At 70.5% G+C, this 113,341-nt stretch carries 103 protein-coding genes and 1 tRNA gene (2 of these 104 running past the window's edge); 46 read left to right on the top strand and 58 right to left on the bottom strand.

The genetic code is table 11. The annotated features are described in order from the left end of the window. The 31 genes from ACX9TP_RS31880 to ACX9TP_RS31730 all read right to left on the bottom strand — a co-directional run. Positions 1-60, bottom strand: the 5' portion of a protein-coding gene (locus tag ACX9TP_RS31880; protein WP_482974411.1) for a tetratricopeptide repeat protein. The gene continues 2,940 nt to the left of window position 1, outside the view; 60 of the gene's 3,000 nt are visible here — the first part of the coding sequence; it begins with the start codon at positions 58-60; its stop codon lies off the left edge, out of view. Between the two features lie 301 nt (positions 61-361). After that, positions 362-2,653 carry an AAA family ATPase gene (locus tag ACX9TP_RS31875; protein WP_482974410.1) on the bottom strand — a complete coding sequence of 764 codons (2,292 nt, stop codon included), beginning with the start codon at positions 2,651-2,653 and terminating at the stop codon, positions 362-364. Position 2,654: 1 nt separating this feature from the next. Further along, positions 2,655-6,035, bottom strand: a complete 3,381-nt coding sequence (locus ACX9TP_RS31870; RefSeq protein WP_482974409.1) for an AAA family ATPase — start codon at positions 6,033-6,035, stop codon at positions 2,655-2,657. A 4-nt stretch (positions 6,036-6,039) separates the two neighbouring features. Then, positions 6,040-9,444: an AAA family ATPase gene (locus tag ACX9TP_RS31865; RefSeq protein ID WP_482974408.1), complete on the bottom strand. Its 3,405-nt coding sequence runs from the start codon at positions 9,442-9,444 to the stop codon at positions 6,040-6,042. 78 nt (positions 9,445-9,522) lie between these two features. After that, a complete protein-coding gene (locus ACX9TP_RS31860; protein WP_482974407.1) occupies positions 9,523-11,658 on the bottom strand; it encodes a hypothetical protein in 2,136 nt (711 codons plus the stop codon). An 11-nt stretch (positions 11,659-11,669) separates the two neighbouring features. Then, on the bottom strand, positions 11,670-12,707 hold the full coding sequence (locus tag ACX9TP_RS31855) for a peptidoglycan-binding protein (RefSeq protein ID WP_482974406.1): 1,038 nt from the start codon (positions 12,705-12,707) through the stop codon (positions 11,670-11,672). Further along, positions 12,688-13,122, bottom strand: a complete 435-nt coding sequence (locus ACX9TP_RS31850) for a hypothetical protein (protein ID WP_482974405.1) — start codon at positions 13,120-13,122, stop codon at positions 12,688-12,690. Before ACX9TP_RS31850 ends, ACX9TP_RS31855 begins: the two co-directional genes overlap by 20 nt. 28 nt (positions 13,123-13,150) lie before the next feature. Next, the gene (locus tag ACX9TP_RS31845) at positions 13,151-13,615 is read right to left on the bottom strand and encodes a hypothetical protein (RefSeq protein ID WP_482974404.1); all 465 of its coding nucleotides are present in this window, start codon (positions 13,613-13,615) and stop codon (positions 13,151-13,153) included. A gap of 34 nt (positions 13,616-13,649) precedes the next feature. Beyond that, positions 13,650-14,096: an RNA polymerase sigma factor gene (locus ACX9TP_RS31840; protein ID WP_482974403.1), complete on the bottom strand. Its 447-nt coding sequence runs from the start codon at positions 14,094-14,096 to the stop codon at positions 13,650-13,652. A gap of 203 nt (positions 14,097-14,299) precedes the next feature. After that, positions 14,300-14,773, bottom strand: a complete 474-nt coding sequence (locus ACX9TP_RS31835; protein ID WP_482974402.1) for a GNAT family N-acetyltransferase — start codon at positions 14,771-14,773, stop codon at positions 14,300-14,302. A gap of 64 nt (positions 14,774-14,837) precedes the next feature. Next, a complete protein-coding gene (locus ACX9TP_RS31830) occupies positions 14,838-15,314 on the bottom strand; it encodes a hypothetical protein (protein ID WP_482974401.1) in 477 nt (158 codons plus the stop codon). Positions 15,315-15,366: 52 nt separating this feature from the next. Next, a complete protein-coding gene (locus ACX9TP_RS31825; RefSeq protein ID WP_482974400.1) occupies positions 15,367-17,463 on the bottom strand; it encodes an AAA family ATPase in 2,097 nt (698 codons plus the stop codon). A gap of 13 nt (positions 17,464-17,476) precedes the next feature. Further along, positions 17,477-18,427 carry a hypothetical protein gene (locus ACX9TP_RS31820; RefSeq protein ID WP_482974399.1) on the bottom strand — a complete coding sequence of 317 codons (951 nt, stop codon included), beginning with the start codon at positions 18,425-18,427 and terminating at the stop codon, positions 17,477-17,479. 7 nt (positions 18,428-18,434) lie between these two features. After that, positions 18,435-20,330 carry a hypothetical protein gene (locus ACX9TP_RS31815; RefSeq protein ID WP_482974398.1) on the bottom strand — a complete coding sequence of 632 codons (1,896 nt, stop codon included), beginning with the start codon at positions 20,328-20,330 and terminating at the stop codon, positions 18,435-18,437. Between the two features lie 21 nt (positions 20,331-20,351). Continuing rightward, the gene (locus ACX9TP_RS31810; protein ID WP_482974397.1) at positions 20,352-21,017 is read right to left on the bottom strand and encodes a phage tail protein; all 666 of its coding nucleotides are present in this window, start codon (positions 21,015-21,017) and stop codon (positions 20,352-20,354) included. After that, on the bottom strand, positions 21,014-21,997 hold the full coding sequence (locus ACX9TP_RS31805; protein ID WP_482974396.1) for a hypothetical protein: 984 nt from the start codon (positions 21,995-21,997) through the stop codon (positions 21,014-21,016). Before ACX9TP_RS31805 ends, ACX9TP_RS31810 begins: the two co-directional genes overlap by 4 nt. A 1-nt stretch (position 21,998) precedes the next feature. After that, the gene (locus ACX9TP_RS31800) at positions 21,999-25,040 is read right to left on the bottom strand and encodes a putative baseplate assembly protein (protein WP_482974395.1); all 3,042 of its coding nucleotides are present in this window, start codon (positions 25,038-25,040) and stop codon (positions 21,999-22,001) included. A gap of 8 nt (positions 25,041-25,048) precedes the next feature. Beyond that, a complete protein-coding gene (locus ACX9TP_RS31795) occupies positions 25,049-25,456 on the bottom strand; it encodes a GPW/gp25 family protein (RefSeq protein WP_482974394.1) in 408 nt (135 codons plus the stop codon). A 26-nt stretch (positions 25,457-25,482) separates the two neighbouring features. Beyond that, the gene (locus tag ACX9TP_RS31790) at positions 25,483-25,836 is read right to left on the bottom strand and encodes a hypothetical protein (protein ID WP_482974393.1); all 354 of its coding nucleotides are present in this window, start codon (positions 25,834-25,836) and stop codon (positions 25,483-25,485) included. Beyond that, the gene (locus ACX9TP_RS31785) at positions 25,836-26,516 is read right to left on the bottom strand and encodes a phage baseplate assembly protein V (protein WP_482974392.1); all 681 of its coding nucleotides are present in this window, start codon (positions 26,514-26,516) and stop codon (positions 25,836-25,838) included. Before ACX9TP_RS31785 ends, ACX9TP_RS31790 begins: the two co-directional genes overlap by 1 nt. 11 nt (positions 26,517-26,527) lie before the next feature. Further along, positions 26,528-27,589 (bottom strand): phage late control D family protein, encoded by a 1,062-nt coding sequence (locus tag ACX9TP_RS31780; protein ID WP_482974391.1) that lies wholly within the window; start codon positions 27,587-27,589, stop codon positions 26,528-26,530. A gap of 13 nt (positions 27,590-27,602) precedes the next feature. Then, positions 27,603-28,334 carry a CIS tube protein gene (locus ACX9TP_RS31775; RefSeq protein ID WP_482974390.1) on the bottom strand — a complete coding sequence of 244 codons (732 nt, stop codon included), beginning with the start codon at positions 28,332-28,334 and terminating at the stop codon, positions 27,603-27,605. Beyond that, positions 28,331-29,929 carry a hypothetical protein gene (locus ACX9TP_RS31770; protein ID WP_482974389.1) on the bottom strand — a complete coding sequence of 533 codons (1,599 nt, stop codon included), beginning with the start codon at positions 29,927-29,929 and terminating at the stop codon, positions 28,331-28,333. Before ACX9TP_RS31770 ends, ACX9TP_RS31775 begins: the two co-directional genes overlap by 4 nt. A 2-nt stretch (positions 29,930-29,931) precedes the next feature. Beyond that, the gene (locus ACX9TP_RS31765; protein WP_482974388.1) at positions 29,932-30,483 is read right to left on the bottom strand and encodes a phage tail protein; all 552 of its coding nucleotides are present in this window, start codon (positions 30,481-30,483) and stop codon (positions 29,932-29,934) included. Positions 30,484-30,567: 84 nt separating this feature from the next. Further along, positions 30,568-30,783 (bottom strand): DUF6760 family protein, encoded by a 216-nt coding sequence (locus ACX9TP_RS31760; protein ID WP_482974387.1) that lies wholly within the window; start codon positions 30,781-30,783, stop codon positions 30,568-30,570. Then, the gene (locus tag ACX9TP_RS31755; RefSeq protein WP_482974386.1) at positions 30,735-31,118 is read right to left on the bottom strand and encodes a hypothetical protein; all 384 of its coding nucleotides are present in this window, start codon (positions 31,116-31,118) and stop codon (positions 30,735-30,737) included. Before ACX9TP_RS31755 ends, ACX9TP_RS31760 begins: the two co-directional genes overlap by 49 nt. Continuing rightward, a complete protein-coding gene (locus tag ACX9TP_RS31750) occupies positions 31,112-31,552 on the bottom strand; it encodes a phage tail protein (RefSeq protein WP_482974385.1) in 441 nt (146 codons plus the stop codon). The genes ACX9TP_RS31755 and ACX9TP_RS31750 overlap by 7 nt, the downstream gene beginning before the upstream one ends. Positions 31,553-31,600: 48 nt before the next feature. Continuing rightward, on the bottom strand, positions 31,601-32,770 hold the full coding sequence (locus ACX9TP_RS31745; RefSeq protein WP_482974384.1) for a phage tail sheath family protein: 1,170 nt from the start codon (positions 32,768-32,770) through the stop codon (positions 31,601-31,603). Positions 32,771-32,777: 7 nt separating this feature from the next. Further along, positions 32,778-34,001, bottom strand: a complete 1,224-nt coding sequence (locus ACX9TP_RS31740; protein WP_482974383.1) for a phage tail sheath family protein — start codon at positions 33,999-34,001, stop codon at positions 32,778-32,780. 41 nt (positions 34,002-34,042) lie between these two features. Continuing rightward, a complete protein-coding gene (locus ACX9TP_RS31735) occupies positions 34,043-34,690 on the bottom strand; it encodes a peptidase associated/transthyretin-like domain-containing protein (protein ID WP_482974382.1) in 648 nt (215 codons plus the stop codon). Position 34,691: 1 nt separating this feature from the next. Continuing rightward, on the bottom strand, positions 34,692-35,264 hold the full coding sequence (locus ACX9TP_RS31730) for a Pvc16 family protein (RefSeq protein ID WP_482974381.1): 573 nt from the start codon (positions 35,262-35,264) through the stop codon (positions 34,692-34,694). A gap of 227 nt (positions 35,265-35,491) precedes the next feature. Here ACX9TP_RS31730 and ACX9TP_RS31725 point away from each other — a divergent pair, with 227 nt between their 5' ends. After that, complete coding sequence (locus ACX9TP_RS31725; protein ID WP_482974380.1) at positions 35,492-35,647, top strand: hypothetical protein; 156 nt, start codon at positions 35,492-35,494, stop codon at positions 35,645-35,647. 97 nt (positions 35,648-35,744) lie between these two features. Here the strand turns inward: ACX9TP_RS31725 and ACX9TP_RS31720 are convergent, their stop codons facing one another. The 3 genes from ACX9TP_RS31720 to ACX9TP_RS31710 form a co-directional block, all read right to left on the bottom strand. Then, positions 35,745-36,068 carry a hypothetical protein gene (locus tag ACX9TP_RS31720; protein ID WP_482974379.1) on the bottom strand — a complete coding sequence of 108 codons (324 nt, stop codon included), beginning with the start codon at positions 36,066-36,068 and terminating at the stop codon, positions 35,745-35,747. A 190-nt stretch (positions 36,069-36,258) separates the two neighbouring features. After that, positions 36,259-38,880 (bottom strand): Kelch repeat-containing protein, encoded by a 2,622-nt coding sequence (locus ACX9TP_RS31715; protein ID WP_482974378.1) that lies wholly within the window; start codon positions 38,878-38,880, stop codon positions 36,259-36,261. After that, positions 38,877-39,566 carry a hypothetical protein gene (locus ACX9TP_RS31710; RefSeq protein WP_482974377.1) on the bottom strand — a complete coding sequence of 230 codons (690 nt, stop codon included), beginning with the start codon at positions 39,564-39,566 and terminating at the stop codon, positions 38,877-38,879. The genes ACX9TP_RS31715 and ACX9TP_RS31710 overlap by 4 nt, the downstream gene beginning before the upstream one ends. 491 nt (positions 39,567-40,057) lie before the next feature. Between ACX9TP_RS31710 and ACX9TP_RS31705 the strand changes: the two genes are divergently transcribed. Genes ACX9TP_RS31705 through ACX9TP_RS31690 form a run of 4 tightly spaced genes read left to right on the top strand, consistent with a single transcriptional unit; the run spans position 40,058 to position 46,158 of the window. Further along, on the top strand, positions 40,058-40,906 hold the full coding sequence (locus tag ACX9TP_RS31705; protein ID WP_482974376.1) for a hypothetical protein: 849 nt from the start codon (positions 40,058-40,060) through the stop codon (positions 40,904-40,906). Then, positions 40,903-43,239, top strand: coding sequence for an RCC1 domain-containing protein (locus ACX9TP_RS31700; RefSeq protein WP_482974375.1), 2,337 nt, complete (start codon positions 40,903-40,905; stop codon positions 43,237-43,239). The genes ACX9TP_RS31705 and ACX9TP_RS31700 overlap by 4 nt, the downstream gene beginning before the upstream one ends. 5 nt (positions 43,240-43,244) lie before the next feature. Next, positions 43,245-43,340, top strand: a complete 96-nt coding sequence (locus ACX9TP_RS31695; RefSeq protein WP_482974374.1) for a hypothetical protein — start codon at positions 43,245-43,247, stop codon at positions 43,338-43,340. A 58-nt stretch (positions 43,341-43,398) separates the two neighbouring features. Beyond that, positions 43,399-46,158 (top strand): CHAT domain-containing tetratricopeptide repeat protein, encoded by a 2,760-nt coding sequence (locus ACX9TP_RS31690; protein ID WP_482974373.1) that lies wholly within the window; start codon positions 43,399-43,401, stop codon positions 46,156-46,158. A 33-nt stretch (positions 46,159-46,191) separates the two neighbouring features. On the opposite strand, the gene ACX9TP_RS31685 is transcribed toward ACX9TP_RS31690, so the two are convergent. Then, the gene (locus ACX9TP_RS31685; protein WP_482974372.1) at positions 46,192-48,771 is read right to left on the bottom strand and encodes a LamG domain-containing protein; all 2,580 of its coding nucleotides are present in this window, start codon (positions 48,769-48,771) and stop codon (positions 46,192-46,194) included. Between the two features lie 319 nt (positions 48,772-49,090). On the opposite strand from ACX9TP_RS31685, the gene ACX9TP_RS31680 reads away from it, so the two are divergent. The 5 genes from ACX9TP_RS31680 (at position 49,091) to ACX9TP_RS31660 (ending at position 54,369) form a co-directional block, all read left to right on the top strand. Continuing rightward, positions 49,091-50,131 (top strand): sulfate ABC transporter substrate-binding protein, encoded by a 1,041-nt coding sequence (locus tag ACX9TP_RS31680; protein ID WP_482974371.1) that lies wholly within the window; start codon positions 49,091-49,093, stop codon positions 50,129-50,131. A 15-nt stretch (positions 50,132-50,146) separates the two neighbouring features. After that, the gene (gene cysT / locus ACX9TP_RS31675; protein WP_482974370.1) at positions 50,147-50,989 is read left to right on the top strand and encodes a sulfate ABC transporter permease subunit CysT; all 843 of its coding nucleotides are present in this window, start codon (positions 50,147-50,149) and stop codon (positions 50,987-50,989) included. Positions 50,990-50,995: 6 nt separating this feature from the next. Next, complete coding sequence (gene cysW / locus ACX9TP_RS31670; protein WP_482974369.1) at positions 50,996-51,844, top strand: sulfate ABC transporter permease subunit CysW; 849 nt, start codon at positions 50,996-50,998, stop codon at positions 51,842-51,844. Beyond that, a complete protein-coding gene (locus tag ACX9TP_RS31665; protein ID WP_482974368.1) occupies positions 51,841-52,908 on the top strand; it encodes a sulfate/molybdate ABC transporter ATP-binding protein in 1,068 nt (355 codons plus the stop codon). Before cysW ends, ACX9TP_RS31665 begins: the two co-directional genes overlap by 4 nt. 93 nt (positions 52,909-53,001) lie before the next feature. Continuing rightward, positions 53,002-54,369: a glycoside hydrolase family 16 protein gene (locus ACX9TP_RS31660; RefSeq protein ID WP_482974367.1), complete on the top strand. Its 1,368-nt coding sequence runs from the start codon at positions 53,002-53,004 to the stop codon at positions 54,367-54,369. Here ACX9TP_RS31660 and ACX9TP_RS31655 read toward each other — a convergent pair. From ACX9TP_RS31655 to ACX9TP_RS31565, 19 genes are all read right to left on the bottom strand, one after another. Then, entirely contained in the window at positions 54,356-55,141 is a 786-nt protein-coding gene (locus tag ACX9TP_RS31655; RefSeq protein WP_482974366.1) for an alpha/beta fold hydrolase, read from the bottom strand. The two genes, ACX9TP_RS31660 and ACX9TP_RS31655, sit on opposite strands and share 14 nt — an antisense overlap. Next, positions 55,138-55,461, bottom strand: coding sequence for a hypothetical protein (locus tag ACX9TP_RS31650; RefSeq protein ID WP_482974365.1), 324 nt, complete (start codon positions 55,459-55,461; stop codon positions 55,138-55,140). The genes ACX9TP_RS31655 and ACX9TP_RS31650 overlap by 4 nt, the downstream gene beginning before the upstream one ends. 69 nt (positions 55,462-55,530) lie before the next feature. Continuing rightward, positions 55,531-56,082 carry a TlpA family protein disulfide reductase gene (locus ACX9TP_RS31645; RefSeq protein WP_482974364.1) on the bottom strand — a complete coding sequence of 184 codons (552 nt, stop codon included), beginning with the start codon at positions 56,080-56,082 and terminating at the stop codon, positions 55,531-55,533. 191 nt (positions 56,083-56,273) lie between these two features. Continuing rightward, positions 56,274-56,639, bottom strand: coding sequence for an HPF/RaiA family ribosome-associated protein (locus tag ACX9TP_RS31640; protein WP_482974363.1), 366 nt, complete (start codon positions 56,637-56,639; stop codon positions 56,274-56,276). 161 nt (positions 56,640-56,800) lie between these two features. Then, positions 56,801-57,934 carry a hypothetical protein gene (locus ACX9TP_RS31635; protein ID WP_482974362.1) on the bottom strand — a complete coding sequence of 378 codons (1,134 nt, stop codon included), beginning with the start codon at positions 57,932-57,934 and terminating at the stop codon, positions 56,801-56,803. 8 nt (positions 57,935-57,942) lie between these two features. Continuing rightward, complete coding sequence (gene tssH / locus ACX9TP_RS31630; protein WP_482982251.1) at positions 57,943-60,597, bottom strand: type VI secretion system ATPase TssH; 2,655 nt, start codon at positions 60,595-60,597, stop codon at positions 57,943-57,945. A gap of 82 nt (positions 60,598-60,679) precedes the next feature. Next, the gene (tssG, locus tag ACX9TP_RS31625; protein ID WP_482974361.1) at positions 60,680-61,723 is read right to left on the bottom strand and encodes a type VI secretion system baseplate subunit TssG; all 1,044 of its coding nucleotides are present in this window, start codon (positions 61,721-61,723) and stop codon (positions 60,680-60,682) included. After that, a complete protein-coding gene (gene tssF, locus ACX9TP_RS31620) occupies positions 61,687-63,438 on the bottom strand; it encodes a type VI secretion system baseplate subunit TssF (protein ID WP_482974360.1) in 1,752 nt (583 codons plus the stop codon). Before tssF ends, tssG begins: the two co-directional genes overlap by 37 nt. Before the next feature lie 28 nt (positions 63,439-63,466). Further along, positions 63,467-63,862 carry a type VI secretion system baseplate subunit TssE gene (gene tssE, locus ACX9TP_RS31615; protein WP_482974359.1) on the bottom strand — a complete coding sequence of 132 codons (396 nt, stop codon included), beginning with the start codon at positions 63,860-63,862 and terminating at the stop codon, positions 63,467-63,469. 86 nt (positions 63,863-63,948) lie between these two features. Next, the gene (tssD, locus tag ACX9TP_RS31610) at positions 63,949-64,440 is read right to left on the bottom strand and encodes a type VI secretion system tube protein TssD (RefSeq protein WP_482974358.1); all 492 of its coding nucleotides are present in this window, start codon (positions 64,438-64,440) and stop codon (positions 63,949-63,951) included. 115 nt (positions 64,441-64,555) lie between these two features. Continuing rightward, positions 64,556-66,040, bottom strand: coding sequence for a type VI secretion system contractile sheath large subunit (gene tssC / locus ACX9TP_RS31605; RefSeq protein WP_482974357.1), 1,485 nt, complete (start codon positions 66,038-66,040; stop codon positions 64,556-64,558). A 26-nt stretch (positions 66,041-66,066) separates the two neighbouring features. Continuing rightward, positions 66,067-66,561 carry a type VI secretion system contractile sheath small subunit gene (gene tssB, locus ACX9TP_RS31600; protein WP_482974356.1) on the bottom strand — a complete coding sequence of 165 codons (495 nt, stop codon included), beginning with the start codon at positions 66,559-66,561 and terminating at the stop codon, positions 66,067-66,069. Between the two features lie 82 nt (positions 66,562-66,643). Next, on the bottom strand, positions 66,644-68,521 hold the full coding sequence (gene tssA / locus ACX9TP_RS31595) for a type VI secretion system protein TssA (protein WP_482974355.1): 1,878 nt from the start codon (positions 68,519-68,521) through the stop codon (positions 66,644-66,646). Between the two features lie 69 nt (positions 68,522-68,590). Further along, the gene (gene tagF, locus ACX9TP_RS31590; protein ID WP_482974354.1) at positions 68,591-69,523 is read right to left on the bottom strand and encodes a type VI secretion system-associated protein TagF; all 933 of its coding nucleotides are present in this window, start codon (positions 69,521-69,523) and stop codon (positions 68,591-68,593) included. 1 nt (position 69,524) lies between these two features. Then, positions 69,525-73,223 (bottom strand): type VI secretion system membrane subunit TssM, encoded by a 3,699-nt coding sequence (gene tssM / locus ACX9TP_RS31585; RefSeq protein ID WP_482974353.1) that lies wholly within the window; start codon positions 73,221-73,223, stop codon positions 69,525-69,527. Continuing rightward, positions 73,220-73,951, bottom strand: coding sequence for a DotU family type IV/VI secretion system protein (locus ACX9TP_RS31580; protein WP_482974352.1), 732 nt, complete (start codon positions 73,949-73,951; stop codon positions 73,220-73,222). The genes tssM and ACX9TP_RS31580 overlap by 4 nt, the downstream gene beginning before the upstream one ends. Positions 73,952-73,966: 15 nt before the next feature. After that, a complete protein-coding gene (tssK, locus tag ACX9TP_RS31575) occupies positions 73,967-75,334 on the bottom strand; it encodes a type VI secretion system baseplate subunit TssK (protein ID WP_482974351.1) in 1,368 nt (455 codons plus the stop codon). After that, the gene (tssJ, locus tag ACX9TP_RS31570) at positions 75,331-75,909 is read right to left on the bottom strand and encodes a type VI secretion system lipoprotein TssJ (RefSeq protein ID WP_482974350.1); all 579 of its coding nucleotides are present in this window, start codon (positions 75,907-75,909) and stop codon (positions 75,331-75,333) included. The genes tssK and tssJ overlap by 4 nt, the downstream gene beginning before the upstream one ends. 180 nt (positions 75,910-76,089) lie before the next feature. After that, entirely contained in the window at positions 76,090-78,354 is a 2,265-nt protein-coding gene (locus tag ACX9TP_RS31565; RefSeq protein WP_482974349.1) for a type VI secretion system Vgr family protein, read from the bottom strand. Positions 78,355-78,600: 246 nt separating this feature from the next. On the opposite strand from ACX9TP_RS31565, the gene ACX9TP_RS31560 reads away from it, so the two are divergent. From ACX9TP_RS31560 to ACX9TP_RS31550, 3 genes are all read left to right on the top strand, one after another. Continuing rightward, positions 78,601-80,418 (top strand): OmpA family protein, encoded by a 1,818-nt coding sequence (locus tag ACX9TP_RS31560; RefSeq protein ID WP_482974348.1) that lies wholly within the window; start codon positions 78,601-78,603, stop codon positions 80,416-80,418. Positions 80,419-80,442: 24 nt separating this feature from the next. After that, complete coding sequence (gene agmC / locus ACX9TP_RS31555; RefSeq protein ID WP_482974347.1) at positions 80,443-86,754, top strand: adventurous gliding motility protein AgmC; 6,312 nt, start codon at positions 80,443-80,445, stop codon at positions 86,752-86,754. Between the two features lie 120 nt (positions 86,755-86,874). Next, a tRNA-Arg gene (locus tag ACX9TP_RS31550) sits at positions 86,875-86,948 on the top strand. Between the two features lie 108 nt (positions 86,949-87,056). Here ACX9TP_RS31550 and ACX9TP_RS31545 read toward each other — a convergent pair. After that, positions 87,057-87,299 carry a hypothetical protein gene (locus ACX9TP_RS31545; protein ID WP_482974346.1) on the bottom strand — a complete coding sequence of 81 codons (243 nt, stop codon included), beginning with the start codon at positions 87,297-87,299 and terminating at the stop codon, positions 87,057-87,059. 92 nt (positions 87,300-87,391) lie between these two features. On the opposite strand from ACX9TP_RS31545, the gene ACX9TP_RS31540 reads away from it, so the two are divergent. From ACX9TP_RS31540 to ACX9TP_RS31475, 14 genes are all read left to right on the top strand, one after another. Further along, entirely contained in the window at positions 87,392-88,018 is a 627-nt protein-coding gene (locus ACX9TP_RS31540; protein WP_482974345.1) for a PP2C family protein-serine/threonine phosphatase, read from the top strand. Further along, positions 88,015-88,239: a double-stranded RNA binding motif domain-containing protein gene (locus ACX9TP_RS31535; RefSeq protein ID WP_482974344.1), complete on the top strand. Its 225-nt coding sequence runs from the start codon at positions 88,015-88,017 to the stop codon at positions 88,237-88,239. Before ACX9TP_RS31540 ends, ACX9TP_RS31535 begins: the two co-directional genes overlap by 4 nt. Next, positions 88,236-88,850, top strand: coding sequence for a sigma-70 RNA polymerase sigma factor region 4 domain-containing protein (locus tag ACX9TP_RS31530; RefSeq protein WP_482974343.1), 615 nt, complete (start codon positions 88,236-88,238; stop codon positions 88,848-88,850). Before ACX9TP_RS31535 ends, ACX9TP_RS31530 begins: the two co-directional genes overlap by 4 nt. Continuing rightward, entirely contained in the window at positions 88,847-89,167 is a 321-nt protein-coding gene (locus tag ACX9TP_RS31525; protein WP_482974342.1) for a LexA family protein, read from the top strand. Before ACX9TP_RS31530 ends, ACX9TP_RS31525 begins: the two co-directional genes overlap by 4 nt. Continuing rightward, positions 89,164-89,493: a hypothetical protein gene (locus ACX9TP_RS31520; protein WP_482974341.1), complete on the top strand. Its 330-nt coding sequence runs from the start codon at positions 89,164-89,166 to the stop codon at positions 89,491-89,493. The genes ACX9TP_RS31525 and ACX9TP_RS31520 overlap by 4 nt, the downstream gene beginning before the upstream one ends. Next, positions 89,483-89,656, top strand: a complete 174-nt coding sequence (locus ACX9TP_RS31515; RefSeq protein WP_482974340.1) for a hypothetical protein — start codon at positions 89,483-89,485, stop codon at positions 89,654-89,656. Before ACX9TP_RS31520 ends, ACX9TP_RS31515 begins: the two co-directional genes overlap by 11 nt. Further along, positions 89,649-90,638 carry a DUF5131 family protein gene (locus ACX9TP_RS31510; protein WP_482974339.1) on the top strand — a complete coding sequence of 330 codons (990 nt, stop codon included), beginning with the start codon at positions 89,649-89,651 and terminating at the stop codon, positions 90,636-90,638. The genes ACX9TP_RS31515 and ACX9TP_RS31510 overlap by 8 nt, the downstream gene beginning before the upstream one ends. Beyond that, a complete protein-coding gene (locus tag ACX9TP_RS31505) occupies positions 90,631-91,299 on the top strand; it encodes an ASCH domain-containing protein (protein ID WP_482974338.1) in 669 nt (222 codons plus the stop codon). The genes ACX9TP_RS31510 and ACX9TP_RS31505 overlap by 8 nt, the downstream gene beginning before the upstream one ends. Further along, the gene (locus tag ACX9TP_RS31500; RefSeq protein ID WP_482974337.1) at positions 91,296-91,724 is read left to right on the top strand and encodes a hypothetical protein; all 429 of its coding nucleotides are present in this window, start codon (positions 91,296-91,298) and stop codon (positions 91,722-91,724) included. Before ACX9TP_RS31505 ends, ACX9TP_RS31500 begins: the two co-directional genes overlap by 4 nt. Next, positions 91,721-91,912, top strand: a complete 192-nt coding sequence (locus ACX9TP_RS31495) for a hypothetical protein (protein WP_482974336.1) — start codon at positions 91,721-91,723, stop codon at positions 91,910-91,912. The genes ACX9TP_RS31500 and ACX9TP_RS31495 overlap by 4 nt, the downstream gene beginning before the upstream one ends. Then, a complete protein-coding gene (locus ACX9TP_RS31490; RefSeq protein WP_482974335.1) occupies positions 91,909-93,894 on the top strand; it encodes a DNA cytosine methyltransferase in 1,986 nt (661 codons plus the stop codon). The genes ACX9TP_RS31495 and ACX9TP_RS31490 overlap by 4 nt, the downstream gene beginning before the upstream one ends. After that, positions 93,891-94,556, top strand: a complete 666-nt coding sequence (locus ACX9TP_RS31485) for a hypothetical protein (RefSeq protein WP_482974334.1) — start codon at positions 93,891-93,893, stop codon at positions 94,554-94,556. Before ACX9TP_RS31490 ends, ACX9TP_RS31485 begins: the two co-directional genes overlap by 4 nt. Positions 94,557-94,645: 89 nt before the next feature. Continuing rightward, positions 94,646-94,789: a hypothetical protein gene (locus ACX9TP_RS31480; RefSeq protein WP_482974333.1), complete on the top strand. Its 144-nt coding sequence runs from the start codon at positions 94,646-94,648 to the stop codon at positions 94,787-94,789. After that, on the top strand, positions 94,786-96,060 hold the full coding sequence (locus ACX9TP_RS31475) for a hypothetical protein (RefSeq protein WP_482974332.1): 1,275 nt from the start codon (positions 94,786-94,788) through the stop codon (positions 96,058-96,060). Before ACX9TP_RS31480 ends, ACX9TP_RS31475 begins: the two co-directional genes overlap by 4 nt. Positions 96,061-96,077: 17 nt before the next feature. Here ACX9TP_RS31475 and ACX9TP_RS31470 read toward each other — a convergent pair whose 3' ends face one another. Then, positions 96,078-97,118, bottom strand: a complete 1,041-nt coding sequence (locus ACX9TP_RS31470; protein ID WP_482974331.1) for a DUF4062 domain-containing protein — start codon at positions 97,116-97,118, stop codon at positions 96,078-96,080. A gap of 665 nt (positions 97,119-97,783) precedes the next feature. Between ACX9TP_RS31470 and ACX9TP_RS31465 the strand changes: the two genes are divergently transcribed. Both ACX9TP_RS31465 and ACX9TP_RS31460 read left to right on the top strand, forming a co-directional pair. Then, positions 97,784-98,254, top strand: a complete 471-nt coding sequence (locus ACX9TP_RS31465) for a hypothetical protein (protein ID WP_482974330.1) — start codon at positions 97,784-97,786, stop codon at positions 98,252-98,254. Continuing rightward, positions 98,251-98,781, top strand: coding sequence for a hypothetical protein (locus ACX9TP_RS31460; RefSeq protein WP_482974329.1), 531 nt, complete (start codon positions 98,251-98,253; stop codon positions 98,779-98,781). Before ACX9TP_RS31465 ends, ACX9TP_RS31460 begins: the two co-directional genes overlap by 4 nt. A gap of 1,750 nt (positions 98,782-100,531) precedes the next feature. Here the strand turns inward: ACX9TP_RS31460 and ACX9TP_RS31455 are convergent. Further along, a complete protein-coding gene (locus tag ACX9TP_RS31455; RefSeq protein ID WP_482974328.1) occupies positions 100,532-100,744 on the bottom strand; it encodes a hypothetical protein in 213 nt (70 codons plus the stop codon). Between the two features lie 107 nt (positions 100,745-100,851). Here ACX9TP_RS31455 and ACX9TP_RS31450 point away from each other — a divergent pair, with 107 nt between their 5' ends. From ACX9TP_RS31450 to ACX9TP_RS31375, 16 genes are all read left to right on the top strand, one after another. Then, a complete protein-coding gene (locus ACX9TP_RS31450; protein WP_482974327.1) occupies positions 100,852-101,433 on the top strand; it encodes a terminase small subunit in 582 nt (193 codons plus the stop codon). Then, a complete protein-coding gene (locus tag ACX9TP_RS31445) occupies positions 101,430-103,007 on the top strand; it encodes a phage terminase large subunit family protein (protein ID WP_482974326.1) in 1,578 nt (525 codons plus the stop codon). The genes ACX9TP_RS31450 and ACX9TP_RS31445 overlap by 4 nt, the downstream gene beginning before the upstream one ends. Continuing rightward, on the top strand, positions 103,004-103,483 hold the full coding sequence (locus ACX9TP_RS31440) for a Mov34/MPN/PAD-1 family protein (RefSeq protein WP_482974325.1): 480 nt from the start codon (positions 103,004-103,006) through the stop codon (positions 103,481-103,483). The genes ACX9TP_RS31445 and ACX9TP_RS31440 overlap by 4 nt, the downstream gene beginning before the upstream one ends. A gap of 1 nt (position 103,484) precedes the next feature. After that, positions 103,485-104,936: a DUF4055 domain-containing protein gene (locus ACX9TP_RS31435; protein WP_482974324.1), complete on the top strand. Its 1,452-nt coding sequence runs from the start codon at positions 103,485-103,487 to the stop codon at positions 104,934-104,936. Then, positions 104,933-105,334: a hypothetical protein gene (locus ACX9TP_RS31430; protein WP_482974323.1), complete on the top strand. Its 402-nt coding sequence runs from the start codon at positions 104,933-104,935 to the stop codon at positions 105,332-105,334. The genes ACX9TP_RS31435 and ACX9TP_RS31430 overlap by 4 nt, the downstream gene beginning before the upstream one ends. Further along, the gene (locus tag ACX9TP_RS31425; RefSeq protein WP_482974322.1) at positions 105,335-106,543 is read left to right on the top strand and encodes a minor capsid protein; all 1,209 of its coding nucleotides are present in this window, start codon (positions 105,335-105,337) and stop codon (positions 106,541-106,543) included. A gap of 37 nt (positions 106,544-106,580) precedes the next feature. Then, on the top strand, positions 106,581-107,333 hold the full coding sequence (locus ACX9TP_RS31420) for a hypothetical protein (protein WP_482974321.1): 753 nt from the start codon (positions 106,581-106,583) through the stop codon (positions 107,331-107,333). Between the two features lie 169 nt (positions 107,334-107,502). Next, positions 107,503-108,420 (top strand): major capsid protein, encoded by a 918-nt coding sequence (locus ACX9TP_RS31415; protein ID WP_482974320.1) that lies wholly within the window; start codon positions 107,503-107,505, stop codon positions 108,418-108,420. Positions 108,421-108,539: 119 nt separating this feature from the next. Continuing rightward, positions 108,540-109,055, top strand: coding sequence for a hypothetical protein (locus ACX9TP_RS31410; RefSeq protein ID WP_482974319.1), 516 nt, complete (start codon positions 108,540-108,542; stop codon positions 109,053-109,055). A 27-nt stretch (positions 109,056-109,082) separates the two neighbouring features. Beyond that, positions 109,083-109,574, top strand: coding sequence for a DnaT-like ssDNA-binding protein (locus tag ACX9TP_RS31405; RefSeq protein WP_482974318.1), 492 nt, complete (start codon positions 109,083-109,085; stop codon positions 109,572-109,574). Further along, entirely contained in the window at positions 109,571-109,951 is a 381-nt protein-coding gene (locus tag ACX9TP_RS31400; RefSeq protein WP_482974317.1) for a hypothetical protein, read from the top strand. The genes ACX9TP_RS31405 and ACX9TP_RS31400 overlap by 4 nt, the downstream gene beginning before the upstream one ends. Next, positions 109,948-110,397 (top strand): HK97 gp10 family phage protein, encoded by a 450-nt coding sequence (locus tag ACX9TP_RS31395; RefSeq protein ID WP_482974316.1) that lies wholly within the window; start codon positions 109,948-109,950, stop codon positions 110,395-110,397. Before ACX9TP_RS31400 ends, ACX9TP_RS31395 begins: the two co-directional genes overlap by 4 nt. Further along, positions 110,394-110,816 (top strand): phage tail terminator-like protein, encoded by a 423-nt coding sequence (locus ACX9TP_RS31390; RefSeq protein ID WP_482974315.1) that lies wholly within the window; start codon positions 110,394-110,396, stop codon positions 110,814-110,816. Before ACX9TP_RS31395 ends, ACX9TP_RS31390 begins: the two co-directional genes overlap by 4 nt. A 31-nt stretch (positions 110,817-110,847) precedes the next feature. Further along, on the top strand, positions 110,848-111,996 hold the full coding sequence (locus tag ACX9TP_RS31385; protein ID WP_482974314.1) for a phage tail tube protein: 1,149 nt from the start codon (positions 110,848-110,850) through the stop codon (positions 111,994-111,996). A 52-nt stretch (positions 111,997-112,048) separates the two neighbouring features. Then, complete coding sequence (locus ACX9TP_RS31380) at positions 112,049-112,492, top strand: hypothetical protein (RefSeq protein ID WP_482974313.1); 444 nt, start codon at positions 112,049-112,051, stop codon at positions 112,490-112,492. 47 nt (positions 112,493-112,539) lie between these two features. Continuing rightward, complete coding sequence (locus ACX9TP_RS31375) at positions 112,540-112,794, top strand: phage tail assembly chaperone (RefSeq protein ID WP_482974312.1); 255 nt, start codon at positions 112,540-112,542, stop codon at positions 112,792-112,794. Positions 112,795-112,812: 18 nt separating this feature from the next. Here the strand turns inward: ACX9TP_RS31375 and ACX9TP_RS31370 are convergent, their stop codons facing one another. Continuing rightward, a complete protein-coding gene (locus tag ACX9TP_RS31370; protein WP_482974311.1) occupies positions 112,813-113,208 on the bottom strand; it encodes a hypothetical protein in 396 nt (131 codons plus the stop codon). A gap of 106 nt (positions 113,209-113,314) precedes the next feature. On the opposite strand from ACX9TP_RS31370, the gene ACX9TP_RS31365 reads away from it, so the two are divergent. Further along, positions 113,315-113,341, top strand: the start of a protein-coding gene (locus tag ACX9TP_RS31365; protein WP_482974310.1) for a phage tail tape measure protein. 3,744 nt of this gene lie beyond the right edge of the window; only the first 27 of its 3,771 coding nucleotides appear in the window; it begins with the start codon at positions 113,315-113,317; its stop codon lies off the right edge, out of view.

The following is a 113,341-nucleotide window of genomic DNA, read 5'->3' as shown; positions in this document are numbered from 1 at the left end:
CTCGGGCGACAGCTCGCCCAGCAGCAGCTTCATGAAGAGGACCTCGTTGATGCAGCGCATGCGGAAGTACGCCTTCCCGGGGACTTGCGCGTCCCCACTCCCTCCAACGGCGCGACCCCGTGCAAGTCGCAGCTGCCGCCTGCGGTGGCGTTCAGGAGAGCAGCCGGGCCAGCAGGCCCTGGCTGGGGCGGGCCGCGGGGGCATGCACCGGCTGGCCGCCCATTCTCAGCCTCCAGGGCATGGGGGCCGGACCGTTGCGGCAGTCATTGCCCCTGCTGCTCGCGCTGGCCATGCCGGCGCTGGCGGCCGAGGAGGATGGACGGGAAGGGGACGACGGCGAGGGCACCTGCCCCCGCCGCTCCTAGTCGAGCGCCACCCGTCCGTCCGCCCCCACCCTCAGCACCACCTGCGCGGGTGGGGCGCTCGCGTGCGCGGCGAGCCATTGCGCCAGGGGCGTCACCACGTGCTGCTCCACCGCACGCTTCAGGGGGCGGGCGCCGTAGCGCGCGTCGAAGCCGGTGCGCGCGAGGTGCTCCACCACGTCCTCCCCGAAGGACACCTTCACGCCACGGCGGGTGAGGCCCTCGCGCGTCAGGGCCGCCTCCAGCGTGCGGCGGGCCAGCGCCCGGATGACCTCCGGCGTGAGCGCGCGGTAGGGCACCACCTGGTCCAGCCGGTTCAGCAACTCGGGCCGGAAGAAGGCGGTGGCGGCGCCCAGGTAGTGCTGCTCCATGTCGCGCACGCTGCCCCCGCCGAAGCCCACCGAGCGTCCCGCGCTGTCCGCCCCCAGGTTGCTGGTGAGCAGCACCACGGTGTTGCGGAAGCTGACGGTGCGGCCGGTGCCGTCCGTGAGGCGCCCCTCGCCCAGCACCTGCAACAGCAAGTCGTGGACGCCCGCGTCCGCCTTCTCCACCTCGTCCAGCAGCACCACGCCGAAGGGCTGCTCGCGCACGCGCCGCGCGAGGCCGCCCTGCTGGCCGCCCACCTCGCCCACCAGCCGCGCGGCGCTGCCCGGCGCCGCGTACTCCGCCATGTCGAAGCGGGCCAGCCGGGCCGTGTCGCCGAAGAGGTACTCCGCCAGCGCGAGCGCCGACTCCGTCTTCCCCACACCGGTAGGGCCCAGCAGAAGGAAGGCGCCCAGCGGCCGCGACGGGTCCGCCAGCCCTGTCTTCAGCGTGACGATGAGGTTGCGCAGCAGCAGCGTGGCCTCGTCCTGGCCGACGATGCGCTCGCGGAAGCGCTTCAGCAGCGCCTCCGGGTCCAGGCGCACGGACGTGTCCACCAGCTCGCGCGGGTAGCCGGTGCGGGTGCAGAAGGCCCGCGTCACCCCGGCCGCGTCCACCTCGCCGGTGGCGGACGGCTGGGTGCTGGCCGAGCGCAGCAGGGACACCGCGCCACCGGGCGGCGGGCCGTCGCCGAAGCGCTCCGTCAGCTCGGCGGCACGGTCCAGCGCGTCCAGGCTGAAGCGCACCTTGCGCGCCCGGGCCACCCGCTGCGAGGCCTGCTGGAGCGCGGCGCGCGCGGCCACGGAGGCCAGGGGCGCCACCGAGAAGTGCCGCAGCGCCTGCAGGAAGGCCCCGTGGGTCCGCTCCGCGCGGGCCACGTCTTCCGGCGTGGCCTCCAGCACCAGCGCCACCTCGCCGCCCTCCAGCGCCGGCAGCAGGTGGCGCGCCACGTCCAGGCCCGTGTCTCCGCCGCCCAGCGAGAGCAGCTCCGACAGGCTGTCCAGGTGCAGCACCGCGCGGCGCACGCGGAGCGCCTCCACCATGCGCTGCACGCGCTCCTGCCACTGCCCCAGGTAGCGCATGCCCGCCATGATGCGGCCGCCCGACGTGCTGTAGACCTCCAGCCCGTGCAGCTGATGGCCGGCCGCGGCGGCTTCCGCGCGCTGCACCAGTTCGTGCACCAGCGCCGTCTTGCCGACCGACGGAGGCCCCACCAGCAGCACGCTGGCGCGGGTGCTCGCGGTGACGGCCTCGGCGAGCCGGGCCACCTCCGTGTCGCGCTCCCACGCCCGCTCCAGCAGTCCGGCGCGGGCCTCCTCGTTGAGGCAGCGGCTGGCCTCGGCCAGCCCCGGGGGCGGAGGCGGGCGCTTCGGCTGCTTCGCGGCCTCCTCCTGCGTGCGGGCCTTCGGCGTCTGCTTCACGCGCGCCGGCACCGACAGCGTCTCCACCGACTCCTCGCCCAGGTACGCCAGCCCGTGCAGCCGCTCCAGCGGCGCGAGGTACAGCTCGTGCCGGACCAGCTCCTCGACGTACGCCTCCAGGTCCGCCACGTCCTCCAGCGTGCCCTCCACGCCCACGCGAGGCACCCACACGCGCAGCGGCCCCTTCGCGTCGCCCTTGCGCACGGCCTTGGAGCCCCGACGCCCGCCATGCGTCACCACCGTCAGGCGCAGGGGCACGGGCAGCAGCCGTCCGTGCTGCATGGCGCGCACGGTGAGGGCCATGCGGCGCTGGCGCAGGTCCGGCCAGTGCGTCACCTCGTCCCACAGCTCGCCGCGGCGCAGGAGGCGGCCCACCACCTCCGCCAGGTCGAGCCGCGCGGTGTTCAAGTCGCTGGCGAATGACGCCAGGTGCGGGTGCGTCAGCACATGGGCCGCCACGCCCAGCCCCGGGTAGCGGCGCACGAAGAGATGGAAGTCCTTGTCCATGTCAGCCCTCCTCCCGGGGCGCCCGCCGCAGCACGCGTCCTGCCCAGGCAAGCGCCTCCGACGGCGTGCGCCGGCTCGCCAGGTGCGCCAGCCCGCTCTCACTTCCCTCCATCACCACGCGGCCCGCGCCCTGCTCCCGCTCCGTCCCCGCTCGCCGCGCCTCGCGCTCCGTCGAGCGCACCGCGTCCCGCGAGGCCACCACCTTCGAGACGTCATCCAGCAGGCCCACGTCGCCCTCCAGCAGCTCCACGCGCACGGGCGCCGGGCGCACCACGTCGCCTCGAAGGGTCTCCACCAGGGCATAGCCCTCCAGCGGCGCCAGCACCTCCGCGAGGCCGAAGGCCGCGAGGCCCACGGCGATGCGGCGCACCCGCACCCCCGAGGGGCGCTGCGAGCCGGGCGCCGCCCAGGCGATGGTTCCATCCGGCTCCACGCGCTCCTCATGCACCGCCGTGCGCGCCAGGGCCTGGGGCAGTACGCGCACCACCGCCTCCAGCGCGGACACCGGCGCATCTCCCATCCCCTCGATGAGGACCGCGCGCACGTCCGGGCCACGCTTACGGCACGCCAGCTGGTGCGCCAGCCAGTCCACCTCGTCCCTCAAGGCCACGGCGCGGGGCCGGCAGCGGCGCAGCCGCTCCTCTCGGGTCACCGGCAGGGGGACGGAGGAATACGTCGGCCGGGCCCGGAGGCCGCCGCGCCCCGGGTTGCGGCTCCAGTCGCGTTCACGAACGAGCTCCTTCGGCACGGGCGCCTCCGTCTCGAGGAAGTCCCGCTCCGCCAGCTCGTTCTCACGGATGTCCACCGCCTCCGCCGCGAGGCGCTCCAGCCGCTCCACCAGCTCCACCGCCTCCGGGTGCACGTCCCCGGAGCGGGGCCGTGCCGCCTCTCGGGCCGAGAGCGCCTCCAGCCGGGCCAGCGCCTCCTCCAGCACGCGCGACACGTCCGCCAGCGTCCACACGGCCGCATCCGGCTCCGGCGCCCACGCCGGCTCGCGCACCATCAGCTCCACGGACAGGCCCATGTCGTCGCCCCGGCGGAACAGCTCCACCCGGGCGAGGTCCTCGGCGCCGCGCCGCACCAGGTGGTGGGCCAGGGGCACCGTGAGGCGTCGCTCCAGCGCGCGCTTGAGGGGACGCGCGCCGTAGCGCGGGTCATAGGCCTGCTCCACGAGCAGGTCCAACAGCGCGGGCTCCACCTCCACCAGGACGTTGCCGCGGCGGATGCCCCGGCGAGACAGCAGCGACTCCAGCGCGTGCTCCACCACCACGCGCAGCGCGGCGGGCGTCAGCGGGCGGAAGGGCACCACCCTGTCCAGCCGGTTGAAGAACTCCGGACGGAAGAAGGCACGCACCGAGGACAGGTAGTGCGCCTCCGCGCTCTCCGCGGTGCGGGCGAAGCCGGTGCGGGCCGCGGCCTCGCGCACGCCCAGGTTGGACGTCAGCACCACCACCGCCTGGCGCGCATCCACCGTGCGGCCGGCGCCGTCCGTCAGCCGCCCCTCGCCGAGGAACTGGAGCAGGGCGTCGAAGATGCGCGGGTGGGCCTTCTCCACCTCGTCGAAGAGCACCACGCAGAAGGGCTGGGTGCGCAGCGCGGTGGTCAGCTCCCCGTCCGGCGCGCCCGGCATGCCGAGCAGCCGGGTGATGCTGGACGCGGACACGAACTCCGACATGTCGAAGCGCACCAGCCGCCCCTCGCTGCCGAAGAGGGTGCGCGCCAGGGCCTTCGCCGTTTCCGTCTTGCCCACGCCGGTGGGGCCCACGAAGAGATAGGTGGCCAGCGGCTTGTCCGGCGGCTGCAACGAGCGCTGCAGCGTCAGGATGGCGTCCACCACCGCGGACACCGCCTCCGGCTGTCCGGCCACCTGCGCGGCCAGCTCGCGCTCCAGCGTCTCGCGCGTCTTCGGCGGCGCGCTGCCGAGCACGAAGTCCGGCAGGCCCGTCTGCTCGCGCATGGCGGAGGTGACGTCCTCCTGCGTGAAGCGGCGCACACCGTTTTCCTCGGTGCCGGGCCGCGACACCACCCGGCGCAGCAGCCGGACGGCCTTGCCCGGGAAGGCCTCGTGCGCGACGAAGCGCTGCTGCAAGTCGAGCAGGGTCTCCAGCGCCAGCGGGGACAGCCGCACCGCGCCGGCCTGGCTGGCGGCCTCCAGCTCCCGCAGCGTGCCCAGCAGGGCGGGCAGGGTGGTGCGCGCGTCCAGCGCGGGCACGTGCACCACGCGGAAGAGCGAGGCGAAGGTGGGGGCCTCCTCGCGCACGCGCTCGAAGCGCTCGGGCGTGGTCTCGGCCAGCACCGTCAGCTCGCCGCGCGCCAGGTGCGGTTCGATGTACTGCGCCACGTTGGTCCGCTCATTCTGCGTGCGACCCGCGTAGACGAGCGAGGCCAGGTCGTCCACGTAGAGCAGGTCGCCCACCTCCACCAGCTCCTGCACCACGCCGCGCGCGCGGGCCTCCCACTGGCCCACGTACATCATGCCGGCGATGAACTGGTTGCCGTCCACGCGCCACACGTCGCGCCGGGTGCCGGCGGCGTCCTGCCGCGCGGTGAGGCGGCTGACCACCTCGTGCACCAGCGCCGTCTTGCCGGAGCCGGACGGCCCCACCAGGACGATGGCCGCGCCCTCGCGGCCTTCCAGCGCGTCCACCACTTCGCGCACCAGCGCCTCGCGGCCGAAGCAGCGCTCCAGCGCGCCGTCGCGGGCGCCATGGCTCAGGTTGCGCGCCACCGCGCGCAGCTCCACCAGCGACAGGCGGCGGCGGTTGCGGCGGGCCTCGCGCTGCTCGGGTGTCTCTGGCGCAGGCTCGCCCTTCTTCTTCTCGGTGGCCTTGCGGCGGCGGGGCGGGGTGGGGGGCTTGGGCGGTGTCCGGGGGAGGATGGTGGGCGCGTAGGCGTCCACCTCCAGCAACTCCAGCCGCTCGCGCCCGGTGCCCCAGGCATGGTCGAGGTTGTCGAGGTCCTTCTCCAGGCACCACGCGGCCAGCCGGCGCGCGAGCGCCTGGGGGAGCGCATCCGGGGCGCTGACCGCGAAGCGGGCCTCGGGCAGCCGGGTGGGCGTCACCACCCAGAAGTCGTCGCGAGGCCACTTCTCCAGCAACACGGCCATGCGGCCCTGGAGGACGACGCGCTTGTTCTTCTCCCTATCTCTCGCCTCCGTGTCCACCTTCACGTGGCGCAGCGCCAGGTGCGGGGGGAACTGGTAGGCCGCCACGTTGGCCGCGGACTCGTTCTCGAAGCGCTCCATGACGGCGAGCGCCAGCTCATCGCGCAGGGTGGAGAGGCTGGGGCCCACGCGGTTCAGCCGGGGCCAGAAGGCGGGCACCCACGCCTGCACCAGTCGTCCGCCGAGCGGTACCACCACCAGGGGCAGCTTGAGGTCCATGGCGTCAGCCCTCCTCTCGCGCGCCGAAGACGCGCCACTGCAGCCACGCTTCCAGCAGCGCTTCCAGCTCCGGGCCCTCCGGCCCGTAGCGCTGCTTCGCGCCGGTGCGCAGGTCCTCCAGCGCGCCGCCCACCATGTCGCTGGCGGAGGGCCGCACCCGGCGCACCTCCTGCTTCGTCAGGGACTTCTCCAGGTCCTCCAGCGCCGGCATCGCGTGCAGGGACAGGGGCTGCGACTCGAAGCGGATGCGCACCAGCGCGGCCTGGCTGCCCTCGACGAAGCGGTGCACGCCGTGCTCGCCCGCGAGCAGCAGCGGCAGCGTGCCGCCGGTGAGCTGCAGCGCATAGGCGGCGGGAGGGGGCTTCACCTCCTCCAGCGCGGTCTTCCTCTCCCAGCCCCAGAAGAGCGGGGTGTCCTTGCGCGTGGGCTTCGGCTTCTCGCCTTCCTTCGGCTCGGCGGGCCGCAGCAGGGCGCGCTGGAAGGAGATGGACTGCGACGCCGCCCAGGCCTCGTACGCCTTCGCCAGCGTGCACAGGTGCGTCCACGCGCCGCGGCCGGGGACGAGGAAGAGGGTGGCGCCGCGCGAGGAGTGGAAGAGGCTGGCGTAGAGGCGCTCGCGCAGGGGCCGGAAGGCCCGCCGCAGCAGGGCCACGTCGCGGGCCAGGGACTCCGCCTGGCCCACGGCGCGCGTGAGGTGCGCCTCGAAGAGGAGGTCCTCGATGGCCTCCGCCTGCTGGGCCGTCTCACGGAACGCCTTCTCCAGCTCGCGCGCCTCGGACGACTTGCGCGACGACTCCTCGGCCAGGGCGCGCTCCTCCCAGTACGCCGGCTGCCGCGACGCCTTGTCGAAGACGGCCAGCTCGCGCCTCAGGGCCACCATGGGCTCCGAGCGGCTCCAGCGCTGCACCTCCGCGCGCAGGGTGGCCGAGTCCTCCAGCACCTTCTCGATGGCCTGCCGGCCCAGCCCTTCCGCGTCGCCGCCCACGGCCTCCGCGCGCAGCGACAGCCCCGCGTCCCCGGCGTCGACGTACAGCTTCACCGCGCCGCCTCGGGGGTGCGCGGCGAGCCACGCCGCCACGGGCACCACCAATTCCCGCTCCAGCGCGCGCTTGAGGGGCCGGGCGCCATAGCGCGGGTCGAAGCCGCGCGCCGCCAGCCAGTCCAGCGCGGCAGGCGAGACTTCCAGCCCCGCGTCGTGGAGGGACAGCCCGGGGCGGCGACACACGGCCTCCACCTCACGCACCACCAACCGGCGCAGCAGGTCCGCGGACAGCGGAGAGAAGACGACGACGTCATCCAGCCGGTTGAACAGCTCCGGGCGGAAGAAGCGCTGCACCTCGGCGAGGTAGTGCGCGCGCAGGGCGGCGGTGTCGGGCGCGCCGCCGGCGGAGTCGAAGCCCACGCGGGCCCGCCAGGTGTCCGCGCCCAGGTTGCTGGTGAGCACGAGCACCGCGTTGCGGAAGTCGGTGAAGCGGCCGGAAGCGTCGGTGAGGCGGCCCTCGCCCAGCACGCCGAGCAGCGCGTCGTGCACGGCCGGGTGGGCCTTCTCCACCTCGTCCAGCAGCACCACGCAGAAGGGCTGGCGGCGCACCGCCGCGGACAGGTGCCCGGGCGTCGCGCCGTCGCCCAGCAGGCGCAGCAGCGCGTCCGGGCCGGCGTACTCGCCCATGTCCAGGCGGACCATGCGCTCCTTCGCGCCGAAGAGCAGCTCCGCCAGCGCCTTGGACAGCTCCGTCTTGCCCACGCCGGTGGGGCCCACGAAGAGCAGCACGCCCAGCGGACGGCGCGTGTCGGCAAGGCCCGCCTTGAGCACGGACACCACGGACGCCGCGCGCTCCACCGCGGCCTCCTGCCCCAGCACGCGCGTGGAGAGGAAGGCGCGCACCTGGCCCGCCTCCAGCGGGACGTCGTCGCGCAGGAGCGACTCGGGGATGCCGGACTCGGAGGCGAACTGGCGGATGGCGTCCAGGCGGGTGACGCGCGGCTGGGCGGCGTGCGAGCACGTGGCCAGCAGGCGGCGGAGGAAGGCCACCGTGTTGCCCACCTGCGCGCCGTAGGGCAGGAAGCGGCGGCAGAGGAAGCGCGCCTCCTCGAGCGCCTCGGGCAGCACCTCCAGCGGCTTCGGCCCCGCGTCGTCCTCGGCCACGCGCGCGAGGATGCGGGCCAGCGCGTCCGCCTCCGGCTCCTCCACGCGCACCACGGAGAAGAGGCGGGCGAAGCTGGTGTTGCGGCGCTCCACCTGCGCCCACGTCTCCGGCGTGGCCTCGGCCACCACGGACACCTCGCGGGTGGCGAGCAGCGGCAGCAGGAGCTGGGCCACGTTCTGGTCGCTGTGGGCGCTCTTGCCCGCGTCCAGCAGCTCCACCGCGTGGCCCAGGGAGAGGAGCGCGTGGGACTCGGCGGCCTCGCGGAAGCAGCGCACCACCTGCTGCTGCCAGTCACCCCACATGCCCTCGCCGGCGATGAGACGGCTGCCGTCGAGGAAGAAGAAGGGCCGGGCCTTCTCGGACGCGGTGGCGGAGGGCGAGCGCAGCGCCTGGGCCAGCGCGTGGAGCACCGCCGTCTTCCCCACGCCCGAGGGGCCCACCAGCACCACGGACTCGGCGTCCTTCGCGGCGAGGCGCGCGCGGAGCAGCGTCACCAGGGCGTCCTGCTCGTACGCGGCGTCGAGCTGCCCGTCCTGCGCCAGCTTGTGCCAGGGCACCGCGATGCGGTCCAGCGTGGGCGTGGGCGGCGGCTTCTCCGGCTTCGCGCCCGCCTCATGGCGGGCACGGCGGCGGCGCGGCTCCCACGTGTCCAGGTCCAGCGCGTCCTCGTCGTCGTCGTCCGGGCTGGCGTCCGCCTTCTCCGAGGGCGCATCCGGAGGCCGCGGCGGTGGGCGGATGTCCAGGCGGAGCTGGCGGGGCGTGAGGGCGGAGAGGGGCGTGGGCGTGGCCTGCACCTCCAGCTCCACCAGGGACTCGGGGCCGTCTGGGCGCAGCGCGAGCCGGCGCGCATCGGAGAGGTCCTCCAACTGCTCACCCAGCCGCTCCGCCGCGTCCTTGGGGAGCACCTTGCCCTGGAACCACAGGTGCGTGCCGAGGCGCGGGGCGTGCAGTCCGGTGAAGGCCTGGTGCGCCGGGGCGACGACGGCGGAGAAGGGCAGCGGCGAGACGGTGTCCTCCTCCGTGCCCCAGACCTTGATGCCCGGGACTTCGAGCGTGTGGAGCACGCCGTCCGACGTGGCGATGAACTCCGGCACGCGGCGGGGGTGGACGCGGGTGAGCTGGTCATCCAGCGCGAGCGACAGCTCCTCGGTGGCCTTCTCCAGCGTGTCCGCGTGCACGGCGAGGTGGGGCAGGGCCAGCGGTGTGAGCGTGACCCGCCCGCTGGCATGTCGCTGCACCCAGCATTGGAAACGGAAGTTCATGGAGAGGGCTCACGCTAGCACGGCGCCGCACAGCGACGGCCCGGGCCCGGGGGAGCTGACGGGCCTTCGCGGAGCGCCTCACCTCCGCCACAGCGGCTCGAAATGCCTGCCGACGTGAAGGATGTGTCTGACGTTGGCGCCATTCTCCGCGTGAGCGCCATAGACGCCCGCCGCGACCACCTGCCCGTCGTCTTGAAGACGCCAGACACGCAGGGCCAGGTTGTTCCCCGGAGGCTGCCCGTTGACGTAGTCGAGCATGGCCTGGACATGCTCTCCGTTCTCCAGCATCCCGGTGCCTGGCGCCTGCAGTGCGGCCCGGCGCTCCGTGAAGAAGACCTCGGGGGGAATCGCATCGCGCCCATGCAGGAACTGATACATGGTGTGCAACAGGCAGTTGTTGCCGTAGGTGGTCGCCGCCCCCACCTGCAGGCCCTCTCTGTCCAGGAAGGCCCGAAAGGCGTTGGGGTTCACGCCGGTCAGGGTCAGGTGGTCCTCCGCCATGGAATCCGCATAGGGGATGGCGGAGAGGTCGTCATCGGAGGCCCCGTCATCCTTGGAGGATGACGCGTCGCTCCCGTGGCCCTGGAAGAAGTCCTTCAGGGCCGGGAAGCCACCGGAGCCCATGGCGTACAGGAGCAGCGCGAAGCCGCGAGGGGGGCTGGTGGGCTTCATCGAGCGGAAGGTGGAGACCGGTCCAAGCTCCGCCGGATTGTCCACCTTGTGCACGGGAAGATAACCGCGCGACTGGGTCGTGAGCGCCGCCAGGCGCTTCAGGTTCTGCTGCTCCCCCGAGAGGAACCTCGTCACATCATCTCCCGACAGGACATCCTTTGCGCCGAGCATGGAGATGTGCATGAGGTGCCAGGTCATCATCAGGCGGATGTTGCCGTTGTCGGCCTGCAAGCCGTCGAGCCTGTCGAAGCAGAACACGCGTCGCACGCCCATGAAGGCGGCGATGTCGAGCGAGCCGCTGCGGCCCCCCAGCACCCCGCCGGTCGCCGGGTCGGCGGCCACGCAGCGCCAGAACTCGGTCAGCAGGCATCGCGTCGTCAGCAGGGGGACGGCCAGACCATCGATGCTCTCCAGCTCCTGGAAGAGATTGAGCGGCGGAGCCAGACACGCCACCGTCGCGCCGCACGCCGTATTGACGTGGGCGTTCCATCCGTTCGCGGTGCTGGCGTCGCGCAAGGGGAGGGTCTCCGCGCTGCCCCTCTCGCCTGCCAGCCGGGTCCCGACGGGCACGACGAGATAGGGAATCTTCGCGGTCTCGTTGTAGGCCGCCACGCGGGCGAGGACCGTCTGCAAGATGCTCAGCGTCGTGTTGTGCTGGCGGTTCTCGTTGGCGGCCCGCATCAGCAGGTACAGGACGCGGTAGGGAGGCGTGGGGGCCGGCAGGGCCGCGCGGATGCGGGCATGGACGCGCAGCGAGATCATCTCCCGCAGCTTGCGCTTCCAGAGCGCGCTCCTGCACGGTGCGAGCCGCGCAATCAGGCTCGCCACGGTGGCCGCGGCGTTGGTGTGCAACTGGCGGGAGATGACCGACGTGGAGCTCATGGTGAGCCCCACGTAGTCACCGCGCTGGATGGGCACCCGGCCGAGCATCCTGACGCTCTGCCTCGGCGCTCCCGAGCGGGCGATGGGCCGGACGATGTACTTCTCCAGGATCGTCCGGCTCGGGAGATAGGGATTGTCCTTCTCCAACCAGCCCTCGAGTCCCGGGAGGACGAAGACGCGTGCCTGCAGGCCGGTGCTCCGCGGGTCGATGCCCGAGTCGGTCAACAACTGTCGCAGGGCGACCATGTACTGCCAGTGCTGGATTTCCCGGCCATCGAGGTCACTGGCCTCCCGGCCTCCACCCGAGGAGACGAGCTCCCTCGCCGGGGGCGGCTGCCCCGGGGCGTGGAGCGCTCGCAGCCGCTGGTAGGCGGACTGGTAGAACATGCTTTCGTCCCAATCCGGGCCATGCATGCGTGGAATCTCGTTCCACAGCGTGGCGATGGACCGGAGGGTCGTCACGACGAGCTTGACGTCGGGGTCCAGCACCAGCGCGGCGACGATGTGCCAGGTGTCCCCCGCCAGATGGCCTGGGTGCAGGAGCCAGCGGGTGGGGCGCCGCTGCGCGATGGTGTTGGGCTCCGTCAGCGCGACGGAGATCTGCATCGGGGCATCGGGGGCATCGGACTCGGTCGACGCGTTCTCGGGCGTCCCTGGCATGGTTCATCTCCTCAGGACAGGAACAGCGCCTTCAGCGCCGCCGTGGTGGTGTCGTCGAGCCGCCCCGTGGCCTCCAGGCCGTGCTCCAACTGGAACATGCGGAGCGCCTCCTGGGTCAGCTCTCCCAGCTCGCCCTCCTCGCCCTGGCAGAAGTAGCCCAGGCCGTTGAGCCGCTCCTGCACCCCGCGCACCGTGTCCAGCGGCGCGAGACGGCCGATTCGCAGCTCGTACTGTTCCTGGTCGTCGCCCTTGCCCAGGGTGAGCGTGGCCAGCGTCGCAAGCGGAGGGACCTGCTCGCTCACGAACCCGTCCGCGCTCGTCACCCCCGTGCGGTCCTCGAGCACCTGTGAGTCCTCGGTCTCGACGTGGAGGAGGTAGGGCACGTCCGCCCTCGCGGTGCCGTCGCTCCCGAGGAAGCGGACCCGGAGGAGCGCCGACGCACTCTTTCGCTTCACGTGGTAGCGGTTGCCCGTTTCCACGGTGATCGCTTTGTCCCGGCGTGCCGGGATGACCACCTTGTCGCCCGGGTGCAGGATGTTGCGTGCCTTGCGCGCCTGCTTCAGCTCGGCATTCGCGGGGAGCTCCCAGAGCGTGTCCGGGAGCAGGCCGAACCGCTCGGCCAGCTTGGAGATGCACTCGCCCTCCTGGACGACGTGCTCGACAGGGGTACCCGGGGCCCTGGGCGCGGCGGGGTGCCACGCGGCAGGACTCGTCCCCTGGAGGGTCGCCGCCGGGAGGGGCTCGGTCTTCTCGAGCCCCCACAGCTCCTGGTCCAGCTCACTCAGGCTCAGCTGGTAGCCTCCCTGGGGCAGGCTCTCGAACCGGACGCTTCCCGCCCGGTCCGTCCTGCCGCGCAGCACCGTGCCGTCGTGCTGACGCAGCTCGGCGGCCACTCCCGGCAGGGGTTGGTCGTCCTCGCCAACCACCCGCGCCTCCAGGGCCCACCTGGGCAGGGGACACGGGCTGGTGACATTCCCCACGTGCTGGGCGCTCTGATTCGTCGCGGCTTCATCCGCACTCCGCAGCCTGTCAGACGTCGCGGGACTCATGGCGTTCTCCACTGTCAGGGGACTCGGCGAACTCCGCCCGCAGGCGGCGGTTGGCGGCCTCCACTCGCTTGCGGTGGAGGCATTCGTCCACCAGCAACCTCAGTCGCTCACTGGGACTCGTCACCTGGGGGTCGGTGAGGCGACGCACCATCCAGGCCTGGGCGGGCGCCGAATCGAAATCCCAGCCATGGGTCACGGCCAGGTTCGCATAGCGATAGCAATCCTGGTGTGACGTCAGCCCGTAGCGTGCCGCGTTGTCGAGGGTGTGTGACAGCTGGACCTCCAACGCGTCGTCGTCGAGCCCGGCCAGCTCATCGGGGAAATGGGCGCGCAGGTGCAGGCGGAGGTCATCCAGAAACTGCTTTCGCCGCATGACCGCGAAGGCATCGAGCTGCGCTGTCCTGATGATGAGCATGTCGTAGCCACTCCCCCAAGCAACGAGGCTACATGAAATGATAGCCTCGCGCGCCCTCGCGCCTACCGCTGATGTGCGGAAGGGCGAATCGGAGCGCCGAGCCGAAGGCGGCACCGCTCCCTCGGGGCGACGGCGCCTCCTCGGGTCGGGCCTGCTTCAGCCTGGCCTGGTCGAGCAGGGTCTCCAGCGCCAGCGGGGACAGCCGCACCGCGCCGGCCTGGCTGGCAGCCTCCAGCTTCGCGCCCGCGACACGGCGGCGGCGCGGCTCCCACGTGTCCAGGTCCAGCGCGTCCTCGTCGTCGTCGTCCGTGCCGGCGTCCGCCTTCTCCGAGGGTGCATCCGGAGGCCGCGGCGGTGGGCGGATGTCCAGGCGGAGCTGGCGGGGCGTGGCCTGCACCTCCAGCTCCACCAGGGACTCGGGGCCGTCCGGGCGCAGCGCGAGCCGGCGCGCATCGGGGGAGCTGACGCGCCTCAGGAAACGACGCTGACGCACGTCGCGAAGCGACCCGAGCCCGTACCGGGCGCACTCACACGCCGCCCAGCCGCGTGCGCAGCAGACCGTAGGAGTGCTGGATGCGCTTGCGCACGTTGCAGTTCGTCATGCCCAGCTCCAAGGCAATGTCGTCGTAGGACTTCTCCTCCAGGAAGCGCAGGGTGGAGGGCCCGCGCAGGCTGGGAGGCAGCGCGAGGATGTGCTGGCGCAGCTGGTTGCCCAGCTCCCGCCGCAGCAGCAACGTCTCCGGGGACGGGGCGCCCGCCTCCTGGGGCTCGCTCAGGGACTTCCCGCCCTCTACCTCGGCGGTCTCCTGGCAGCGCCGCCGGCGGTAGGCATCCACACAGATGTTGTAGAGCAGCCGGGCCAGCCAGGCCCTGGCGTTGATGACCTGACCGGTCTGCCTGGGAAAGGACTCATGGGCACGGAGCATCGTCGCGCTGAATACGTCCTCGGCTTCCGCCTGATTGCCTTTCATCATCCGCAGGCTCCGGCGGAACAAATACTCACTGTGGTCCTGCCAGAGCTCCCAGAAAGAATCACACGAAGTATGCATCGCGAGCACCGAGGCGGCCGGTGGGGCCGTGGCTCCATCTTCGTTCTGGGTCTGACATTCCGCCGCGTGGTGGAAGGTTGACGCGACGCAAGGAGATGCGCTCCGTCACATGCCGCGCATGTCTGTCGTTACGTCGCGGGTTGGGCGTGAGGGTCGAGCGCGTAGCGCCTCAACCCTTCCCCGAGCCCCTCGTGCAGGACGTCCGTGGGCGCGACCTCGCGGAAGCCCAGGCGCTCCGCGAGCCTGCGCGCGGCGGCGTTCTCCACGGAGGTGTCGAGTGTGATGACGCGCGGCGCATGCGCCTCCACGAGATGCTGGAGGAGGCACCGGCACGCCTCCTGTCCGAAGCCGCGCCGCCAGAAGCGCGAGAAGATGATGTACCCCAGCTCCGCGCGCCCGCCCTCGTGCAGCGTCACCTCGAGCAGGCCCACGTAGCACCGCTCCGCCCGCGCGAAGGCCGCCCACATGAGCCGCGCTCCGGGGGCCGCTCGTGCCCCCGTCTCCAAGGCCCGGAACATCGCCGCCAGGCCGCGAAGCCTGGGCGGCCGGGCGCCCTTCATGAAGCGGTAGAGGAAGGGGTCGCCCAGGCCGTCCAGCAGCACGCGGGCGTGGGACTCGGCTACCGGTTCCAGCTCGAGCCGCCCGGTGGCCAGCCCTTGCCCGGGACTACTGCTTTTTTGCAGGCGGCCTCCAGTAGGTGCTCCCCTGGGGGAGTTGATGCGTCTTTCCGTCCTTGTCGGTCCAGCTGTCCATGGGCTCGTTGGTGTACTGGGCCTTCTCCAGCTCCCCGCGTTCCATCTTGAGGAAATTGCTGAGGCCGAAGCGTTTGGGGTCCTTGCCAGTGTCGATGGCGTCCTCGCCCAGCCCGATCTGCTTTTGAATCCACTTCTGGTTGAAATCCATGTTCTGCTGGATCTGCGCCTTGCTCAGGCGCGAGCCATCCGGATTGGTCGTGGGCAGATCCGCTGGCCAGTCCTGCGAGATTTCCTTGGCGCCCAGCTGCTCCGCCATGGGTTTGACGCGCCCCTTCTGGTTTTCTCCCAGGATGATGAGATACCGCTTTTGCATCTCAAAAAGCTGCTTGCGTAGGAGCTGGGTGGCTCCTGGATTGTTCTTGATGCCTGTGAGGAATGACTGGAGCATGCGCTGGCTTTCTCCCGGGGCGGGCCTGTCTGCGGTGTTTCAATGCACTGCTTCACTGTGCCGCTGGAGGGGCGAAGTGCGAGCCGTCCATCACCTTGCCCATCTTCTGATACTCGCGCCGGGCCGCGCTCAGGACGTGGCGCAGCCAGACGCCCTCGCCCTCGGCCGCCGCCAGGAACGCCGCCCGCAGCGCGATGTTGCGGATGTACGCGCCCGCCAGCTCGAAGCGCCGGGCCAGGAAGTCGAGGTCCAGGTCCGCGCCCCGCGGCACGCCCGTGGGAAAGATGCGCTCCCAGATGTGGCGCCGCTCCTCTTCCCCCGGCAGGGGGAAGTCGATGATGAAGCGGAAGCGGCGCACGAAGGCCTCGTCCATGTTCTTGCTGAAGTTCGTCGCCAGGATGACGAGCCCGTCGTAGGCCTCGATGCGCTGGAGCAGGTAGCTCGTTTCCAGGTTGGCGTTGCGGTCATGTGAGTCATTCACTTCGGTGCGCTTGCCGAACAGCGCATCGGCCTCGTCGAAGAAGAGGACGGCGCTGGACCCTTCGGCCTCGTCGAACAGGCGTCCGAGCTGCTTCTCCGTCTCGCCGATGTACTTGCTGACGACCGCGGACAGGTCCACCTGGTACAGGTCCAGGCCGAGCGCTCCGGCGAGGGCGCCCGCCGCCATCGTCTTGCCCGTGCCGGGTGGGCCGCTGAACAGCGCGCTGATGCCCTTGCCCGACGTCAGCTTGTCGTCGAAGCCCCAGGCGCCCATGACGCGGCCCCGGTGCTGCACGTGCAGGCTGATCTCCTCGAGCAGCTCCTTGCGCTCCGGCGGCAGCACCACGTCGTCCCAGCGCGCTCGCGAGCCGACCTTGCGCGCCAGGGTGCTGAGCCGGGGGGTCGACTGTGTCCGGCACGCGGTGGCCAGGTCCTCTTGCGTGACGGTGTCCCGCGCGGGCTCCCGGAAGCGCGCCAGGTTCCTCGCGGCGGCGGCGGCGTCGCGAATCTGCTCGCCCGTGAGCCGGAAGGTGCTGGTGAGCATCTCGAAGTCCACGGAGGCGCTGACGGGGGCTCCGGCCAGAGCGGCCTCCCACAGCCGGCGCTGCTCCGGGACGCCCGGTCTGGGCAGCTCCACCTGGATGAAGGCGCGTCCACCCAGGACGCCCTTCGGCTCGAGCCCCAGGCGGCCCGACAGGAAGCTCGGACCCGGGTGGGCCGCGAGCGCCTCCAGGAACGCGGTACGCAAGAGCGGTGGGGCCTCGCTGGCGAGCGCGTCGGAGCCCTTCCAGAACAGCGCCGCGCTTTGAAGGATGGCCTCGCGCCCGAGCAGGGACAGAAGCACTCCCGGCAGTTCCTGGCCCGCGGCGGCGAGCACCGCGCAGTCGACCACCAGCATGGGCAGCCCCTGCTCCTGGCAGAGCGCCTCGGCGGTGGCCTGCTTCCCCACGCCGGAGGGCCCCGTCAGCGAGATGATGGGCGCCGGGCCTCCCCGTCCGTCCTGCTGTCGGGCGAAGCGGCTCAGCCGCTCCTTGAGCGCGTCCGGGAGGATGAGGCCGTCGAGGTGGACCTGGGGCCCGGCGAGCCGGGTGAACAGCGTCAGCCGCGCGTCGGGCGCGTCGGAGTCCTGCAGGAACTCGATGATGCGCTCGTCCACCTTGACGGCCCGCGCGAGCAGTGGGGCCCCGGGCGCCTCCGGGAGCAGGTGCACGAGGCCGTGGCGCAGCAGCGGCGCGTCCGGGGTGAAGCGGGCGCGCGCGATGCTCCGCAGCTCGGCGTCCGTGGCGAGCAGCCCGAGGAGCACGTCGACGCTCGGCAGCCGCTTGTTCTCGTAACCCTGGAGCTGGGCGTAGAGCTCACCCACCCGGCGCTCGAGCTCCGGAAGGAGCGCGGCCAGGAGCACCTCCACGTCGAAGCGGCTGAGGCCGAAGCCGTGGGCCAGCGTCTCCAGCCGCAGGGAGATGCCCTGGGCGGCACTCTCGCGGACGCGCGCGGAGATGTCGCTGCCCAGCTGCTCCACCAGGGCGTCCGCCTGGGCGAGGTCCACCGGCTCGGAGGACTTCGGGGCTTCAGGGGACTGCTGGAGCCGCTCGGCCTGGACGCGCAGGAGGAGCTCCGCGCGATGAAGCTCCGCGAGGACGTGTTCGCGCGAGGTGGCGAAGGCTGACATGGCGGTCCTCGGGCTACACGCCCAGGCCCTGCCGCATGCGGCGGTAGGCCTCGGCCAGGATGGGGGAGTCGTCCTTCAGGACGAAGGACGCGCACGCCTCCAGCGCCTTCGCATACTCGTCCAGCCGCTCGCCCACCTGTGACGGCTCGACGCGGGGAGGGGAGACCTTCAGGTCGGGCCGGGCCAGGCCGAGCACCGACGCGAGCGGGATGCTGGCGCTCTCTATCGCCTCCAGCGCCCAGTCCTCCGTCTCCCGCATGACGAGGCCGACCCTGAGCAGTCCGTGCTTCTTGTCGTGGCGGACCTCGACGGCCGTCGCGCCACCGGTGAACAGGATGACGTCCTGCTCCTTGCTGGAGCCCAGCCCCGCCACCTGGAAGCCCTGGCGCGCCAGGAAGGCGAACGCGCGCGCGGCCTGCTCCGGGAAGCCCGGCGGGGCGTTCGCCGCGGACGTGTCCCCGGCGGGAGGGAAGGTGACCTCCTTGGTGCGGGCCGCGTCTGGCACCACTCCCGATGGGGCCTTCGTGCGCCGGGTGTGCGCCGCCTTGAAGACCTTGGAATCTCCCGCAAGGACCTTCGACGCGTAGGTGTCCACCACGCGCGCGTACTGCTCGAGCACCTCACCCTCGGGCGTGTATGGCGTTGCGAGGAGCGCGGCGGCCTGGGCGTCGCTGGCCGGAAGGAAGAAGCTGAGCGGGACGCTGTGCTGCTGATTCGTGGGGCTCGGGATGCCGCCGTCCTCGGTCACCTTGAACACACGCACGTCGAGCGCCTGGGTCGTCTCCGTGAGCGAGAGCATCAGCCCGCCCTGGTCGTTGAGCAGCAGCACCTCTTCGCTCTCCGGCGTCGAGACCCTCCCGGCGTGGAGTTGATGTTTGTCAATCAGTGGCTTGAACGCTTGCGTGAGCTGCTCGAAGAAGCGGGCACCCCGCAGCGCGCGGGAGGCATTGGAAGAATCACCCATGACATCCTCACAGTTTCATGATGAAGCAGAGCGCGAAGTACGGAGGCCGGTTCTCGTGGGCCTGCCCACCGCCCTCGCCATTGATGCCGTGCCAGTGCCCGCCGTCACTCTTCGTGTAGGCCCACGAGTCGATGACCGCCCAGGTCCCGGGATTGCCGTTGTTGTCGAAGTAGGAGGTCGACGCGCGGATGGCGTTCGGGCTGCTCCACCTGAGCCCGTCCCCCGCGCCCTCGTCCACGGGGATGACGTGCCGGTGCGCGCCGTCGCCACTCACGGAGCCGCCGTGGTTGTGCCAGGGCATCTGATTGGTATCCAGCGAGACCGAGTCCACGCCACCCGTCCATCCGGGCTGGTAGTTGCTCCCGGCACCCGCGCCAACGATGAAGCGGTTCCTCAGGTCCGGCGTGCCGTTCTGCCCATTGCAGAGCGCCCAGCCGAAGGGGATTGCGTTCTCCGCGCCGGACCACATGGTGATGACACCGCTGGGGAGGACACTGCCCCGATTGACGGCGCTCCTCGGGCTGATGCTGGTGCCCGTGCCGAGCTTGAGGCTTCCATCCTCCGCGTTGGCCACGGCCACGAGCACCCAGTTGCTCGGGGCGTTGTACGTGCCGTCCCAGAGCACGATGCGCAGGGTCACCCGGCTCTCGTTGGGCCCCTGCGTGTCGCCCGTCCCGTGCACGGCATACAGCGCCTCCCAGCCATTGAGCTGGATGCCCGCGGCGGTGACCTTTCGCGTCCCATTCAGGAGCGCGATGTCCGTCCCCACTGCGGGCATCTCCACGTTGATATGGCCATTGGTCACGGCGGACGTCCGGCCCATGCAGATGGCGATGAAGCGCGCGGTCCACTTGAGCGAGCCGCCCACGCCTTCCCACGTCACCAGCCCGCCACCGTTCAAGGTGAACTGCGCCTTGAGGTAGTCATTGGCAGCGCCCGTCAGGTTGCCCCTGGCATCGGCCTTGAGCACCTCCGTGCCCGTGGGGCCTCCCTGACGTAGCGAGAAGCTGCCGGTGGAGGGGATGAAGGCATTGAGGTTGTTGGTGTCCAGCCCGAGCCCGTACACCGCGCCCCCGCCGCCGTCGGCGAAGGCAATCTTGCTGCCCAGGTCGTTGGAGAACTGGAGCCTGGCGGCCGTCGGCGTCACCGTGCCGATGCCCACGTTGCCGTTGACGGCGAGCGCCGCCGTCTGGCCCGCCTGGTTGTAGCCAATGCCCACGTTGCCGCCCACCACGAGCTTCTGCGTGGGCGCCGTGTCCCCCACGCCCACCGCCCCCGCGGATGTCACGGTGACGAGCGGCTGGAAGGTGGCGTCATTCGGCGTGAAGCGCTCGATGGAGAGCCGGCTGTCGGTCTGTCCCACCGGCACCGCGCGCAGGTCGAAGCCCGCGCCATTCCTGCCGGGCAGGCGCACGCCCGCGTAGGTGCGCACGCTCGCGTCCAGGCCGGACATGGTGCCACCGACCGCCACGCTCAGCCGCGCCAGCACCACCTGGCCCGGCACGAGGCTGATGGCCGTGATGAACTGGAAGAGCGGCTTCTGCGTGTAGCGGGTGTTCCCGCTCACGTACTGGCCGGCCGCCATGTGGTCGGCCACCTCGTTGAAGGCCATCACCAGGAGGTAGGACTGGCCGCCCAGCACTCCTGCCGCCGTCACCTCCTGGGCCGCGGCCAGCAGCATCGCGTGGCCGCTGCCGTCCACCGCGGCGCCGACGTCCACGACGAGCTTCGTCGCGTCGCCCGTCTTGAGCGAGACGGAGAGCCCTTCGCAGATGCCCCAGACGTGCTGCGTGCGGCGGTGCAGCTCCTCCTGGTGGATGTGGTAGTCCTGCTGGTCGGTGAAGTCCTTCTCCAGCAGGAACTGCCCGTTGAAGTAGCGGAGCCGCGAGAGTGGGTAGTTCATGTTCGGTGGCCTTTTGCCTTGTCAGGGCTCGCTGCCCAGGACGGTATTCCTGCCCACGACGATGCCCGGCCCGAAGAGCCCCTGGCCGGGCGTGTCATTGATTCGCATCGCCTGGTAGCGCAGCTCGAGGGCGTAGAAGGTATGCGCGGGCTTCTCGTGCTCGATGACGGACCGGACGAGCCGGAACGTCCGCGCGAGCGACACCGGATCACTCCCCGGCATGCTCAGCACCACCCGGAACAGGTGTGGCGGTGAGCTGTCATTGAAGATGGGCGGCGAGGCGTCCTCGTCCGCGTCCAGCACCTGGACGGCGTCCTCACGGAACTCAATCCCGGCGTTGTCGAAGAACTCCTTCACGAAGATGCGCAGGAGCTGCTCCATGCCGGACCGGGTGCCGCGCTTCTTGTAGAGAGGCACCACCGTCCCGAGGAACTGGCGCTTGGACTTCTCGCTCCAGTCGTCGCGGATGCTCACCGCCACCCACCCGGCGAGCCAGGGCAGGAACGCGTCCGGCGCCAGCTCCGCGTCAAAGTAGTGGTGGATGCGCTCCAGCGCCTCCTCGATGCCGGGCGGGAAGGCGGCGCTCGCCCGCGGGCCCGAGAGGACCTGCTCGAAGGCGGTGAGGAAGGGCCTGATGAAGGGCCCCTGCTGGAGGATGGCGGGAAGGTGGCGAACGTAGGTGCTCATGACTCCGTCGGCACCCAGGTGCCGCCTCGCTTCTCCAGGGTGGTGAGGGACAGCTTGAGGAGCGGGTCGTCGTCCGGGATGCGCACCCTGGGCAGCTCGTCTGCGAAGAGCCGCACCGCGACGAGTGCGCCTTCCTCGCGCTCCTTCCTCGACGCGTCCTGCACGGCGAGGTCCACGCCCTCGACGAAGTCCACGCCGCGCACGGCGTCGAGCACCGTGTACACCTCGGAGACATGGACGTTCCGGCCCAGCGGCCAGCCCTTCCCGTCAACGCCTCCGCGCAGCGGGTGGAAGGCGCTGAAGAGCGCCGCCGCGGCCTCCCTCCGCACGTCCGCCACCACCGCGTCCTCGTTGAGGTGGAGCGTGGCCCTGGGGATGATGTCCACGTAGGTGGGCCCCACCACGTGCAGGCGCGTCGTCAAGAGCCGGCGCTCGTTGAGGAAGAGCTTCACCGCGCCCAGCACGGCGGCCGCCGGCTGCTGCCACGGCGCGCCGTCCGGGCCGTCCGGCAGCAACACCATGCTGACGTGCCCCGGCGCCGCGGCGTACTTGCCGCTGCCCACCGCCTCGCAGTTGCGCTCCCCCAGGCAGCGCACGCGCCTGGGCCGGGGGGCCACGAAGAAGGGCGAGGTCGGGTAGGCCTCGCTCACGAGGGCCTCGAAGTCGGCCGGCGTCACGGCCCGGTAGCGCTCCCGCAGCGCGCGCACCGTCTGGAAGGCCGCCTCGTCCAGGTCCTGCCCGTCCGGCGGCGCCTCGCCCCGCAGCAGCTTGAGGAAGGTGCGGTAGCTGTCGTCGCCCACCTGGTCGATGCGGTAGAGCACCGTCTCCGTCAGCCAGGCGAGCAGCTCCACCAGGGTGATGCCGGGGTCGGACGGGTTGTGGTCCGTCCACGAGGCGTCGTACGCGGGGAGCGACGCGCGTGCCTCCTCCAGGAGGTGGGCATAGTCGAGGTCGTCCAGCCTGGGCAGCTCGAGCGGCATGTCACTCCTCCTCCGGCGACGCGATTCGGACCGTGTGCACGCCCGAGAAGACGAGGACCCGCTCCAGCGCGTCGCCCGCCTCGTCCTCGTCGAACAGGGGCCACGTGCTGTCCGACACCGCGTCGAAGGGCGCCTGCGGGGGCGCCTTCCTGTAGACGAGCGAGAGCTTGCGGATGTGATGGACGCCCGCGAGCGCGCCCACGATGGGGTAGAGGTCCGAGGCATGCGGCAGCCGGCCGAAGCCCCAGCCCTGGCCGTCCGCGCCGCCCGTGAGCGGGTGCAGGTAGCGCTCGATGGCGGCGGAGACGGCGGCCCGCAGCTCGTCGGCGCCCTCGGGTGACGTCGGCGCCACGACGACGTCGGCGGCGGCCTCCACCCAGTCCGGCGCACCCAGCTTGAGCTTCACCGCCGGCGCGCGGCGCGCCGTGAGGTAGGCCTCCACGTCCTGCAGGAGCCCGAGCCCCGCGGTGGGCCGGCGGTCGCTGCCCTGGGGCACCAGCAGCAGGAACACCTCGCCGGCTCCGGGCACGCCATTCGTGTTGTCCGGGTCCGCCTGCTCCAGCGGGTCGAAGCGCGGCGTGAGGGCCTTCACCCGCGCCACCGCCGTGGAGGCCTCGCGCGCCAGGTCCTCGAAGTCGTCCACCGTCACGGCGAGGTAGCCGTGGCGCAGGATTTTCGGGCCGCGCTCCTTGATCTGCTCCAGCGCCTCGCGGTCCGCGCCGCCGGAGGCGCCCTGGAGGTTGATGACGCTGTCCACGTAGGGCACCGCCGTCTTGAGCTGGGTGATGCTCTGCGCGGGCCGGTTTCCCCGCGCGCCGCCCCCGGTGCGGTACGAGGCGCGCACGTTGCGCGTCCCCTTGGGCGGCGGCATCCCGCGCTGGCCATCGCCGAAGCGCACCTGGCCCGTCGCGGAGTCCACCGTGTAGTGCCTGTCCCGGGGGCCGGAGCCGTAGAAGTCCGTCACGGCGTGCCAGCGCACCCAGGCGCCCACGGTGTGCCCGTCCTCGTCCAACACCGGCGTCACGGTGTCCTCGCCCTCCTGCGCCGCGAGCGCGGCCAGCTCCGGCTCCGAGGGCAGCTCGGGCTCGAGGACCTCCAGGCGCTGGGCCTCGAGGACGGGCGCCTGGGAGAGCACGAAGCCCTGCGCCTTCTCCCCGTTGCTCGAGCCGAGAATCTCGCCGTGGACGCTCGTCGCGTGGAGCGCCCACATGGTGTTCGTCTGCACCGCGCGCACCCGCGAGAGCACCGCGAAGGCGCCCCGCGCCAGCCGCGCCCGCAGCCAGTAGCGCTCCTGCCCCAGCTCGCGCCGCGGCGTGAAGTCCGCCGGTCCGATGAAGCGCAACAGCCCGCTCTGGTTGAAGGCTCGCGTCGGGTCCTCGGCGCCCAGCGGGAGCCATCCGGCGTCCGCGGGCCCCGTGTATTCCCACACCACCACCGGCTGCTCCTCCGACGCCGTGCCGCCCAGCTGCAGCTCGCCAGGCAGCGGCGGGGCCACGTCCACGAAGAGCGTGGTGGAGACGTTGTCGAAGGGCCGGTCGAAGCCGACGTACAGCGCCGGGCCCGGCCTGTTGGAGCGCTGGAAGGGGATGAAGCCGCTCGCGTTCTGGCCCGTCGTGTCGGCGTAGTCGAAGTCGTTGAAGGCCAGGAGCGCGGCGGGGGCGCGCGTGGGCTCGTACGTGTAGCCGAGCTTCACGGACTGGAGGACGGGCGGGCGGTAGCCGTCGTCCAGCAGCCCCGTCACCTTGTTCTGGCTGTCCTTCTGCAGGGTGATGCCGTTGCCGTAGTTCCCCGTGGCGATGCGCACGCGCACCCAGTGGTTGGTGGTGCCCCGGAGCGACAGGGGGCCCATCGCCGCGGGCAGGGTGAAGGCCACGGTGCCGCTCCGCGAGAGCGCACGCGTTCCATCGTTGAACGCGAACTGGGGGGCCGCGCCGAGCGCCTCGCGGGCCTTGTCCGAGCGGCCCACCTCCACCCAGTCCGTGCCGTTCCACACCTCCCAGGCGAGCAGCGGGTTGTCGCTGGCGCTCAGCGCGGCGGCCTGCTCGCTGCGTGTCACGGTGAGGCTGATGCGCGCGCCGGCCTTGGAGAAGACCTCGGCGCTGGCCAGGTAGAAGGTGTCGTTCGTCTTCGGCTGCGGGCCGAAGGGGAGGAAGTCCAGGCCCTGGTCGATGGGGAAGCTGCCCGCGAAGGCCGCCTCCGCCACGAGGCCGCTGCGCGTGGTCTGGGCGCTGAGCACCACGTCGCGCACGGAGGGCACGAGTCCGTCCGCCTCCAGCGTGCTCTTGAGGCTCGCCCGGAGCCAGCGCTCCTGGACGCCGTTGACGGCCCGTGGAGCGAAGGATGCGGGCGCGGTGAACTGCAGGGTCTGCTTGTCCTGGGACAGGACCGCGGCCGGCGCGAGCTTCCAGTCCTGGCCGTCCCAGAAGGTCCATTCCACGGGCAGGGCCTGCCACTTCGCCGCGTCCGAGGGGGTGAGGCGCACTGTCACCCGGGTGCCCGCGGGGAGCGTGAGGAAGTCGCCTCCGGCCACGTAGAGGCTGTGCTCGATGGGGCGGTCCAGCTCGCGCACGGGCGGGGCGCCGGGCGTCGGGGAGCTGCGGTCCGCGTAGAAGTCCCGGGTGGGGTGGTGCAGGAAGAACGAGACGATTCGCGCGCGGGTGACGACGAGGTCCAGCACCGTCTCGAACAGCACCTCGTCGTCCTCGCCCTCGAGGGGCTTGGCGGCCACCTGGGTGCCGGCGGGCACGAGCGCGTCCACGGACGCGCCCTCGGCGAGCGCGAAGGTCAGTGGCACCTGGGCGGGCTGGGGCGGCCGGGGCTCCGCGCCGATGAGGTTGAGGAAGGCCGCGAAGTGCTTCTCGGGCGCATGGTTGAGGCGCTCGATGGCGTGCGCCACCATCCGCCCGAAGACGCGGATGAGCGCCGCGGCGGCGTCGGGCGTGCCGGCCTTCCAGCCCAGGCCCGCGCCCTCCACGAGCTGCTCCGTCTGTCGGACGACGTCTTCCTGGCCGCGAGAGTCAATCTTGGGAGCCTGTGCGCGCATCGGAGTTCTCAGCCCAGGTAGAACGGGTAGACGAGGTTGAACCGGCTGTTGGTGGCGCGCACCGCGTACTGGAGCTGGATGACGAGGAGGTTGGGCTCGGTGGGATGCGGCCGCGAGTCCACGCCGAGCACGTCGATGCGGGGCTCGAAGCGCGAGAGCGCCTCCTCCACCGCGTGGTTGACGTCGCCGAGCGTCTCCGGGTCGTTGTTGCCGAAGACGAGGTTGTGGATGCCGCAGCCGAACTCCGGCCGCGCCACGCGCTCGCCGGGGGCGGTGCTGAGGATGAGCCAGATGGACTGGCGGATGAGCTCCTCGTCCGCCACGCGGGCCACCTGGCCGCCCTCCAGCCCGAGCCCCACGTTGGCCCCGTCACCCAGCTTGAACTTCCAACCGTTGCCCAGGAAATTGTCTGACATGGTCCAGTCCTCGCGAAGGGGCCGCCCTAGATGCCCTGCACCCGCGGCTGCGCCTGCACGGGCCTGGCATCGCGCCCCGTCGGCGTGCACAGGGCCTGGCTGTCGAGCAGCAGCAGCGGCACGCCCATCGTCGTCACGCGCGTCGCGGCCGAGGTGAAGGTCGCGCTGGCGCAGGGGTACGGCGGGGGCGGCGCGGGAGGCGCCTGGACGGGGTTGGGCGGAGCGCTGTTGTTGGTGCAGCCGGAAATCACATACACGGTGGCCTGCGTCACCACGGGCTGGTTCAGGATGGTCACCCGCTGCGCCGAGGGCGTGGGCTGGGCCGGCGCGGCGTGGGCGCACTGGACGATGGAGCCCTGGTTGAGGACGGCGCCGGGCATCACTTCACCTCCAGCGCGCCGTCGTTGACGTTGACGCCCGCCATGCACTTGAGCGCCAGCCCGCCGCTGGCTTCCAGCGAGGCCTGCGCGCCCTTGAGCGAGTAGCCCTGCTGGGCGTCCACCGAGAAGTTCTTGCACTGGATGGAGACGTCGCCGCTGTCCGCCAAGAGGCTGATGTTGCCCTTCGCCTGGATGGCGACGTCCTTGCCCGAGGTGAGCGTCACCGTGTTGGTCTTGGTGTCGAACACGAGGGTGTTGTCGCCGCTCTTGTCGGCGATGCTGATCTTCTCGGCGCCCTCGGTGTCGTCGAGCGTGATGGTGTGGCCGCTGCGCGACTTGAGCAGGCGCTTGTTGTTCTTCTTGTCGCTGTTCTTCGCCGGCGGCGCGTCCGTGCCATTCCAGAGCGCGCCCACGACGTAGGGTCGCTCCACGCAGCCGTGCTCGAACATGACGAGCACCTCGTCGTCCACCTCGGGCAGGCAGTAGAGCCCGCGCTCCTTGCCCGCCATGGGCGAGGCCACCCGGGCCCAGTTGCTCTCACCGGACTCGGAGAGCCACGGGAACTTCACCTTCACCCGGCCCATGTCCTTGGGGTCCTGGTTGTTCGTCACGACGCCGATGACGACGCCGTAGAAGCGGTGGTCCCCGGAGACTGCGTGGGGCATCAGTTCGCTGAGCATCTCGGGTCCTCTCACGACATCGCGTTCTTCCGGACGGAGAACGCGCTGCGGTAGCCCCGGCGCGGGGCGTAGGTGTGGGTGACGGTGACGACGTCGTAGACGCCGCTGAAGCGCTTCCCGAGCCCGTCGATGCGCACCAGCTTCCCGGACGCCAGGTCCGAGCGGCCGAAGCAGGTGCCCTCGCCGGTGATGAAGTCGCGCCCCAGCGTCCGCAGCGCGCCGAGCGCGAGCTGGTCCGCCTCGGCCTGGGTGGTGACGGGCCGGTCCACCTGGATGATGGTGGCCGCGCCAAACGCGGTGTCCGCCGCCTTGGGGCCGGTGGTGCTTCCCATGGCCGTTTCCTGGCCCGTGGAGGCCTTGCCGACGATGGGAGCCTTGGTCTCCGGGTCCCAGCCGCGCACCTCCACCTTGCCCGCCTGGCCGCCCGCGGTGAGCCTGGGGTGGAAGTCGATGATGTCCTCGTCCAGCGTGAGCGTCAGCTGCGCGGGCGCGCTGTCCTGCTGTGGCCGGAAGTGGAGCGTCTTCTGCGCCACCACCACCTCGTAGCCGATGCGTGCCGCGCGCTCTTCCAGGAAGGCGAGGTCCGTCTGGTTGTTCTGCATGACGTACTCGAACGTCACCCCGGTGTCGGTCACCTCGGGCCGCAGGCCGTAGGTGCGGGCGAGCTGGCTGGCGATGGTGCTGTCCTTCGTCTGGGCGAAGACGCGCGTCTTCTGGCCCCGGGCCATGCGGTGGCTGCGGTCATAGCCGCGCACCGTGAGCAGCGGGGACTCGCCCGCGCTGAAGTCCAGCTCCAGGCCGGTGATGTCGCCCACCATCACCGTGGAGAGCCGGTTGACGTAGCCCAGCTGGATTTCGACCTCGGCCCCCAGCTTGAAGAGCTCGTCGTCAGCCCAGGACAGCTTGAGGGTGTCCGCGTCCCACGTGAGGAGCTTGAGCGTGAACATGGACGCCGCGTCCACGTCGTCCTGCACGCTGACGGCGAGCAGGTCCGCATAGGCCTTCAGCGGCAGCTCCTGACCGTCGATTCTCACTCCCACGCTGGCGGTGTCGTCGCTCTTCAAGAAAGCCAAGGGTCACCTCCCGTCAGCTCAGGGGCGGAATGTCGAGCACCTGTCCGGGCACGAGCTTCCGCGGGTTCTGGAGCCGGTTGGCGTTGGCGATGGTCCGCCACCGCGAGCCGTCCCCGTAGACCTCCGCCGCGATGTTCATCAGCGTGTCTCCGGGGCGGACGGTGTATTTCTTGGCCACGTCCGCCGAGTGCAGCTCGCCCCGCTTCGCGTCGTCCTCCGTCTGGTACTCGGTGAAGACGCAGCCCAGGGTGGCGCGCACGGGGGTGCCGTCCTCCAGGAAGAGCGAGAACTGCTGCGACACCTGGGAGAGCACGCCCTTGAAGAGGAAGAACCTGCCCCAGGAGAGCTTGCACACCGGCGGCCGGTGCAGCTCCTTGTTGTAGTGCGTGAGGTCCGCGACGGGCTTCGTGTACGTCACCACGCTGACGGCGTTGGGCGTCGCCAGCGGGGCCTGGGCGAGCGGCGAGCGCAACAACGCCAGGCGGCTGGCGAGCCCCAGCCCGTTACCGGGCTCGCCCTCGTAGGTGTCGAAGAAGAGGTCGATGCTGAAGAGGCTCGGCTCGACCATCTGCAGGTTGAGCCGCCGCCGCTCCGCGACCTTCGAGTCCATGGCGGCCTGGTCCAGCCGCCAGGACACCTTGTTCTCGAAGGAGAGCTGGTTGGGGTTGAACAGCGCCTCCACCTTGCCCAGAAAGTCGCCTTGTTTGTTCTTCTCGTACTCGATCTTCAGCTTCGCGAGGCTCATCGCCGGTCCCCCTTGCGCTCGCGCTCCACGGCCAACTGGCGGAGCAGGCTGCGTTGCACCTTGTCGACCAGGGAATCGATATCCAGCTCGTGCGCGGAGGCGGTGATTGCAGCCGGTGACGGCGGCGTCCGTACGGCGCCACGGGCGGTGGTGTTCGCGGACCGGGCCTGCGCGGGCGCCGCCGCCTCATGCCCCGGGCCTTGTGGGGACACCGCCGACGTCACGGGTGACGGCAGTCCAGCGCCATCCCTCGCGGCGAGGACAGACACCCCACCGTAGCTGGGGGCCGCATGCGTCAGGGCGACTCGCGCGCCCTCCGCGCCGGGCGCTCGCGCCTGCACCCTGGGGAGTTCCGCTTCCGCCACGGCACCCGGGAAGGGAGCGGCGGGCTCGAACCTCCCGGGCGCTCGCGCCTGGACCCTGAGCCGCCCCATGTCCGCCGTGGCCTCCGTGAGCGGAGAGGTGGACTCGGGCGCTGGCGCCTGCACCATGGGCCGCACCATGTCCGCCGTGGCATCCGTGAGCGGAGGGGTGGACTTGGGCGCGCGTGTTTGGTCCCTGGACCGTCCCACGTCTGCTGCGGAATCCGTGAGGGGAGCGGCGGGCTCGGATGCTCCAGGTGCTCGCGCCTGCACGCTGAGTCGTCCCATGTCCGCCGCGGCATCCGTGAGCGGAGGGGCGGGCTCGGATGCTCCGGCTGCTTGCGCCTGGACCCTGGGCAGTCCCGTGTCCGCCACTGTACCCATGAGAGGAATGGCGGACTCGGAAGCGCCAGGGTGCGGCATGACGACGGACCGGGCCCCGGCGCGCGTGTCTTCCGACGCGTCCACGTGGGCGGCACCTGCTGCCACGACGGCGCTCGCATGACGCAGCTCCGCCGGGGCGCCCCTGAAGGGAATGGGACGCACGCGCACACGCTCCGGAAGTGGTGGGGCGTGGGCGGCGGAATCGGACGTGCCTTGTCGCGCGGCTTCGGTCGGCTCCCTCATGTCCCGGGACGGAGGCAGCCGGACCGCGCTCACGACCTTCCGCTCGGGCGGCGGCAGCGCCTCCGTGAGCCGCACGGGCTCGAAGGGCCGCGCCGGAAGTGGAGTCGCGAGGACCCTGCGCGGGCCAGCTTCTGAGTTCCCATGCGCGAGCACGCCGCGCTCGCCGGAGGACCCCGAGGCCATGGTCCCTGATTCAGGGGCGGGAGAACCGTCACCCCGCCCGTGCCCCAGCGGGAGAGGGGAGGACGGGGACAGCTCCGTGTGGGCCGGACGTGGCTCGGCGCTGGACGGTGAGGCGGCGCGCACGGGAGCGCTCGGGGCGGCGCTGGCGGCCTGGGCTTCCGGCGTGGCGGCGGTCGGCGCCGCGGCACCCGTCCACTGCGCGTGGACGATGGGGACCTGCTCCGTTTGAAGCGCTCCCGTGGGCGAGCGGCGGCGCAGCACGTCGGCGGACAGGGCACGGCGGCGCTCCAGGTACTCGAGCCACCCCAGAATGCGCTGCACCACGTGCATGGAGATGCTGCCCGGCTGCATCAGCGGCCGGGTGAGCCGCGCGGCCAGCGCGGGCTCCAGACTCTCGTGCGACGTGGGGGGACGGGGACTCATCTTCAGCCCCCGGTGACGTGGATGATGCGCTGGCTCAACTGCGCCACGCCGCGCCCCAGCGAGAGGGCCTTGCTGAGCGCCGGCTTGACGATGCCCTTGTGGATGAGCTCCACCGTCTCGACGGCCACCTCATTGCCCTGGCTCGCGTCGAACGTCGGGCCCCGCCACCTCACCGGGAGCGCCTCGCGGATGTCCCACCACATGACGGGGATGCGCTGCCGGTCGAGCACCATCAGCGTCATGTTCCGGCGCTGGATGACCCCGTGCGAGACGCTCTCGTACCAGTTCCACAGCGTGTCGATGTCCGTCAGGCCATGCGACAGCACGAGGTTGGGGTAGCGCGTCTCGCCCGGAATCTTGTGGAGGTAGCCATTGACGCCTCCCTCGGCGTACTCGCGCACCTCCGTCAGGCTCTCCAGCCCATGCACTTCGCGAAAGCCCCCCGTCAGCAGGCCGTCAATCTCAACCAGGAAGTTGTAGGGCATGTAGGGGTCCAGGCGGACCCCGAACGCGCTGGCGGCCGCGTAGGCCGCGTTCAAACCCAGTGATGGCATGACGGACTCCCGTGCGACGGATGTGATTGGACCGCCCCGTGGAGGGCGGGCGGACCTGGTGGAGCGGCTTCACCCGGTCCAAAGTCAGCGGCGCTGTCTGGCCTGCTCGTTCAGGCGCTCGTTGAGCTGCGAGACTTCACCGACCCAGCGCTGGCGCTCCCGGTGGTCCATGGACATGACGTCGTCGTAGGACCAGTGGAGATACCGGGACAGGTACGCTACCTCCTCGAACAGCCGGTCCGAGGGGTAGCTCAGGCTCCCCCCGGGGCGGCGGTCTCCACCTCGAAGCCGGCCTGGCAATGCGGGCAGTTCACCAGCAGCCGCGTGTGCCCGTTCTCGTTGAGCCGCCGGTAGAGCTCCTGCAGGTAGATGAGGTCCCCGGACAGCAGCCCCTCGACGATCTTGGGGTTGAGGTGCTCCAGGGAGCCCAGCCGCGTCACCACCCGTGACAGGAGGATGATGACCAGGTAGCCCGGATTGGACTGCACCCGGGGGTCCTTGAGCGGCGCGATTTCGTCGAACGCGGTGGACATCCGCATCGTGCCTTCACGATGGAGGACGCCGTCCGGCCCCACGAAGCCGTGCGGGAGCGTGAAGGGAAACTCGGTGGGTTTCCCGGCGGCGCCCTCTACCATTTCTGGACCTCGATGCCCTCGTGCGCCAGCTCCAGCGTCTCCACCGCCACCGCGTCCGACGTCGCGTCAAAGGTGGGGCCGGACCACTTCACCGGCCAGCAGTCCTTGACGTTCCAGCGGATCTGCTCCTCGCCCTTGATGTTGCGCAGCACGATGGAGATGTTGCGGCGGGTGATTTCACCCTTGGAGATCTGCTCGCGCCATTGCCAGAGCGCCTTGTCGTTGGTGATGCCGCGGCTGAGCAGGATGTTGGAGTAGCCCACCAGTCCCGGCAGCTGGCGCGGCGCCAGGTTGGCGTCCGTGCCCTCGCGGTACGCGCTCGCGCTGGACTCGGTGTCCAGCCCCGCGCAGGCCCGGAAGCCCATCTGGGTGATGCCGTCCAGCTCGACGGCGAAGTTGAAGCCATGGAAGGGGTCTTTTCGCTCGATAGCCATGCTGGGTGCTCCTCTGGTTGAATGGTTTCAATCCCTCTCACGCCAGGACTAGGTGGAGAGGGTCACCCCGTCGGCGCTGCGCACGAGGCGGACGACAAGGAACTCGTTGGGTGTCACGGGCGCGAGGCCAATCTCCGTCACCACCTGCCCCGCGTCCCGCACCTGCTGGGGATTCGTTTCCGCGTCACACTTCACGTAGAAGGCCGCTTCGGCGACGTCGCCCTTGAGCGCGCCGCGCTGGTGGAGCTTCTCGAGGAAGGCCCCCACCTCACGGCCGATGCGTATCCACAGCTTCAAGTCATTGGGCTCGAAGACGATGCTGGACATGACGAGCTCCAGCCAGCGGCTCAGCGTCAGCACCGTGCGCCGCACGTTGATGTACGTCCACTCGGGGGACCGGCTCAGCGTCCGGCCGCCCCAGATGCGCATGCCCCGGCCGGTGAAGGCGCGCAGGCAGTTGATGGCGGGCCCTCCGCCCGCGAGCAGCTGCTCCTGGGCCGCCGAGGACAGCCAGACCTGCAGGTCCAGCACGCCCTCCAGCGCCTCGTTCGCCGGCGTCTTGTGGAAGCCCGCGCTCCGGTCCGTGCGCGAGTAGATGCCGGCCACGTGCCCGCAGGGCGGCACGAGCCCCGCGCCGTCCGCGCCCCGCACCTTCACCCAGGGGAAATACAGCGCGCCGTGGCTTCCGCCGTCGAAGGCGCGGATGGCGGTGTCGAGCGCGTCGCGGTGTGCGCGGGCCCGGGCAATCAGCTCCGCCTCGCTGCCCGTGCCCAGCGGCGAGTCCAGGATGGCGAAGCAGTCCCCGCGCTCGGCGCACGCGGCGAGGACCTGCGCCTGGGCGTTGGCGAGCGCGGCCGGGGCCAGCGCCGCGAGGCCGGGCGCGCAGACGAGGTCGAAGCCCTCCAGCTTCGACAGCTCGTCGAGCGCCCCGGCCAGGCCCGCCGCGCCCAGGGGCACGACGTAGCACTGCCGGCCGCCATTCTCGAAGAAGCCGCGGATGGCGAGGGCGAGGAGGGGCTCCGCCCAGCTGGTGCCGTGGCGCTGCTCGCGCTGGGCCCAGGCCGAGATGTCCAGGGAGAGGACGCGCTCCACGTCACCTGCGGGCTGGAGCACCTTGCCGATGAACGCGGGCACGCCCGTCTGGAGCACCACCTCCGGAACCGGGGGCACCTGCTCCAGGAAGACTCCGGGGCTCTGCGAGGGAAGGCCGGGCATCATCCACCTCTCAGGTGTCCGAGGCCTTCTGGCCGATGCGGAAGATGACGAACTCGGCCGGCTTGCTGACGGCCACGCCGATGTCCGTCACCACCTGGCCCAGCTCGCGCTGCACCGGGGGGTTGTTCTCCGCGTCGCACTTCACGAAGTAGGCCTCCTCGGGCTTCGTCCCGAAGAGGGCGCCGGAGCGCCACACGCCCGCCAGGAAGGCGCCCACGTTGCGGGTGATGCGGGCCCAGAGGTCCGGGGTGTTGGGCTCGAAGACGGCCCACTGCATGCCCCGCTCGATGGACTCGCGCAGGAAGATGAAAAGGCGGCGCGTGCTCAGGTACTTGAACTCGCCGTTGGCGTCGCCGCCCATCGTCCGTGCGCCCCAGACGGTGATGTTGCCGTTGAGGGTGCGCAGGCAGTTGACGCCGTGCGGGTTGAGCCCGTCCTGCTGCCGGCGGCTGATGGCGTACTTGAGGCCCAGCACGCCGCGGATCGGCTCGTTGGCCGGGGCCTTGTGCACTCCGCGCTCGGTATCCACGCGCGCGTAGATGCCGGCCATGTGCCCGCTGGGTGGCACCATCTTGCGCTTGCGCGTCGCCGGGTCGAACACCTCCACCCAGGGGAAGTAGAGGGCCGTGTACGTCGAGTTGGACGGCAGCTCCGTGCTGCCCTTGGCCAGCTTCGTCACGTCCAGCCTGCCGTCCGCGCCCGCGTATTCCGCCTTGCTGTCGAGGATGGCGAAGCGGTTCTGGCCCAGCTCGCAGTAGTCCTTGAGCGCGGTGTAGATGACGGCGAAGTCGGCGTCGGCCGCGGGCACACAGGGGGCGGCGACGATGGCGATCTCGTCGATGGGGTCGAAGAGCTTGAGGGCGTTGGCCACGTCGGCCACCGCCGTCACGCGCGTCACATAGCAGCGGCTGCCGCCGTTGGTGAAGAAGCCCAGCACCGCGTGCGCCAGCGCCCGGTGCGAGGCGTTCTTCGAGAAGTCCCCGAAGGCGTCCTTGAACTCGGTGAAGTTGGTGATGAGCTTCACCACGCCGGCGGGCGTGGGAACGGCGAAGGGGGTGGCGCTGTCCGCGGGCTCGCCGTCCGCCATGGGCGGCGCGTTGAAGTCCGGCACGACCAGCGTGTCCGGAACGAGCCCGACGAACCCCGCCGTGCTGGTGCCCGCGCCCACGATGGGCGCGTTGCCGGAGGGGACCTCTTGGACGTAAACGCCGGGTGAAGCCACTGTCATCGTCATGTCTTGCGCTCCTGTGATGCGGCCGTGAAGGAGAGGGCTCTCTAGGGGTAGAGGATGAGGGCGGCCGGAGCGGCGATGACTCCCGCCTGGACCGTCACCGCCAGCGAGCCCGCCTGGAGCCCTGGTGCATTGACGAGCAGGGTGCGTGGCCCTGGCTCCACGTTGTCCAGATAGAAGTCACCCGTGGAGGTGCTGTAGGCGCACCCGGCGCTGCCCCGGGCCCGTACCTCGGCCATCCAGAGCGGCGTCGTGGACGCGGGCTTGCCCGGCGCGGGGGGAAGGTATTGCAGCACCTTCCCCTGGATGGCCGTGGGGGGCAGGTTGACGGGAGTGAAGGCCGTCGTGACCTTGCCCGCCGCGTCCCGCGACACGGTGACGGACACGGTGGCCGTGCCGTAGTGCCGCGCGGCGCCCGGCAGGGAGACGCTCAGGGTGTAGGCGCCGTCGGGCAGGTGGAGGAAGCGGAAGCCTCCGCTCGGCCGGGTGTACGTGAGGTCCGCGCGCTCCCGCATGGCGCCCCACGCCGCGCCGTGCACGACGGCCAGGGTGTCGAGCGTCGTCTTGAAGGCGGGAGGCATGCCGGTGATGCGCACCTCGGCGCCCTCGAGGCCCTGCGTCGTCCGGGCGTCGAGCACCCGGCCCGCCAGCGACGCCTGGAGGCGGGGGAGGGAGAGTTTCGAGAAGCCCATGTCAGCTCCTCACGTCCGTGGCCGGCACGCCCACGTCCGTGGGCCTCCAGACGTCCACGGCCAGTGTCACCGTGTAGTTGAGCGCCGCGCGCGGCTTGCCACCGAGCGCCTGCCAGAACTCGCCCTGGCTCCGCAGGCTGCTGGACGGCGGCAGCGAGGCGCGGATGGGCAGGCGCAGGTCCTTCATGCTTCCCTGGAGCAGCTCGGCGGGAAACTCGCGGTGGACGAAGAGCACCTTCATCACCTCGCCGAGCAGCCGGTGCTCGTCCTGGTCCGGCGAGGGCGTCCCGCTCTGGGGCCACGCGGTGACGAGGTAGCTGCAGTCCACGCGCACCGGCGCGGGCACCTTGAGCACCCGGCCGTCCGGCTGCTGCTCGAACGTGGGCTCCAGGTTGCGAAGGTCGACGTTCTCCCGGATGTCGTAGAGGAAGAAGTCCACCGCGGGCAGTGACAGGCCCGCGGGAGGGAACTGGTTGTTGGGCGGCATGAAGCTGATGCGGACCTGCTTCACCAGGTCCGGCGGCAGTTGCTTGTTGAGCAACTGCAGGATGGTGCTGTCCAGGTCGTGGAACATGCAGGCCTCGCGGCGCCCCCAAGGGAGTGGAGATGGAGCTCGCCGCGCCGCCGGGCGAAACGTTCCATCCAAGACATCCGCTGGACGTGCGGGCCGCGAGGCCTGTGAATTATTTCTTCAGTGCGCACGGCCGGGGGCCCACCGGCCCCGGCCTCTTCCGTCGGCGGTCCTTGCCGACCCAGGCGCGCGCGCCCTCGGCCAGCAGGCGGCGGAGGAAGGCCACCGCCATGGACCTGGGCTCCCCGGACACCGGCTGCTTCCTCGACGCCATTGAAGTCGGGGCCCGCTTCCTGACGCGGCTCAAGGCCCGGCACGACCCAGGGGTGCGGCGCGTGCACGCAATGATGAGCCAGGGCGTGACGCTGGAGCAGTTGGATTTGTAATCAGATTGTGATTGCCCTGCGAAGCTCAAATACATCCCATGCGGCGCGGCAGACCCGCCGCCGCGCCGCACGGCTGTGTTTCACGGCCTATCCAGGCTCAGCAGTGGATCCATCCCGAGTCGTCACAGGCGACCGGGCAGTGGCTCTCACACCGATCCCAAGCCGTGTTGTAGAGGACGGGTCCACAGCGGATGGCGTTGTAATAGAAGACCGCGCCATCGGTCGGGCAGGTGAAATCCCCCTCGCACGAGCAGTCCAGGCGCTCCTCCCGTGACTCCATGAACGTGGCTTCCGTGGCGGTGGTCTGCTGCTCGCCCTCGGTGGAAACCGCGCCGCAACCCGAGGCGAGCGCGGCGGCGCCGAGCGTCAACGCCAACCACATCGCAACCCGCCGTGCGTCTCGCATGAACAACCCGTGCATGTGGATGTGCTCCCTTACGCCTGGAGTTGTTGGGGGTGGCGCCAAGCCGGTTGATAGCTGTTATCGGAAGTCTCAATCCAGCCAATGTCTCCTTGAACAGCTACGCGCAACTGCTGCACATGATGGCCAATAATTTCCTGTGTATGTGTTCGCGTGAGGCCTGGGGCCGCCGATCACGGGCACGGCCAGCTCAGGGGATGTAGAGCTCCGCGCCCGTGTCGTCGGTGCCTCCGGTCACCAGCACCCTGCCCGTGGGAAGCAGCAGCGCCCGGTGCCCGCCCGCTCGCACTCCCGAGGTCCGGCTCGTGGGAGTCCATTGGCCCGGGGCCGGGCTGTAGAGCTCCGAGGTGGCATTGGTGCGGAGGCCGCTGGAGGTCCCGCCCAACTTTGTGCTCCCCCCGGTCACCAGCACCCTGCCGTCCGGAAGGAGCACGGTGGCATGGTCATGGCGTCCCGAGAGCATGAGGCCCGCGGCGCTCATGTTGGCCAAGGCGGTCCACTGGCCGCTCCCCGGGTCGTAGGAGTCCACCTTGTCGGTTGAGAGGGAGTTGAAGCTGGGGTTGCCCATCTCTGCCCGGTATTGGAAGCCTCCCACGATGAGGACCCGGCCCGGAGGCAGCAGCGTGGCCGTGTGGGCGCTCCGATTCACGCGCATGGGGCTCAGCGTGTTCCAGGACTCATCCTGCTCATCGAAGACCTCCGCCGTCGTCAGGGAGGGAGTCCCGCCCGGGCTGCCCCCGGTGACCAACACCCTGCCCGAGGGGAGCAGGGTGGCCGTATGGGCGGTACGCCCCTCGGTCATGCTCGCCGTGTAGCCCCAGGTCCCAGCGCCCGGGTCGTACAGCTCCGCGGAAGCGAAGCCTCCCGTTCCTCCCGCGACGAGCACTCGACCCGAGGACAGGAGCGTGGCCGTGTGGCCGCTCCGGTTCAGGTTCATGGAGCCGGTGTCCGTCCAGGTCCCCGAGACCGGGTCGTACAGCTCCGCCGGAGCATTCTCCGACGTGCCCCCCGTCACGAGCACCTGTCCCGAGGGCAGCAGCGTGGCCGTATGGCTCTCGCGCGGCGTGGTCATGTCGCCCGAGCGGGTCCAGCGTCCGGAGAGTGGGTCGAACACCTCCGTGACGGCGAGCCGTGAGTCCGAGGCATCGACACCGCCGACGACCAGGACCCTGCCGGAGGGCAGCAGGGTCATCGTGTGGCGCTTGCGCACCGAGCTCATGTCTCCCGCGGGTTTCCAGACGCCGGTGCCCGCCTCGTAGCGCTCTACGCTCGTCACGCCGCCCCCCAGGACCACCGCATCCCCCTGGGGCAGGGCGATGGCCGCATGGCCTGTACGGGGAGCGGCCAGTGACACCGTGGAGCTCCACGTATTGCGGGTCGGGTCGTACAGCTCCGCGGTCTGCAGCGGGACGCTGTAGCTCCCGCCGGTGACGAGCACCTTGCCAGAGCCGAGGAGGCTGGCTCCATGGCCGGTGCGCCCCGGGGGGGCCATGGCCTGGATGGAGGCCCAGGTCCTCGTCCCCGGGTCATACAGTTCTCCTGTGGCCAGGGGCCCGGAGGTGCCGGTCCCCGCGAGCACCAGCACCTTGCCGGAGCTCAGCAGGGTGGCCGAGTGGCCCGCGCCCCGGGCCTCGGCCATGGCGCCGATGGAAGACCAGGTGTTCGCGTCCGAGTTATACAGCACCGAGGTGGCGAGGAGCTCCGAGACAGGCACTCCCCCGCCGCTGAAGTACGTCCGGGTTCCTCCCACGAGCAGCACGCTGTCCGGGAACGTCAGCACCGTCGCGGTGTGGCCGTGGCGGGGCTGGGGCAGTGGGGCCGCGGCAGACCAGGTGCCCGTGGCCGGGTTGAATATCTCGGCGGTGTTCAGCGAGATGAAGGCGTCCGCGCCCCCGGCCACGAGGACCTTCCCAGAGAAATTGAGTCTCGCGAAGACGGCCGTGTGGAGGTGCCGGCCCACGGCCATGCTCCCCGTCAGGGACCAGGTGCCCGTGGCCGGGTTGTAGATTTCGGCGGAGCTCACCACGCTGCCGTTGGCGTCCCTGCCGCCTGCGACCAGCACCTGTCCGTCGAACAGCAGCGTCGCGCTGTGGCCCCAGCGAGCCACTGTCATGGACGCAGTGGGGAAGACGTTGCCCGTCACCGGGTCCTGGAGGTCCGCGGTGGCCAGGGCGGTGTCCGGGGCCCGTCCTCCCACCACCAGGATCCGGCCGTCGTTCAGCATGGTGGCGGTGAAGTCCCGACGGCTGGCGGACAGCGTTCCCGAGGGCCGCCACGCGGGACAGTCGGGCAGCCCACCGACGAGGAACTGGACCGAGCTGGAGGGCCCCAGCGAGTTGGTGAGGGTGGCGGAGACGAAGGGCGGCGTCCCACTGGCAAGGCAGTCTGGCGCCGTCCAGAAGACGCTGCTCGTGGTCTCACCATCCTCCTGCGTCCCCAGGGTGCCCAGGGTGGCGGACCACTCGAAGCGCAGGCTGCCCGCCGGAGGCCTCTCCGCGGTGACCTGGAAGGAGACCAGTCCCCCGGGCTGGGCCATGGGCATCAACGGCCGGCGGTCAGTCACCTGCGGCGGGCCGCCCGCATCCAGCGAGGTGCCCGCGTCCGTCGAAGTGCCGGCGTCCTTCGAAGTGCCCGCGTCCGCATCGTCCGAGCCTCCGTCCTCATCCGGAGTCTCTTCGCCATTGCCGGGACTCCCACAGCGCTCGGGAAACCGCTCGCAGAGCCTGCGCTTCTCCAGGTCGAAGTCGGCACAGCCCGCGCCCACCAGTACCGCCAGTACCGCCAGCAAGGCCCGGGATGAAGGTGTGCTCATGGCCACGTCCCGGACACGAAGGCCGAGCTTCCATCCGTCCCCACGCTCACCGCGCCCTGCTCCGTGGGCGCGCCGAGGAGATACATCCCCGCCGCCAACCCCAGCCCGAGCATGCCCGCGCTCATCAGGCCCACGCCCGCGGTCTGCAGCGTGCGGCCACGCGAGACGCTGCGATCCACGCTCTCGAGGTTCGCCAGGGCAGGGTCCGCGTTCCGCAGCTTGGACAGCTCCCCGCGTGACAGGGCCCAGGTCACGCCACCGGCGGCGGCGAGCGTGCCTCCGATGATGGCCGGCAACAGGGCCCTGGAGCGCGGCGTGCGCTCTGGCCGCGCGGCCGGCGGGACTTGCGTCTCGGGAGGCTGCACCGCTTTCTCGTGTGGCGCGTCCGCCACCTGGGCCGTGGCCTCGCCGCGCCGGGCCAGGGAATGCTTCACCTCCTGGCGCAGGGACTCGAACTGCTCGGATATCCTGGGCGACACTCGCACCGGAAGCTGTGCGTCTGGCTGGAGGAACAGCGCGGCCTGGAACGCGGCGGCGGCCTCGTCCTTCCAGTGCATCTCCGCCATGATGATGCCTTCCCAGAGTGACAGCGCCACGTCATCCTCGACACCACTGGACAGGCGCCGCGCCGTGACGAGCTGCTCGAGGGCACGCTCGAACGCCAGCGCCTCATGGAGCCTGCTCACGGAGACCAGATAGGGCTGCACCGCGGGTCCGGGAGCCGCGAGTCCCTTCCATGGCACGATGAAGAGAATGAGCCAGCACAGAGCCGCTCCCAACGCTTGACCTGTTCGCATGTCTCCCCCGGATCGGCCTTCCTAACATGGCGGACGGACTCGGTGAAACACGGTGCCCGCGGGGAAAGGACCCCACGGAATCATGGACGACTCCGAGGGGCTGTCGCGTCAGCGGTCAGTCGAGGGCGTCCAGCGCGATGATGTCGGAGCGGGTCCACTCGCCGGTCTCGAAGTAGCGGCGGAATGGGAGCCCTCCTGGGAGCGGTAGGGCAAGCCTGACTCAGGTGTAACAGCCCTCCGGTTCCTTATAGTCGCGTCCCGTTTCCTGGCATGTCTGGTCTTGCACCTGGCAGGGAGGACCCTTGCGAGTGCGGGCCGCCGGAACACGAGGGACATCCATGGACTCAAAAGGCTTCCTTCCAGGGCGCCACGCGCGGCGGTTGGTTTCTACGTGCAGCCGCCGACTGCTGGGCGCGTTGCTGCTGGGCCTGACCGTGCTGCCTTCGCTGCAGGCCACCGCCCAGGCGCAGGGCAGGGTGCAGCCCTACCTGCTCTCCGTGCGCCGCCTCTACGAGAACCTGGAGTATGAGCGTGCCCTGGAGCAACTCGCACGCGCCAGGCGCCTCTCCTCGGGGAAAGAGGAGGACGTCGTGCTTGCTCTCTACGAAGGCGCCATCCTGGCGGACCTCGGCCGGGTGGAGGAGTCGGAAGCGGCCTTCAAGGCGGCGCTCTTCGTGCATCCCGAGGCGAAGCTGCCCGTGCTCGTCTCACCGAAGGTGGAGGAGCGGTTCGAGGCCGTGCGGCGGCAGGTGAAACAGGAGGTGGAGGCCGCGGCGCGCAGCCAGGCGGACGTGCCGGTGCAGGTGCCACCCCCGGAGGCTCCGCCCACGTCCGTGCCGGACGCACCGTACGCCCCGGCGCTGGCGCCGGAGGCTGTCGTCGCGCGGGACTCCAGCGGCCAGGGGCGGCGTACAGGCGCGTGGCTACCGGCCACCATTGGCGGTGGGCTGCTGGTGGGAGGAGGGGTGTGTTACCTGCTGGCCCGGGCAGAGCAGTCGAAGCTGCGGGGCAATGACGCGGGCCTGGCGACACTGGAGGACGTCAGGCGCAGCGCCTCGCGAGGCAGGAGGTACCAGTGGGTGGGCGTGGGCCTCGCGAGTGCGGGCGTGGTGGGCCTGGGCGTCTCGGCGGGAGTGTACCTGCTGGGGCGGCCGTCGCAGGCGAAGGCGTTGGGAGTGGACGTGAGCACGGACGGCACGTCCGCCTTCGTGCAGGGAAGGTGGCCGTGAAAGCGCGCTGCAATGGCCTGGTGCTGGTGGTGGGGCTGCTGGCGTCCCTGGCCGGCTGCATTGACTTCGAGCAGGAGCAGGGGGGCTTCTGCCTGCGCAACCCCGCTCGTTGTGGCGAACCGCCGACGCAGGCGGCGGACGACGCCGGCAGTACCACCGACTCCGGCACGACGGGCGAGGAGGACGCAGGAGTCGCTACAGATTCGGGCACGCCTGACGCGGGTGGAGTGGACTCAGGCGCTCCGACCGACGCGGGGGCGCAGGGTGAGGCGGACGCGGGGAGTACCGTCCCTCGCGTCGTCGCGGGCGCTGGTTTTGGTTTGAAGCTCATGAAGGACGGTAGCGTCTGGGCCTGGGGCCGCAACGACGAGGGCCAGCTGGGGGATGGGACGACTGCCGACAGGCTGACGCCGGTGCAGGTGCCGGGCCTGAAGGGCGTGGCTGTCCTGGCCGCAGGCGCCTACCACTCCCTGGCCCTCAAGGCAGACGGTACCGTCTGGGCCTGGGGCGACAACAGCTTCGGCCAACTGGGGGATGGGACGACTGCCGACAGGCTGACGCCGGTGCAGGTGACGGGCCTGACGGGCGTGGCCTCTCTGGCCGCAGGCGACTACCACTCCCTGGCGCTCAAGGCGGACGGTACTGTCTGGGCCTGGGGCCACAATTTCGGCCAGCTGGGGGATGGGACGACCGCCCAAAGGCTGATGCCGGTGCAGGTGACGGGCCTGACGGGCGTGGCCTCTCTGGCCGCAGGCCGCTTCCACTCCCTGGCGCTCAAGGCGGACGGCACCGTCTGGGCCTGGGGCTACAATCTTTTAGGCCAGCTGGGGGATGGGACGACCGACGGCAGGCTGACGCCGGTGCAGGTGCTGGGACTGACGGGCGTGGCTGCCCTGGCCGCAGGCGACTCCCACTCCCTGGCGCTCAAGGCGGACGGTACCGTCTGGGCCTGGGGCTACAATAATTACGGCCAGCTGGGGGATGAGACGACCGCCGACAGGCTGACGCCGGTGCAGGTGACGGGCCTGACGGGCGTGGCTGCCCTGGCCGTAGGCGCCGACCACTCCCTGGCGCTCAAGGCGGACGGTACTGTCTGGGCCTGGGGCCGCAACAACGAGGGCCAGCTGGGGGATGGGACGACCGCCGACAGGCTGACGCCGGTGCAGGTGACGGGCCTGACGGGCGTGGCCTCTCTGGCCGCAGGCGCCTACCACTCCCTGTCCCTCAAGGCGGACGGCACGGCGTGGAGGTGGGGTCAACTCTTCCGATACGTGAACATTCCAGGTCCCTCCCGACTTACCGGCTGCAGCCACATGGCCGCAGGCCGCTTCCACTCCCTGGCGCTCAAGGCGGACGGCACCGTCTGGGCCTCGGGTGACAACGATGATGGCCAGCTGGGGGATGGGACGACCGCCGACAGGCTGACGCCGGTGCAGGTGACGGGCCTGACGGGCGTGGCCTCTCTGGCCGCAGGCGCCTACCACTCCCTGGCCCTCAAGGCGGACGGTACTGTCTGGGCCTGGGGCCGCAACTACGAGGGCCAGCGGGGGGATGGGACGACCGCCGGCAGGCTGACGCCGGTGCAGGTGCCGGGCCTGACGGGCGTGGCTGCCCTGGCCGCAGGCGCCTACCACTCCCTGGCCCTCAAGGCGGACGGTACCGTCTGGGCCTGGGGCTCCATGGGGGATGGGACGACCGACGGCAGGCTGACGCCGGTGCAGGTGACGGGCCTGACGGGCGTGGCCTCTCTGGCCGCAGGCGCCTACCACTCCCTGGCCCTCAAGGCGGACGGTACCGTCTGGGCCTGGGGCGACAACGATGATGGCCAGCTGGGGGATGGGACGACCGCCGACAGGCTGACGCCGGTGCAGGTGACGGGCCTGGCGGGCGTGGCCTCTCTGGCCGCAGGCGACTCCCACTCCCTGGCGCTCAAGGCGGACGGTACCGTCTGGGCCTGGGGCCACAATTTCGGCCAGCTGGGGGATGGGACGACCGCCCAAAGGCTGATGCCGGTGCAGGTGACGGGCCTGACGGGCGTGGCCTCTCTGGCCGCAGGCGCCTACCACTCCCTGGCGCTCAAGGCGGACGGCACCGTCTGGGCCTCGGGTGACAACGATGATGGCCAGCTGGGGGATGGGACGACCGCCCAAAGGCTGACGCCGGTGCAGGTGACGGGCCTGACGGGCGTGGCCTCTCTGGCCGCAGGCGCCTACCACTCCCTGGCCCTTGATGCGGACGGCACTGTCTGGGCCTGGGGCCGCAACTACGAGGGCCAGTTGGGGGATGGGACGACCGCCGGCAGGCTGACGCAGGTGCAGGTGCCGGGGGACTGACGGGCGTGGCCGCCCTGGCCGCAGGCGCCTACCACTCCCTGGCCCTCAAGGCGGACGGTAGCGTCTGGGCCTGCATCACTTTCCGGATCGCTGGCTCTTGATGGTGGGGGCTCTGTCGTTGCATCTGACCGGGGGAGGGGAGCCGCTCGAGGGGGCGAGATGCGGAAGCAGCGTGGGTGGGTGCTGGTGGTGATGCTGTGCTGCGCCGCGGGCGCGGCGGTGGGGGAGGAGCCACCAGGCTCGGAGCGGCAGCTCCACGAGCGGGCACCGGCCCCTCGGAAGATGGCCCCCGGCAAGAACCCGGTGGATGTCGCCAGCTCGCTCATCAACCTCGCCAACCTCTACGCGAGCAAGGGGTTGTACGCGCGTGCCGAGCCGCTCCATGCGCGCGCGCTGGCGCTTCGGGAATCGGCGCTCGGCAAGAGCCATCCCCTCGTTGCCCAGACGCTCTTCAGCCTCGCCGCCACCTACGACGCCCAGGGGTTGTACGGCCGGGCCGTGCCGCTCAACGAGCGGGCGCTGGCCATCTGGGAAACAACCCTCGGAAAGAACCATCCCGACGTCACCAACGCGCTCCTCTCCCTGGGCCAGCTCTACCTCGCCCAGGGGCTGTACGCGCGTGCCGAGCCACTCTTCGCGCGGGCGCTGGCCATTGATGAAGCAGCCTCCGGCAAGGACCATCTCTACGTCGCCATCTCGCTCAGCATCCTCGGCAACCTCTACCGGGCCCAGGGGCTCTACGCGCGCGCCGAGCCGCTCTACGCTCGCGCGTTGAAGATTCGGGAGGCGGCGCTCGGCAAGAGTCATCCCATCGTCGCGGAGTCGCTCCACGACCTCGCCAACCTCTACGTGGCCCAGGGGTTGTATCGCCGCGCCGCGCCGCTCCACGCGCGGGCGCTGGCGATTCGGGAAGCCTCCCTGGACAAGCGTCATCACCGCGTTGCCGAGTCGCTCTACAACCTCGCCAATCTCTACTCGGTCCAGGGGTGGTACGACCGGGCCCGACCGCTCTACGAGCGCGCGCTGGCCATTCAAGAAGCCACGCTCGGCAAGAGCCACCCCGACGTCGCCGCGACGCTCAACCACCTCGCCGTGGCCCATGTGGCCCATCATCGCCTCGACGAGGCGCTGCCTCTGTTCACCCGAGCCTTCGTCGCGTCGGAGCAGCGCCTGCGCCAGGAGGCGCTCGGCCTGTCCGAGGCGCGCCTGGCCAGCTTCCTCCAACTGCTGCGCGCCGATGAGGAGCGGCTCTATGCGCTGCTGCGCGCCCACCCGGACGATGGCCGCGTCAGACGCCTGGCCCTGGCCGCCGCGCTCCTGCGCAAGGGCCGCTCCGTCGAGGAGACCGCCGACATCTCCCGCACCGTCTACCGGAGCCTGGGCGCGCAGGAGCGAGACACCTTCGAGCGGTTGAGGGGGCTGCGCACCCGGCTGGCCCAGCTGTCACTCGAAGGCCCCGGCTCGCTTCCTCCGGAAACCTACCAGGGGCGCATCGAGGAGCTCTCCGAGCAGGGGGCTGCCCTCGAAGGGGACCTGGCCCGGCGCTCCTCGCGGCTGCGCTCGTTGGTGGCACTGCCGTCCGCCGCGGAGATCGTGGACCGCGTCGCCCAGGCACTTCCCAGGGACGCTGCCCTCGTCGAGTTCATCACCTACGTGGACCGGCCGCTGGTGGTCGCGCCCGACGGGCCCCAGGCCCAGCTGCGCTACCTGGTGCTGGTGTTCCTGCCTGACGGCACCATCCACTTCAGGGACCTGGGCGCCGCCGGGCCCATCGACTCGGCAGCCTCGCGCCTGCGAGACGCGCTGGCCAACCGGGACGCCACCTTCCTGGCCTCCGCCCAGGCCCTCTACCAGCTCACCTTCCAACCCCTGCTGCCGCTGCTGGGAGAGACCCGCCGCCTCTTTCTCTCACCGGATGGCCAGCTCGCGCTCGTGCCCTTCGCGGCCTTGCACGACGGCCACCAGTACCTGGTGGACGGCTTCGACCTCACCTATGTCCCCTCCGGAAGGAGTCTGCTGCCGCGTCCCCAGGAGGGCGCGCCCCCGGACTCCGTGGTCGTCCTCGCCGACCCAGACTTCAGCGCCGGCTCCGTCCCAGCACTCCCGGATTCGAAGGAGGAGGCTGTCGCGCTGGCCACGCGCTCGCTTCCCGGCGGGCGCTTCTTCCAGACGCTCCGCGCGAACCTGGCGGCACGAGCGTGGGCCCCTACGCCACTGCCCGGCACCCGCCAGGAGGCCAAGGCCATCCAGCGGCTGCTGCCCCAGGCCCGGCTGTTCCTGGGCGCCGAGGCCACCCGGCAGCGGCTGCTGGAGGTGCCCACCCCCGGCATCCTGCACCTGGCCACCCATGGCTTCTTCCTGGAGGACGCGCCCCCGCCCCCGGCCTCCCGCGCGGTGGCCCACTTCGGCGCGCTGGGCGAGGACGACCCGGCCTTCAGCCCCACGGATCCGCTGCTGCGCTCCGGCCTCGTGCTGGCTGGGGCGAACGCCCCTGCGCCGGCGGGCTCCAGCGCCGCGGCCTCCGCGCCCGACAACGCGCTGGTGACGGCGCTGGAGCTCGCGGGACTGGACCTGTGGGGCACCCAGCTGGTGGTGCTCTCCGCGTGCGATACGGGGCGGGGCGACGTGAAGCTGGGCCAGGGCGTGTACGGGCTGCGCCGGGCCTTCCTCGTGGCGGGAGCGGAGACTGTGGTGATGAGCCTGTGGAAGGTGAGCGACGAGAAGACGGGCACGTTGATGGAGGTGTACTACCGCCAGCTATTGGCGGGGCAGGGCAGAGCGGCGGCGCTGCGGGAGGCGATGCGTGAGTTGAGGAAGGCCCTGCCTCACCCCTACTTCTGGGCGCCCTTCATCGTCATGGGCCGGGAGACTCCTCTGCGCCTGCGCGCGTCCGGCTCCCAGCAGGCGCGGCCCCGGTAGCGCCGCGGCGCATCAGGGGATGTAGCGCGCCACTCACGGGCTGAACTTCCACGGCACCGTCACCGCGGGCTGGAAGCAGTGCACGTTGGCGAAGGTGCCCCCGCCCAGCTCCTGCACGACGCCCGCGCCGTACCCGCGCGCCTGGCACCACCGGCTGACCTCCAGCCTGGAGTCCGTGGAGGTGAAGTTGCCCGCGTTGGACACGGGCCCGAGCTGGTCCTTGGGCACGTCCTGGATGAGGCCCGCGTTGAAGCAGCCCACCCACGGCCGCGTGGTCGTCTCGAAAATCTGCCCCGTCGTCCAGCCCAGCCCGTTGCACCAGCGGTGCACGGCGGCGAAGCAGTCGAAGGTCTGCGCCACACGCTCGTCCGTGCACCCGGCATGACGTCGCGCCAGCTCCTCGAAGGTGACGGCGAGGCTCTGGTGCTGGATGGGCGCGCACGCCACGCTCACATCCGTGGTGGTGGCGGCTGCAGGCACGCCCAGGAGGGAAATGGGCGGCCGGTTGCCGATGAGCTGCTGAATCGTCTCGTAGACGTTGGTGCTCGTGGCCAACGCGTCATTCGCCCCACGCTGCGCGCAGACGCGGTGCATGGCGGACGCGCACGCCTGCGTGCCCAGGGCCGAGTACGTGTTGCAGGCCGGCTGCTGCTGATTCATCCCGAACTGGCCGCCGGTGGGCGAGACCTGGATGGCCTCGTCCTTACAGTCCGAGCCGTACGTCGTCAGGCACACGCTGCGGTTGGAGCGCGCGTGCGTGAAGAAGCGGACCTCGTCGATGGCGCCGCGGAACGAGCCCTCGCCGTTGGTGGGGCAGGCCTGCGTGTTCATCACGTTGCCCGCGCCGATGGCCAGCGAGCCCGTGCCCAGCCGGAACGAGCCGGTGACGACGGGCAGGGCGCGGCCCGTGGACACGCCGTTGAGGTACTCGTTGAACTGCCCGGTGACGCCGTCCCACGTATAGGCAAGCTGGCTCCACACGCCCACCGGCAGGGCGGGACTCCGGCCCAGGCGCACGCGCTGGCCGTTGAGCTGGAAGGACATCTGCACCGTGTTGTCCACCTCGTAGATGAGGTCCAGCCCGCCCGACTTCGCCAGGAGGTAGCGATAGGGATTGCCAGTGCAGCCCTGGTTGATGGCCGCGTCCGGGCGGATGGCGAGCTGCACGGTGAAGCCGCGCACGTAGGCGCCCACGCCGGGCACCGTGCCGTTCGGGTCCGTGAGGTTCACCGTGACTGCGCCCCCACCCGGCAGCACGAGCGCCTTGCCCTTGCCCTGCGGCTCCCACACCGAGCCCGACGCCGGCTGCGTCACCGCATTGCTCGGGGAGATCTGCGCCGTGCCCGTGAGCGTGCCCGTGTTGAAGCGGCCGGACAGGTCTGGCGTGCGCGTCAGGTCATACGCTCCCGCCCGGGTGACCAGCTCGTTCATGGGCAGGTAGAGCAGGTGGTAGGGGTCGCTCAGGTCTCCGATGTCCACCTCGTTGTAGTCCGAGGTGTTGCTGCCGAAGAGCGCGAGCACGTCGTGCGTCTTGGTGACGGGCAGGTAGCGCGTCTCGTTGCTCGCGCCCGGCGGGAAGTTCTGCGCGGGGCTGCGCTCCTGCTCGAAGTTCCACATCGGGCCCGAGTAGAAGAGGTGCGCGATGTCGAGCCGGTCCGTGTTGAGGCTTCCGTCGATGTGGTACGCCGCCCAGTTCGTGTCCGCGCCAATCAGGCTCATCGCCTCGCGGCGCGCGCCGTCGGTATAGACGACGGCCGCGTAGAGGACGTTGCGCCCCTCGTGGTCCACCCAGGCATAGGCACCACGCATGTAGGCCCCCGCGCCGTAGACCTCGCCGGTGGCGGCCTTCAGCGGCTGCCACGCGAGCGGGTAGCGCTTCACGCCCGCGTTCGTGTCGCTGTACATCGCCGACAGCGGGCGCGGGGGGCTCCAGCCCGTCGCCGCGCAGGGCGTGGCGTTGTACGAGTACATCAGGTGGTCGATGGTGCCGTCGTTGTTCGGCCCGCCCTGGTAGATGAGGAGGCGGCCGTCGGACGTCATCGTCGGCTCGATGCCGCGAATCCTCGCGCCGGTGGTCGTCCTCAGCTCTTCCAGGATGCCGGTGGTGAACGACGAGATGTCCGCCTGCGCCGTGAAGGGCAGCGACACGCGGATGTCCACGGGCCGGCGGCGGAACACGTTGTCGCCGTTGAACATCCGCGAGTCGAAGAGGTACGGCTGATACACCGCGAGCCCGCCGGACAGCGTGTACGGCTGGGCCGGGTTGGTGAAGCAGAACGCCAGCGCGTTCTCTCCGTTCGTCACGTTGACGGTGCGCCCGGGAGAGAAGGCGCTGGCGAAGCCGGGGCGCCCCTGCGTGTCGTACGTCACGGCCTCGGGGCGGAACACGCGCGCCTGCCAGGTCGTCGTAGTCGTCGCGTGGTCCTCGCGGATGTTGCCCACGAAGACGCGCCCATCAATCGTGGAGGAATGGCCGTTGGCGCCGAAGGGCGTGCGGATGCGCGTGTTCACCAGCGAGGGACGTTCGGCGGCGGTGGCCTCCGGACACACGAGGGACAGTGCGAGCAGCGCCGTGGAGAGCAGGGCGCGCGGGGACGGGGCACGTCGGGCCATGATGGCTCCTTTCTGGGAAAGCAAAGTATACTTGAATTTATCGGTTCGGGCCGACCACCTCCGTTGACAACCCCGCCAGCGGCAGGGCATCGTGCCGTTCGCTCATGACCCACGCGCCCGCCACCGCTTGTTGCTGCTGTGACGCACCTGCGGTGGGCGCCTGTCCGCCAGTGGCCTGAAGAGCCCTGGTCGAGCTGGTCCGAAAAAGCCCACTGCCCGCGAGGGAGTGGGCTTTCGAGTTTCAGGACCCGGACCTGGCCCCTCCCATCGCGTCCTCTTGATTCACAGTCCAGGCCCGTTGGTGAAAGGCTTGCCCCCCATGCGCACCAAGATTTGGGTTCCCCTGTTCCTCGCGCTCTCCCTGGCCAGTTGCTCGAAGTCGGGTGGCGGAGACGCCGCCGCGCCCGGAAGCACCTCCGAAGTCACCCTGCTCAACGTCTCGTATGACCCGACGCGCGAGCTGTACGCGGACTTCAACACCGCGTTCGCGAAGCACTGGGAGGCGAAGGCGAAGCAGAAGGTCATCATCAAGCAGTCCCACGGAGGCTCCGGCAAGCAGGCGCGGGCCGTCATCGACGGGCTGGATGCGGACGTCGTCACGCTGGCGCTCGCGTACGACGTGGACATGCTCCACGCCAGGGGCCAGCTCATCCCCGAGAACTGGCAGACGCGGCTGCCGGACAACAGCGCGCCGTACACGTCCACCATCGTCTTCGTGGTCCACAAGGGAAACCCCAAGGGCATCAAGGACTGGGAGGACCTGGTGAAGGAGGGTGTCTCCGTCATCACCCCCAACCCGAAGACGTCCGGCGGTGCACGGTGGAACTACCTGGCGGCGTGGGGCTATGGCTTGCGCAAGCCGGGCGGCAGCGAGGCCACCGCGCAGGCCTTCGTGGAGAAGCTCTTCAAGAACGTCCCCGTGCTGGACTCGGGCGCGCGCGGCGCCACCACCACCTTCGCCGAGCGCGGCCTGGGTGACGTGCTCATCGCCTGGGAGAACGAGGCCTTCCTGCTCACGAAGGAGGTGGGCAAGGACAAGTTCGAAATCATCGTCCCGTCGGTGAGCATCCTCGCCGAGCCGCCCGTCACCATTGTGGACAAGAACGTGGACAAGCGCGGCACGCGCGCCGTGGCCGAGGCGTACCTGAAGTACCTCTATTCGGACGAGGGCCAGGAGCTGGCCGCGAAGCACTACTACCGTCCCCGCTCCCAGGCCGTGGCCGAGAAGCACGCCGCGCTCTTTCCGAAGGTGAGCCTCTTCACCATCGCCGACGTCTTCGGCGGCTGGAAGAAGGCGCAGGCCACGCACTTCGACGACGGCGGCGTGTTCGACCGCATCTACGCCCCCCAGGCCCGCTAAGAGGGCACTCGCACCATGGCCGTGTCCTCCCGTCGCCGCGTCCTCCCGGGCTTCAGGCTGTCGCTGGGCTTCAGCTGGTTCTACCTGGGGCTCATCGTCCTGCTGCCGCTGTCCGGCCTGTTCCTCCGGACGTTCACCCTCACCTGGGCGCAGTTCTGGGAGACGGTGACGTCCGCGCGGGCGCTCGCGGCGTACCAGCTCACCTTCGGGGCGTCGTTCGCCGCGGCCCTGGCCAACGTCGTCTTCGGGCTGCTGGTGGCCTGGGTGCTGGTGCGCTACCGCTTCCCGGGGAGGGACCTGGTGGAGGCGCTGGTGGACCTGCCCTTCGCGCTGCCCACCGCGGTGGCGGGGCTGACGCTGACGACGCTGTTCTCCGCCAACGGCTGGTACGGCCGGTACCTGGAGGCGCTGGGCATCAAGGTGGCCTACACGTCGCTCGGCGTGGCGGTGGCGCTCACCTTCATCGGGCTGCCCTTCGTCGTGCGCACGGTGCAGCCGGTGCTGGAGGACATCGACGTGGACGTGGAGGAGGCCGCGGCGACGCTGGGCGCGACGCCGTGGCAGACCTTCGCGCGCGTCCTCTTCCCGGGAATCCTCCCCGCGCTGCTCAGCGGCTTCACGCTCGCGTTCGCCCGCGCGCTGGGCGAGTACGGCTCGGTCGTCTTCATCTCCGGCAACATGCCGCTGAGGACTGAAATCGTCCCGCTGCTCATCATCACCAAGCTGGAGCAGTACGACTACGCGGGCGCGACGGCCATCGCCGTCGTCATGCTGACGGCGTCGTTCCTGCTGCTGCTGGCCGTCAACCTGCTCCACCGCTGGAGCCACCGCCGGCTCGAAGCCCGGTCCGGACACTGAGGCGCCATGCACCCCTCCACCCTCGTCCTCCGGCGGCGGACCCGGACCCTCGGCGGGCCGGCGGTCATCCGCTGGGCGCTCATCGGGCTGGCGCTGCTGTTCCTCGGCGTCTTCCTCGTCGTCCCGCTGGTGGCCGTCTTCACCTTCGCATTCCAGAAGGGCTGGGAGGCCTACTCTGCGGCCATCAGCCACCCGGAGGCGCTGTCGGCCATGCGCCTGACGCTGACGGCGGCGGTCATCGCCGTGCCCCTCAACCTCGTCTTCGGCGTGGCCGCCGCGTGGCTCATCGCCCGGTTCCGCTTCCCCGGGCGCTCGCTGCTCGTCACCCTCATCGACCTGCCCTTCAGCGTGTCGCCCGTCATCGCGGGGCTCATCTTCGTGCTGATGTTCGGGCGGCAGGGCTGGCTGGGGCCGTGGCTGGCGGAGCACGACCTGCAGGTCATCTTCGCGGTGCCGGGAATCGTCCTGGCCACCGTCTTCATCACGTTCCCCTTCGTCGCGCGCGAGGTGCTGCCGGTGATGCAGGCCCAGGGCAGTGACGAGGAGGAAGCGGCGCTGACACTGGGCGCGAGCGGGTGGCGGACGTTCTGGCGCGTCACGCTGCCCAAGGTGAAGTGGGGCGTCATCTACGGCGTCATCCTCTGCAACGCGCGGGCGATGGGCGAGTTCGGCGCCGTGTCGGTGGTGTCCGGGCACGTGCGCGGCGTCACCACGACGCTGCCGCTGCACGCGGAGATTCTCTACAACGAGTACGACTTCGTCGGCGCCTTCGCCGTGGCCTCGTTGTTGACGCTGCTCGCGCTCGTCACGCTGGTGGTCAAGAAATACGTGGAGTGGAGGAGTGTGGCGTCATGAGCATCATCGTCGAGCAGGTCACCCGGCGCTTCACCGAGAAGGGGACTCCGGCCGTTTCGGAGGTCTCCTTCCAGGCGCCCGCGGGTGCCATCACCTCGCTGCTGGGGCCGTCGGGGGCGGGCAAGTCGACGCTGCTGCGGCTCGTGGCCGGGTTGGAGGTGCCGGACGCTGGGCGCATCCTCATTGACGGTGTGGACTGTACGTCCATGCCCGTGCAGCAGCGCGGCGTGGGCGTCGTCTTCCAGAGCTACGCCCTGTTCCGGCACATGACGGTGCGGGAGAACGTCGCCTTCGGCCTGGAGGTGCGGGGCACGCCACGCGCGGAGACGGCCGCGCGGGTGGACGAGATGCTGCGCCTGGTACAACTGGAGGACCTGGGCAGCCGCTTCCCCGGGCAGCTCTCCGGCGGGCAGCGGCAGCGCGTGGCCTTCGCGCGCGCGCTGGCCATCCGTCCCCGTGTGCTGCTGCTGGACGAGCCCTTCGGCGCGCTCGACACGCGGGTGCGCGAGGAGTTGCGCGAGTGGCTGCATGACCTCCACACGCGCACGGGCCTCACCACGCTGTTGGTGACGCATGACCAGCAGGAGGCGCTGGAGATTTCGCAGCACGTCGTGGTGATGAGCGAGGGCCGGGTGGCGCAGGCGGGCTCGCCGGAGGACGTCTACAGCCGTCCCGCGTCGCCCTTCGTGGCCTCCTTCATCGGCGGCGCCAGCGTGGTGCGCGGGCAGGTGCGCTCGGGCCGGGTGGCCATGGGCTCGCTGTCGGTGGACGTCCCGGCGGCGGCTCGCGAGGGCGAGTCCGTCCAGGCCTTCGTGCGGCCCCATGACATCAAGCTGGTGAAGTCACCGGCGGGCGCGGTGAACGGGCACGCGGCCACCGGCCGGGTGGAGCGCTTCAAGCCCGTGGGCGGCTACGTGAAGGTGCTCCTGCGCCTGCCCACCGGGGACGAAGTCACGGTGGAGGTGCCGCGCTCGGAGTTCGACGCCCTGGGGGTGGCCGAGGGCGACGCGGTGCGCGCGGATGTCCGGTCAGCGACAGTCTTCCTCGGGGACTACGCCATCTGAGTCTGAGCCAGGGAGGGCCAGAAAAACCCGGACTTTCTCCATTCGTCGAAAGAAGTGTTCTAGCGTGCGGTTTCCCCCTTCCGGGAGAGAGACATGCACAGACGACAGGTTGGACGTTCGATGCTGTGGGCTGCTGGCGTGCTGGCGCTGGCCAGCGGGTGCGGAGCGGAGGAGGCCTCCTCTGCCCCCGAGACGCTTCCGCTCGTGAGCCAGGCGCAGGGCGAGCTTGGTTATGACCCGGGGCCGGGGTGGAACCTCGGTTGGCAGGACGACTTCACCGGGACGTCGCTGAACGGCGCGTACTGGAACGTGCTGACGAGCAACTACGACCCCGTCACCAACAACTGCAACTTCGGGACGGGGGAGCTGGAGTTCCCCCGCGCGCAGAACGTCACCGTGGGCGGCGGGAAGCTGGTCATCACCGCGGAGCGCACCGGGGATGGGCCCATGGACTCGCGCTGCACGGGCTACGGGCCGCGCTCGTTCTACTCCGGCCGCATCCACACGAAGGGGAAGGTGGAGCGGCGCTACGGGAAGCTGGTGGCGAGCATCAAGGTGCCGTCCGGCTACGGCATGTGGCCGGCGTTCTGGACGCTGGGCGGCAACATCTCCTCGGTGGGCTGGCCGAGCTCGGGCGAAATCGACATCCTCGAGTGGCACTCCAATGAGCCGACGTGGATGAAGTCGGCGGTGCACTACTTCGCCAACGGGGCCGCGCAGCACTTCGGCACCGGCGCCAACCGGGGCTACAGCCTCGCGGACGGCTTCCACGTCTACGAGGTGGAGTGGACGGCGGGCCAGATGATCTTCCGGTTGGACAACCAGGTGCGCGCCACCGCGGACTTCTTCCACAACCAGCCCGCGTTCCAGCAGAACCACTACATCCTCCTGAACCTGGCGCTCGGCGGGAACTGGTACGGCAACCCTCCCGCCAGCGCCATCGCGCTCGGGTCGGGCGAGCGCAAGACGATGGAGGTGGAGTGGGTGCGCTGGTACGACGCGGGCAGCGCGCCGCCCGCCACGCTCACCAACCCCGGCTTCGAGTCCGGCATGACGGGCTGGGCGACGTGGAGCCCCAACGGCACCGAGGCCGCGGACTTCAGCGAGACGTACAACGGCGGGCACTCGGGCAGCTACCACCTGACGCACTGGAACAACGGCTCGCCCTTCGAGGTGTGGACGTACCAGGTGGCTTCGGGACTGCCCTCGGGCAACTACCGGGTCCGCGCGTGGGTGCGGAAGGGCGGCGCGTTCGACCTCGCGCGCCTCCAGGCGAAGACGTGCGGCGGGTGCGCGCCCGTGTACACGGACCTCGGGACGTATGGGGCGTGGACGCTCGTGGAGACGCCGGCCATCTCCGTCACCGGCGGCTCCCTGGAGCTGGGGTTCCACACGCGCGCCACGGTGGGCAACGCGGGCAACTACATCCACATGGATGACGTGCAGCTCATCCGGCTCTGAGGCTCACGAGAAAGCCATCGAGGGCCCGGTTGACCTCATCGGGCCGCTCGAGGTGCACCCAGTGGCTGCCTTCGCGCAGCACCTGGTGGGGAAAGCCCCTGCCCAGCCGGTGAAAGCTGTGTGGCGTGTCATTGGCGGGCAGCACCAGTGAGAGAGCGGGCCCGGGATAGCGCGCGAGCGCAGTGACGGGGTCGAAGGACAGGTGGGCGCGCTGGATGCCCACCACCGCTTCCTTCGGTGTGGCGTCCAGGTCGCGCAGGAGCCGCTCCCGCACCTCGGGGACCTCGCCCACCATGCCCAGCCAGTCCTCCCGGACGACGCGGGCGTAGGCGTCCGACGCGAGCGACGCGAGATACGCCTCCTTGTCTTCCTCGGGGAAGTGACGCGAGTCGCTCATCGGGTCCACCAGCAGCAGCCCGGCGACGCGCTCGGGCCGGGCCGCGGCGCAGGCCAGCGCCACGCCGCCGCTGATGCTGTGGCCCACCAGGACGAAGCGCTCGAGCCCGAGCACCTCCGCCACCGTGGCCACGTCCCGCGCGAGCGCCTCCAGGGAGTAGTCGCCGTCCCGAGGGGGCTCCGAGCCGCCATGGCCGCGAAGCTCGACGGCCACCACGCGCCGGGAAGGGGCGAGGTGCCGGAGCTGGGCGTCCCAGTGCGCCGCATTGCCGGCGAGGCCGTGGACGAACAGGACTGGCAGCGAGTCCGTGCTCGCGCCGGGGACGTCCACGACGGCCAGATTCCCAGCCGGTCCCGCGATACGCCGTGGCGTCATGGGAGGGTCCCCGCCACCGAAGCGAAGGGCACTTCGTAGTGCGTCACGTGCAGGTCCCTGTCGATGAGGTAGCGGTCGTCCTCCGGGTAGAAGACGGCCTGCTCGGGGGACGCGCCCGCGAAGCGGCGGATGGCGTCCATGGACTCCCAGAGCGTCACCAGGAGGAACTCGGCGCGCCCGTCCGAGACCCGCCGCAGGCAGTACGCGCCCAGGTTGCCGGGCGTGCCCCGGTAGTTCTTGAGGCCTGTCTGCTCCAGGTAGGCCTGGTACGCGTCCGCGTCGGCCGCCGTCGTCACTCCGCGCCAGGTGCGGGCCAGCATGGAAACACTCCTCGCTCTGGAGCCCCACAGGTGAGGCCCGGCCGGCTCCCTATCCGGTCCGCACCCAGGTTACAGCAGCAACCGCCACGACAGTCCGGCGAGCGTGGTGTAGCCGACCACGGCGCGCTCGATGCGGCCCTCGGAGGACAGGAAGAACACGGTGGGGAAGGTGTCCACGCGCCAGTCGCGCTGGATGCCGTCGTCCCCGAGCAGCACGGGGTAGTCCACGTCGTGCTCCCGCGCGAAGCGCCGCACGGCCTCCTCGTCCTCCCAGGCCACCGCCACGGAGACCACGTGGGCGGAGTCACCCGCGAGGCCCTGGAGCAGCGACAGGTTGGACGACTCCATCTTGCAGACGCCGCACCAGGGCGCCCAGAAGGCCAGCACCACGGGCTTGCCGCGCAGTGCGTCCAGTTGCACCGTCTCTCCGGACAGCGTGCGCAGGGTGAAGTCCGGCGCGGGCGTCCCGCCACCGGGAAGGCGGCGCGTCTGCCACGCCGTCACCGCCGCGACGATGAGCGCCAGCAGCGCCAGGTCCACGCCCCAGCGCACCCACCAGCGGCGCCGCGCCACGTCCCACGCGGCCCGCATCCGTCCCAGCGCTCCGGTACCGCCCTGCATGCAGCTTCTCCTTGGGCCGGGCGCCGCCGCGGCGCGAGGGCCGCGGCGAGCCCGCCGTTGTGCCTTCCCTGGCGGCGGGCCCGGCAGGCCCGCTCCAGCCCTGCCGGCACCGTAACATCCGGGAAGCTCACTTCAGGGGGGCGGCCATGCCTGGCTGACGTCAACCCCCGGCACGGCCGCTCCAGCCCGCCTCACGACAGGGCGGACGCCTCCTCGGGCTGCCACTCGGCCGTCCTCAGGCTCTCGCCAGCGGTCCGCTGCGCGCGGCCCACGGCCTTGCTGACCGCGTTGCCGGCCCGGTCCAGGGCCCGGTCCACCGCCGCGACGAGCGTGGTGCCCTTGGACTCCAGCGTCAGCTCCTTCCCGTGCTCCAGCCGCAGCGTCACCTTGCACGTCTTGTCCACGCCTCCGCGCGGGCCGTTGGTGTCCTCCAAGCGCAACACCACCTCCTTGACGCGGTCCGCCAGTCGGTCCAGCGCGAAGCGCACGCGGCGCTCGCAGTGGCTGCGAAGGGTCTCGGTGAGGGGGATGTGACGGGCTCGGATTTCGATGCGCATCCAGGACGCTCCTTCTGGCCCCCCATTGGGCCTATCTCTTCTCTGTCCACGAGGAGCGTTTGCCGCAATTGCGAAAAACCCCCGTGGCACTTCGGAAAAACCGAAGGCACACGGGGGCGGGGTAGGGTGGTGGAGCACCAGGCCCCACGTCGGGGGCGTGACTACGGAGGCGTCGTCGTCACCGTGGCGGCGGGCTTCTGCGACGTCTTGCCCGGCGCGGCCACCGTCTTCGAGGTGTCCGACGCGGCCTTCGCCGCATCAGCGGGGGCCTTCGCCTTGTCCGCGGCGGGAGCCGCGGCGGTGGCCGTGTCCGCCTCGGTGGGCACCGGCTTCTTCTTCTCCGGCAGCGCGAAGATGGGCTTCTCCGGCACCGCCCGGGCGCCAATGCGCTCCTGCTGCTCCACCATGCGGGACCAGAGCGACGGCTTGGGGGCCAGCAGCGCGTTGTCCGCCAGCACCAGCGTGCGCACGTCCTGCGCGCGGCGGTACAGGCGCGGCGCCACGTCCGGCTGGCTCGGGTCCGAGTCGCTCACCTGCACCTGCTCCTGCACGCTGATGCCCTTCTCCTCGTAGGTGAGGGTGGACGTCAGCTCGAACTTGCGGCGCAGCCCGTTGGGCAGCTCGAAGCTCAGCTCGCGCGACAGCGGGAACCACGCGGCGCCCAGGCACGCGCGGGCCTTGTCGGACACGGACTCGGTGAAGAAGCGATTCTGTCGCAGCGGCATGATGCGCGCGTGCCGGCGGCAGACCTCCTCGCCGTCCGTGGTGCAGGCGTCGCCCTCCGCGACGAGGATGTTCGTGTCCTGCACCTTCTCCAGCCGCAGCTTCGCGTTCTTCGGCATGGCGCGCAGCGAGCCCAGCGCGTCCACGCGGAAGCCCTGCTCGGTGGTCTCCACCAGCGCCACCGGCCCCAGGGCCTCGCCGTTGGTGAAGCGCCGCGTAATCACCCACACCAGCCGCTGCCCGGCCTGGAGCGTCTCCATCACCAGGTCCTCCTCCGTCAGCTTCTCCGGAGGGGGCAGGGGGAGGGCGTCGGGGCCGGCCTCCACGCACTCGTCGGCGGCGGGGTCCTGGGACCAGACCGGCGCGCCCGTGCAGTCCACCGCGGGGCGGGGCGCCGCGCCGGTGTCCTTGTCATAGCCGTGCAGCAGCAGGGCGAACCATGTCTCCGGCGTGGGGAAGGAGCGCGCGTTGGCGCCCGCCTCGGCGAAGCACATGGACGACGGTTTCTGGGCGGTGGCGCAGCCGGCCAGCAGGGACAGCGCCACGGCGGAGACCTGGAGCGTTCGTTTCATGGGTTCTCTCAGGCATGGGCGAACTGGAGGTCCCAGTCGCCTTCCGCGGTCAGGGCCACATGCAGCTTCGGGGGCACCGCGCCGCCCACCAGGTGCTGCAACAGCTCGCGGGAGAGCACCGGCATCAGCGAGCCCTGGAGGATCTGCTCCATGTTGCGCGCTCCCATCTCGGACTCCGTGCACCGGCGCGCCAGCTCGTCCAGCAGGTCCGGCGCCAGCGTCGTGTCCACGTTGTGGGCGGCCTTGAGCCGGCCCACCAGCTTCGCCAGCTTCATCTCGGCAATCTGGCGCATCACGTCGCGCTGCACCGGGCCGAAGGGGACAATCGTCATGCGCGCCAGCAGCGCCGGCTTGAAGTGCTTGCTGAGCACGGGGCGGATGGCCCCCACCACCTGCTCGGTGGTGGGCTCCGCGAAGTCCTCGTACATCCGCATCACCACGTCCGAGCCCAGGTTGCTGGTGAGGATGATGACGGTGTTCTTGAAGTCCACCTGCCGGCCCTCGCCGTCCGTCAGCGAGCCCTTGTCGAAGACCTGGTAGAAGAGGTTCATCACCTCCAGGTCGGCCTTCTCGCACTCGTCCAGCAGCACGACGGAGTAGGGCCGCTGGCGCACGGCCTCCGTCAGGAGGCCGCCCTCGCCATAACCCACGTAGCCCGGCGGCGAGCCGATGAGCCGGCTCACCGTGTGCTTCTCCTGGAACTCGCTCATGTTGAGCGTCGTCATGAAGCGCTCGCCGCCGTAGAGCGTGTCCGCGAGCGCCAGCGCCGTCTCCGTCTTGCCCACGCCGCTGGGGCCCACGAAGAGCATGACGCCAATCGGGGTCTCCGGGTTGCGGATGCCCGCCTGGGAGATGCGGATGATTTCCGCCACCTTCTTGAGCCCCGACTCCTGGCCGCGCACGCGCGAGCGCAGCTTGTCCTCCAGCGTCAGCACCGACGCGAGGAGGTCACTGCGCATCTTCCCCACGGGCACGCCCGTCCAGCCCGCCACCACCCGCGCGACGATGTCCGCGTCCACGTCCGCGTGCACCAGCGGCACCTCGCCGCGCACGCCGGCCAGCGTCTGCGTCGCCGCGTCCACCGCCGACTTGAGCGCCGCGGTGTCCGCCTCCGGCTTCGCCTCGCGCAGCGCCTTGCGCGCCTCCATCAGCGCCGCCACCGCCGTGCGCTCGGTCTCCCAGCGCGCGTGCAGCGAGGCCCGCGAGTCCACCGTGGCGCGCAGCTTCTCCTCGGCCTCGGTGAGGGCGGCCTGCTCCTCCTGGCCACCCGTGCCCTCCGCCAGGTCACGCTTGCGCGCGTCGCGCTCGCGCTCCAGCGCGGCGATTTCCTGGTCCAACGCCACCAATTCCTCGGGGCGCGTGGACAGCTCGATCTTCACGCGGGCCGCGGACGTGTCGAGCAGGTCCACCGCCTTGTCCGGCAGCTGCCGGCCGGAGATGTAGCGGCTGGACAGGCGCACCGCTGCGCTGACGGCCTCGTCGCGGATGGTGACGCCGTGGGCCGCCTCGTAGGTGGGGCGCAGGCCGCGCAGCATCAGCTCCGCGTCCTCCACGCTCGGCTCCTCCACCTTCACCGGCTGGAAGCGCCGCTCCAGCGCCGCGTCCTTCTCGAAGTACTTCTTGTACTCGGCCCACGTGGTGGCGGCGATGGTGCGCAGCTCGCCGCGCGCCAGCGCCGGCTTGAGCAGGTTGGACGCGTCCGTGCCGCCCTGCGAGCCGCCCGCGCCGATGATGGTGTGCGCCTCGTCGATGAACAGGATGATGGGCGTGGGGGACGCCTTCACCTCGGCGATGACGGCCTTGAGCCGGTTCTCGAACTCGCCGCGCACGCCCGCGCCCGCCTGGAGCAGGCCCAGGTCCAGGCCCAGGAGCTCCACGTTCTTCATCGCGTCCGGCACCTCGCCGCGGACGATGGCCCAGGCCATGCCCTCGACGAGCGCCGTCTTGCCCACGCCGGGCTCGCCCACCAGGATGGGGTTGTTCTTCCGGCGGCGGGAGAGGATGTCCACCATCTGCCGGATTTCCCGGTGCCGGCCGAAGATGGGGTCGATCTTCCCCTCGCGCACGCGGCCCGTGAAGGACGTGGCGAAGCGCTTGAGCGCCTCGTCCCCGCGCCCGCCCGGAGCCCCGGCCGCGCCACCCGCACCGCCGCTGGCGGTGTCCGCGCTGGCCACCTCCACATTCTCCGGGGAGGGGCGAAGCACCACGTCGAGCGAGGACATCAGCTCGTCGCGGCTGATGGCGTCCAGCTCCTGGAACAGCTCCGCGGTGTAGCGCGAGCGCCGGCTGACGAACTGGGCGAACAGCACGCCCGAGCGAATCCGCGTGGCGCCCTGCTCCACGGAGGCCAGGAGCCACGCATCCTCGAACCACTGGAAGAGCGTCTCGGAGAACACGGGCCGACCCGCATTGCCGGCGCGCAGCCCCTGCACGGCGCGCTCCATGCTGGCCAGGAGCGTGCGGCGGTCCACGCCGAACTGCTGGAGGATGCGCGCGACGTCCGAGTCCTCGGGCTCCAGCATCTGCACGAGCAGGTGCTCGGGCACGATTTCGTAGAACCGCCCGGCGCTCGCACGGGCCACCGCGGCCTCGAGCAGACGGGTAGAGGTCGGCGTCAGACGACGGACGAGCGCTTTCGGATCGACGCGAATGGGAGCCCCCAGAAAAAGACAGCGATGGTGGACGATATACCGGGCGGGCAGAGCGCCGTAAATCCCCGGCCCTCATGCCCGCCCGCTCGGGAATTCATCTCGCCACGGGAACACTGAGATGCGTCTGCTGGCTGTTGCCCAGCCACGTGTCCCGGCCGAGCTTGCTCGGCTCCTGGCGGGACAGGCGGAACTGCTGCTTCACGCCCTCGGTGAGCCCCAGCTCCAGGTCGTACTCGAGCGGGTCCTTCACGAAGAGGGCCACCACCTCGCGCACCAGGGGGAGCAGATCTCCCTCCGGCATCAGCCGCCGGTAGGCGCGCGGCGGCAGCGGGCTGACGTGGATTTGAATCTTCCCCGTCCTGTCGAAGGCCTTGCCGCCCAGGAGCATGTTGCGCCCGAGGATGTTGTTCCTGCGGCCCAGCTGCACCCGGGCGTCGATGTCCACCCAGCGGCCCACGAACTGGCGCACCGTGACGCGCGCGCCCTCCAGGTCCTCGCCCATGACGTCCTGGAGGGCCACCTCCAGCTGCTCCGCCGTGCGGAAGCGCCCGGCCAGCAGCGGGGCGATGCGAAGCAGGCGCCAGGTCGGCAGCTTGCCCTCATGGGCCGTCTCGTACGTGTCGAAGCCGCCCAGCGCCAACAGCCGCTTGGACCACTGGTCCTTGAAGGACGTGTCCGTCTCGCTGGTGACGCGGTACTTGGACTCAATCCGGTACAGCAGCGACAGCAGCCGGTGGTGGAAGAGGTCCAGGAACTCGCGCCGCACCGGGTAGTCCGGGTCCTCCTGGGCGACCTCCTCCGCGAGGTAGTGGGGGAGGGGGCTCACCGAGCCCGTCAGCCCGAGGAAGCTCGTCACCACCTCGAACAGGGGGCGCTTGGAGAACGGGTCCTCCGCGCGGACGAGCACCTCGTGCAACGTGACTTCCTTCACGTCGCCCGAGGGGAAGCCCAGGGACGGGTCGTGCCGGAAGCGAATCATCTCCTCGTTGACGGGGCCGGGCCCGCCCACGCGCACGGCCTGGGCCGTCAGCCGCTCCAGGAAGGCCACCAGCGGGAAGAAGCCAGAGCGGGGCGCCAGCTCCGCCAGCTGACGCGCCGCCGCTACAAGAGCGTCTGAGTCCCGTTCCTCGGAAGCCACGTGTACTCCGTCTGCGAGGGGTGGAGCCGGATGCTCAGCTCGTTGAAGGAGTTGATGGTGACGTGGGACGCGAGCAGCTCCTCGAGGATGCAGCCGAAGAGGAACGAGTCACCCACGCCCATGAAGTTCTCCTCGTCCATGTCCACGCGTGTCTTGTGGCCCCTGAGCGGCGCGCCCTCCAGGAAGCGCGTCACCGGCGTCGTCTCCACCGCGCGGATGGCGTTGATGCGCAGGCGGCTGGCGCGCGCCGAGAGGTTGTCCGTGAGGGAGTGGAAGTTGTAGAGGTCCATCAGCCGCCGCAGCGCCGCCGCGTCCGCGAGCGAGTGCTGGTTGATGGCCAGGTGCGACAGGAGCCGCCAGTGCAGCTCCGAGCCCAGGGGCGCGCGCGCCGGCCGGCTCACCGGGGAGATGTTCTTGAACTTCGCCTGCGTGGGGCTGGCCGCCGTGGAGGCCGTCAAATCACCCACCTGGAGCCGCGAGGGCAGCGAGCGGTTGGTGCAGGTGAGGTCGATGGAGAGCGCCTCCTCCGAGCCCAGCACCGGCGCCACGTTCCGCGGCGTCTCCAGGGTGATGTACGTGTCGATGCCGTCATCCAGCGGCGAGTGCGCGCGGCGCAGCCGGTAGAAGGCCTGCTCCGCGTCGCCGCCGGCGGTGTGGCTGAACTCGAAGAAGGGCCGGTACAGGCGCCGCTCGTTGCGGCCGGCCTGCAGGCCCGTCACCGTGTCCACCGAGTACACCTCGGCGTGGTTGGCGGGCAGGTCCGACGCGCGCAGCAGGTGCTCCTTGTCGAGCACGTGGTGGAGGACGGGGTCCGCCGGCACGCTGAAGAGGTTGACGGCCGGCGAGCAGTGCAGCCGGAACATCTCCCGGTGGATGCGCGCGTCCAGGGGCGGCGGCCGCTCCAGGTGGAAGGCAATCTCGAACTTGTCGTCCTTCACGCCCGCCGCGGCGTCCAGCCCGCGCACGTCGAAGAACAGGAACTTCTCCGGCAGCGTCAGGTACTCCTGCAGGTGCCGGTAGCCCTCGCTGGCGCGCGGCCAGGGCAGCAGCTTGAAGTCCCGGTCGAAGCCCACCGGGTGGATGGCGTTGGCCGGCAGCTTGAAGCCCTCGCTTTGCGAGGACACGCCGCGCACGCGCACCTGGCGGCAGTAGCGCAAGAGCCACAGCAGCACCACCGACGCGGCGGACATCTCCGCGTGGATGAACAGGCGCAGGCCCTGCGGGCGGAACACCTCCGCGCGGCCCTGCTCCGTCGTCTGGAAGAACAGCCGCAGCACGGGGGACGTAATCGACGCGCGGTCCAGCAGCGCGTCCGTCAGCTGCACCGGCAGCAGGTCTACGTCCGAGGTGGTGCGGAAGACGCAGGAGGTGCCGTCGATGGGCTGCGAGGCGACTTCCGCCCCGGCGGCCAGGCGCGAGCGGCCGCGCAGCGCGCGCAGGTGCGGGGAGAACTCGACGATGGTGGAGGCCGGCAGCGGGCGCAGGTAGTGCGGGAGGAGCAGCTCCGTGAGGCCGTGCACCAGCTCCGGCACGTCGTCGTCCACGCGCTCGCGGATGCGCGCCGTCAGGAAGGCGAAGCCTTCCAGCAGCCGCTCCACGTCCGGGTCCGCGCCGCGCTCCACCAGCAGGCCCGCGACGGAGGGGTTGGCCAGCCCGAAGGCACGGCCCATCTCCCGCAGGTACGACAGCTCGCTCAGGTAGTACTTGCTGAACATCCTCGCCCTTTGCCACGCACTCCGTGGCTCACCACAGCTCCACGCGTCCGCCCGGATGCACCTGCGTGTGGAAGCGCACCATGCCGCGCCTGTCCCGCGTGGCCAGCTGGGCGCTGATGTCGAAGCGCAGGGCCGTCGGGTCGGCCGGGTCCGCCGAGTACTGCACCACCACGTTCTTCAGCCGCGGCTCGAAGTCCTGGATGGCCGTGCGGATGGACTGCGTCATCCGCGGAATGGCCGACGGGTACGAGTGGACGATGTCGTTCAGGTCCAGGATGCCGTACGCCGGAGCCGCCACGGACTCGCCCCTGCGCGTGTTGAGCAGGTTGCGCAGGTGCTCGGCGATGGACTCCACCACGTCGCCCGGCGGCGCGAGCGTGCCGTTGCCTTCGGCGATGCGGGACAACAAGCCTCGGGAGCCCATGGATGTCTTCGTGTTTCAGCCGGAAGGCCCGCCCCCGACCGCCCGCGTACACGACTGCACGGGCGGCCGGTGGGAGGAGCTCATGACTAGCGCTGGGTGTCCCAGGTGTCCTCGTGCGTCACGCCACCGTTGGTGATGGTCCAGTTGATGGTGTGGAACACCAGGGTGATCTCCTCCATGGGAGGAAGGTTGGTGCTCGCCGGCACGAAGGAGTCCGGGACGTACTGCTTGATGCTGTTGACCCGGGCCTTCTTGATGGACGTGGTGAAGAACTGCTCGGTGGTGCCGTCGCCCGTGGGGTTCGGGCGGAAGAACTTGAAGGTCGCCTCGATGACCTGGTTCTCGCAGAGCGCCTTCATCAGCAGCGGGGACGCCTTGTCGATGCGCTTGCGGAAGGTGATGCCCTCGTACTGGCGGCGGCCCGTGGCCAGGCCGGAGCCGGCCTCGCGCGCGGTGAAGACCTTCTGGTCGTAATAGACGCACTCGATGGAGTCGGCGCGGCCCAGGGACGTCTGGGTGCTGTCGCCCTTGATGTCGGTGCCGTTCGCCTTCAGGTACAGGTGTACTGACTCAGCCATGCTTCAACCTCTTCGCTATGCGCGCATCGCGCGCCGTGGGTCCGGACTCACTTCGAGTCCGGGTGGTGGGGCCCCTACAAACTAGCTGATTCGACCGACAGTGCGTGAGTCAGGTTCACTCTTTGTCCAACTTGCCCACGAGGGACAAGGTGAACGACGCGCCCATGTACTTGAAGTGCGGGCGGACCTGCAGGCTGCAACGGTACCAACCGGGCTGACCGTCCACGTCCTCCACCGTCACGCGCGCGGCGCGCAGCGGGCGGCGCGAGCGCACGGCGGGCGCCGGGTCGTCCATGTCGGAGATGTACTGGCTCATCCAGTGGTTGAGCTCGCGCTCCAGGTCCGACTTCTCCTTCCAGCTGCCAATCTGCTCGCGCTGCAGCACCTTGATGTAGTGCGCCAGGCGGGTCATGATGAACATGTACGGCAGCTGCGTACCCAGGCGGTAGTTGGTCTCCGCCGCCTTGCCCTCGGGCGTGTTGCCGAAGAAGCGGGGCTTCTGCACCGAGTTGGCGCTGAAGAACGCGGCGTTGTCCGAGTCCTTGCGGAAGACGAGGCCGATGAAGCCCTCCTCGGCGAGCTCGTACTCACGGCGCTCGGTGAGCATGACCTCGGTGGGAATCTTGGTCTGGATTTCCCCCATGGCCTCGTACTGGTGCAGCGGCAGGTTCTCCACCGCGCCGCCGGACTGGGGACCGATGATGTTCGGGCTCCAGCGGAACTTGGCGAAGGAGTCCGCCACGCGGCTGGTCATGGCGATGGAGGCGTAGCCCCAGAGGTAGCGGTCGTGGCTGCCGACGACGTCCTCGGTGAAGTTGAAGGCCTTCACGGGGACGGTCTTCTCGCCGTAGGGCAGGCGCAGGAGGAAGCGCGGCAGGGCGAGGCCCACATAGCGCGCGTCCTCGCTCTCGCGGAACGAGTGCCACCGGGCGTACTGCGGACCCTCGAAGAGGGACTTGAGGTCCTTGAGGTCCGGCAGCTTGAGGAAGCTCTGCTCGCCGAAGACTTCCGGCGCGGCGTTGGCGATGAAGGGCGCGTGGGCCATGGCGGCCACGGACGCGCACTTGCGCAACAGGTCCATGTCCTGCGGGCCGACGTCGAAGTCGTAGTTGGCGTTGATGATGCCGTAGGGCTTGCCGCCGAACACGCCGTACTCGTTGGAGTACACGAGCTTGTACAGGCCGCTCTTGGTGACTTCCGGCGCGTCCTCGAAGTCCTTCTGGAGGTCTTCCTTGGAGACGTTGAGCATCTCCACGCGGGTGTTCTCGCGGAAGTCCACGCGGTCGACCAGGAACTTCAGGCCGCGCCAGGAGGCCTCCAGCTTCTGGAACTCCTTGGCGTGGAGGATTTCGTTGACCTGCGCGGACAGGCGCTTGTCGATTTCGGCAATCATCGCGTCGACGAGGGCCTTGTCCACGCGCTCCTCGGAGCGGTGCGGCGCCAGCATCTCCGTGATGAAGGCCTGCACGCCGCGCTTGGCGACGTCGTAGCCCTCGTCCTTCGGCTTGAGCTTGGCCTCGGAAAGAATCTCGTCGAGGAGGGACAGGGAGGCGTCAGCGGCAACGCCGGTCGACTTCTGGGTCTGGGTCTCGTTAGGCATGGTGTTTCAAATCCCCCGAAAAAGGGCTACTTGGTCTCGTCCTTGAGGCCCAGCTCCTTGATGAGCGCCTTGCGGCCCTCCTCGTCGGCGAGCATCGACTGCAGCTTCTTGCGGAACGCGGGCAGGTTGCCCAGGGGCCCCTTGAGGGCGTTGAGGGCGCTGCGCAGCTCGAGCAGCTTCTTGAGCTCGGGCACCTGGTTGACGACGCTCTCCGGAGAGAAGTCGTTCAGGTTCTTGAACTGGAGCGTGACGTTCATCGTCGCGTTCGCGTCGCCAGCGAGCTTGTCGGCGGCGGTGAGGGTGACCTTGAGGTTCTGCTGGGCCATCACCTCGTTGAAGTTGGACTTGTCGACGTTGATGGGCGCGCGCTGCTCCAGCGGGCGGTCATCGGCCTGGCCGGTGAAGTCCCCCATCATGAGGACCTTCAGCGGCAGCTCGACCTGCTCCTGGGCGTTGCCGGTGGCGGGCTTGTAGACGATGTTGACGCGCTCGGTAGGGGCGACGGAACTCTCTTTGCTCATCTGCGGCTTTCTCCTTGAGTGCTGCGTTTTTGGCGCGGGCGTCGCATGGGGTGGAGCTTCGCCGCGGTACAACAGGGTTGCATCAGGCGCCGACGCGCAACGCGGCGGAAGAATCCAGCCGCGCTAGACGACGATACCGGTTTCGAATCTTTGCTGCCACCCGTCCCTCCTCCTTTTCCCCAGGGGAGCGGGTCGACAACCAGCCTTCGAGGCACGCGGCCGCGAGGGCGGGTTCCCACGTATCGAGAGAATGGGCAGACACCTCCTCGTCGAGCGCGTCATAGACGGCGCGCGCGAGCGGGAGCTGGCCCGCGTTGGCGCACAGCCGTGCCAATGCCAGTCGTGAGAGGAATCGGGCGCGGCCGGTGGTGGCGGCGGAGATGGCGCCCTGCAATCGGGTGACGGCTTCGTGGACGCGGCCCTCGGCCAGCAGCGCGCGGGCCTCCTCCTCCAGGGCAGGGCTGGTTCCAGCAGCGGACGCTTCGGGCGGAAGCGACGGCGGCGGCAGGGCCAGCGGCGAGGCGGCGGCGCTGGGGCCCGGGGAAACGGTGGCGGAGGATGTACCCCCGGAGAGCACCTGCGCGCGCAGCCAGGCGCGGGTGGCGTCGTCGGTGAGGGGCTTGCCGTTGGCGGCGACGAGCTCCTCGACGCCGGGCATGCGGCGCAGCTGGGCGCCCAGCTCCTGGACGAGCGCGGCGTGGGCGGCCGCGTGCGACTCGCCCAGGCCGGTGAGGGCGGCGGCGCTGAAGCGGTGCAGGCCGAGCGCGAAGCGGTGCTGGCCCAGCGCGGACTCGGCCTCGTCGAGCAGGTCGGCCCAGCGCTGGTTGTTCTCCAGGGTCTCCAGCTTGGTGCGCAGCGCGTCCGGCAGCGCCTGCAGCGAGGTGCGGCCATTGGCGCCTGCGGCGGGCGGCCGGGCCAGGTGCAGCCACAGGCCCATGCGCATCAGCCGGTAGGGCAGCGGGTCGGCGACGCTCGCGTGGCGCAGCGCCCCGGCGGCGCCCAGGAGCGCGGTGCCCACGTTGCGCAGGAAGTCCGTGACGGCGTCCGAGGTGGACAGGTCCGGCGAGGCCGGCAGCGCCGGAAGGGCGGGCACCACCACCGGCGCGGCGGTGTTCCGGGCGGGCGCGGCCTGCGCCGCGGGCGTCCCGGCGGCCTTCGCGGCGGTGGCGTTCGCGCCGGCGGTGCTCCCGGAAGCGCCGTTCGAGGCCGCCCCATTCCCCGCGGCGCGGTTCGCGGCGGAAGCGCCGTTCGCCGCGTTCCCGGAGGCTCCGTTCGCGGAGGCAGGGGCCTGCGAGCCGGCATTCGCGGCGGCGGTGTTCTCCGCCGCCCCGCTCCTGGCGGGCGTGTTCCCGGAGTCCTCGCTCGCGGAAGCGCCGTTCGCCTCGGAGGAGTGCGCCGTCGAAGTGTCACCCCGCGCGGAGTCCCGAGGAGCCGGCTCGGGCTCGGGCGGCGGCAGCCCCGCGCGCAGCCGGGCGATGGCGTCCTGCAGCGGACCGAAGGCGGGCGCCGAGTCGGCGAAGCGCTCGCGGGACAGCTGCGACAGTCGCTTCAGCGCGACGGACAGCGCCTCCAGCGACTCCGCGCTCACGCTGGACTGCTCCACCGAGGGGAGCATGCGGCCCAGCCGCTCCACGAACCAGCCCACGGCGTTGGCCCGGCCGCGCAGCCGCTTCAGCTCGGGGAAGAGGTCCTGCCAGTACCGCTCGGTCACCTCGGCGAGGATGGCGGCCCCGGTGGCCGCGCCGTCCAGGCCGCGCGTGGCATACAGGCCATAGGCCATGTACGAGGCCAGCCAGAGGTCCTTGGTGGTGCCCTTCAGCAGCGTCCCGGCGCCCTGGACGACGTCGTCCCAGCGCACACCGGCCGCGGCGGGGGACTCCAGCTTCGCCACCTCCGTGGCGATGGCCTCGTAGGCCGGCTCGTGCTTCGCCTGCACCCCGGCGGGGGCGGCGCCGGGCACGGGCTCGGTCCAGGGTCGGGCACGCTCACGAAGCTCTTCGAGGGTGGGCGGCATAGAGGCAGACGGGGTTCAGGGAGCCAGCGCGCGCAGCAGCTGCTCGAGGGTGGTGGAGGGAGCGTCGATGACCTGGCGCGCCGCGGCCTTGAGGCCCTTGCGCGCGTTGTCGATGGCGGCGGGCCGCTCGGTGCGCAGCGGCCACACCTGGGCGCCCGGACGGCCAGGCTGGGCCAGGGCCAGGAAGAGGGCGGGGGTGGCCGCGCCCAGGCTGAGCAGCAGCCGGGGCCGCTCGCCCTCGGACCAGAAGAAGGCCGGGGGCTGGCTCGGCCAGCGCAAGAGGCGCGAGGACAGCTCCAGCCACGCCACCGGGCCCACGCTCGTGGAGAACGGGCAGTCCAGCGCCACGCCCGCGGCGGACTGCTCGCGGCCGCGCTCGCCGACGCACGCGGTGAGGAAGGTGTGCAGCGCGTAGTAGCGGCCGCCGTCCGGCGTGCCCTCCACCACCGGGCCCAGCAGGTCCTGGGTGCGGTGCTCCGCCAGCGCGGCGTCGCGCAGCCGCTGCGCCACGCTGAAGTCCCCCGGGCCGGGCAGGGGCAGCACCGCCGCGCGCTCCAGCAGCTGCGGTACGTCCAGCTCCGCCGCGGACCGGGCGAGGACACCGGCGGCGCGGAGGAAGGGCTGGAAGGCCTCCGGCGTCAGCGCGTAGCGCGGGGCCGTGGCCGCCGACGCCACCTCGGTGAAGACGGCCAGCGGGAAGGCGCGCCCGACGCTGTCCACGCTGGGCGCCATCAGTCCCACCAGCGCCTGCTTCTGCCCCGGCACGGTGAACACGAAGTTCACCGGCTCCGAGGGCAGGTCCACCCGGGCCCGCCGCGCGCGCTCCACCCCTTCCTCCATCCAGCCATAGAGCTGGAGGGCGAGGGGGGTGGCGGCGTTGAGCTTGATGAACTCGGCCTGGCGGGGCGTCTTGCCCAACAGTCCGATGCGCTGCGACTGCACCGTCATGTCAGGGGACTCCGCCCGAGGCGACGGGTTGGGGATTGCACCCGCGCCCCTTCCGGGCAATGCCCGCCGGCGGCTGCAGGCCCGGCTCGCGGAAGATGGCCAGCAGCTTCGAGGTGTTGCCGCCCAGCCCGTAGAACGGGTTGGCGGTGCGCTCGGGCCGGAAGTCGATGGAGACCATCGCCCCGTTCATCTCCTCGATTTCCCACGTGGCCGTGAAGTAGCGGCCGTCCGCGCTGGGCTCGATGCGCTTGACGCGCTCCAGCAGGCGGAACAGGCCCCACTCGCCCTCCGCCTCCAGCGCCGTCTCGGTGGCGCCGTCCGCGCTCTGCACGAGGATGCGCGCGCCGAGCTTGCCGGCCTGGCCGGGCCAGATCATCGGCTTCCACACCGTGTCGGGGCCGTTGCGGTACGTCTCGTCGGTGCCGTCCAGGGTGAAGGTGATGGAGGAGATCTGCGACGCCAGGCCGTCCGCGGAGACGCCCGGCCGCAGGCGGACCTGGAAGCGCACCAGCGGGTCCACCGTGTCGCCACCCGGGAAGAGCGTGGTGGCGAGCGCGCCCGTCTTCTCCAGGAAGGTGAGCAGCTCCGGCCGGAACATGGCGCCACCGGACGAGGTGAACTCCCACTTGCGGCCCGTGGCCACCACGTCCTCCAGGAGCTGCTCCTTGACGAACTTGCGCACCAGGCCGCCCTCGGGACGGAGGAACTCGGCCACCTCCGGCAGCGGCGCGTCCTTCTGCGACGCCCGGTCGAACGGGTAGAGGCCCTTGAAGGCCTGCTGGTACGTGGACACCACCTGCTCGCAGAACAGGTTGCTCTTGGCCTCGGCCGTGCCCTCGAACACCACCGAGCGCATCTCCTGGAAGGGCGGCAGCAGGAGCCGCTCGAAGATGGCGACGTTGTCCGACTGCTTGCGTACCAGCATCTCCACGTTGGTGCGGGTGGATTCAATCTTGTCCAGGAGCACGCCCGACTCGGCCGGCTTGTCCTTCACCGCCAGCAGCGTCGTCTGCACCGTGGCCAGCTGGTCCTCGTACGAGTCCAGCGCCGTCAGCGACTCCTCGCCGTCCTCCGTCTTGGAGGTCTCCGTGGTGAAGCGGATGAGCGAGGCGAACTCACGCTCCAAATCCCTCGCGGTGATCTCCTCGGCGCCGGAAGGCGAGTCCGCGGTGAGCAGCTCCCGCTTCTGCGCCGCCTCCTGCTCCGGCTTGGAGCCGAAGAACTCCTTGACGGCCTGGAGCCTGCCGCCCGTCGCCGCGGCCACTGTCTTGTCGCGCTTGTCCAGCTGCACGTTGTAGGCGAGCGCACGGAAGAGCCGGCCGTAGGGCTTGGGCTTGCCGCGCGTCAGGTTGGTGAGCAGGCTCTCCATCTGCGTGAGGTTCTGCGGCGCCTGCACCCGGATGGAGCTGAGGAAGTCCTTCCACTCCTGCTGGTAGGTCTCGAAGTAGCGCGTGCGCAGCTCGCGGCGGGACTCCACCGCGTCCACCTTCTCGTCGCGGTCCAGCACCCAGGACTGCTGGTCCTGGAAGGCCCGCTCCAGCCGCTCGCGGATGACCTGGTCGTACGCGGTGCGCGTGAAGGCGCCGCGCACCCGGTTGGTGGCGCTCATCTCCGGCACCGAGCCCACCAGCTGCTCCAGCGACTGGTCCGGGAACTCGTTGCTGACGTTGGCCACCAGCTGCGCCAGCTCCAGGCGCACCAGGGGCACGTTGTTGAGCGAGCGCCGCGCCGAGGTGATGACGCCCTTCTCGCGCGGGAAGGCGATGCGCTCGGCCCGCGCCGGCTTCTGCTCCTCCGGGAGCATCTGCTCGTTGGCGAGCATGCGCAGGTACGTGGACGCGTGGTTCTCCACCGCGCGCTCGTCCACCGAGTCACCGCGTACGCGCTTCCAGTGGCTGATGATCTGCTGCACCAGCCACTTCTGCTGCGTCTCGTCCAGCGCCGGCTCGTTCGGGTCCCGGGGCGTCGTCACCAGCAGGTACAGCTTCAGGTCGTCGAAGTACTGCCGGTACGCGTCGAAGTGCTTGCTGTAGTCGGAGTCGTTGCGCACCGTGAGCAGGTCCGGGTTCTTCCCGAAGGCGTCCAGCCGCTGCTGGGTGAGCTCGAACTGCTTGCCCAGGAGCACCCGGCGCAGGGCGGCGTTATAGAACTGCCGCGCCTGCGGCAGCATCTTGTCGCCCTGGTAGAGGCCGAAGCGCATCCACAGGGGCGCGCCCTTCTCGTCGTACTCGGTCAGCTCCTGCAGCCGGTTGCGCAGGGGAATCAGGTCCTCCACGCGGCGGATGTCGTCGCGCGGGTCCAGGCTCACGTCGGTGATGGCCTTCGTCACCGCCTGCGCCATGGCGCGGTTCTGGAAGAAGGACACGGTGGGCAGCGACAGCATCAGCGCGGTGGCCGCCAGGGCGGCGCTCGCCAGCACCAGCCGCTGCCGGCGCACCCTCGCTTCCTCCAGCGAGCTGCGCACCGCCATCTGCTGGTCCTGGAACATCACCTTGGTGAAGACGTCCCAGAGGAAGTAGCTGCGGCCCTCCGTGGCGCCGTCCGTCTGCGCCCGGCCGTTGGTGCTGCCGAACAGCTCCGCGGCGGAAGCGGAGACCTTGTCCACCGCGCGCACGTCCTGCGTGCCGCTGTTGAAGTACAGGCCGCGGAAGACGGGCGTGTCCTGGAACACGTTCTCCAGGAAGAGCGGCTGGAGGAACTCGGCGAGGTTCTTGCGGAGCGCGTCGAACTTCTGCGGGAAGCCGTAGATGTTCTCGCGCGTCTCCAGCCGGCGCTCCTGGCCCAGCCGGCGCAAGGAGCGCTGCTCCAGCACGGAGAGCATCTCGTCGAAGCGCTCGCGGAACAGGTCCGTGCTCGCCTCGCGCTGCTGCTCCACCGGCACCGTGAAGCCCCAGATCTGCCCGCGCTCCACGCGCGACAGGTCCGAGAACATCTCCACGAACCCGGGCAGCAGGTCGCACTTGGTGATCATCACGTACACCGGCACCAGCATCTTCAGCCGGGTGGTGATTTCATCCAGGCGCTCGCGGATGGTCTGCCCCATCTCGCCCACGGCCTGCGGGTCCGCGTTCATCAACTCGCTGACGCTGATGGCCACGATGAGGCCGTTGATGGGACGGCTGGGGCGGTGCTTCGCCACCGTGTCGATGAAGGCCAGCCACTCCGGCCGGTCCTCCTCCGCGCTGGTGTAGCGGCCTGCCGTGTCGAGGATGACGGCCTCGTTGGTGAGCCACCAGTCGCAGTTGCGCGTGCCGCCCACGCCGCGCACGCCGCCGCGCGCGGAGAGGTAGGGGAACTTGAGGCCCGAGTTGCGCAGCGCCGTGCTCTTGCCCGCGCCCGGGGGACCGACGATGAGGTACCAGGGCAGCACGGCGAGGGCGTCCTTGCCGCCGCGCGCCAGCTTGGAGGTCTTCAGCGCCTCCACCGCCTTGGTGAACTCGGCCTGCATGGCCTTGATTTCAGGCTGCAGGTCCGGCCGCACCGTGGCCGTCTGTTCCTCGGCCTGCGTCGCGAGCGCGCCCTCCAGCTTCTTCGCCGCGCGGCGCGCGCGGATGCGCTTCACCAGCCACACCACGCCCATGGCGAAGAGGCCCGCCAGCGCGGCGATGATGGCCGCCTCCTTCGGCGAGAAGCCCATGAAGCTCAGTAGCGCGAAGGTGGGCGCGCCAATGCCCAACAGTGGCAGCAGGTACGCCATCATGGCGCGCCCTCCGTGGAGGCCGTGGTCGCGGCGTTGCCGCCCGTGCTGGCCGTGTTCTTGGCTGCGTGGACCTCGATGCGGCTCTTCAGCTCGCCCACCGTGTCATTGATGAAGAACTGCAGCACCCCGTAGAAGAGCACCGCCACCGCCAGCGCGCCGGCGGAGATGCCCAGCATGGAGGCCTTCTTCCTCTTGGAGAGCAGTGACTCCGTGGGGCGCTCGCCGTGGGGCGACAGCACGTCGAAGTCGAAGGGGCGCGCGCGCTCCAGGTCCTTCTGCACGGTGTCGATGAGCGTCATCAGCTCCAGCTCGCCGCCGCGGATGCGGTAGCGGCCCTGGAAGCCGAAGAGCATGCACAGGTAGTAGACCTGCAGGACTTCCGCGCGGTGCGGGTCCTTGCGCACGGTGTTGAGCCGGGCGAAGAAGCCGTCACCGGCGACGTTTTCATTGAAGTAGTGGAGCTGCAGCGGGTTGGAGCTCCAGAACTGGCGGTACTCCTCCGGCCGGCCGAGCACCACCTCGTCGATGAGCGCCACCATCGCGTACGCCATGTCCTGGGCGTCCTGATGGCTGAAGCCCAGCACCGCGGCGCGCCTCAGCAGCTCGTCCACCACCCCGCGCAGGCGGTGGTGCAGGGTCTCCGGCGGGGGGACGGCCGCTGCATCCGAGCCGCGCAATTGAATGGCGGCATCGAAACAGTCCTTCGTGGCTTCAGTGACTCGGTCCATGGGCAGGGCGGGGCGTCAGCGATTGGCGGTGGGGACCGCGAGCAGTTCGACGCTGGTGCGGCTCGCGTCGAAGGGCTGCGGCAGATAGAGCGCGAGGTTCCGGTCTCGCATCACGTTCTTCCAGTAGCCGTCATTCATGCTGAGGCTGAAGTAGACGGTGCCCGGCTGCACCGGCACTTCCGGCGGCGGGCGGTACGTCACCACCAGCGGCACGCCGGGCGCGGCGGCCTGCAGCAGGGCGCGGATGTCGTCCCAGGCGGCGACCTTGGACAGCTTGGGCAGCTGCTCCGCCACCGTCTTCTCCGGCAGCTCGCTGCGCACGGCGAGGAGGAACTGGCCGCAGCGCTCCAGCCGCTCGTCCTCCAGCCGCCCGCGGAACATGCCGTCGGTGCCCACCGACAGGTCCACCGTGAGGCACTGCTCCAGCGCCACCGAGCGCATCAGGTCCGCGATGCGGCGGAAGAGCTCCTCGAAGGTGGCCCGCAGGTTGGTGAACTGGAAGGAGGGCAGGGTGGACGGGTCCGCGCTCGCGGAGAACGTGCACAGCTGTCCCGCCGTCTGGATGAGCGTGAGGTACACGTCGCGCGGCGGCAGGTTGCCCGCGTCCAGCGCGTGCTGGAGGTAGGGGATGATGCCGTTGAGCGCGTTGAGCTCCAGGAAGAGCGTCACGTCGCCCGCGGTGAACTCCAGCGTGGACGCGTCGCGGTGCCGCCGGCGCGAGGACAGCTGGCGCTGCTTGGACACCATCAGCCGCAACAGCGTGCGCAGCTCGTTCATGATGAACGACGACGCGTCGATGCGCAGGCAGGGAGGGATGTACGTGTCGACGAGCGTCAGGTTCCCCGACCTGTCGCGCGACAGCTCGCACAGCTTGATGGAGTCGAAGTCGTCGCGCGGCTCGGTGCCGAACAGCAGCCGCACGTTGCGCTGGCCGAAGGCCACCTGGGAGATGGACGTGGACGCCGTCAAGTCGCTGATGGGGCGCGCCGAGGGCGTGTAGCGCGGGCTGCCGCCCAGCCGCTCCCCGCTGCCGAAGCTCTCCACGCCACTGCGCTCGCGCGGCACGCCGAGGTAGACGTCCAGGGTGCGCTGGGCCGGAGGGAAGTAGCCCTCCGCGGGGCGCGCGGGCGGGGCCTCGGCGTCACCGGCCTCGAAGGCCACCGGCAGCCCGTCCGGGAGCACGCCCATGAAGCGCGACAGCTGGATGGTGCCCGCGCGCAGCGCCTCCATGTCCACCTCCAGGGACACCACGCCCCACGGGTACGGCTCCAGGGCCGCCAGGCGCAGGTCCAGGAGCTGCTCGTGGTAGAGGTCCTGCTGCTGGAGGTGGTGGGGGCTCATGAACATGCCCTCCGACCAGACGACTCGCTGCACGGACTTCATACACCTCTCCGCGGCGACGCACTGTCGCCCGCTTGGGGTTGGACCTCCGGAGCCTGCGTGACGGGCCGGAGCAACAAATCAATCTGGTAGCCCTGCAGCCGGTAGCGGAACACCTCGTCCTCCGGCTTCGGCTCGCCCTGGTCACCGGCGGGGCGCTCCACGCACTGGGACTCCTTCACCACCGGCAGCACCGCGACGGTGCGCCAGGAGGAGCCCAGCGGCTGGCGGAAGTGGCCCATGGCCAGCACGAAGCGCGCCTTGGGATCTCGCTGCACCCAGCGCGTCACCTTGCGGCCCGGCGGCACCACCACCTCCGCCACCTGCAAGAGGTCTTCCTTCAGGAGCTCCTCGGGCTTGCCCCACAAATCCTTGAAGCCCGCGCGCTCCAGCCGGACGCTGTCCTTGAGCTGGACGATCTGCACCACCGTGGGCAGGGAGCGACCGCGCGCGTCCGGATTGAGCTGCTCCGCCGCGTCGACGACGACCTGGAAGGGAGGAGGCGTCTCACACGCCTGGGGAATGCGCTTCGCGCAGCCCACACTCCCGCCCAGAACGAGCGCGAGCGCGGTGACCACACCCCACCGAAGACACCGGACGGCCATCCCCCCCGTACCGGCGCCAGTGTGTCTTTGCGCCAACATCCAGTTTCCTTGGAAAGAGCGCCCGTAACGCCGAGCGGTTACGTGCAAAGCGTAAACTGCCAGACAGGACGGAGTGGTTTCAAGCCGCCACCCCTGGCGCCTGCCCGGTTGCTTCTAGTTTTCCGAGATCTTCGAGCCTTTGATGATGACGTCACCGCTGGCGGTGACCTCGATCTTGGCGCCCTTGATGACGACGTCGCCGTTCTTCTTCACCTGAAGGGTGGCGGAGCCGACCTTGAGGGTGAACTGCTCCTGGGCCACCAGGGAGATTTCCTTGGCGGACAGGGTGTAGGCGTCCTTGGCGGTGTGGTTCACCTTGCCGCCCACGCTGAGCAGCAGGTCCTTCTCCACCTTGAGGGTGCGGGACTTGCCGACCTCTTCGGAGAGGTCTCCGCCCACCTGCATGGTGCGCGAGCCCTTCACCGTTTCGGACTTCTTGGCGCCCACCACCTCCACCTTGGCGCCGCCGACCTGCTCCGACTTGAGTCCGCCCACCAGCTCGTTGAAGGCCGCGCCCACGGTGACGGCGAGCGCGCCGCCGACATTGAGCATCTTCCCCAGGCCCACCGTCTCCGCGGAGGCCAGGGCCACGGTGAGGGACTGGTTGCCGCTGACGCTGATGGACTGGTCCCCGGCCACGGATTCGGTGTGGTTGCCGGCCACGGTGGTGGAGCGGTTGCCGGTGACGGCGAGCGTCTGGTTGCCGGTGATGGTGCTGTCGTCGTTCTTCTTCACCTCGAGGGACTGGTTTCCCTCGATGGTGCGCGTGCGGTCCTTCTTCACGAGGAGCGTCTCGTTGCCGCGGACCTCCTGCGTCTTGTCGTTCTCGACGATGATGTTGAAGTCCTTCTGCGCGTGCAGATAGACGAGCTCGGAGCCGGCGGCGTCCTCGAAGCGCAGCTCGTTGGAGCCGTCCCCGCCGGGGCTGGAGCTGGAGCGCAGGGTGCTCTGCGTCTTGCTGCCGGGCAGGTCGATGGGCGTGGGGTTCTGCCCGTTGTAGACGCTGCCGGTGACGATGGGCCGGTCCGGGTCGCCCTCGAGGAACTCCACGACGACTTCATGGCCGATGCGCGGCAGGTACAGCGCGCCCCAGCCCGGGCCGGCCCAGGCCTGGCTGACGCGAATCCAGCAGGAGCTCTTGTCGTTCTGCTTGCCCTCGCGGTCCCAGTGGAACTGGACCTTGATGCGGCCGTGCTCGTCGGTGTGGATCTCCTCGCCCGCGGGGCCCACCACCATGGCCGTCTGCGCGCCGGGAATCACCGGGCGGGGCGTGACGCGGGCCGGGCGGAAGGGCACCTCGGCCGGCTGGCAGAGGAACTCGTTGCGGTAGCCCTCGCGGCTCTTGAGCGAGCCCTGCTCGATGCTGAGCGCCTCGGTCTGGTGGCCCACGTGCCGCACCGACACCGGCAGGTACTTGCGGTTGAGGGCCCCGTCGGGGTGCTCGGCCAGCTCGAAGGAGTGGCCCACGCAGATGCGGCGGCTGTAGCTGGCGCCCGTCACCGTCTCCGCCCGCGCGCGCAGCTCCTCCAGGCGTACCTTCGCCAGGCTCTTGCCGGAGCCCGGCTCCTCGTAGCGGCCGGGGTAGTCGTAGATTTCGAGCGCCGTCTCGCCGCCCTCGGCCTCCGAGGCGGCGCTGAGGTCCTGGGCGGGGCGCAGGAAGTTGTAGTCGCGCAGCGCCACGGCGCCCGGCTGCACCTCGGTGCGCGCCACCAGCTCGTGCACGTACTCCGCGCTGGCCACCATGTGGCTGCGCTCGCGGTAGACGAGCGTCGCGTCGCCCTGCATGGCGGGGTTGGCGGAGTCGCCGTCACCCAGCACCATCATGTGGGCCTCTTCGCCGTGCTCGAAGAAGTAGAAGATGCCCTCCTCCTCGAGGAGGCGGGACACGAAGTCCAGGTCCGACTCGCGGTACTGCACGCAGTAGTCGCGCTTGGGGTAGCTGCCGTTGAGGGCGAGCCGGTGCTCCACCTTCGCCTCGTCCAGGACCTTGTGGACGATTTGCGGGACGGTCAGCTCCTGGAAGATGCGGCTCTTGCGGCGGTGGCGGAGCGTCCAGAGGCGGGGCACCACGGTGGCGCGGTAGCGGCGGCGCTCGGGGCCGCTGCCCTCGTCCCAGCGGGACATGCGCGACACGATGCCGTGGAAGAAGCGCGCGGTGCCGTCACCCAGCATGATGGTGAGGCGCGCGTCCTTGCCGAGCAGGGACTTCTCCTCCACCTCCACGTCGGGCTTCGCCGCCAGGGCGACCTCCACCGCGTAGGGCTGCGACAGCGTCTCCTCGGCCTCGAAGCCGAGCACCGCCAGCTCACCCGAGGTGAAGGCACCTGCCTGGAACTCGAACTCGGCCTGATTGGCGAGCAAGGCGGCGTTCGCGATCATCTTCAGTCCCCCGGCGCAAGGCCTCGCGAGGAACGCGCGGCCCGTGAGTGGTGCAACAGCATGCCATGAATTGGCGTAGCAAAGATCCCTGACACGAAATTTTCATTCGGGCGGAAGAGCTAGCAGGCGATTTCGAAGGGGGGCCATCCGGCCTGGGGCGGGTTTCGGTGTAGAGTGGAAAAGGGGGGCCGGCTTGAAACCGTGGGTAGCTCCGGGATACCCAGACGGCTTCCACCCGGGAGAACCATGAGAAGAAGAAAGCTCCTGCACCGCGGACTCGCGCTGGCACTGGCGCTGACGTCCACGGCGGCCGTGTCGCAGACGGTCCTTCCCAACTTCGAGCTGGAGCGGCTGGAGCTGAATCCCGGCGCGGAGGGCTCGCTGGTGGTGGGCATGGGCGAGCTGCTGCCGGCGGGCGACTACCGCGTCTCGCTGGTGGCGGCCTACGCGCACAGCCCGCTGCTGCTGGACCTGGATGGCGAGGCCTTCACCATCGTCGGTGGCCGGGCCACCATGCACGCGGCGGTGGCCTACGCGCCCATGGACTGGCTGCAGGTGATGCTGCAGGCGCCCATGGTGTTCCAGACGACGGGAGACCTGGGGGACACGGGCTACGCGTCGCCCTCGGCGTTCGGCCTGGGCACGCCCACGCTGGCGGCGCGGCTGGGGCTGATGACCCAGGACGACAAGGGCGGCTTCGACGTGGCGATGGAGCTGGGGGCGGGGCTGCCGGTGGGCAGCGCGGGGACGCTGGCGCGCGACAACGGGATGCTGCGGCTGGCGCCCAAGCTGATGGTGGGCCGTCACTTCGGCTTCATCCGCGCGGGCCTGGAGGTGGGCTTCATGCGCCGGCTGCGCCAGCGCATCACCGACACGGCCGCCGTCGCGCAGGACCAGATTGGCAACGAGCTGCGGGTGGGGGCGGCCATCGCCACCACGGGCCGGCGGCTGCGCTGGGAGATGAACGTGCGGGGCATGGTGCCGCTGACGGCCCAGCCGGGCGCGGCGGAGCTGCTGCCGGGCATGCGCTACCTCGTGAATCCGTCCCTGGAGATGTTCGCGATGGCGGGCGTGGGCGTGGGCTCGGCGCCGGGCACGCCGCTGTTCCGGATGATGGTGGGCGGGGCCTACGGAGACGCGACGCCGCGGCGCGGGCCGGGCGAGTCCTCGGTCAACTGCGAGCCGGGGCTGCCGCACACGCTGGAAGAGTGCCCGGAGATGGACGAGGACCACGACGGCGTGCGCAACATCGAGGACCGGTGCCCGATGGTGCCGGGCGACGTGGCGCGCAAGGGCTGCTCGGCCCAGGACACCGACGCCGACGGCCTGGAGGACATGCTGGACGCGTGTCCGTTCGAGCCGGGCCTGGCCGCGAACCAGGGCTGCCCGCTGCGTGACGCGGACAAGGACGAGACGCCGGACGAGACGGACAGCTGCCCCAATGACCCGGGGCCCGCGGACAACCGCGGCTGCCCGGTGCGCGACACGGACAAGGACGGCCTGGACAACGACAAGGACGAGTGCCCGAACGAGGCCGGTCCGCTCGAGCGCAATGGCTGCCCGGAGTCGGACTCGGACAAGGACGGCACCCCCAACCGCGTGGACAGCTGCGCGAACGAGCCGGGTGACCCGAAGAACCTGGGCTGCCCCGGCCACGTGCAGCCGCTGGTGGAGATGCGCCCCGGCCGGCTGGTGACGGTGGGCAAGATCTTCTTCGAGCCTTCGCAGGCCCGCGTGCTGGCCAGCTCCTACCCGCCGCTGGACTGGGTGGCGCGCGTCATCAAGGAGCACCCGGTGGAGGTTCCGCTCGTCGTGGTGGGCGCCCACACGGATGACCGCGGCTTCCCGGCCGACAACCGCCGGCTGTCGCAGGCGCGCGCGGAAGCGGTGCGCCAGTACCTCATCACGAAGGGCGTGCCCGCCGAGCGGCTGCAGGCGCAGGGCTACGGGCAGGAGCGCCCCATCGACACCAATGCGACCTCCATCGGCCGTGAGAACAACCGCCGCGTGGAGTTCATCGTCGTGGACCCGCAGCAGGAGAAGGCTGGGAGCCCCCGGCAGTAGCCGGGGTCCCGGTCAGGACGGATTATGAGAGCCTCGATTGCGAAGGCGCTGCTCCTCGGCGGTGCGCTGCTGGCCACGGCCGCCGTGGCCGAGCCGGACACATTCTTCCTGGGCGAGGGGAAGCTTCCCGTCGGCGCGGGCAACCCGACGTACGTGGTGCCGGACGGGACCCCCAGCGGCAGCGACGCCGTCATCAACGACTATGCCCAGGTCATGGCGATTCGCGCGGAGCAGCCCGGCGGCCCGAAAATCCTCGTGGACGTGGACTCGCGGGCGGGCTTCGCCAGCGGCGACCTGGTTCTGCTGCTCCAGGTGGGCGGCGCGACGTCGGCCGTGGTGGGCTCACAGACGAACTTCACCTTCAGCGCCAGCACGCAGGTGGGGCGCTGGGAGCTGGCCCGGGTGGACAGCGTGGCGGACGGCGCCAACACGGACCCCGACACGCTGACCCTGACCGCGCCCCTGGTCCAGACGTTCGACCCGCTGGTGACGCAGGTCATCCGCGTCCCCGAGTACAAGAACGTCCAGATCGACACCGGACGGGGCATCAAGGCCCTGCCCTGGGACGGGACGAAGGGCGGCGTGGTGGCCTTCGTGGCGACGGGGACCGTCACCAACAACGGCACCATCGACGTGAGTGGCCAGGGGTTCCGCGGTGGCCCCTTCGTCCAGCAGACCAACACCACCACCGACTGCACGACCAACAACACGGATGTCTCCACTGCCGGCACCGCGGCCCGCAAGGGAGAGGGTGTCGACCCGGCGCGCTTCAATGCCAACCACCTGGGGCGCGGCAACATCGTCAACGGAGCGGGCGGCGGTGTCTGCTCGAAGGCGGGTGGCGGTGGTGGTGGCAACGGCGGTCCGGGCGGCGTCGGCGGCAACTCCACCAATGGCGGTACGGGTGGCAATGCAGCCGTGGGCGGAATGGGCGGCGTGAAGTTCGTCGACTCGAACCTCATTTCCGCCACCCAGCCCTACTTCAGTGGGCTGACCTTTGGCGGCGGCGGTGGCAGCGGCCACGGTGCCGGCAATGCGGCGGGACCGAATGGCGCGGCTGGCGGAGGCCTCATCTTCATCCGGGCCAACCAGCTGGAGGGAAACGGCACCATCAAGGCCAATGGCGCCAGTGGCGCGAGCAGCGCCTCGGAAGGTGGGGCGGGCGGTGGGGCGGGCGGCTCCATCTGGCTGCGCTTCGCGGGCAGCGCCGCGTGCGGCGGCACGGCCATCGAGGCGAAGGGTGGTGAGGGCAGTGTCATCGAGGTCAACAACGTCGGACCGGGCGGCGGCGGCGGCGGTGGACGCATCCTCCTCCAGTCCCAGCAGGGCGGCTCGCCAACGTGCTCGCTCGGGGCAGTGGCGGTTTCAGGTGGGCTCGCGGGACACGATGCCCAGTCGGCGACCTCCCACCACGGCGCCACGCCTGCCTCGGGGGCGCTCTCCAGCCACGTCGGTGTGGCGACGACCTTCAACACGGGCTTCACGCAGCTGGCGATGCCGACGGTCGTCGTCCCCGCGAACACCCGCGGCGAGGGAGCCTTCATCTCCGGAACCGCCACGGCCAACACGGACGTGGTCATCTATATCGACGGCGTGGAGCGCGGTCGGGTGACGGCCCTCGCCAATGGCACCTTCACCTTCGACCCGCCGAGCCTGGCGGACAGCCCGCCGGGTGACGACTACGAGGTGACGGCAGCGGGTACCTTCATGGGGTCCTGGAGCGCCCCCAGCACGGTCCAGACCTTCCACGTGGACACCGTCAACCCCGTCGTCACCGTGGCCGCCGGCTCGGGCCCGGCCCAGGACACCACGGTGACGGCCACCACCGCGACGTTCACCTTCACGGTGACGGAGGCCAACACGCTCCAGAGCGTCGAGTGCGTCCTGGACGGCACGACCCAGGACTGCATGGGGGACACGTCGGTGACCTACACGGGCCTGGGGCAGGGGCCGCACACCTTCGAGGTGGTGGCGAAGGACCTGACGGACAACGAGGGGAGCTCCGCCGAGCGCAGGTGGACGGTGGACTCCGAGGCACCGGCGGTGCCGGGCATCACCGCGCCCACCAACGGGGCCTACGTCAACAGCCGGGCCGGGACCAACGTCTTCAGCGGAACGGCCGAGGCGCAAGGGGACATCATCGAGATCTTCATCGATGGTGCCTCGGTGGCAAGTGTCACCGCGGGGACCAACGGTGACTGGAGCTTCCCGGCCAGCACGAGCTCCGAAATCGTCCAGAACATCCCGCACTGGCTGCAGGTGCGGGCCAAGGACGAGGCGGGCAACGCGAGCAGCCTCAGCGCGGGGCGGTCCTTCATCCTGGATACGGGAGTGCCCGCGGTTCCCGCCCTCACCAGCTTCGGCAACGGGGGGACGTCCCGTTCCAACCCTCCGCGCTTCGCGGGCACGACCTCCGCGGCCTCCGCTGGGAGCACCGTCCGGCTCTACCTCGATTCGAGCCCGGCCGTTTCCGTCATCGCGGACGCCAGTGGCAACTGGTTCTACGTGGCCGCCGCGGCGATTGCCGAGGGCCCGCACACGCTTGACCTGGAGAGCGAGGACGCCGCCGGCAACATCAGCGCCCGTGCCGGGGGGCTCAACTTCACCGTGGACTCCCTGGCGCCGGCCCGTCCCACGGTGGATGCCGTGGGCACGAATGGCTACACGCAGGACTCCACGCCCCTCATCGAGGGTGGAGCCGAGGTGGCCAGCTCCGTGACGGTGTATCTCAACGACATACCCCAGACGCCGGTCACCACGGATGCCGGTGGCCGCTGGCACTTCACGCCGGGCACCGCGCTCGCGGAGGACATCCAGCACCGCGTCCGGGTGGTGGCGCGCGACGGCGCGGGCAATGACAGTCCGGTGTCCGACCAGGTGGAGTTCATCGTGGACGACACGGACCCGGCCATCCCGCACATCACCTATCCGGGGGACGACTCCTTCATTCCGACGGAGGCTCCCACCTACCGCGGAGACGCCGAGGCGGGCACGGAGGTGGAGCTCTTCGTCAACGGTGCCCCGCTCGGCAAGGTGGTGGCCCGAGCGGATACGCAGTGGAGCTTCGTGCCGGTGCAGTCGCTGGCCGTGAACGTCGAGCACACCGTCTCCGTGGTCTCGAAGGACGCGGCCGGCAACACCCGGTCCTCCGCCACGCACTCCTTCACCGTGGACAAGACGCCGCCGGACACCGTCATCGCGACGCATCCCGCCGCGTTCACCCAGTCCACGTCCGCGGCCTTCACCTTCACGTCTCCGGACTCGCCCGTCACATTCGAGTGCAGGCTCAGCACCGCGTCCGGCTTCACGACGTGCCAGGCCTCGGAGACCTTCACGGTCGCCGCCAACGCTGACTACACGCTGCTGGTCCGCGCGAAGGATGCGGCGGGCAACGTGGACCCGAGCCCCGCCAGCTTCACCTGGACGGTGGACACCCTGGCTCCCTCGGCGCCCGGCATCGACCTGCCCGTGGACAATGACGTCCTGGCCACCCTGACGCCCGTCATCACGGGAACGGCCACGGCGGGCACCACGGTGCGCATCACCCTGGACGGCCAGCCGCGGCCCGAGGGAGAGGCCATCCCGGTGGGCAGCTCCGGCAGGTGGGCCTATACGACGCCGACGCTCGCCGAGGTGGTGGAGCACACCGTCACCGCGACGGCCCGGGACAGCGCCCTCAACACCAGCACCGCCTCGGCGGTACACCACTTCAAGGTGGACGTGACGGTGCCGGACACGACCATCACCGACGGCCCCGGGGCCGCGTCCGGCGACGTGGTCGCGACGACGAGCGCCCCCTTCACCGTCACCTCGCCGGAGTCGGGCGTCACGTACGAGTGCAGCCTGGATGGCGCGACACCCTTCACGCCGTGCTCGGCGGCGTTCACCCTCACCGTGTCCAGCAACACGACGCACATCCTGCTGGTGCGGGCGAAGGACGCGGCGAAGAACGTGGACCCGACGCCCGCCAGCTATTCCTGGACCGTGGACCAGACGGCGCCGGAGACGACCATCGTCTCGGGCCCGCCCTCGCCGACCCATGCCCAGACGGCCTCGTTCGCCTTCTCCTCCAACGAGCCCGGGAGCAGCTTCGAGTGCCGGCTGGACAGCGCCGCCACCTTCACCCCCTGCCCGGGCAGCCGCACCTTCACCGGGCTGGCGCATGGCTCGCACACGCTGCGGGTCCAGGCGAGGGACCCGCTGGGCAACGTGGATGCCACGCCCGACATCTTCACGTGGACGGTGGACATCCAGGCGCCGGACACCGCCTTCGTGACGGTGCCTCCGGTGCTGAGCAGCTCGCTCCCGTCGACCTTCACGTACGGCTCGGAGGAAACCGACGGCATCACCTTCCAGTGCAGCCTCGACAACCAGCCCTTCGGGCCCTGCCCGGCGCCCACGGAGCCCGTGCCGCTCCCCTCGGGCGCGGATGAAGCCTGCGCGTACTCCAGCATCATCGAGAAGGTCGCGCACACCCTGCTGGTGCGCGCGGTGGACGCGGTCGGCAACGTGGACCCGACGCCCGCCAGCCACATCTGGACGGTGGACGTGGGCGGCGTGTCCATGCAGATCATCGAGCGGCCGCCGCGCTACACCAACGAGGAGACCGCGCTGTTCCGGTTCACCTCCAACCGGACCAACGTGACGTATCTCTGCGCGCTGGATGCGGCGACGACGCCGCCCCTGGAGACCGACTTCCAGCCGTGCCCGGAGTACCTCCAGGGCGAGCCCCCCGCGCCGGTGCCCAACGCGGCCTACTTCGAGAACCTCGGTCAGCGGGAGCACACCCTGGTGGTCCTGGCCACGGATGAGTCCGGGAAGAAGTCCTCGCCGGACGCCCACGTCTGGACTGTCGACTTCGGCTCTCCGCCGGTGCCGGTGCTGCTGACGCCCGCGGAGCCGTTCGTGAACACCGCCCGCCCCCTCATCTCCGGAACGGCGGAGCAGAACGTCTCGGTGGACGTCTTCCTGTACCCGTCCGCCGGGAGCGAGCCGCCCACGCCGACCGCCACCGTGGTGGCGAACGGGCCGGGGGGCAAGTGGACCTACGTCCCCGCGGACCTGGTGCCGCAGGCCTACTCGGTCCGGGTGCTGGCGCGGGATGCGGCCACCAACGAGAGCGCGCGCAGCGCGGTGGTGGGCTTCACGGTGGACATCGAGGCCCCGGAGCTCAGCCTGGCCACGACGCTCCCTGCGAAGACGAGCCTGACGACGGCGACCTTCACCCTGACCGCGTCCGAGCCCGTGAAGTTCCAGTGCAAGCTCGACACGGGCAGCTTCGAGCCGTGCGGCGAGGGGACCCAGGTCACCAAGACGTACGAAGGCCTGGGCAGCGCCACCCACCGGTTCTCCGCCCGTGCCACGGACCAGGCGACCAACCCGACGGCGAACGCGGAGGACTTCCTGTGGGAGGTGGACACGGACCGGCCGGACACCATCATCGTGAGCGGCCCCGCGCTGCTGACGGGCGACCGGTTCGCCAGCTTCATGTTCCGCTCCACGGAGTCGGGCGTGACGTACGAGTGCAAGCTCGACGACGAGGACTATCAGCCCTGCACGGAGGCGAAGACGTACACGGCGCTGGCGGCGACGCCCCATGCGCTGCGTGTGCGGGCCCGGGACGGAGCGGGCAACGAGGACCTGTCGCCCGGGGTCCACGAGTGGACGGTGGATGGCGAGCCTCCGGCCCCGCCGCAGCTCGTGTCCCCGGCGGAGGGCAAGCTCCTGAACTCGAAGCAGGTGGAGGTGTCGGGCACGGCCGAGCCCGGCGCCGTCGTGAGCATCTTCCTGGACCAGACGCTGGTGGGCACCCGGACGGTGGATGCGAGCACGCGGTGGAGCTTCGTCGTCGACTCGGTCGGCGATGACGGCCTCCACACGGTTGCCGCCCATGCCACCGACGCCGCCAACAACGTGGGAGAGCGGTCGGCGGCGCGGAGCTTCTCGGTGGACACCGACAAGCCGGACACGGCCATCGGGGACAAGCCCGAGGGCCGCATCCGCTCGACGTCGGTGACGTTCACCTGGTCGTCCAGCGACCCGGAGGCCACGTTCGAGTGCAGCATGGACAACGGCCCCTTCGGGCCATGTCCCGAGGGCGGCATCTTCTCCGACCTGGAGGAGGGCACCCACAACCTCAGCGTCCGGGCGGTGGACCCCGCCGGCAACCAGGACACGACGCCCGCGCTGCACTCCTGGCGCGTGTACCTGGGCAGCGATGTCCGCACCCGCGGCGGTGGCCTGAGCTGCGCCACGACGGCGGACGGGGGCTCGTCGCTCTCCCTGCTGGGACTCGGTGGGCTTGCCCTCCTGGTCGCCCGGCGGCGGCGGAGGTAGTCCTCTTCCTCCCGCCGCCCGGGGATGTGATGTCGGGCGGCGGGGTGTTGTGGGAATGCGTGCTTGCGTCAGCGGGGGAAGTCGGTTACTTGTCCGCCGCTGTCGTCGTCCGGAGCTTCTGCGGGATTAGCTCAGCTGGATAGAGCGTTGGCCTCCGGAGCCAAAGGCCACAGGTTCGAATCCTGTATCCCGCGCTGTCCCAAGTAGTTGATGGGACACGGAAAAGTCGGTCCCGGGACGGGGGCTCCTGCCCCCTCCCGGGATCGGTTTCCACCCAGTTTCCACCCGAAAACGCGACGCAGTCAGCCGAGCGAGGCGCCAAGCAGGCGCACGTCCTCGGACCCGTCGTCCACGCCACCCTGCTGGTGGCTGCCGCTGACCGGCGGGTGGTGCTGCTCGACGCTGGCGATTGCCGCGACGTGCTGGCCTCTACCGGCCGGCGCTTGCCCCAGGCCGTTCGCGCCCTCGTACGGGCTGGTGCCATCGGCTCGTTTGGCGCCCGCCTCAGTCCAACTGCCTGCCAAGCGGTCCTCACGGCCCAGCACCGGGTGCTCCTGTGACGGCCTGCACCTCGACCTCGACGGTTGACGTCTGGCCGTGCACGGAGCGTGGGCGGCGTGCCCACCATGAGGATGCCGTGGGGCACCGTACCGGCCCGGAAACGGCGGTGTACGTAGTCGCGGACGGCCTGGGCGGGCACTCCGGCGGTGACATTGCCGCCCAGCGGGCGGTGCAGGCCGTCCTGGAATTCGTCCCGGGGCCCAGGGACCTGCCCCGCATCGCCCGCGCGGCGGTGGGCCTCGCCCACGAGCTCGTCCTCGATGAGCAGCGCCGCACGGGCACCGACTGCCGCACCACGCTGGCGCTGCTGCTGGTGCGTGGCGCCCGGGCTGTGGTGGCGCACGTGGGCGACTCCCGCGTGTACCGCCTGCGCTGTGGCGTCCTGGAGCAGCTCACCCAGGACCACCGGCACGTCGCCTACCACAACGTCCTCCTGCGCTGCCTGGGCAGCCAGCGGGAGGGCAGCGAGCCGCTCCCCGATGTGCACGAGCTGGACGTTTCGCCTGGGGACGTCTTCGCCCTCACCACCGACGGGGTGCACGACACGCTCGGCGCCGAGGGCGTCTGCTGCGTGCTCCGGGAGCTGGACTCGGTGCTCGGTGCGCGCTGGGCCGCCGAGGAGCTGGTGGCACGGGCCCTCGCCCAGGGCAGCACCGACAACTGCACTGCGCTGGTGGTGTGGGTGGCTGGAGGTGCTCTGTGAGCTGCACCGGCCACTTCTCCAGCATCTCCATGCGAGGGCCCTTGGGGCACGTCTGCACGCTGCGCGCCCCCGGCCTTGAGGTGGAGGTGCACGCCCGCACCCGCCAGGACGCCGAGGAGAGCGCGGCCCTGGCGCTCACCCGGGAGCTGCGCCGGCGGGAGCTCGCCGCCCGCTACCCGCGCGCCCAGCACCAGACGCTCAGCCGGAGGCGCCCGTCATGAGAACCACTCAGCGCCCGCTCACCGCCGCGGAGCAGCAGCTCGTGCCTGAGGCCCGCCGAGTCGTCTGGTGGGCCGTCCATCGCTTCATCCGGCATCACCCCGTGGCTCGCGGCTACGAGGACGACCTCGCCAGCTACGGGTGGTTGGGCGTCATCTACGCCGCGCAGCGCTGGCGCCCGGATGGGGGCGCGTCCTTCAGGACATTCACTCAGCGGCCCGTGAAGCGCTTCGTGTCCAGGGGCTGGCTGGCCCTGGTCGGCGCCATCCGCGACGAGCACGGGGCTTACGTCGAGCGCCAGGAGGTGCCGCTCGACGACGTGCTCAACGTCGTTGTCCCCCCCACGCAGGAGCGGACGGCGGAAGCGCGTCGGCTCGGCGCCTCCATCGGCGAGCGGCTGTGTGCGCATATGCGGCCCGGCACGACGCAACCCGTCCGCGAGAAGGCCGTGCGCGCCTACCTGCTGCACCTCGAGGGAGAGACCCTGGAATCCATCGGCGCGGAGTTCGGCGCTACGCGCCAGCGCGCGCACCAGGTGTTGACCCTGGCCGAGCAGGCCGCACTGCGCTGGGCCGCGTCCATGAAGCCCCACTGGGAGAGGAGCGCGGCATGACGTCCTGCAACCGCCGTCCCCCTCCTGAGCACGGGCCTGCTGGTGGCAACCCCACGGCGCGCCAGCAGGAGGTGCTCGCCTTCATCCACGCCTTCAAGAAGGAGCACGAGGTCGCGCCGAGCATCCGCGACATGTGCGAGCGCTTCGGCTGGGCGTCCACCAACGGGGCGCAGGACTTCCTCCTCCGTCTCCAGAGGCGGCGCCTGTTGACGTGGCTCCCTGGCGTCGCGCGCTCGTGGCGCCTCACCGAGTCGGGCAAGGCTGTGGCCGAGGACTACCTAAGCCAGCACCCCAAGCTGCTGGAGGTGGCGCCGTGAGCTGCGGCCTTCTCACCACGCCCGCCACGCGTCGCTTGGCCGTGGCGTACCTCTTCGCCACCACACCCGTCTCCCGCGCGGGCCTGCTGCTCCTGCGACTCCACCGCGAAGCGCAGCTCATGCAGCCCGGGGGCTGCCTCGTGTGCTGGAAGGCGAGGCCGCTCGTCCAGCAGCTGAAGGAGTCGCGCGAGCGGCCCGCCATGACGTGTGGGCACGTCCGCTGCGTCCGGCTGGTGCGCCAGCTCCGCGACAAGCAGTCGGGGCTCCACGAGCGCGCGAAGGCCGGCTTCGTCGCCGCGATGGAGGAGGGAGCCCGTGCTGCGTGACGCCTCCTCCATTCTCGATGTGCTGGCCGCGCTGCTGCACCTGGCGCTGGCCGCTGCCCTCTGGGCGGAGCGGCGCCGGCTGCGCCGCGAGTACCCGCCCAGGAAGTCCAACCCTCGCCGTACGCCCACGCTGCGCGTGGTGCCTGGAGGTCGCCGTGGCTGACAAGAGCGCTATCGAGTGGACGCACGCGACGTGGAACCCGGTGCGCGGTTGCTCGCGGGTGTCGCCCGGGTGTGGAGGCGGGACGCCGGGCCCTCTCAAGGGCGGCTGCTACGCGGAGCGCGTGGCGGCGCGCTTCTCCGGGCCGGGGCAGGCCTATGAGGGGCTGGCGACATTCACACCTGCGGGCGCCCGGTGGACAGGGGCCGTCCGGGTGGTGGAGGCGATGCTGTTCCAGCCGCTCGCGTGGTCGCGTCCGCGCCGCATCTTCGTGAACAGCATGAGCGACCTGTTCCACGAGAACCTGGCGCTCTCCGACGTCGACCGCATCGTGGCGGTGATGGCGATGGCGCCGCAGCACACCTTCCAGGTGCTGACGAAGCGCGCCGCGCGGATGCGGGACTACTTCAACGCGCCGGACCTCGCTCACCGCCTGGGCGTGGTCATGGCGAAGATGCTGGCCGAGAAGCCGCGCCTGCTGCGCAAGCGCTCCACCGCGCCCATTCAGCTTCCACTTCCGAATCTCTGGGGGGGCGTGTCCGTGGAGGACCAGCAGCGCGCGGACGAGCGGGTGTCCGCGCTCATCGCCACGCGCCTCGCCGTGCGCTTCCTGTCGTGCGAGCCGCTCCTCGGCCCCGTCCGCATTGGCCTGCACGGGACGATGCCGAAGACGGTCAGCCCGCGCTACGCGCCGGTGGCCGAGCGCATCCACTGGGTCATCTGCGGTGGCGAGTCCCAGGACGGAGCACGGCCGATGCACCCTGCCTGGGCGCGTGCGCTGCGCGATGAGTGCGTCTCCGCAGGCGTGCCGTTCTTCTTCAAGCAGTGGGGCGAGTGGGTCTCGGTGAGCGAGGTGGCGGGCCCCGGCGCGCACCACAGCTTCCCGGACGGCAGCACCGTGCGGCGCGTCGGGAAGAAGGCCACCGGCCGTGAGCTGGACGGGCGCACCTGGGACGAGTTCCCTGCTGAGGTATCCCGTGCGTGAGCGCCCCATCCTGTTCAGCGCGCCGATGGTGCTCGCGCTGCTGGCCGGACGGAAGGCGGTGACGCGGCGGGTGCTGAAGCCGCAGCCCGCTCCGAACGTACCGCACGACGGCGGCACGGTGTGGACGTACGCGCCGGAGAAGGGGCTCCCCTTTCCCTACGGCACGGTGGGTCATCTGACGGTCGCGGAGAAAATGGGCCTGCGCTGTTCCTACGGCCAGCCCGCGGACCGGCTGTGGGTGCGCGAGACCATGAAGCGTGGCGAGCGCGGCGCCTGGCACTACGCCGCCGACAACGCGCCTGTGCAGCTGCCGCAGGGGCACCCGGCCGTCGCGGCCATGTTGTCCTGGGCTCACCACAAGGACGGGGACACGTGCGTCTCCATCCACATGCCGCGCTGGGCGTCGCGGCTGACGCTGGAGGTGATGGGCGTGCGCGTCGAGCGCCTCCACGACATCACCGAGGAGGACGCCAGGGCGGAGGGTGTCGAGCGCGACGCCAAGTACCCCAGTCGGTGGCGAAACTACCTGGGCGACGTTTCGGGCCCCAGCGCGCTCGATTCCTTCATGACGCTGTGGATGTCCATCAACAGCATCGACTCCTGGGACGCGAACCCGTGGGTGTGGCGCGTGGAGTTCAAGCGTGTGGAGGTGCTCCGGTGAGCGCCCATACCTGCCACGCGCTGGACTGCCGCTCGGCGTGCCCGGCGCGTCACCTCATGTGCGGCCCGTGCTGGCATCTGGTGCCCGCTGGGCTCCAGGCGCTGGTGCGCGGCGCCTTCAACCCGGAGCAGTGCCGCCAGGACGGGGACCGGCCAGCCCCCACTGGCGCGTGGATGTTGGCGGCGAGCGCCGCCGTCGTCGCCAACGCGCTCCTGCGCGCGCCGTCCGCGGAGGACACCCGGACACGCATCATGAAGCTCGCCCTCTACAAGCTGCGCGTGGCCGCCGCGTACGCCCAGCGCAGGGGTGAGGACGCCTCCATGCTGTTGCGCGCGGCGCTCGCGGCCACGCCTGCCGAGCCGCAGGTGCTGCGTGACGCCCTGGAGCAGGTCATCCGGCTCGCGGAGCAGGGAGCGCTCCTGTGAAGCGCGCCCGTCCCCTCGGGCTCGTCGCGCTGGCCCTGTGCTGCACGTGCACGGGAGTCCTCACCTTCCGCGTTGAGCAGCACCTGCCCCACGCCGCCGCGCTCGCGGCCGGCGCCGTCGTCGCCACCCTCGCCGCGGTGCTGCGCGCCGTGGCCCACCTCACCCGGAGCCGGAGTCCTCGCCCATGAGCTGCACCACGACGCACACCTTCACCATCGGCTACCCGTTCTGCGGCTCGGGGATTGGGGCTTCGGGCTCGGACGCTGCCGTCGCGCACGCGCTCGGCGCGAGTGCCACGTTCCGCAATGTGGGCGGCATCGACTTCGACGCCGAGGCCTGCCGCGACTTCGAGATGTTGACCGGCGCCAAGGCGCTCTGCGCGGACGTGACGGCGCTCACCGAGGAGCAGCTCCGCGCTCACTGGGGGCCGAGCGCTCCGGACGTCATCAAGGGCAGCGCGCCGTGCAAGGCCGGCTCTGGCCTTCTCCCGCTCGAGGTGGCCAACACGCCGGAGTACCAAGCGATGAACGAGCTGATGGTGGTGTTCTCCGAGCTGCTCTTCCGGGCATACCCCAGCCGGGAGCAGTGGCCGAAGCTGGCCGTATGGGAGAACGTCCCCAGCCTGCTCTCTGGAACCCGGGCCGCCGCCGCGGTGGAGCGCATGGTGAGGGCGTGGACCTCGCGCGGCTTCCTCTGCGACGTCCGTGTGCATGATCTGGGCAAGGAGGGGGGGCTCGCGCAGCGCCGACGGCGGCTGGCCATCATCTTCCGGCACCCGAAGCTCTGCCCGGTGCCCGTGGAACTCCCGCCCGAGAGGCCGCTGCGCACTGTGGGCGACGTGCTCGGGCCGCTGGCATGGCCGGACGACCCGCGCGCCGGGCCCATGCACCGCTCCCCGCGCCTCTCGTGGGCGAACCTGGTGCGGCTTGCCCTCATTGGCATCGACTGGCAGGACGGCCGGGTGCCGAAGTGGGACTGGCGCGACTTGCCCCCGCGCGGGCAGGTGGTGCCGTGGCTGCGTGCCCGCGGGCTGTGGCCCGTCGACCTGAGCGCCGACGCCGTCGCTGATCTGGAGGCGCTGCTCGCCGGTGCGCCCAGCCAGAAGCGCAACCAAGTGCATCGCCGGCAGCCCGTGCAGCCGTGGGTGGAGGCGTCGCCCACGGTGACGGGGCCAGGTGGTGCGGGGCTGGTGGGCGTGCAGGACACGCGCGTGGGTGAGCTGGCGATGGGCGCGGAGAACGCCGGGCGGCACACGTCGAAGTACGCCGTATGGCGTGACGGTGCGCCGGGGCGCACCGTCACGGGGGCGCAGCAGGTGGGCAGCGGTGGCCCATCGGTGGCCGACAGCCGCGCCCTGGAGGCGCTCGCCGACAAGCGACAGGGCCGGCCGGGCTTCATGCAGGTGGGGCTCTTCAGCGGCACGAGTGCCACCGTCACGGCGCGCACCGAGGCCACCGCCGGGCAGAGCATGGGCGCGGTGGCGGACCCGCGGCTCCTGGAAGGCCTCTCGGAGGGCAAGACGGGCGACAACGCCGGCCGGTGGAAGGGCCGGCCCGGGTACCGGCAGGTGGTGCCCGCCCGCGAGGCCATGCCCACCATCTCCGCGCGGACCGCCGCCACCAGCGGGCAGGGCCCCGGGGCCGTCCAGGACGAGCGTCCGTTGGAGCAACTCGGCCTCGGGTGCGAGTGCCGCAACGGCTTCTACGGCGTGCTGCCCTGGGGGCGGACGTCGGGCACGGTGACGGGGAGTCTCCAGGTGGACTGCGGCACCGCCGCGGTGGCGGACCCGCGCGAGCTGCCGGCGGCTCGCCCCGTCATCTCACTCGAGCTGGCACTGCACCTGCTGGCCCAGGGGTGGGAGGTGCCGAAGGGGGCGCTCGCCCCCGCCATCCTCGCGCCGGACGGCACCTGGCACCGGCCCCTCACCACGCTAGAGCTCGCCGTCCTCCAGTCCCTGCCGCCCATGCTGCACGGTGCGCCCCTCGTCCTGGCCGGGAAGTCGGACCGGCGCTGGCGTGAGCACATCGGCAACGGCATCCCCCGGGACGCCGCCGAGGCGTGGGGACGTCAGCTGCTGGAGTCCCTCCTGCGCTCGGCGCTGGGGGAGGGGTGGCGGCTGTGCGGCGGCGGGCAGTGGGTGGCTCCGGAATTGGAGGGCTGCGCGGCATGAGCGCGTGCGCCACTCACCCGGGCCGCGCGCCCCTCCTCGCCGTTACCGTGCCCCAGCCGTGGGCGTGGGCGGCCATGGTCCGCAATGCGCCGGTGCTCAACATGCCGGCGCCGCCGCCCGACGCGGCGCTGGGCGGCTACGTGGCCGTCTGCGCGGCGGCCGAGTACGAGCCGGCGCTTGCCTCGTGGATGGCCACTTGGTGCGCGGTGGCGGCGCCTCCGGCCGCCGAGCTGCCCGCGTGCGCCGTGGTAGCGGTGGCGCGCCTGGAGGCCGTCTCCCAGTACCCGGATGGGCCGCGCGAGTCGTCCTGGTACGTCGGCCCAGTGGGCCTGTGGCTGACGGACGTGGTGGCCCTGCCGGAGCCAGTGCCCTGCGTCCCAGACCTGACGGCCCTCTACTGGACGCTGCCGGAGGAGGTGCTCGCACGGGTGCGCGCCGAGTACTCCGCGGTGCGGCAGGCCGACACCGCCCGCTGGCGTGCGTACGAGGAGCAGGCGGCCGCCGCCCTCCGTGCGCCTCCAGCCCCAGGACTGCGTGAGCGCGTGCTGCGCCTGTGCGGCTGCCGCCGGGCGATGACGCCGTGCCCGGTGTGCCGCGCCTTCCGGTGCGCCAACCCCGCGTGCCCGCCCCACGCGTGCGCGCAGGAGGCGCGCCGTCCATGAGCTGCCCCGAGGACAAGCAGCAGGGGTGGAGCACTCAGGGCCGCGCCACCTGCGAGCTGCGCCATCTAACGTGCCAGTTCGGCTTCCGCGTGCTGTCCGGCACCAGCGGCCGGCCGGAGCGCGTGGAGGTGTCCATTCCCGGGTACCGGGCCACGTGGCGCCGCATCCCCGGGGGCCTCTACGAGCGCGAGCCCGACACCACCGAGTCCGACACCCGAGGGGAAGTCCCGTGACGTCCTGCACCAGCCGCGAAGACGCGGCCCTCACCGAGTCCTCCGACGACATGCCGCCCGGACACGTGCGGCTGCGCTCCGGCCAAGTCGTCACCGCGGAGCTGGCCGCCCAGGTGCTGCCCGCGCCACGGGGAGCCGAGGCCTCCCTGCGTGCCCGCGAGGAGCGCTCGGGTGTGCCCACGCCGTTCCAGCCCTGCACCTGCTCCCGCGCCGAGGTGGAGCAGTTGCTCGCGGCCCTGGACGAGGAGCGCGCGGCGCGGCTTGTCGCCGAGGGGGTGGCGGAGGGCTACCGGCGCGCTCTGGCGCAGGTGCTGGCATCCCGGCCAGCGGAGCCCGCCGCCGTGACGTCCGCTGCCATCCCACCTGTCCAGCCCGTCACGCAGTCCGCGCGTGATGCGTCACGCACCAGCGTGACGGAAAGCGTGACAGAGCGTGATGCCGTCACGCTGGAGGGGGGAGGGGGGGAGGCTTCAGCAGCAGCAAGAAGACGTCGTCTTGCTGCTCTTCGCTCGAAGAAGTACCGAGAGAAACAGAAGAGTGCTGCTGACGCGCGCGAGGGCGTCACGTCACGGGAGAGCGTCACGCATCACGCCGTCACGCGTGACGCTGGCGAGCGTGACGCGGCCAGCGTGACGCTCCCGACGACGGCACCTGCTGGCCCGGTGCCGCCCGCCGTCCGCCGTCGGGGACAGCAGTCCAGGACGGACGACTCGGCCCCGAGCCCGGAGAAGCTCTTCTTCGCCTGGTGTCAGGAGGAGCGCAGGCAGACGTTCCCCAGCGCGCTGCCCGAGGCGCCGCCGTCCGGCTGGGGCACCTGGTACGCGGAGGCGCTTGCCGCGGTGGGCGGTGACGAGGAGCGGCTCTGTGCCGCCTGGCGGGCCTACCTGAGCGAGGACTGGGCGCGCTCGCGCCGGCCCGTGTGCCCGGCCCGGGTCTTCATCGCCGCAGAGGTGTGGCGCCGGCACGTGCCCGGGCAGGACATCCCGGCCGACGGGGCTCTGCCGGTCGCGCCTGTCAGCCCCGCAGACGCCCGTCGCCGAGTTGCCCTCGACGTGGGTCGGGGTGAGGAGCCGCCGCGTACCGCGTGCGCCACCGGCTGCGCGGAGGTGAGCTGCCAACTCGTGTGGGGGCAGGGACTATGCGCCGGGTGTCTTGCTCGCTTGGAGGCCTCAGTGCAGCCTTGGACGCGAGAGAGCGTCACTTCGTGGGTTCAGGGCCAGCGGACATTGCATAGGCGTCAGCAGACACACTATGAGGTGACGCTTGGGTGAGTCCTGGTTAATTCAGCTCAATTGTTATTTGTGCTTGGCGGTTTCGAATCCTCCGACTTTAGACCTGCCATCAGATCGGTTTTGTAAACAAAATCCATCAGCTCGTGCCCATCTCGCGTCAGACTCCAGTATTGTCCCTTGTCGCTCACGGGGTGCTTCTTCTTGGATGGCTCCACAAGGCCAAGGGCCTTGAGATATGCAATGCAATCGAGCAGGGTATTCTTTGGGATTGGCCAACTGCCTCGCAGTTTCATGCCGTCTGGCTTGAGGAATATCGCAATATGGTTTGCGACGTCCTTTATTTCGGCCTCCACTAAGAGGGACTGTGCACTGAAATTAAGAAACCACAAAAGCGACCTGCTTCCCACGTCAACCCAGTCCTTTCCTCCGTCAGGCCACACGCTAAATGGGAGTTTCTTGGCATCGAGAGCTCTCATGTTTTTTGCATGCCTGTTCTGCGTCTCAAGCCTGCTTGCCGCGCGAGCGGATTCCAGTTCACTCCTAAGTTTGGCATTTTCGGCACTCAGTCTTGCGATTTCTGAAGTTGTCTCGGGGCTGGCAGCAGCCGCTGCGGAGATCCAGCCAGTCCTTGGATGAGCAGCAATCTGCTTCATCAGTGCAACCGAGCACTTGCCATACAGTTCTTCAGTGCTCTTCCAGAATCCGACCGGCTTCTTCAATATCTTTGTCTTGAAAATATTAAGCGCGGCTCCCTTCCCCTCCTCCTTGTCACGCTTGCTTTCAGGCCATGGTGCATTGTTGTCGAGAATGAATCCAATTACGGGAACACCAATGCTCACCGCGTAGTCGTACTCCTTTTCTGTGTAGCTAACGCCATCGACCATCGAGCCATAGCGATGCGCTACAATAACAATGTAGTAGTCGCTCTGGTCGATTTGTCGTTTAATGATCTCCCATTGCTGCTCGTCCGCAGCGCTAAACATCTCCATTCCGACGGGAATATGTCCCATCTCCAAGGTCGCCTTGATGACCTGGTCTCTCTCGGCGCGAAGATCCTCATATGTCGAACTAATAAAGACCTGATATTTTACCGTCATTGTTCCCCATGGCTCGTTCAAGCAGGCAATGCCGCTTTAATGCCGTAAGCTTAGCTCAGGTCTCCAGTCCCGGGGGCATGTCTTTAATGACACCTCCGACTGAGTTGGTGCAGATTGCAGTGGGCAGGGCCTGCGCAAGGCACCCCTCCATTCGACGCCAAGAAGCAACGAACGCTTCGTCGCAGGCGCATCTTCCACTTGTTGGCCGGCATCCAGAGGCTCTGAGGCGCCACCCCTTCTACTCAAAAGAGGCCGGGCCCGGCCGGGGATGACGGCCGAGCCCGCGCAGGCCAGGGACATCGGGGATGCGCCGCTGGGCACCGCCCTATGTCCGCGCGCAGGGGCGCTGAGCCCCGATGCCCTGCCTGCCCGCTGCCCGTCCACCACTCAGCCCTCCACCCAGCCCTCCACCCTCGGAGACCTCACCACCCGCCGAGGTGCGCCTCGTCCTGCCGTACCCGCCCAGCAGCAGAGCGCGCTGCGCATCCACCAGCGAGACAGGGAGGTGCGACATGCCTTCCACATCAACGTGAGGGGCAGTCGGAGTGGCGCCCCGCCGAAGAGTGGAACGCAACTGTGCTTCATGCCATCAGCACATGCTGCGCTGGCGCGTCGGGGCTGTGGCGCGTCCGCTTCATTCTCGAACTGCTGCCTGGAGGAGCCTCGTGACTGCTTGCGACGCTCGCACTTACGCCGATGACCGCTGCGGCAGGCCGCTGCCCATGGATGCGGACCCGCGCGCCCGGTACTGCTCGCGCAAGTGCCTTCTCCGCGTTTCAGCCCGCACCGCCGCACGAGCGCGCTCGAAGACGGGCACCACCAACCGGCAGCCGGCCTTCATCCGCCGCCTGCGTGCCGAGGTGCCCGAGGGCCTGTGCGGCTACTGCAAGGAGCCTCTCGCCCCGCGCCAGCGCTTCATGTGCGCGAAGTCGAAGTGCCGCTCCGCATACAGCGCGGACCACCGGCGCGAGACGCGGAAGGCGCAGGAGGCGGGTGCGGGCATGGAGGACAGCCCCGGGGCGGTACTCGCAGCGGAGCTGCGCGCCAGCACCGTGCAGCTCTCCGCGAAGTTCGACGCGTTCCGGGCGCAGGTCCACGATTTCTGCACCGGCGTGCTGGTAGGAGGTGCTCGGTGACGTGCTCCCGCATCACCTTCGAGGTTCCGGTGGTGACGAAGAATCCCACCAACCAGCGCGAGCACCACATGGCCCGGCACCGCCGTGCGAAGGGTCAGCGCGACACCACGGGCCTGCTGTGGCCCGGGTGGAGGGGACCAGCCCTCCTGGTGGTACGCCTCACCCGCGTGGCGCCTCGGCGGCTGGACCAGGACGACAACCTCCCGGCGGCGATGAAGGCCGTCCGCGACGAGGTGGCCCGGCAGCTCCGCGTGGACGACGCCTCGCCCCTCGTCCGGTGGGTGTACGCGCAGTCCTCGGGCGAGCCCACAGTGCTGGTGGAACTGTCCTGGGGGGACGACGAGCTTGCGGTGGCCGTCCGCGCCCAGGACGCACTCGCGCCGCCCCCTCCTCCCGCGGGGCTGGAACCCCGCGGAGAACGCCCTGTTCGCCCCCGCGCCGGGAAGAAGACGGCGAGGGCCGCCACCGTGCCCCGTTCGGTCGCGGACCTGGTGACGCCAGCATTCCGGAAGGGAGGCCTGCCGTGACGGCTTGTGCGCCACGGCAGGCGGCAGGCCTCCGGGTGGGACCGGCGGTCTGCTTATCCTCCTGGATGCTACCTACGGCGCGGACGGCGCCGCGCCCTCATGGGGGCAACGTTCACGCTCTCCGCAGGCGGCTGGAGACTGAGCTTCAGCTGGACCGGCTTGAACGTGAGGGGCAGCATCAACTGTTCCGGCGACCGCGGCACGTCATTGGGGCGTTTCCCGTAGTCCCACCTGGGGTTCGGCCCTCGCCTGATGGGGAAAGCCTCAAGGCCGTACCACCAAGCGTAGATGACGCGACCGGTGCGCAACCGGATACTCCGAGCCCACCCGACGATGGGACGCGGGTCCGGTCGGCGGTGCCTGTTCGCCCTCCGAGGATGCGTCGCCATAGCCGTTACAGACTGGCGACGTTTGAATGGGGGCAACACTTGTTGACTCAACAGACCGCGCGTAGTCTGTTGCGCCAGTCTCTCGTGGTTGCAGCTGCGGGGGGCGACGAGCTTTGAGGGAGTGGCAGCTCCTCTCAAGGCACGAGGGGTCGTCCGTCGCGGGCGACCCTTCTTTTTTGGCTGCGACGGGCGCGGCGGTGGGCGTTGCTGCTTCTTCCTGGCCATTTTCTCTCCATGACTGCGGTGTGGTCTCCAGCAGGCCAAAGGCACTACTGGATGCTGCAAGTGTCATTGCTGGCACTCGTGGCCGGATGTAGCCCCTGCCCGGGGGGACGTCAATGAACGCAGCGGGACCCTATCTCGCGTACCTAGACGTACATTTTGTGTATTTGCGATGCTTGTCTGACCAACGGTCCGCTTGACGAGTGGTGGTGCAGCTGGTTGCGAGAGCACTCCGTCGAGCATCGCCAGCGTCATGCGCTGCGCTCAGGATGCCGGGGCGATTGCTTCACCTTGAAGATGTCGATGTAGACCTTGGCGCCAATCGCGCTGACCCCTTCAGTGTCAATGGGGGCGGCCTGTCTGAGACACGCTGGGGTCCTCGTGTCCAAAGGAATCCTGCCAGCGCCTTGACTCGTTTCTGTCCGCTGCCGCACAGGAATAGAGCCATGGCATGTCCCCAGCCCCACAAGACGAGTGAGCGGGTCACCATGGCGACGAGTCGCCCCGCCGTGCGATCGGCGCCTCGCTTTTCGTCCGGTGGGTAGACGCGTAGGTGCAGAGCGAGCCCACGGTGCTGGTGAAGATGTCCTGGACGATGAGGTCGCGGTGGCAGTCCGCGCGCATGGCTCCTGGAGCCGCCCCTGTCCTCAAGTCCGGTCCCTCCCGGTACCGCGAAGATGTCGATGTAGTCCGCCGGTGTGCCCCGCTCGTTCAGGGGCTCGGTCCATCTCGTTGACGGGAGGCCGGCGTTCGGCTCACCTTGAAGGAAATGCCTTCCTGCCCCCAGCCAGCGCAGTGCTCCGAGGACGACTGCCGTCGCCCAGCAGCGCCCCGCCACAGGCGCTGCTGGGGGCACCTGAAGCGCGTGACGCGGAAGCAGTCGATTACGACGCCTCTCGGCGAAGCGTACTCCTCGCCGTGGGAGCGGCTGACGGCGGCCGCCCTGGCGTACGCGGATGCGGCCGACGACGAGGAGGCCTTCATCCGCGCACGGGACCGGCTCCGGAAAGCGGCCCAGGAATATGCGCGACGGGAGCCGCCCCTGTCTTCCCCCCCTCCTGTCACGAGGAGGAAGGCGGGAAACGGGGCGCAGCTCCCGCTCTGGCTTGAGGACGCGGACCGAGAGGGCTGAGCGTGCATCACCCGCGAGGGTAGGCCCCCATGGGGTGAGGCCCGAGGTAGTCGCAGTCGGGGCAGTGCCACTCCTGCGTGCCTGGGAGCTGCGACGCGTTGCGGTGCCCGCAGGCCGCGAGTTCTTCGCAGCGCTGGCGCAGCTTCTCAAGGCCGGCGCACCAGTGGCTCTCGTCAGCGGGGTTGTAGGTCCGGCAGGCAGGGCAGTAGCGCTCGCGCATGTAATCTCCAAGGCGTGGCCGGGGAAAAGCCCCCGGCATGAAGAAGAAGGGGCGGCGCTCAGCGCCCGCGCCGGACGCTGTCCACGCTGCCCCCGAGACTGGGCACCGTGGCAAGAGAGCGTCCCAGGAAGCCCAGCTCCAGCACCGACCCAGCGGAACCGGCGGAGCCGGCGTGCGCGCTGACGCCGAAGCAGGCGGCCTTCGTCCGGGAGTACCTCGTCGACTCCAACGGGAAGCAGGCCGCCATCCGCGCGGGCTACACCGAGCACTCCGCCGAGGTGACGGCCTCGAAGTTGCTAAGGAATCCCAAGGTCCGCGAGGCCGTAGAAGCCGGAAAGGCGGTCGTCGCGGAGCGGGCCGAAGTCGAAGCCGTGGAGGTGCTCCGCGAGCTGAAGCGCATCGGCTTCGCGGACCCGGGCCGGATTCTCGACGAGCACGGCGTCCTCCTGCCGCTCCACAAGATGCCGGAGGACATCCGTCGGGCCATTTCCAGCGTGGAGGTGGAAGAACTCTTCGCGGGCAAGGGCGAGGAGCGCGTCCAGGTGGGCACCCTCACCAAGGTGAAGTTCTGGGACAAGCCGAAGTCGCTGGAGCTGCTGGGCAAGTACCTGAAGCTCTTCACCGACAAGGTGGAGCTGGGCGGCGAGCTGAAGCTCACCCACGAGGACGCGCTGGGGGCCCTGGAATGAGCGCCGCTCGCCAGTCCCGCCCGGGCGGTGTGCGCGCGCGTCGGGCTCCGCAGCCGGCGGGTGCCCGCGCGGCGCAGCCGCTCAGCCCGCGCGAGAAGGCCATCCGCCAGCGGCTGAAGGACGACTTCCCGCACTACGCCTCGCGGTGCCTGCGCATCCGCCCGAAGGAGGTGACGGGCGGGGAGCTGCCGCACCTGCGGCTCAACCGCGCCCAGGCCTTCATCCACGAGCGGCTGGAGGCGCAGCTGAAGCGCACCGGGCGGGTGCGCGCCATTGTCCTCAAGGGGCGGCAGCAGGGGTGCAGCACGTACGTGGAGGCGCGCTTCTACTGGAAGGTGTCCCACCGGAAGGGCGTGCGCGCCTTCATTCTGACGCACGAGGACCCGGCCACCGCCAACCTCTTCGAGATGGCGAAGCGGTACCACGACAACTGCCCGGAGCTGGTGCGCCCCTCCATTGGCGCCTCCAACGCGAAGGAGCTCGTCTTCGACAGGCTGTCTTCTGGCTACAAGGTGGGCACCGCGGGCAGCAAGGGCACGGGGCGCTCCTCGACGATTCAGTACTTCCACGGTAGCGAGGTGGCCTTCTGGCCCAACGCCTCCACCCACATGCGCGGCGTGCTGGAAGCGGTGCCGAATGCCCCGGGCACGGAAGTCATTCTGGAGTCCACCAGCGACGGGCCCCAGGGCCTCTTCCACCGGCTGTGCAAGGCGGCGCAGGAGGGGGCCAGCGAGTACGAGCTGATTTTCGTCCCCTGGTTCTGGCAGCCCGAGTACCGGCTGCCGGTGGCGGAGGGCTTCCAGCGCACCTCGGAGGAGGACAGGTACGCCGCCCTCTGCCTGGAGGCGCATGGCTACGCGCTGGAGGACGAGCAACTGGCCTGGCGCCGCTCGAAGATTGCGGCCTTCGAGAAGGGCGTCCACGACTTCCGGCGCGAGTACCCGGCGACGGTGGAGGAGGCCTTCAAAGCCGCGGCGGTGGGCGCCCTCTGGACGCAGGAGCTGCTGGACAACGCCCGGGTGCCCGCGTTGCCGAAGGACGCGGAAGGGCGCCCGCTGCCCATGGTGCGCGTGGTGGTGGCGGTGGACCCGGCCGGCGGGGACGGCCCCAGCAACGACGAGGTGGGCATTGTCTGCGCGGGCAAGGCCACCAACGGCCACGCGTACGTCTGGCGCGACGACTCGGGGAAGTACTCCGCGGAAGGGTGGGCCACGAAGGCGCTAGCCGTCTACGAGAAGGAGAGCGCGGACGCGGTGGTGGGCGAGAAGAATTACGGCGGCGACATGGTGGAAACCACCATTCGCAGCAAGGCGCGCGAGTCGCGCAAGCACGTGCGCGTGAAGGTGGTGACGGCCTCGCGCGGTAAGGCGAAGCGCGCGGAGCCAATTGCCGCCCTCTACGAGAGAGGCTTGGCCCACCACGTGGGCCGCCTCATTGCGCTGGAGGACGAGCAGACGACGTGGGTGCCGGGCGAGTCCACCTGGAGTCCCAACCGCATGGACGCGGCCGTGTGGGCGCTGACGGAGTTGATGCTGGGTGGGCCCGAGTCCTTCCAGGTGGGGAGCTACCGGTGAGCGCGGCCCTCTTCACCAGCGACGGCTACCGCGTGCGCCTGGCGCCCGCGGCCCTCGCCAAGGCGTCGCGGCTCGCGCGCCAGCGGGCCCCGCTGGAGTCCGGCGGCATGCTGCTGGGCCAGGTGGTGGACGGGGAGGCGCACGTCCTCGCGGTGACGGGCCCGGGGCGCCGGGCGCAGCGTGGGCGGGTGGCCTTCCGGGCGGACCGCGAGCACGACAACCGCCTCGTCCGCCGCGTGTGGCCGCGCCTGCGCTACCTGGGCGACTGGCACACCCACCCGGGCGGCCCCGCCGAGCTTTCCCGGACGGACGTGGCCTCCATTCGCGAGGGGCTGTCCGGCGCCACGCCGGAAGCCGTGCACCTGCTGCTGGCCGGCCCACCGGACATGGCGCAGGACCTCGTGGTGGCCGTCTTCACGGTGGTGTGCGGCGAGGCAGCCGTGCGCCGCATGGCGCAGGCAGAGGGGAGGGGCTGAGGTGGCCGCCGACGTCAACACGCCCAGCAGCGCCTACCAGGACATGCTGCCCGACTGGGAAGTGGTGCTGGCCCTACTGGGCGGCACCCGCGCCATGCGCGCGACCGGCCGCAAGTACCTGCCGCAGTACGCCCGCGAGGAGGACGCCGCCTACCGGGAGCGCCTCCACCGCACCGTCCTCTTCAACTACTTCGCCAAGGTGCTCTCCTTCTTGGCGACGCGGCCCTTCGCGAAGCCGGTGCGCCTGGGCGAGGCGGCGCCGGAGGAGTTGAAGGCGCTGGCGGAGGACGTGGACAGGCTGGGCAGCGACGTCACTTCCTGGGCGCGCGCCGTCTTCAAGGATGGCCTCGCCAAGGGACTCACCCACGTCCTGGTGGACTTCCCCGCAGTGGACACCGAGACCGTGCGGACGCTGGAGGACGAGCGGCGCGCGGGCCTGCGCCCGTACTTCGTCCACGTGCCCGCCGAGGCCCTCATTGCCGCCTACGTCGAGGTGGTGGACGGCGAGGAGCGCCTCACCCACGTCCGCATTCGAGAGTCCGAGGTGCGGCGCGAGGGCTTCGAGGAGGTGAAGGTGGAGCGCGTCCGCGTCCTCGAGCCGGACTCCTGGGCCGTGTACGAGCGCTCCGGCACCAGCGAATGGGCGCCGGTGGGTGGCGGGCCCAACAAGCTGGGCTTCATCCCCCTCGTCACCTGGTACGCGCACCGCGAGGGCTTCCAGCTCGCCAGGCCCCCGCTGCTCGACTTGGCCCACAAGAATGTCGAGCACTGGCAGAGCAGCTCGGACCAGCGCAACGTCCTCACCGTCGCACGCTTCCCCATGCTGGCCGCCTCGGGGGTGGCCGCGCCGTCCGGCGGTGGCGCGGGCGAAGGGCAGGGCGGTGGCCTGAAGGTGGGCCCGCACTCGCTGCTCACCACGGAGTCCCCGCAGGGGAAGTTCTACTACGTGGAGCACACCGGGGCGGCCATCGAGGCGGGCCGGAAGGACTTGGAGGACTTGAAGGAGGAGATGGCCGCGCTCGGCGTGGAGCTGCTCGTCCGCAAGTCCGGCAGCGCCACCGCCACCGAGAAGTCCATCAACACCGCGCAGTCCCACTCCGAGCTGCAGTCCCTGGCCGAGTCCTTCGGTGACGCCCTGGAGCTGGCCTTCCACTTCGCGGCCCGGTGGCTGGGGCTGGAGGTGGAGGACGGGGCGCTGAAGGTGGAGGTGCACACCGACTTCGGCCTCTCCGAGGGTGACGCGCAGGGGCTGGACGTCCTCTTCAAGGCGCGCGCGGCCCGGGAGATTTCGCGGCAGGCCTTCCTCGCCGAACTGAAGCGCCGCGGTGTCCTCGCCGCAGACTTCATCCCCGAGGTGGATGCGGAGCTGCTCCAGGGCGAGGGGCCCGCGCTGGGCACCTTGCGCCCGGCACCGGCCGTGCCCGCCCGTGCGGCCCCTGGAGGTGCGTCATGACGCTGGCCCTCGTGGTGGCGGTGCTCGCGGCCCTGGTGTGCGCAGCCGGGTGGTGGCGAGAGCACAGGCGCCGGAAGGAGTCCCAGGAGCGCCCGGGCGAGCGCCGCGCGACGGCGCCCGCAGCTTCGGCACCGGAGTCCGGCGAGCTGGCGCTGCCCGAGCAGGTGAGCGCCTTGGCGCCGTGGCAGGTGGTGGACTTCGAGCACTTCGTTGGGGTCCGCCACGCCAATGGCGCCTGGACGCACGTCATCCTCAAGCCCACGGGCGAGACGCTGGACGTCGAGGCCGCGGGCAAGCGCGTGCAGCTCCACGGCAACGGCATCGAGTTCCTGCCGGTGGTGCCTGGGCAAGGCGACGTCGTCCCTTTCCGTCCGCGCGGGCTCAAGGAGGGTGCGTAGGTGGCCGGCACCGCCAACGAGGAGCTCCTCGAGCGCACCCTGGCGCATTCCGTCCAGGTGGAGCGCTACAAGGCCGGCGTGGTGCACCGGGTGGTGGAGTTGCTCAACGCCACCGAGGACAGCCTCGCCGAGCAGCTCACCACCCGGCTGGAGCGGATTCTGGACGCGGGCGGCTTCGACGCCGGGCCCGTCACCACCGCGCGGCTGGAGGAGATGCTCCAGGTGGTGGGCGGCCTGCGCGCGGAGGCGTACGCGGCTGCGGCGGGGTACCTGCGCGAGGAGCTGTCCGTCTTCGCCGCGTACGAGGCCCGGTGGCAGACGGCCGTCCTGCGCGAGACGCTCATCGTCGAGTTGTCGGTGGCCGCCCCCACGGCGGAGGTGCTGCACGCGGCCGTCTTCGAGAGGCCTTTCGCCGGCGCCGTCTTCGAGTCCTGGGTGGAGTCCATGCCCGCGGCCGACTTGGAGCGCATCTCCCGCGCCGTCCAGGTGGGCATGGCCGAGGGGCAGACGACGCAGCAAATCGTCCGGCGCGTGGTGGGCACCCGGGCCGCCTCCTACACCGACGGTGCCGCCGAGGTGAGCCGGCGCAGCGCGGAAACGCTGGTGCGCACCGGCCTCAACCACGTGTCCACCCAGGCCCGGGAGGAGGTGTACCGGGCCAACGCGGACATCATCGAGTCCGTGCGGTGGGTGGCGACGCTGGACGGGCGCACCACGCCGGTGTGCATGGCGCGGGACGGGAAGACATTCCCGGTGCGCGAGGGCCCGCGTCCCCCCGCGCACCCCGGGTGCCGCTCCTCCACGGTGCCCGTCATCGACGGGGTGAAGCTGGTGGGCGACAGGCCCTCCGTCACCGACGTGCGTACCCGGCGCCAGCGCGAGGTGGACTTCCGGGCGGAGGCGAAGGCCCAGGCAGGAGAGGCGTGGGGGCGCATGTCCGAGAAGGAGAGGCGCGCGGCCATTGCCCGGCAGCGGGAGAAGTGGGCGCAGCAGCACATCGGCCAGGCGCCCAAGGGGCTGTCCTACGAGGACTGGCTGCGCCGTCAGTCCTCTGGCTTCCAGGACGAGGTGCTGGGGCCCACGCGCGGGCGGCTCTTCCGCGAGGGCGGCCTGCGCCTGGAGAGGTTTACCGACGCCAGCGGGAAGACGCTGACGTTGGAGCAGCTGCGCAAGGCGGAGTCCGCCGCCTTCACGCGCGCGGAGTTGTAGGGCTACCGGCCCTCCCGGGCCGAAGGAGACGTGGCACATGGAATTCGAGTGGCAGCCGGAAGTGGACGCGCTGGACATCGTCCCCGAGAAATTCCGGGGGTTGTACGCGAAGGGGGAGGGCGAGGGCGCGAAGTACACCCTCGACGCGGACATGGTGAAGCGGCTGGACAACAGCAGCCTCACCACCGCGCTGAAGAAGGAGCGCGACTCCTCGAAGGAGTTGAAGGCGCTGGTGTCCGCCTACCAGAAGCTGGCGAAGACGCCGGAGGAGGCGGAGAAGCTGGTGGGCGAGTTGCGCACGCAGCTGACCGAGGCGCAGAAGGGGAAGGAGGGCGCGGCCACCTGGGAGAAGCAGCGCACGGAGCTCGAGGCCGGACATGCGAAGGCGCTGGGGGAGAAGGAGGCCGCGCTGGAGTCCATGCGCACCGCCCTCCACAAGCGACTGGCGCACTCGGAGGCGCTGGCCGCAATCACAGACGCCAAGGGCAGCGCGTCGCTTCTGTTGCCTTACGTTGAGCGTTATGTGAAAGTGGTGGAGGAAGACGGCGACTTCTTGGTCCGCATTGTCGACGCGAAGGGTGAGCCTCGCGAGCACAAGACGGGCGGCTACGTGACGACGCGAGAGTTCGTCGCGGAGCTCAAGAAAAACCCTGACTTCGCTCGGGCCTTCGAGGGCACGGGTTCCTCCGGAAGCGGGATGCGACCGGGGGGCAAAACGGGCGGGACGCCCGGCAGTGAAACGCTGTCCCCCTTGCAGCGCATCGCCCGGGGGCTGGCGGACAGGAAGTAGCCGTCCCGGGTTCGCGTGACGCGGCCTGAGACACACCGGGCGTGACGCCCGGAGACAGCCACTCTCTCCCAATACCAGACGTGTCTCGCGGGCTTCAGGCAGCCCTTGCCCGTGGCGCGTCCACACACCGTCGTTTCATTTCCCTCTCGCCGAGGAGGAAAGCCTTTCCATGCCTTCCATTACGCTCATCGAAGCGGCCAAGCTGAGCCAGGACGACCTGGTCTCCGGCATCATCGCCAACATCGTCACCGTCGACAGGTTCTACGGCCTCCTCCCCTTTGAGCCGGTGGAGGGGCCCGCCGCCGTCTACAACCGCGAGAATGTCCTCGGCGACGTGCAGATGCTCGGCGTCGGCGGCACCATCACCGCGAAGGCGTCCACCACCTTCACCCAGGTGACGAGCGCGCTCAAGCGCATCGTGGGCGACGCCGAGGTGGACAACTTCGTCGAGGCGACGCACTCGGACACGACGGACCAGCTCGCCGTCCAGGTTGCCGGCAAGGCCAAGGCGGTGGGCCGCAAGTACGCCAACCTCCTCCTCAACGGGACGGGCGCCAATGAGGAATTCGAGGGGCTGCTGACGCTGGCCAGTGCCGGCCAGACGCTCATCGCCGGGGCCAACGGGGCGACGCTCTCCTTCGGGCTGTTGGACGAGCTGCTGGACAGGGTGACGGCGAAGGACGGGAAGGTGGACTTCCTGATGATGCACGGGCGCACCATCCGCTCGCTGAAGGCGCTCCTGCGGGCGCAGGGCGGCGCCGGCATCGTCGAAACGCTGGAGCTGCCGAGCGGCGAGGAGGTGCTGGAGTACGAGGGCGTGCCCGTCTTCCGCAACGACTGGATGCCGACGAACCAGACGCAGGGCACGTCCACCAACTGCACCAGCATCATCGCCGGGTGCCTGGACGACGGGAGCCGGCGGGTGGGCATTGCCGGGCTGCACGCGAAGAAGGCGATGGGGATTCAGGTGAAGGACATCGGCGAGTCGGAGACGAAGGACGAGTCGATTACGCGCGTGAAGTTCTACTGCGGCCTCGCGGTGTACAGCGACCTCGCCCTCGCGGTGGCCCAGGGCGTCACCAACTAGCCCGGCCGCAGCTACGCCGGGGCGGCAGCCAGGTGGGGACGAGTCCTCCCTGGCGAGTCCCCCGCGCAGTCCAACCACGCGTCCGGCGGGTGCTGGGCGCCTTCCATGTGGAGCATGACGTGACTTCAACGACTGGAAACCGACGCACCGTGGACGTGGTGCTGGTGGGCCCCCGAGAGGGACAAACGTGCACTCTCGCGGGCTTCGACTTCAAGGACGGGGTGGCGCAGGTGCCGACGAATGCGGCCTCGGCCATTCACGTCCTCGGCAAGTACCACTCGGCCTACCCGCGGGACTCGCGGGAGTACGAGGAGGCCCATGCGCGCTGGGCGCGCACCCGGGCCGCGGGCGCCTCCGGGACGACGGGGGCCGCCCCCTCGGCGCCGGCCACCGGTGCGGACGGGGCGAAGGCCCAGGCCGCGGAGGAAGAGCGCGCGGCCATGGAGGACGAGCTGACGCGGCTGCGCGCGGAGCTGCGCGCCACGCGTGAGTCCCAGCGCGCGGCGGAGGCGAAGCTCGCCGAGGCCGCCAAGGCGCAGGAGGCGAAGCCGGCCGCCGCGCCTTCGGCGCCCCAGGAGGAGCCGCCGAAGGGGGAGAAGGGCGGCAGGGCCAAGGCCAAGGCGCACGGCGAGTAGCCCGCGCACCCACCGGAGGACACCCTCATGCCCCTCGACGCAACCCCCGGCGGCCCGGCCGCGGACTCGTACTGCACCGTGGCGGAGGCAGACGCCTACCACTCGGCGCGCGGCCACAACGCCGCGTGGGCCGCGGCGGACGTCGCCGCGAAGGAGCAGCACCTGAAGTGGGCGACGCGTCTCCTCGACGCCCACTACACCTATGTGGGGGCCCGGGCGAGCGCGGAGCAGGCGCTGGCCTGGCCCCGGCGTGGCGTGGTGCTGGACGGCTGCCCCGTCTCCTCCGCCAGCGTGCCCCTGCAGCTGAAGGGCGCGGTGGCCGAGTTCGCCTTCCGCCTCCTCTCGGAGGACTGGACGGCGGGCCTCGGCCCCGTGGTGGACGAGGGCGTCCAGGTGGGGCCGCTGCGGACGTCTCCGGAGAGGCACGTGCCCATTCCCGCCCAGGTGGCGACGCTGGTGCGCCGGCTGGTGCAGGGCGGCACGGGGGGCCTGGGCAGCCTGGAGGTACAGCGGGGATGAGCGCCCAGGCGGACAGGCTGGCCCGCAAGGCCCTCGAGCTGCTGAAGCGCTACGGCCAGGGCGCCACCCTCACCCGGCGCGCGGTGGGGGCGTACAACCCCGCGGAGTCGGCGCCGGTGGCCAGCAGCACCTCACACCCGGTGCGGGTGCTGGTGCAGGCCGACGGCGGCCAGGACGGGGACGCCCTGGCCAAGGGCGCGGCGGTGCAGGTGGGCCTGCGCAAGCTGCTGGTGGCCGCCAGCGGGCTGGCGGTGGTGCCGGCCCCGGGCGACGAGGTGGGCCCGCTGGAGGGCCGCACCTGGCGGGTGCTGCGGACGGAGCCGCCGGTGCAGCTGCAGGGCACGCCCGTCCTCTACGTGCTTCGGGTGGGCGCATGACTCTCAAGCAGACGGACGCCCGCGTGCGACGCGGGGCCAGCTTCAGCCGGCAGGTGGAGGCCTTCGCGAAGGCGGCGGAGGGAAAGGCAGGCCAGGTGGTGCGCAAGGCGGCGCTGGGCGTGCTGGCCAACGTCGTCACCGCCTCCCCGGTGGACACCGGCCGCTTCCGGGGCAACTGGCAGGTGGGCGTGGGGGCGCGCCCCTCCGGAGAGGTGGAGGGCGCGGACAAGGACGGGGCCGCCACGCTGTCCGCGGCGAAAACCGTGCTGGATGGCGCCGAGGTGGGCGACACCGTGTACCTCACCAACAACCTGCACTACGCGCGCCGGCTGGAATTCGGCCACAGCCAGCAGGCCCCGCGGGGCATGGTGCGCACCACCCTCGCCAACCTGCGCGAAATCCTCGAGGAGGCGGTGAAGGACGCGAAGGGAGGGCAGGGCCCGTGAGTGGCGTCCTCCTCGACATTCAGCAGGCGCTGGAGCTGCACGCCCAGGCGGTGCTGGCGCCCGTGGTGGGGCAGGCCGTGGCCTACCCCAACGTCCCCTTCACCCCGGTGGCGGGCGTGCCCTGGGCGAAGGTGGACCACCTGCCCGCGCGCACCGCGCCGGCCGGCGCCGGGGTGGACTCGCAGACGCGCCGCCCCGGCGTCTTCCAGGTGTCCCTCTTCTTCCCCTACGGGCAGGGGACGAAGGCGTGCACCGACGCGGCCCAGGCGGTGTGCGACGGCTTCAAGCGCGGCACCTCGCTGACTCGCGGCGCCACCACCGTCCGCGTGCAGTCCGTCTCCCCGGGCCCGGGCGCTCGCGAGGACACGTGGTGGGCGGTGCCCGTCTCGGTGTGGTGGTTGGTGCACTCACAGGATTGAGCCGCCCGCGTGGCGGCCGGAAGGAGCAGTCATGGCTTCAGCTTCAGGGCAGCGCACGGCCGTGCGGTACGTGGCCGAGTCCGCCTTCGGCGTGGCGGCGGGTACCACCTTCAAGGCCCTCCGCTTCACGGACGTGGGCCTCAACCTCGCCAAGGCGACGTACCAGTCCAACGAGATTCGGGCCGACAGGCACCGCGTCGACTTGCGCCACGGCATGCGCAGCGTGGGCGGAGACTTGGGCTTCGAGCTCTCGGTCGCCACCTTCGACGACTTCCTGGAGGCCGCGCTGGGCGGCACTTGGCAGGCCGTCACCTCGGGCGCGCTGTCGCTGGAGACTGACGCGGACACCGACACCTACGTCCGCACGGCCGGCAGCTTCCTCACGGACGGCTTCCTGCCGGGTGACGAGGTGGAGGCGAGCGGCTTCACGCAGGCGGCCAACAACGGCCGGGCCCGCGTGGTGGCCGTCACTGCCCTGGCCCTCACCGTGGACAAGGCCCTCACCGACGAGGCAGCCGGCGCCGGCCGCACCGTGGCCCTGGTGGGCAAGCGGCTGAAGTCCGGCACCGTACTGCGCACCTTCTCGGTGGAGCGCGCCTTCACGGATATCAACCAGTACCTCCTCTACCGCGGGTGCGCGGTGGACGACTTCAAGCTGTCGGTGAAGCCGGAGGAAATCGTCACCGGCACCTTCACCTTTCTCGGCAAGGACATGGTGCAGGCGGGCGCGTCGCACGCGGCCAGCGTCACCCCGCCCGGCACGCACAGCCCCTTCGACGCCTTCACCGGCAGCCTCATGGAGGGCGGGCAGGTGGTGGCCAACGTCACCAGCCTGGAGTTGGACGTCTCCAACGGCCGAAGCGTGAAGGGCGTCATCGGCCACAACAGCCCCCAGGAGATTCACGAGGGCGGCTTCGAGGTGTCCGGCAGCCTCTCCGCGTACTTCAGCGACGCGACGCTCCTCAACCGCTTCCTCGACGAGCAGGAGTCCAGCCTCGAGCTGCTGCTGCTGGACTCGAATGGCACCGACTTCCACCGGCTGCGCGTGCCCCGCCTGAAGTACACGGGCGGCGACTTGGACAACCCGAAGGAGGGCCCCGTCGTCCAGACGCTGCCCTTCACCGCGCTGCTGGACGCAGCCTCGGGCGCCGCCCTCGTGTACCAGCGCAGCAACCCGTAGCCCGTCTTCGCGCGGGCAGCCGCGCACCCCTCGCAGCCCCTGAAGGAGCACCATGGACAGCCCCAATGGTTTTGACTTGAGCAGCCTCCAGCAGCGCGACACCGTCACCCTCGACATCCTCCACCCGCTGACGGGCGAGGCCACCGGCACGCGCGTCGAGGTGGCGAGCACCGATTCCACCACCTACCGCGTGGCGGAGCGGGAGCAGCGAAACCGCCGCCTCCAGCAGCTGCAGCTGGGCAACCGCCGCGTGGCCCTCACCGCCGAGGAGTCGGAGTCGGACGCGCTGGAGATGCTCGTGCGCTGTACGGTGTCGTGGAGTGGCGTGCGCGAGGGCGGCGTAGCGGTGGCCTTCACGCCGGAGAACGTCCGCCGGGTGTACACGGCCTACCCGTGGCTGCGCCGCCAGGTGGACGAGGCCATGGCGGACCGCGCCCGTTTTTTCGAGAGCTCGCCGACGAGCTCCTCGGCTTCGCACGGCACCACTTCCGCCTGAGCCGGGAGGACGCGTCCGGCGTCTCGCTTCGCGCGCAGCTACAGCAGGTGGCGAAGTCCACCGGGCAGGTGCCGCCCGCGCTGGTGGGGGAGCACTCCCTGCCGGAGCCGCTGGCGCACGTCTGGGCGTGGTTCTGCGAGCTGAGCAACGCCAGGGGCCCGGGGGCCTTCTCGGTGGCCCCCATCTCCTACCAGGACATGGAGGCCTGGGTCCGGCTCACCGGCCACCAGCCCACCGCGGGGGAGGTGGCGTTGCTGCGCGAGCTGGACGCCGCCTTCCTCGAGTCCCTGCGAAAGGAGTGAAGGGTGGGGGCGACGACTTCAGGGAGCGGGGCCCGCCAGCTCGGCCTCGCTGCACTGCTGGCGCGTCCTGAATTCCGTCAGTGGCCTGACGACCTCTTCGCCCGTGTCGATGTCACGCACCGCGATGTGCGTGTAGCCGTCGTCCATGCGCATGTCGGCCACGCAATCGAAGGGGTCGAACTCCTCTTTGATGGCCTTCGCGCGTTCCTCACCCTTCGGGAGACGCACAACGCGGACGAAGGTGGTGTTGTACCGGCCGGCCGTTTCCAGGCGGAAGTCCGGGTCCGCGAACTTCGCGTTCTCCGAGCGGACCTCCTGCACCCGCATCTTCTCCTTCACCTTCTCCTCGTCGGAACGCAGGTCACACCCGGCTACGACGAAGAGCAGGAACGTGGATACCCAGAGCGCACGCATGGGGCGAAGCCACCACATGCCCGGCGCCTCCCGCCACTACTCATGCTTTCAGTGTTTGGCCGGCTGTCTGCTTTCGCGGCGCCGCATCTCGTGAAGGGACTCGTCCATGTCCGAAGACGTTGACCTCGCCACG

Source organism: Pyxidicoccus sp. M15 (assembly GCF_056858435.1).
Note: the sequence above shows the minus strand (reverse complement) of the source record. Positions and strands in the feature narration are given on the sequence as shown.

Excerpts from the sequence above, each read along its gene's own strand:
- ACX9TP_RS31875 (WP_482974410.1), bottom strand. The coding sequence starts at position 2,653 with ATGGACAAGGACTTCCATCTCTTCGTGCGCCGCTACCCGGGGCTGGGC.
- ACX9TP_RS31870 (WP_482974409.1), bottom strand. The coding sequence starts at position 6,035 with ATGGACCTCAAGCTGCCCCTGGTGGTGGTACCGCTCGGCGGACGACTG.
- ACX9TP_RS31865 (WP_482974408.1), bottom strand. The coding sequence starts at position 9,444 with ATGAACTTCCGTTTCCAATGCTGGGTGCAGCGACATGCCAGCGGGCGG.
- ACX9TP_RS31860 (WP_482974407.1), bottom strand. The coding sequence starts at position 11,658 with ATGCCAGGGACGCCCGAGAACGCGTCGACCGAGTCCGATGCCCCCGAT.
- ACX9TP_RS31855 (WP_482974406.1), bottom strand. The coding sequence starts at position 12,707 with ATGAGTCCCGCGACGTCTGACAGGCTGCGGAGTGCGGATGAAGCCGCG.
- ACX9TP_RS31850 (WP_482974405.1), bottom strand. The coding sequence starts at position 13,122 with ATGCTCATCATCAGGACAGCGCAGCTCGATGCCTTCGCGGTCATGCGG.
- ACX9TP_RS31840 (WP_482974403.1), bottom strand. The coding sequence starts at position 14,096 with ATGATGAAAGGCAATCAGGCGGAAGCCGAGGACGTATTCAGCGCGACG.
- ACX9TP_RS31830 (WP_482974401.1), bottom strand. The coding sequence starts at position 15,314 with ATGCTCCAGTCATTCCTCACAGGCATCAAGAACAATCCAGGAGCCACC.
- ACX9TP_RS31825 (WP_482974400.1), bottom strand. The coding sequence starts at position 17,463 with ATGTCAGCCTTCGCCACCTCGCGCGAACACGTCCTCGCGGAGCTTCAT.
- ACX9TP_RS31820 (WP_482974399.1), bottom strand. The coding sequence starts at position 18,427 with ATGGGTGATTCTTCCAATGCCTCCCGCGCGCTGCGGGGTGCCCGCTTC.
- ACX9TP_RS31815 (WP_482974398.1), bottom strand. The coding sequence starts at position 20,330 with ATGAACTACCCACTCTCGCGGCTCCGCTACTTCAACGGGCAGTTCCTG.
- ACX9TP_RS31810 (WP_482974397.1), bottom strand. The coding sequence starts at position 21,017 with ATGAGCACCTACGTTCGCCACCTTCCCGCCATCCTCCAGCAGGGGCCC.
- ACX9TP_RS31805 (WP_482974396.1), bottom strand. The coding sequence starts at position 21,997 with ATGCCGCTCGAGCTGCCCAGGCTGGACGACCTCGACTATGCCCACCTC.
- ACX9TP_RS31800 (WP_482974395.1), bottom strand. The coding sequence starts at position 25,040 with ATGCGCGCACAGGCTCCCAAGATTGACTCTCGCGGCCAGGAAGACGTC.
- ACX9TP_RS31795 (WP_482974394.1), bottom strand. The coding sequence starts at position 25,456 with ATGTCAGACAATTTCCTGGGCAACGGTTGGAAGTTCAAGCTGGGTGAC.
- ACX9TP_RS31790 (WP_482974393.1), bottom strand. The coding sequence starts at position 25,836 with ATGCCCGGCGCCGTCCTCAACCAGGGCTCCATCGTCCAGTGCGCCCAC.
- ACX9TP_RS31785 (WP_482974392.1), bottom strand. The coding sequence starts at position 26,516 with ATGCTCAGCGAACTGATGCCCCACGCAGTCTCCGGGGACCACCGCTTC.
- ACX9TP_RS31775 (WP_482974390.1), bottom strand. The coding sequence starts at position 28,334 with ATGAGCCTCGCGAAGCTGAAGATCGAGTACGAGAAGAACAAACAAGGC.
- ACX9TP_RS31770 (WP_482974389.1), bottom strand. The coding sequence starts at position 29,929 with ATGAGTCCCCGTCCCCCCACGTCGCACGAGAGTCTGGAGCCCGCGCTG.
- ACX9TP_RS31765 (WP_482974388.1), bottom strand. The coding sequence starts at position 30,483 with ATGCCATCACTGGGTTTGAACGCGGCCTACGCGGCCGCCAGCGCGTTC.
- ACX9TP_RS31755 (WP_482974386.1), bottom strand. The coding sequence starts at position 31,118 with ATGGTAGAGGGCGCCGCCGGGAAACCCACCGAGTTTCCCTTCACGCTC.
- ACX9TP_RS31750 (WP_482974385.1), bottom strand. The coding sequence starts at position 31,552 with ATGGCTATCGAGCGAAAAGACCCCTTCCATGGCTTCAACTTCGCCGTC.
- ACX9TP_RS31745 (WP_482974384.1), bottom strand. The coding sequence starts at position 32,770 with ATGATGCCCGGCCTTCCCTCGCAGAGCCCCGGAGTCTTCCTGGAGCAG.
- ACX9TP_RS31740 (WP_482974383.1), bottom strand. The coding sequence starts at position 34,001 with ATGACGATGACAGTGGCTTCACCCGGCGTTTACGTCCAAGAGGTCCCC.
- ACX9TP_RS31735 (WP_482974382.1), bottom strand. The coding sequence starts at position 34,690 with ATGGGCTTCTCGAAACTCTCCCTCCCCCGCCTCCAGGCGTCGCTGGCG.
- ACX9TP_RS31730 (WP_482974381.1), bottom strand. The coding sequence starts at position 35,264 with ATGTTCCACGACCTGGACAGCACCATCCTGCAGTTGCTCAACAAGCAA.
- ACX9TP_RS31725 (WP_482974380.1), top strand. The coding sequence starts at position 35,492 with ATGGACCTGGGCTCCCCGGACACCGGCTGCTTCCTCGACGCCATTGAA.
- ACX9TP_RS31720 (WP_482974379.1), bottom strand. The coding sequence starts at position 36,068 with ATGCACGGGTTGTTCATGCGAGACGCACGGCGGGTTGCGATGTGGTTG.
- ACX9TP_RS31715 (WP_482974378.1), bottom strand. The coding sequence starts at position 38,880 with ATGAGCACACCTTCATCCCGGGCCTTGCTGGCGGTACTGGCGGTACTG.
- ACX9TP_RS31690 (WP_482974373.1), top strand. The coding sequence starts at position 43,399 with ATGCGGAAGCAGCGTGGGTGGGTGCTGGTGGTGATGCTGTGCTGCGCC.
- ACX9TP_RS31685 (WP_482974372.1), bottom strand. The coding sequence starts at position 48,771 with ATGGCCCGACGTGCCCCGTCCCCGCGCGCCCTGCTCTCCACGGCGCTG.
- ACX9TP_RS31680 (WP_482974371.1), top strand. The coding sequence starts at position 49,091 with ATGCGCACCAAGATTTGGGTTCCCCTGTTCCTCGCGCTCTCCCTGGCC.
- cysT (WP_482974370.1), top strand. The coding sequence starts at position 50,147 with ATGGCCGTGTCCTCCCGTCGCCGCGTCCTCCCGGGCTTCAGGCTGTCG.
- cysW (WP_482974369.1), top strand. The coding sequence starts at position 50,996 with ATGCACCCCTCCACCCTCGTCCTCCGGCGGCGGACCCGGACCCTCGGC.
- ACX9TP_RS31665 (WP_482974368.1), top strand. The coding sequence starts at position 51,841 with ATGAGCATCATCGTCGAGCAGGTCACCCGGCGCTTCACCGAGAAGGGG.
- ACX9TP_RS31660 (WP_482974367.1), top strand. The coding sequence starts at position 53,002 with ATGCACAGACGACAGGTTGGACGTTCGATGCTGTGGGCTGCTGGCGTG.
- ACX9TP_RS31655 (WP_482974366.1), bottom strand. The coding sequence starts at position 55,141 with ATGACGCCACGGCGTATCGCGGGACCGGCTGGGAATCTGGCCGTCGTG.
- ACX9TP_RS31650 (WP_482974365.1), bottom strand. The coding sequence starts at position 55,461 with ATGCTGGCCCGCACCTGGCGCGGAGTGACGACGGCGGCCGACGCGGAC.
- ACX9TP_RS31645 (WP_482974364.1), bottom strand. The coding sequence starts at position 56,082 with ATGCAGGGCGGTACCGGAGCGCTGGGACGGATGCGGGCCGCGTGGGAC.
- ACX9TP_RS31640 (WP_482974363.1), bottom strand. The coding sequence starts at position 56,639 with ATGCGCATCGAAATCCGAGCCCGTCACATCCCCCTCACCGAGACCCTT.
- ACX9TP_RS31635 (WP_482974362.1), bottom strand. The coding sequence starts at position 57,934 with ATGAAACGAACGCTCCAGGTCTCCGCCGTGGCGCTGTCCCTGCTGGCC.
- tssF (WP_482974360.1), bottom strand. The coding sequence starts at position 63,438 with ATGTTCAGCAAGTACTACCTGAGCGAGCTGTCGTACCTGCGGGAGATG.
- tssE (WP_482974359.1), bottom strand. The coding sequence starts at position 63,862 with ATGGGCTCCCGAGGCTTGTTGTCCCGCATCGCCGAAGGCAACGGCACG.
- tssD (WP_482974358.1), bottom strand. The coding sequence starts at position 64,440 with ATGGCTGAGTCAGTACACCTGTACCTGAAGGCGAACGGCACCGACATC.
- tssC (WP_482974357.1), bottom strand. The coding sequence starts at position 66,040 with ATGCCTAACGAGACCCAGACCCAGAAGTCGACCGGCGTTGCCGCTGAC.
- tssB (WP_482974356.1), bottom strand. The coding sequence starts at position 66,561 with ATGAGCAAAGAGAGTTCCGTCGCCCCTACCGAGCGCGTCAACATCGTC.
- tagF (WP_482974354.1), bottom strand. The coding sequence starts at position 69,523 with ATGACGGTGCAGTCGCAGCGCATCGGACTGTTGGGCAAGACGCCCCGC.
- tssM (WP_482974353.1), bottom strand. The coding sequence starts at position 73,223 with ATGATGGCGTACCTGCTGCCACTGTTGGGCATTGGCGCGCCCACCTTC.
- ACX9TP_RS31580 (WP_482974352.1), bottom strand. The coding sequence starts at position 73,951 with ATGGACCGAGTCACTGAAGCCACGAAGGACTGTTTCGATGCCGCCATT.
- tssK (WP_482974351.1), bottom strand. The coding sequence starts at position 75,334 with ATGAAGTCCGTGCAGCGAGTCGTCTGGTCGGAGGGCATGTTCATGAGC.
- ACX9TP_RS31565 (WP_482974349.1), bottom strand. The coding sequence starts at position 78,354 with ATGATCGCGAACGCCGCCTTGCTCGCCAATCAGGCCGAGTTCGAGTTC.
- ACX9TP_RS31560 (WP_482974348.1), top strand. The coding sequence starts at position 78,601 with ATGAGAAGAAGAAAGCTCCTGCACCGCGGACTCGCGCTGGCACTGGCG.
- agmC (WP_482974347.1), top strand. The coding sequence starts at position 80,443 with ATGAGAGCCTCGATTGCGAAGGCGCTGCTCCTCGGCGGTGCGCTGCTG.
- ACX9TP_RS31530 (WP_482974343.1), top strand. The coding sequence starts at position 88,236 with ATGAGAACCACTCAGCGCCCGCTCACCGCCGCGGAGCAGCAGCTCGTG.
- ACX9TP_RS31525 (WP_482974342.1), top strand. The coding sequence starts at position 88,847 with ATGACGTCCTGCAACCGCCGTCCCCCTCCTGAGCACGGGCCTGCTGGT.
- ACX9TP_RS31490 (WP_482974335.1), top strand. The coding sequence starts at position 91,909 with ATGAGCTGCACCACGACGCACACCTTCACCATCGGCTACCCGTTCTGC.
- ACX9TP_RS31485 (WP_482974334.1), top strand. The coding sequence starts at position 93,891 with ATGAGCGCGTGCGCCACTCACCCGGGCCGCGCGCCCCTCCTCGCCGTT.
- ACX9TP_RS31470 (WP_482974331.1), bottom strand. The coding sequence starts at position 97,118 with ATGACGGTAAAATATCAGGTCTTTATTAGTTCGACATATGAGGATCTT.
- ACX9TP_RS31455 (WP_482974328.1), bottom strand. The coding sequence starts at position 100,744 with ATGCGCGAGCGCTACTGCCCTGCCTGCCGGACCTACAACCCCGCTGAC.
- ACX9TP_RS31445 (WP_482974326.1), top strand. The coding sequence starts at position 101,430 with ATGAGCGCCGCTCGCCAGTCCCGCCCGGGCGGTGTGCGCGCGCGTCGG.
- ACX9TP_RS31430 (WP_482974323.1), top strand. The coding sequence starts at position 104,933 with ATGACGCTGGCCCTCGTGGTGGCGGTGCTCGCGGCCCTGGTGTGCGCA.
- ACX9TP_RS31420 (WP_482974321.1), top strand. The coding sequence starts at position 106,581 with ATGGAATTCGAGTGGCAGCCGGAAGTGGACGCGCTGGACATCGTCCCC.
- ACX9TP_RS31415 (WP_482974320.1), top strand. The coding sequence starts at position 107,503 with ATGCCTTCCATTACGCTCATCGAAGCGGCCAAGCTGAGCCAGGACGAC.
- ACX9TP_RS31405 (WP_482974318.1), top strand. The coding sequence starts at position 109,083 with ATGCCCCTCGACGCAACCCCCGGCGGCCCGGCCGCGGACTCGTACTGC.
- ACX9TP_RS31400 (WP_482974317.1), top strand. The coding sequence starts at position 109,571 with ATGAGCGCCCAGGCGGACAGGCTGGCCCGCAAGGCCCTCGAGCTGCTG.
- ACX9TP_RS31395 (WP_482974316.1), top strand. The coding sequence starts at position 109,948 with ATGACTCTCAAGCAGACGGACGCCCGCGTGCGACGCGGGGCCAGCTTC.
- ACX9TP_RS31385 (WP_482974314.1), top strand. The coding sequence starts at position 110,848 with ATGGCTTCAGCTTCAGGGCAGCGCACGGCCGTGCGGTACGTGGCCGAG.
- ACX9TP_RS31380 (WP_482974313.1), top strand. The coding sequence starts at position 112,049 with ATGGACAGCCCCAATGGTTTTGACTTGAGCAGCCTCCAGCAGCGCGAC.
- ACX9TP_RS31370 (WP_482974311.1), bottom strand. The coding sequence starts at position 113,208 with ATGCGTGCGCTCTGGGTATCCACGTTCCTGCTCTTCGTCGTAGCCGGG.